This is a genomic window from Dactylosporangium sp. NPDC006015 (genome assembly GCF_040614215.1).
Classification (GTDB): Bacteria; Actinomycetota; Actinomycetes; order Mycobacteriales; family Micromonosporaceae; genus Dactylosporangium; species Dactylosporangium maewongense.
Genome location: NZ_JBEXUD010000027.1, coordinates 56,256 through 155,298 on the forward strand (window position 1 = coordinate 56,256; position 99,043 = coordinate 155,298).

94 protein-coding genes and 1 pseudogene (1 of these 95 running past the window's edge) are annotated in these 99,043 nt (G+C 73.2%); 46 read left to right on the plus strand and 49 right to left on the minus strand.

From position 1 onward, the window contains the following. Nucleotides 1-47, minus strand: the 5' end (the start) of a protein-coding gene (locus tag ABZ321_RS36465; RefSeq protein WP_354899969.1) for a hypothetical protein. Its footprint begins 412 nt before the window's first position; the window shows 47 of its 459 coding nt (coding positions 1-47); the start codon lies at nt 45-47; its stop codon lies beyond the left edge, outside the window. A gap of 107 nt (nt 48-154) precedes the next feature. Beyond that, nucleotides 155-586, minus strand: a complete 432-nt coding sequence (locus ABZ321_RS36470; protein ID WP_354899972.1) for a hypothetical protein — start codon at nt 584-586, stop codon at nt 155-157. A 73-nt stretch (nt 587-659) separates the two neighbouring features. Between ABZ321_RS36470 and ABZ321_RS36475 the strand changes: the two genes are divergently transcribed. Both ABZ321_RS36475 and ABZ321_RS36480 read left to right on the plus strand, forming a co-directional pair. Next, nucleotides 660-1,034, plus strand: a complete 375-nt coding sequence (locus ABZ321_RS36475; protein WP_354899975.1) for a VOC family protein — start codon at nt 660-662, stop codon at nt 1,032-1,034. 93 nt (nt 1,035-1,127) lie between these two features. Continuing rightward, on the plus strand, nt 1,128-1,700 hold the full coding sequence (locus ABZ321_RS36480; protein WP_344514572.1) for a hypothetical protein: 573 nt from the start codon (nt 1,128-1,130) through the stop codon (nt 1,698-1,700). Between the two features lie 156 nt (nt 1,701-1,856). Here the strand turns inward: ABZ321_RS36480 and ABZ321_RS36485 are convergent, their stop codons facing one another. Then, a complete protein-coding gene (locus tag ABZ321_RS36485) occupies nt 1,857-2,105 on the minus strand; it encodes a three-helix bundle dimerization domain-containing protein (RefSeq protein WP_354899978.1) in 249 nt (82 codons plus the stop codon). Between the two features lie 167 nt (nt 2,106-2,272). On the opposite strand from ABZ321_RS36485, the pseudogene ABZ321_RS36490 reads away from it, so the two are divergent. Both ABZ321_RS36490 and ABZ321_RS36495 read left to right on the plus strand, forming a co-directional pair. After that, a pseudogene (locus ABZ321_RS36490) lies at nt 2,273-2,771 on the plus strand (transposase); the annotation flags it as partial. 69 nt (nt 2,772-2,840) lie between these two features. Continuing rightward, entirely contained in the window at nt 2,841-3,215 is a 375-nt protein-coding gene (locus ABZ321_RS36495) for a transposase (protein ID WP_354899981.1), read from the plus strand. Nucleotides 3,216-3,296: 81 nt separating this feature from the next. Here the strand turns inward: ABZ321_RS36495 and ABZ321_RS36500 are convergent, their stop codons facing one another. Beyond that, nucleotides 3,297-4,322 (minus strand): NAD(P)H-binding protein, encoded by a 1,026-nt coding sequence (locus tag ABZ321_RS36500; protein WP_354899984.1) that lies wholly within the window; start codon nt 4,320-4,322, stop codon nt 3,297-3,299. Nucleotides 4,323-4,393: 71 nt separating this feature from the next. Between ABZ321_RS36500 and ABZ321_RS36505 the strand changes: the two genes are divergently transcribed. The 6 genes from ABZ321_RS36505 (at nt 4,394) to ABZ321_RS36530 (ending at nt 9,425) form a co-directional block, all read left to right on the plus strand. Next, nucleotides 4,394-5,335, plus strand: coding sequence for a helix-turn-helix domain-containing protein (locus ABZ321_RS36505; RefSeq protein ID WP_354899987.1), 942 nt, complete (start codon nt 4,394-4,396; stop codon nt 5,333-5,335). A gap of 53 nt (nt 5,336-5,388) precedes the next feature. Next, the gene (locus tag ABZ321_RS36510; protein ID WP_354899990.1) at nt 5,389-5,799 is read left to right on the plus strand and encodes a VOC family protein; all 411 of its coding nucleotides are present in this window, start codon (nt 5,389-5,391) and stop codon (nt 5,797-5,799) included. Nucleotides 5,800-5,886: 87 nt separating this feature from the next. Continuing rightward, nucleotides 5,887-6,717, plus strand: a complete 831-nt coding sequence (locus tag ABZ321_RS36515; protein WP_354899993.1) for a methyltransferase domain-containing protein — start codon at nt 5,887-5,889, stop codon at nt 6,715-6,717. Nucleotides 6,718-6,791: 74 nt separating this feature from the next. After that, nucleotides 6,792-7,784 carry a hypothetical protein gene (locus tag ABZ321_RS36520; protein WP_354899996.1) on the plus strand — a complete coding sequence of 331 codons (993 nt, stop codon included), beginning with the start codon at nt 6,792-6,794 and terminating at the stop codon, nt 7,782-7,784. 88 nt (nt 7,785-7,872) lie between these two features. Then, nucleotides 7,873-8,337, plus strand: a complete 465-nt coding sequence (locus ABZ321_RS36525; RefSeq protein ID WP_344514560.1) for a hypothetical protein — start codon at nt 7,873-7,875, stop codon at nt 8,335-8,337. A 668-nt stretch (nt 8,338-9,005) separates the two neighbouring features. Further along, nucleotides 9,006-9,425, plus strand: coding sequence for a YjdF family protein (locus tag ABZ321_RS36530; RefSeq protein WP_354899999.1), 420 nt, complete (start codon nt 9,006-9,008; stop codon nt 9,423-9,425). A 91-nt stretch (nt 9,426-9,516) separates the two neighbouring features. Here the strand turns inward: ABZ321_RS36530 and ABZ321_RS36535 are convergent, their stop codons facing one another. Together ABZ321_RS36535 and ABZ321_RS36540 are read right to left on the minus strand one after the other, a co-directional pair. Then, on the minus strand, nt 9,517-11,088 hold the full coding sequence (locus ABZ321_RS36535; RefSeq protein ID WP_354900002.1) for a bifunctional 3-(3-hydroxy-phenyl)propionate/3-hydroxycinnamic acid hydroxylase: 1,572 nt from the start codon (nt 11,086-11,088) through the stop codon (nt 9,517-9,519). 54 nt (nt 11,089-11,142) lie between these two features. Continuing rightward, on the minus strand, nt 11,143-12,162 hold the full coding sequence (locus ABZ321_RS36540) for an aldo/keto reductase (protein WP_354900004.1): 1,020 nt from the start codon (nt 12,160-12,162) through the stop codon (nt 11,143-11,145). Between the two features lie 95 nt (nt 12,163-12,257). Here ABZ321_RS36540 and ABZ321_RS36545 point away from each other — a divergent pair, with 95 nt between their 5' ends. From ABZ321_RS36545 to ABZ321_RS36565, 5 genes are all read left to right on the plus strand, one after another. Then, nucleotides 12,258-12,836: a TetR/AcrR family transcriptional regulator gene (locus ABZ321_RS36545; RefSeq protein WP_354900007.1), complete on the plus strand. Its 579-nt coding sequence runs from the start codon at nt 12,258-12,260 to the stop codon at nt 12,834-12,836. 104 nt (nt 12,837-12,940) lie between these two features. Next, nucleotides 12,941-13,507 (plus strand): Uma2 family endonuclease, encoded by a 567-nt coding sequence (locus ABZ321_RS36550; protein WP_344512789.1) that lies wholly within the window; start codon nt 12,941-12,943, stop codon nt 13,505-13,507. 34 nt (nt 13,508-13,541) lie between these two features. Next, a complete protein-coding gene (locus ABZ321_RS36555; RefSeq protein WP_354900010.1) occupies nt 13,542-14,543 on the plus strand; it encodes a hypothetical protein in 1,002 nt (333 codons plus the stop codon). Nucleotides 14,544-14,664: 121 nt separating this feature from the next. Further along, the gene (locus ABZ321_RS36560) at nt 14,665-15,933 is read left to right on the plus strand and encodes a barstar family protein (RefSeq protein ID WP_354900159.1); all 1,269 of its coding nucleotides are present in this window, start codon (nt 14,665-14,667) and stop codon (nt 15,931-15,933) included. A 214-nt stretch (nt 15,934-16,147) separates the two neighbouring features. Further along, complete coding sequence (locus ABZ321_RS36565) at nt 16,148-16,447, plus strand: hypothetical protein (protein WP_354900013.1); 300 nt, start codon at nt 16,148-16,150, stop codon at nt 16,445-16,447. An 18-nt stretch (nt 16,448-16,465) separates the two neighbouring features. Here the strand turns inward: ABZ321_RS36565 and ABZ321_RS36570 are convergent, their stop codons facing one another. The 5 genes from ABZ321_RS36570 to ABZ321_RS36590 form a co-directional block, all read right to left on the minus strand. Beyond that, entirely contained in the window at nt 16,466-17,425 is a 960-nt protein-coding gene (locus ABZ321_RS36570) for a CehA/McbA family metallohydrolase (protein ID WP_354900016.1), read from the minus strand. Nucleotides 17,426-17,457: 32 nt separating this feature from the next. After that, nucleotides 17,458-20,241, minus strand: coding sequence for a BTAD domain-containing putative transcriptional regulator (locus ABZ321_RS36575; protein WP_354900019.1), 2,784 nt, complete (start codon nt 20,239-20,241; stop codon nt 17,458-17,460). 91 nt (nt 20,242-20,332) lie between these two features. Then, nucleotides 20,333-20,878, minus strand: a complete 546-nt coding sequence (locus ABZ321_RS36580; protein ID WP_354900022.1) for an RICIN domain-containing protein — start codon at nt 20,876-20,878, stop codon at nt 20,333-20,335. A gap of 93 nt (nt 20,879-20,971) precedes the next feature. Beyond that, nucleotides 20,972-21,700, minus strand: coding sequence for a hypothetical protein (locus ABZ321_RS36585; protein ID WP_354900025.1), 729 nt, complete (start codon nt 21,698-21,700; stop codon nt 20,972-20,974). Nucleotides 21,701-21,789: 89 nt separating this feature from the next. Continuing rightward, entirely contained in the window at nt 21,790-25,050 is a 3,261-nt protein-coding gene (locus tag ABZ321_RS36590; protein ID WP_354900028.1) for a BTAD domain-containing putative transcriptional regulator, read from the minus strand. A gap of 59 nt (nt 25,051-25,109) precedes the next feature. Between ABZ321_RS36590 and ABZ321_RS36595 the strand changes: the two genes are divergently transcribed. Then, entirely contained in the window at nt 25,110-25,508 is a 399-nt protein-coding gene (locus ABZ321_RS36595; RefSeq protein WP_354900030.1) for a hypothetical protein, read from the plus strand. Between the two features lie 2 nt (nt 25,509-25,510). On the opposite strand, the gene ABZ321_RS36600 is transcribed toward ABZ321_RS36595, so the two are convergent. Then, nucleotides 25,511-26,758 carry an ADP-ribosylation family protein gene (locus tag ABZ321_RS36600; protein WP_354900033.1) on the minus strand — a complete coding sequence of 416 codons (1,248 nt, stop codon included), beginning with the start codon at nt 26,756-26,758 and terminating at the stop codon, nt 25,511-25,513. A gap of 31 nt (nt 26,759-26,789) precedes the next feature. Here ABZ321_RS36600 and ABZ321_RS36605 point away from each other — a divergent pair, with 31 nt between their 5' ends. Continuing rightward, nucleotides 26,790-27,899, plus strand: a complete 1,110-nt coding sequence (locus ABZ321_RS36605) for an NADAR family protein (protein WP_354900036.1) — start codon at nt 26,790-26,792, stop codon at nt 27,897-27,899. Between the two features lie 249 nt (nt 27,900-28,148). Beyond that, the gene (locus ABZ321_RS36610) at nt 28,149-28,649 is read left to right on the plus strand and encodes a DUF4265 domain-containing protein (protein ID WP_354900038.1); all 501 of its coding nucleotides are present in this window, start codon (nt 28,149-28,151) and stop codon (nt 28,647-28,649) included. A 139-nt stretch (nt 28,650-28,788) separates the two neighbouring features. Here ABZ321_RS36610 and ABZ321_RS36615 read toward each other — a convergent pair whose 3' ends face one another. Next, nucleotides 28,789-29,625: an IS5 family transposase gene (locus tag ABZ321_RS36615; protein ID WP_354900041.1), complete on the minus strand. Its 837-nt coding sequence runs from the start codon at nt 29,623-29,625 to the stop codon at nt 28,789-28,791. Between the two features lie 106 nt (nt 29,626-29,731). After that, complete coding sequence (locus ABZ321_RS36620; RefSeq protein ID WP_354900044.1) at nt 29,732-30,238, minus strand: hypothetical protein; 507 nt, start codon at nt 30,236-30,238, stop codon at nt 29,732-29,734. A 430-nt stretch (nt 30,239-30,668) separates the two neighbouring features. On the opposite strand from ABZ321_RS36620, the gene ABZ321_RS36625 reads away from it, so the two are divergent. After that, nucleotides 30,669-31,244 (plus strand): hypothetical protein, encoded by a 576-nt coding sequence (locus ABZ321_RS36625; protein WP_354900046.1) that lies wholly within the window; start codon nt 30,669-30,671, stop codon nt 31,242-31,244. Nucleotides 31,245-31,678: 434 nt separating this feature from the next. Here ABZ321_RS36625 and ABZ321_RS36630 read toward each other — a convergent pair whose 3' ends face one another. The 3 genes from ABZ321_RS36630 to ABZ321_RS36640 all read right to left on the minus strand — a co-directional run bounded on the left by ABZ321_RS36630 (nt 31,679) and on the right by ABZ321_RS36640 (nt 34,068). Next, nucleotides 31,679-32,530 carry a peptidoglycan DD-metalloendopeptidase family protein gene (locus ABZ321_RS36630; RefSeq protein ID WP_354900049.1) on the minus strand — a complete coding sequence of 284 codons (852 nt, stop codon included), beginning with the start codon at nt 32,528-32,530 and terminating at the stop codon, nt 31,679-31,681. A gap of 67 nt (nt 32,531-32,597) precedes the next feature. Beyond that, complete coding sequence (locus ABZ321_RS36635) at nt 32,598-33,332, minus strand: dienelactone hydrolase family protein (RefSeq protein WP_354900052.1); 735 nt, start codon at nt 33,330-33,332, stop codon at nt 32,598-32,600. A gap of 10 nt (nt 33,333-33,342) precedes the next feature. Then, the gene (locus tag ABZ321_RS36640) at nt 33,343-34,068 is read right to left on the minus strand and encodes a DUF4261 domain-containing protein (protein ID WP_354900055.1); all 726 of its coding nucleotides are present in this window, start codon (nt 34,066-34,068) and stop codon (nt 33,343-33,345) included. A 98-nt stretch (nt 34,069-34,166) separates the two neighbouring features. Between ABZ321_RS36640 and ABZ321_RS36645 the strand changes: the two genes are divergently transcribed. Then, complete coding sequence (locus tag ABZ321_RS36645; protein ID WP_354900058.1) at nt 34,167-34,673, plus strand: GNAT family N-acetyltransferase; 507 nt, start codon at nt 34,167-34,169, stop codon at nt 34,671-34,673. 141 nt (nt 34,674-34,814) lie between these two features. On the opposite strand, the gene ABZ321_RS36650 is transcribed toward ABZ321_RS36645, so the two are convergent. Together ABZ321_RS36650 and ABZ321_RS36655 are read right to left on the minus strand one after the other, a co-directional pair. Beyond that, nucleotides 34,815-35,867: a tetratricopeptide repeat protein gene (locus ABZ321_RS36650; RefSeq protein WP_354900061.1), complete on the minus strand. Its 1,053-nt coding sequence runs from the start codon at nt 35,865-35,867 to the stop codon at nt 34,815-34,817. Nucleotides 35,868-36,001: 134 nt separating this feature from the next. Then, nucleotides 36,002-36,850, minus strand: a complete 849-nt coding sequence (locus ABZ321_RS36655) for an ATP-grasp domain-containing protein (protein ID WP_354900064.1) — start codon at nt 36,848-36,850, stop codon at nt 36,002-36,004. Between the two features lie 17 nt (nt 36,851-36,867). On the opposite strand from ABZ321_RS36655, the gene ABZ321_RS36660 reads away from it, so the two are divergent. After that, nucleotides 36,868-37,764 carry a GNAT family N-acetyltransferase gene (locus tag ABZ321_RS36660; RefSeq protein ID WP_354900067.1) on the plus strand — a complete coding sequence of 299 codons (897 nt, stop codon included), beginning with the start codon at nt 36,868-36,870 and terminating at the stop codon, nt 37,762-37,764. Nucleotides 37,765-37,861: 97 nt separating this feature from the next. Beyond that, nucleotides 37,862-38,569, plus strand: coding sequence for a peptidylprolyl isomerase (locus ABZ321_RS36665; RefSeq protein ID WP_354900070.1), 708 nt, complete (start codon nt 37,862-37,864; stop codon nt 38,567-38,569). Nucleotides 38,570-38,594: 25 nt separating this feature from the next. Here ABZ321_RS36665 and ABZ321_RS36670 read toward each other — a convergent pair whose 3' ends face one another. After that, the gene (locus tag ABZ321_RS36670) at nt 38,595-39,233 is read right to left on the minus strand and encodes a methyltransferase domain-containing protein (protein ID WP_354900073.1); all 639 of its coding nucleotides are present in this window, start codon (nt 39,231-39,233) and stop codon (nt 38,595-38,597) included. A gap of 50 nt (nt 39,234-39,283) precedes the next feature. On the opposite strand from ABZ321_RS36670, the gene ABZ321_RS36675 reads away from it, so the two are divergent. From ABZ321_RS36675 to ABZ321_RS36695, 5 genes are all read left to right on the plus strand, one after another. After that, complete coding sequence (locus tag ABZ321_RS36675; protein ID WP_354900075.1) at nt 39,284-39,571, plus strand: hypothetical protein; 288 nt, start codon at nt 39,284-39,286, stop codon at nt 39,569-39,571. Between the two features lie 25 nt (nt 39,572-39,596). After that, the gene (locus tag ABZ321_RS36680; RefSeq protein ID WP_354900077.1) at nt 39,597-39,854 is read left to right on the plus strand and encodes a YciI family protein; all 258 of its coding nucleotides are present in this window, start codon (nt 39,597-39,599) and stop codon (nt 39,852-39,854) included. Nucleotides 39,855-40,018: 164 nt separating this feature from the next. Next, complete coding sequence (locus ABZ321_RS36685; protein WP_344512738.1) at nt 40,019-40,438, plus strand: hypothetical protein; 420 nt, start codon at nt 40,019-40,021, stop codon at nt 40,436-40,438. Between the two features lie 48 nt (nt 40,439-40,486). Continuing rightward, the gene (locus ABZ321_RS36690) at nt 40,487-41,812 is read left to right on the plus strand and encodes a sulfatase-like hydrolase/transferase (protein WP_354900079.1); all 1,326 of its coding nucleotides are present in this window, start codon (nt 40,487-40,489) and stop codon (nt 41,810-41,812) included. A 29-nt stretch (nt 41,813-41,841) separates the two neighbouring features. Continuing rightward, the gene (locus ABZ321_RS36695; RefSeq protein ID WP_354900081.1) at nt 41,842-42,804 is read left to right on the plus strand and encodes a cellulose binding domain-containing protein; all 963 of its coding nucleotides are present in this window, start codon (nt 41,842-41,844) and stop codon (nt 42,802-42,804) included. Nucleotides 42,805-42,857: 53 nt separating this feature from the next. Here the strand turns inward: ABZ321_RS36695 and ABZ321_RS36700 are convergent, their stop codons facing one another. The 5 genes from ABZ321_RS36700 to ABZ321_RS36720 form a co-directional block, all read right to left on the minus strand. Then, nucleotides 42,858-43,682 carry a DUF1963 domain-containing protein gene (locus tag ABZ321_RS36700; protein WP_354900083.1) on the minus strand — a complete coding sequence of 275 codons (825 nt, stop codon included), beginning with the start codon at nt 43,680-43,682 and terminating at the stop codon, nt 42,858-42,860. Between the two features lie 61 nt (nt 43,683-43,743). Next, nucleotides 43,744-44,583: a YwqG family protein gene (locus ABZ321_RS36705; protein WP_354900085.1), complete on the minus strand. Its 840-nt coding sequence runs from the start codon at nt 44,581-44,583 to the stop codon at nt 43,744-43,746. Next, nucleotides 44,580-45,155 (minus strand): DUF4240 domain-containing protein, encoded by a 576-nt coding sequence (locus ABZ321_RS36710; protein WP_354900086.1) that lies wholly within the window; start codon nt 45,153-45,155, stop codon nt 44,580-44,582. The genes ABZ321_RS36705 and ABZ321_RS36710 overlap by 4 nt, the downstream gene beginning before the upstream one ends. Continuing rightward, nucleotides 45,152-45,724, minus strand: coding sequence for a DUF4240 domain-containing protein (locus tag ABZ321_RS36715; RefSeq protein ID WP_354900088.1), 573 nt, complete (start codon nt 45,722-45,724; stop codon nt 45,152-45,154). The genes ABZ321_RS36710 and ABZ321_RS36715 overlap by 4 nt, the downstream gene beginning before the upstream one ends. Beyond that, the gene (locus ABZ321_RS36720) at nt 45,721-46,284 is read right to left on the minus strand and encodes a DUF4240 domain-containing protein (protein WP_354900090.1); all 564 of its coding nucleotides are present in this window, start codon (nt 46,282-46,284) and stop codon (nt 45,721-45,723) included. Before ABZ321_RS36720 ends, ABZ321_RS36715 begins: the two co-directional genes overlap by 4 nt. A 190-nt stretch (nt 46,285-46,474) precedes the next feature. Between ABZ321_RS36720 and ABZ321_RS36725 the strand changes: the two genes are divergently transcribed. After that, nucleotides 46,475-47,698 carry a pectate lyase gene (locus tag ABZ321_RS36725; protein WP_354900092.1) on the plus strand — a complete coding sequence of 408 codons (1,224 nt, stop codon included), beginning with the start codon at nt 46,475-46,477 and terminating at the stop codon, nt 47,696-47,698. Here ABZ321_RS36725 and ABZ321_RS36730 read toward each other — a convergent pair. From ABZ321_RS36730 to ABZ321_RS36755, 6 genes are all read right to left on the minus strand, one after another. Further along, nucleotides 47,685-49,949: an FdhF/YdeP family oxidoreductase gene (locus ABZ321_RS36730; protein WP_354900094.1), complete on the minus strand. Its 2,265-nt coding sequence runs from the start codon at nt 49,947-49,949 to the stop codon at nt 47,685-47,687. The genes ABZ321_RS36725 and ABZ321_RS36730 overlap by 14 nt on opposite strands. A gap of 59 nt (nt 49,950-50,008) precedes the next feature. Continuing rightward, complete coding sequence (locus ABZ321_RS36735; protein WP_354900096.1) at nt 50,009-51,625, minus strand: methyl-accepting chemotaxis protein; 1,617 nt, start codon at nt 51,623-51,625, stop codon at nt 50,009-50,011. 116 nt (nt 51,626-51,741) lie between these two features. Next, a complete protein-coding gene (locus ABZ321_RS36740; RefSeq protein WP_354900098.1) occupies nt 51,742-52,332 on the minus strand; it encodes a GrpB family protein in 591 nt (196 codons plus the stop codon). A gap of 41 nt (nt 52,333-52,373) precedes the next feature. Next, complete coding sequence (locus ABZ321_RS36745) at nt 52,374-53,147, minus strand: SDR family NAD(P)-dependent oxidoreductase (RefSeq protein ID WP_354900100.1); 774 nt, start codon at nt 53,145-53,147, stop codon at nt 52,374-52,376. Nucleotides 53,148-53,297: 150 nt separating this feature from the next. After that, nucleotides 53,298-54,719: a pectinesterase family protein gene (locus ABZ321_RS36750; protein ID WP_354900101.1), complete on the minus strand. Its 1,422-nt coding sequence runs from the start codon at nt 54,717-54,719 to the stop codon at nt 53,298-53,300. A gap of 114 nt (nt 54,720-54,833) precedes the next feature. Then, entirely contained in the window at nt 54,834-55,451 is a 618-nt protein-coding gene (locus ABZ321_RS36755) for a TetR/AcrR family transcriptional regulator (RefSeq protein WP_344512711.1), read from the minus strand. Between the two features lie 63 nt (nt 55,452-55,514). Between ABZ321_RS36755 and ABZ321_RS36760 the strand changes: the two genes are divergently transcribed. Beyond that, on the plus strand, nt 55,515-56,510 hold the full coding sequence (locus tag ABZ321_RS36760; protein WP_354900103.1) for an aldo/keto reductase: 996 nt from the start codon (nt 55,515-55,517) through the stop codon (nt 56,508-56,510). A 13-nt stretch (nt 56,511-56,523) separates the two neighbouring features. Here the strand turns inward: ABZ321_RS36760 and ABZ321_RS36765 are convergent, their stop codons facing one another. Further along, on the minus strand, nt 56,524-57,201 hold the full coding sequence (locus ABZ321_RS36765; RefSeq protein ID WP_344512708.1) for a M23 family metallopeptidase: 678 nt from the start codon (nt 57,199-57,201) through the stop codon (nt 56,524-56,526). 221 nt (nt 57,202-57,422) lie between these two features. Between ABZ321_RS36765 and ABZ321_RS36770 the strand changes: the two genes are divergently transcribed. The 3 genes from ABZ321_RS36770 to ABZ321_RS36780 all read left to right on the plus strand — a co-directional run bounded on the left by ABZ321_RS36770 (nt 57,423) and on the right by ABZ321_RS36780 (nt 60,790). After that, a complete protein-coding gene (locus tag ABZ321_RS36770; RefSeq protein ID WP_354900105.1) occupies nt 57,423-58,811 on the plus strand; it encodes a cellulase family glycosylhydrolase in 1,389 nt (462 codons plus the stop codon). Nucleotides 58,812-59,088: 277 nt separating this feature from the next. Then, a complete protein-coding gene (locus ABZ321_RS36775) occupies nt 59,089-59,271 on the plus strand; it encodes a hypothetical protein (RefSeq protein WP_354900107.1) in 183 nt (60 codons plus the stop codon). A 64-nt stretch (nt 59,272-59,335) separates the two neighbouring features. Further along, nucleotides 59,336-60,790 (plus strand): protein adenylyltransferase SelO, encoded by a 1,455-nt coding sequence (locus tag ABZ321_RS36780; protein WP_354900109.1) that lies wholly within the window; start codon nt 59,336-59,338, stop codon nt 60,788-60,790. Nucleotides 60,791-60,793: 3 nt separating this feature from the next. Here ABZ321_RS36780 and ABZ321_RS36785 read toward each other — a convergent pair whose 3' ends face one another. From ABZ321_RS36785 to ABZ321_RS36825, 9 genes are all read right to left on the minus strand, one after another. Next, nucleotides 60,794-61,690 (minus strand): DUF3500 domain-containing protein, encoded by an 897-nt coding sequence (locus ABZ321_RS36785; protein ID WP_354900161.1) that lies wholly within the window; start codon nt 61,688-61,690, stop codon nt 60,794-60,796. A gap of 14 nt (nt 61,691-61,704) precedes the next feature. Next, nucleotides 61,705-62,388, minus strand: coding sequence for a ribonuclease HII (locus ABZ321_RS36790; RefSeq protein ID WP_354900111.1), 684 nt, complete (start codon nt 62,386-62,388; stop codon nt 61,705-61,707). A 67-nt stretch (nt 62,389-62,455) separates the two neighbouring features. Then, entirely contained in the window at nt 62,456-63,349 is an 894-nt protein-coding gene (locus ABZ321_RS36795) for a hypothetical protein (protein ID WP_354900113.1), read from the minus strand. 58 nt (nt 63,350-63,407) lie between these two features. Next, nucleotides 63,408-64,661, minus strand: a complete 1,254-nt coding sequence (locus tag ABZ321_RS36800; RefSeq protein ID WP_354900115.1) for a Dyp-type peroxidase — start codon at nt 64,659-64,661, stop codon at nt 63,408-63,410. Then, nucleotides 64,661-65,719 carry a hypothetical protein gene (locus ABZ321_RS36805; RefSeq protein WP_354900117.1) on the minus strand — a complete coding sequence of 353 codons (1,059 nt, stop codon included), beginning with the start codon at nt 65,717-65,719 and terminating at the stop codon, nt 64,661-64,663. The genes ABZ321_RS36800 and ABZ321_RS36805 overlap by 1 nt, the downstream gene beginning before the upstream one ends. 186 nt (nt 65,720-65,905) lie before the next feature. Beyond that, a complete protein-coding gene (locus ABZ321_RS36810; protein WP_354900118.1) occupies nt 65,906-66,259 on the minus strand; it encodes a DUF6223 family protein in 354 nt (117 codons plus the stop codon). 142 nt (nt 66,260-66,401) lie between these two features. After that, nucleotides 66,402-69,170 (minus strand): EAL domain-containing protein, encoded by a 2,769-nt coding sequence (locus tag ABZ321_RS36815; RefSeq protein WP_354900120.1) that lies wholly within the window; start codon nt 69,168-69,170, stop codon nt 66,402-66,404. Between the two features lie 114 nt (nt 69,171-69,284). Next, nucleotides 69,285-70,058: a DUF4232 domain-containing protein gene (locus ABZ321_RS36820; RefSeq protein ID WP_354900122.1), complete on the minus strand. Its 774-nt coding sequence runs from the start codon at nt 70,056-70,058 to the stop codon at nt 69,285-69,287. Next, the gene (locus ABZ321_RS36825; RefSeq protein ID WP_344512688.1) at nt 70,051-70,557 is read right to left on the minus strand and encodes an RNA polymerase sigma factor; all 507 of its coding nucleotides are present in this window, start codon (nt 70,555-70,557) and stop codon (nt 70,051-70,053) included. The genes ABZ321_RS36820 and ABZ321_RS36825 overlap by 8 nt, the downstream gene beginning before the upstream one ends. A gap of 155 nt (nt 70,558-70,712) precedes the next feature. Here ABZ321_RS36825 and ABZ321_RS36830 point away from each other — a divergent pair, with 155 nt between their 5' ends. Together ABZ321_RS36830 and ABZ321_RS36835 are read left to right on the plus strand one after the other, a co-directional pair. After that, nucleotides 70,713-72,788 (plus strand): hypothetical protein, encoded by a 2,076-nt coding sequence (locus ABZ321_RS36830; protein WP_354900124.1) that lies wholly within the window; start codon nt 70,713-70,715, stop codon nt 72,786-72,788. 93 nt (nt 72,789-72,881) lie between these two features. Next, entirely contained in the window at nt 72,882-73,895 is a 1,014-nt protein-coding gene (locus tag ABZ321_RS36835; RefSeq protein WP_354900126.1) for a metallophosphoesterase family protein, read from the plus strand. Here ABZ321_RS36835 and ABZ321_RS36840 read toward each other — a convergent pair. Next, complete coding sequence (locus ABZ321_RS36840) at nt 73,877-74,224, minus strand: hypothetical protein (RefSeq protein WP_344512683.1); 348 nt, start codon at nt 74,222-74,224, stop codon at nt 73,877-73,879. The genes ABZ321_RS36835 and ABZ321_RS36840 overlap by 19 nt on opposite strands. Before the next feature lie 59 nt (nt 74,225-74,283). Between ABZ321_RS36840 and ABZ321_RS36845 the strand changes: the two genes are divergently transcribed. After that, the gene (locus ABZ321_RS36845) at nt 74,284-75,879 is read left to right on the plus strand and encodes a GGDEF domain-containing protein (protein ID WP_354900128.1); all 1,596 of its coding nucleotides are present in this window, start codon (nt 74,284-74,286) and stop codon (nt 75,877-75,879) included. Between the two features lie 7 nt (nt 75,880-75,886). Here the strand turns inward: ABZ321_RS36845 and ABZ321_RS36850 are convergent, their stop codons facing one another. Next, nucleotides 75,887-76,078 (minus strand): hypothetical protein, encoded by a 192-nt coding sequence (locus ABZ321_RS36850; RefSeq protein WP_344512679.1) that lies wholly within the window; start codon nt 76,076-76,078, stop codon nt 75,887-75,889. Between the two features lie 108 nt (nt 76,079-76,186). On the opposite strand from ABZ321_RS36850, the gene ABZ321_RS36855 reads away from it, so the two are divergent. From ABZ321_RS36855 to ABZ321_RS36885, 7 genes are all read left to right on the plus strand, one after another. After that, nucleotides 76,187-77,128 (plus strand): hypothetical protein, encoded by a 942-nt coding sequence (locus tag ABZ321_RS36855; protein ID WP_354900130.1) that lies wholly within the window; start codon nt 76,187-76,189, stop codon nt 77,126-77,128. A gap of 107 nt (nt 77,129-77,235) precedes the next feature. Beyond that, a complete protein-coding gene (locus tag ABZ321_RS36860) occupies nt 77,236-78,549 on the plus strand; it encodes a sensor domain-containing diguanylate cyclase (RefSeq protein WP_354900132.1) in 1,314 nt (437 codons plus the stop codon). Nucleotides 78,550-78,643: 94 nt separating this feature from the next. Continuing rightward, entirely contained in the window at nt 78,644-79,282 is a 639-nt protein-coding gene (locus ABZ321_RS36865) for a hypothetical protein (protein WP_354900134.1), read from the plus strand. Between the two features lie 261 nt (nt 79,283-79,543). After that, the gene (locus ABZ321_RS36870) at nt 79,544-79,882 is read left to right on the plus strand and encodes a metalloregulator ArsR/SmtB family transcription factor (protein WP_344512672.1); all 339 of its coding nucleotides are present in this window, start codon (nt 79,544-79,546) and stop codon (nt 79,880-79,882) included. Nucleotides 79,883-80,102: 220 nt separating this feature from the next. Next, a complete protein-coding gene (locus ABZ321_RS36875; RefSeq protein ID WP_354900136.1) occupies nt 80,103-80,378 on the plus strand; it encodes a hypothetical protein in 276 nt (91 codons plus the stop codon). A 101-nt stretch (nt 80,379-80,479) separates the two neighbouring features. Then, complete coding sequence (locus ABZ321_RS36880) at nt 80,480-81,472, plus strand: ATP-binding cassette domain-containing protein (protein WP_344512668.1); 993 nt, start codon at nt 80,480-80,482, stop codon at nt 81,470-81,472. After that, nucleotides 81,469-82,248 carry an ABC transporter permease gene (locus ABZ321_RS36885; RefSeq protein ID WP_354900138.1) on the plus strand — a complete coding sequence of 260 codons (780 nt, stop codon included), beginning with the start codon at nt 81,469-81,471 and terminating at the stop codon, nt 82,246-82,248. The genes ABZ321_RS36880 and ABZ321_RS36885 overlap by 4 nt, the downstream gene beginning before the upstream one ends. Here the strand turns inward: ABZ321_RS36885 and ABZ321_RS36890 are convergent. The 3 genes from ABZ321_RS36890 to ABZ321_RS36900 all read right to left on the minus strand — a co-directional run bounded on the left by ABZ321_RS36890 (nt 82,226) and on the right by ABZ321_RS36900 (nt 90,434). Continuing rightward, nucleotides 82,226-85,414: a BTAD domain-containing putative transcriptional regulator gene (locus ABZ321_RS36890; RefSeq protein WP_354900140.1), complete on the minus strand. Its 3,189-nt coding sequence runs from the start codon at nt 85,412-85,414 to the stop codon at nt 82,226-82,228. The genes ABZ321_RS36885 and ABZ321_RS36890 overlap by 23 nt on opposite strands. Before the next feature lie 71 nt (nt 85,415-85,485). Next, the gene (locus ABZ321_RS36895) at nt 85,486-88,800 is read right to left on the minus strand and encodes a family 78 glycoside hydrolase catalytic domain (protein WP_354900142.1); all 3,315 of its coding nucleotides are present in this window, start codon (nt 88,798-88,800) and stop codon (nt 85,486-85,488) included. Nucleotides 88,801-88,985: 185 nt separating this feature from the next. Then, nucleotides 88,986-90,434: an NCS2 family permease gene (locus tag ABZ321_RS36900; RefSeq protein WP_354900144.1), complete on the minus strand. Its 1,449-nt coding sequence runs from the start codon at nt 90,432-90,434 to the stop codon at nt 88,986-88,988. 112 nt (nt 90,435-90,546) lie between these two features. Between ABZ321_RS36900 and ABZ321_RS36905 the strand changes: the two genes are divergently transcribed. Then, nucleotides 90,547-91,620, plus strand: a complete 1,074-nt coding sequence (locus ABZ321_RS36905) for an ionic transporter y4hA (protein WP_354900146.1) — start codon at nt 90,547-90,549, stop codon at nt 91,618-91,620. A gap of 87 nt (nt 91,621-91,707) precedes the next feature. Then, the gene (locus ABZ321_RS36910) at nt 91,708-92,490 is read left to right on the plus strand and encodes a polyprenol monophosphomannose synthase (RefSeq protein WP_344512657.1); all 783 of its coding nucleotides are present in this window, start codon (nt 91,708-91,710) and stop codon (nt 92,488-92,490) included. 167 nt (nt 92,491-92,657) lie between these two features. Here ABZ321_RS36910 and ABZ321_RS36915 read toward each other — a convergent pair whose 3' ends face one another. Further along, nucleotides 92,658-94,595, minus strand: a complete 1,938-nt coding sequence (locus ABZ321_RS36915; protein WP_344512655.1) for an EAL domain-containing protein — start codon at nt 94,593-94,595, stop codon at nt 92,658-92,660. A 127-nt stretch (nt 94,596-94,722) separates the two neighbouring features. Then, nucleotides 94,723-95,742, minus strand: a complete 1,020-nt coding sequence (locus tag ABZ321_RS36920; RefSeq protein ID WP_354900148.1) for a hypothetical protein — start codon at nt 95,740-95,742, stop codon at nt 94,723-94,725. 142 nt (nt 95,743-95,884) lie between these two features. Between ABZ321_RS36920 and ABZ321_RS36925 the strand changes: the two genes are divergently transcribed. Continuing rightward, nucleotides 95,885-97,156: an Ig-like domain-containing protein gene (locus tag ABZ321_RS36925; protein WP_354900150.1), complete on the plus strand. Its 1,272-nt coding sequence runs from the start codon at nt 95,885-95,887 to the stop codon at nt 97,154-97,156. 2 nt (nt 97,157-97,158) lie between these two features. Here ABZ321_RS36925 and ABZ321_RS36930 read toward each other — a convergent pair whose 3' ends face one another. Beyond that, on the minus strand, nt 97,159-97,788 hold the full coding sequence (locus ABZ321_RS36930) for an MgtC/SapB family protein (protein WP_354900152.1): 630 nt from the start codon (nt 97,786-97,788) through the stop codon (nt 97,159-97,161). Nucleotides 97,789-97,930: 142 nt separating this feature from the next. On the opposite strand from ABZ321_RS36930, the gene ABZ321_RS36935 reads away from it, so the two are divergent. Next, nucleotides 97,931-98,902, plus strand: coding sequence for a cellulose binding domain-containing protein (locus tag ABZ321_RS36935; RefSeq protein ID WP_354900154.1), 972 nt, complete (start codon nt 97,931-97,933; stop codon nt 98,900-98,902). The last annotated feature ends 141 nt before the right edge of the window (nt 98,903-99,043 follow it).

Below are 99,043 nucleotides of genomic sequence, written 5' to 3' on the forward strand. Positions count from 1 at the left end.
ACGGCACGCCGGTCGTACCCGCGCAGGACGACATCGAACGCAACCATGCACTGCATTGTCGGCGACCGGGTCAACCACCGCGGCGGAGATGCCGGCCGCACGGCGGCGGTCACCGCGGCGCCTGGCCGACGCCCGGCCCGCTCGCCGGACGCCGTCAGCCGCGCCTGCGGCGCACGACGACCGTGAGCTCCCACGCGAGCAGGGCGACCGTCACCAGCAGGACACCGCCGCCGACCAGCATCGACTTGCTGTCGGCGGCCCTGGCCTCGGCGCCGCGGGCGAACACCCGCAGGTCCTCGCCGCCCGGCAGGCGGACCTCGTAGTGGGAGCCGCTCACGCCGGCGTCGACGGCCGTCACACCTTCCGGGGCAATGCCGATCACGTCACCCGCGCCCTCCGGCCACCGGGCCGTGCAGGTGATGTGCGACCGCTCAAGCTGGTCGATGTCCTCCACGCACGTGCCGACGTGCGCGGTGGTGAGCGACGCCCCGCGCAGGTACTCGCCGAGCCCGCCGCGGCCGGTCAGCAGCGGCACCAGACTGAGCAGGCAGAAGGCGAGCAGCACCCATCGCGCGAACCTGAGCATGTCCCCGTCCCCACATCCGCGAGCGCCGACAGCGGCACCGTACATCAATGCGTGCGGCGGTAGGGTCCCCGTCATGACGGTTGTCGCACGCGTCGGCTCGGTCACGCTCGACTGCCCCGACCCGCGGGCCCTGGCCGACTTCTACCAGGCGGTCACCGGCGCGGACCGGGAACACGACGGCGACGACGCCGTCGCGCTCGCCGCGGTGCCGCCCGGCGGGATCAACCTGTGCTTCCAGCGGGCCGCCGACCACCGGCCACCGCGCTGGCCGGACCCCTCCGCTCCGCAGCAGTTCCACCTCGACCTGTACGCCGACGACCCGGCCGCCGCGCTGGCCCGCATGATCGAGCTCGGCGCGACTCTCGCCCCGCACCAGCCGGGCGAGGACCGCTGGACGGTCCTGCTCGACCCGGCCGGCCACCCGTTCTGCCTCGCCGCCGCGCCGTGATCGGCGGTGCGGGGCGCCGCCACCCTTCGGCGCGGCGACGCCGACGTTGCGTCCTTGCCCCACAGTGGCGGTAGGCGAGCGTGAGGGGACACCATGCAAGAGCTGTCTGCGCTTGCGGGCGCGGTCATCGGCACGGTCCTGGGCTTCATCCTGTCGAATCTCGGTGAACGGGCCCGCTGGCGCAGGGATCAGCGCGTGCGATGGGATGCGGCCCGGCTGGCCGCGTACACGGAGTACTGCAACGCCGTCAAGAAGATGGTCCACCTCTCGACCGGCATGGCTCGCACACGAGGGCTCCCGCACTCGTCGGACCTGGTGCCGCTGGAACGCGGCCAGGTGGAGCTGGCCGCAGCGGCAGGCCTGCGGGCACAGGTGTGGGAGACAGTTCTCCTGCTCGGCAATCCGGAAACCATCGAGGCCGCGCGCGCCTGGCACCAGAGCGTGTGGCAGCTGGAGTTCTTCGCCCGCGGAATACTGACCGGAAGGGACAACTGGGCACATGCCCTCGACGAGTTCGAGCTCACCAGAAAGGCGTTCTACCGGGCCGCGCGCACAGACCTCGGGCTTGCCGGGGACATTCCGACCTCGTCCTGGCCACCGCCATGGCTCGACCGTCTCGAGCCGGAGCAGAGGGCCGCGGTGGTCAGCTCGACCGATCCCCGGTGAGCCCACCCTGTTACGCCTGGCCTCGCCTTTCGTGAGGGGTGCTGGTCAACGTCGCGCTGCTCGGCGGGCTGGCCCTCAACGCCGCCTCGTCCCGGCCCGCTCGGCCTGCCGTCCCGCGTGCCGGTCAGCCGCCGCCGCAACCGCCCGCCGTAAGCGCTAGCCGGCCTCGGGCTCGTGCAGGTCGTACCCGCGCTCGCGTAGCTGCTCGATCACCCGCGGCCGGGTCAGCGACAGCACGTGCGTCTCCACCTCGGCGTCGCGCAGCAGCTCGGCGTAGACCTCGTGGACCAGGGCGTCGACCTCGGCCCGCGGGGCGTCGGGGAACCGCTCGGACAGGATGTCGGCCTCGCGCCGCAGTGCCGTGTCGATGTCGCCCAGGTGAGCGACCCCGTCGTGACCGGTCATCGGATTCCTTCCGTGGATACTCCGGCCTTCAGGCCGGGAAGGAAACGGAACTCCTGCGGAGCAGGGCAGGGAAGGCCGATCCGCCGCCAAGGCGGATCGGCGCTTGCCCGGGTGTCACCGCAAGGTTCACCATCCAGGCCGTTATCGTGTGGGCCGTGTCCAGGGCTGTGAAGCGGGCGTTCAAGTACCGCTTCTACCCGACCCCCGGGCAGGCCGCCGAGCTTGCTCGGACGTTCGGGTGTGTCCGACTGGTCTACAACCTGGCGTTGCAGGCCCGGACCGAGGCGTGGACGCTGCGCCAGGAACGGGTCAACTACAACGCCACCAGCGCGATGCTGACCGCGTGGAAGAAGACCGACGAGCTGGCGTTCCTCAACGAGGTCTCCTGCGTGCCGTTGCAGCAGACGCTGCGCCACTTGCAGGTGGCGTTCACGAACTTCTGGGCGAAGCGGGCCAAGTATCCGACGTTCAAGTCCAGGAAGCGGTCGCGCCGCTCGGCGGAGTACACGACCAGCGCGTTCCGGTACCGCGACGGCCGGCTCACCCTGGCCAAGATGACCGAACCCCTGGACATCGTATGGTCCCGGCCGCTGCCCGAGGGAGCCTCGCCGTCCACGGTGACCGTGTCCCAGGACACCGCCGGCCGCTGGTTCGTCTCGCTGCTCTGCGACGACCGGGTCGAGCCAGTCCCGGCCACGGGCGCGGTCGGTGTCGACGCAGGGCTCCGTGCGCAACATGATCCGAAACCACCGCCTGGCTCGCGCCGTCTCCGACGCGGCCTGGCGGCAGTTCCGCACCATGCTCGAAGACAAGGCCGGATGGCACGGCCGCACCCTGGTCGCCGTGGACCGCTGGTTCCCGTCGTCCAAGCTGTGCTCGACCTGTGGTGCGCTCGCTGAGCGGATGCCGCTGCACGTGCGGTCGTGGACCTGCCGGTGCGGGCACACCCACGACCGCGACGTCAACGCAGCCCGCAACATCCTCGCGGAGGGGCTCTCCGTGATCGCCTGTGGAGGCGGTGTAAGACCTCAACGAGAGTCCTCTCAGACGAGGCAGTCGCCGGTGAAGCAGGAACCCCCTGGGGTGACCCAGGGAATCCCCGCCCTTTAGGACGGGGAGGACTGTCAAGATTGCATCGTCCTCTCACTCGTGTCTCTGCCGTCTCATGCCCACCGGCCGCCGGTCCTACGGTTAACGGGCGGTGAACGTGCCGCCGTCCGGCGTGTGCACGGACAGGTGCGGCGACAGCGCGCGCAGGAAGTCCGGGGCGTCGAAGGCGGCGCCGGCCGAGGCCACACCGGTGGTCCTGACGCGGCCGGTGAGGATCCGGTCGACGGCCTCGACCGCCAGGGGCGCGCTGATCGCGTAGATGTCCTGGCCGGTCGCGGTGATGCGGCGCTCCTCGGTGCCGGAGCGGATCACGACGTCGACCATGAACGTCTGCGCGGAGCGGCCCCGCGCGTCGACGGCGGCCGGGGCCGGGGTCTCCGGCGCGGCCAGGTCCGCGGCGGCTGTGGCGGTCATGTACGTGCGCACCTCCGGGACCGCGAGGTGGCTGGGGACGGTGACGACGTCGGCCATCGTGAACTCCCCGATGACGTCGCGCGGACCGAGCGGCGCCGGGAACGGCCACTCCAGGACCGGCAGGGTGTCGGTGTGGTACTGGAGGCGCCCGCCGCTGTAGCGGACCCTGCGCCCGCCCCGCCGCTCCCCCGACACGGCGCCCGCGACCCGGGTCCCGGCGGTCGGGTGCCAGCCGCTCAGGCCGTACGCCACGTGCACCTCGCCGCCGGTGGTCCGGTCGCCCATCGCGGTGGTGACGAGCAGGTCCCCGAGCCCGCCGAAGAACGCCATCGCCGGCACGACCGAGGTGTTCCCCGCGCGGTCCTTGAAGTGGCTGAACGTGTCGCGGTTCGCCTCGATCTCGGCGGCGACGTCGACGTACGGGATGCCCGCCCGCAACGCGGCCTCGACCAGCGGCGCGGCGGTCGTGGCGAACGGCCCGGCGGTGTTGATGACGGCCGCCGCGCCGTCCAGCGCGCGGTCGAGCGCGGCCGGGTCGTCCACCGCCGCCTGCCACCCGCCGGCCGGCAGCTTGGCGGCGTCGCGGCCCACGTGCCGCGGGGTGTACCCGCGCTCGGCCAGCTCCGCGACGACGAACTTTCCCGTGTGCCCGTAGGCGCCGTACACGGCGACCTCTGCCTTGAAGTGATCCACGCGGACGATCCTGTCCCGGCCCGCCGAGCCGCACCAGTGTCCGGAACGACGCGACCCGTACAATTTCCGACATGACCTCTGTCGCGGTCGCCGCCACCGACGGGATGCTGCACTTCGAGCTCGCCCTGGCGTGCGAGGTGTTCGGCCCGCCGCCGGACGCGCTCACCGGCCCCTGGTATGACCTCGCGGTGTGCGGCCCGCGGGGCGTGCGGGCCGGCCGCTTCCGGCTGGAGCCCGACCACGGCCTCGACCACCTGGCGCGCGCCCGCACCGTCATCGTGCCGGCGCTCGCCGACGTCGCCGCCGACCCACCGGCCGACCTGGTCGAGGCGGTGCGCGCGGCCCACGACGCCGGCGCCCGGGTCGTCTCGTTGTGCACCGGCGCCTTTGTACTGGCGGCCGCCGGCATTCTCGACGGGCTCCGCGCCACGACGCACTGGGCGCACACCGACGAGCTCGCCGCGCGCTACCCACGGGTGGCCGTCGACCCCGATGTGCTGTACATCGACAACGGCCGCGTCCTCACGTCCGCCGGCAAGGCCGCCGCCATGGATCTGTGCCTGCACCTGGTCCGCCTCGACCACGGCTCGACCGTCGCCAACATCGTCGCCCGCCGCCTCGTCGTGCCGCCGCACCGCGCCGGCGGCCAGGCCCAGTTCGTCACCACGCCGGTGCCGGACGAGGACGGCCACCCCCTGTCCGACCTGCTCCCGTGGGTGATGCAGCGCCTCGACCAGCCGCTCACCGTGGAGGACCTGGCCGCCCGGGCGAACCTGAGCTCCCGGCACCTGGCCCGCCTCTTCCACGCCGTCACCGGCACCACCCCGCTGCAGTGGCTGCACGCGCAACGCATCCGCCGCGCCCAGCAGCTCCTGGAGAGCACCGACGACGGCATCGACGCCATCGCCTCCGCCGCCGGCATGGGCACCGCCACGACCCTCCGCCGGCACTTCCAGCGGACGCTCGGCGTCCCGCCGGACACCTACCGCCGCACGTTCCGCGCCCCTCCATGACCCGCATCGATCAGGGTCAGCGCGAAGCGGCCGCGGTACGTAAGATCCACAACATGACCGCCCCGACGCCCTACCTGCACTTCCCCGGAAGCGCCCGCGAGGCCCTGACGTTCTACGGCGACGTCTTCGGCTGCGCGGTGCAGCTGCACACGTTCGCCGAGTTCAACCGGACCGACGGCCCCGCTGACGCCGTCGCCCACGGCTACCTGACCGGCGGGCCGGTCGCGCTCTTCGCCGCCGACGTGGCGGGGGACGAGGCAGCGTTCCGGTGCGAAGGCATGATGCTGTCGCTGCTCGGCACCGCCGACCCCGCCACCCTGCGCAAGTGGTTCGCCGGCCTCGCCGACGGCGGCCGGGTCGTGGACGACCTGCAGCAGCGGGCCTGGGGCGCGTCCGACGGCCAGGTCATCGACCGCTTCGGCCTGCACTGGCTCGTCGGCTTCGAGGTCTCCGAGAGCGCCTGACCGCACGCACGGGATGCCCCGGCGGTTCAACCCGCGGCTGTCCTGATGCTGGCTGCGCGGCGCCCGCCGGGCAGCCAGCCTGGGGCGATGGGAAACCCGACAGGCGACCCGGCGTACGCGCTGGAGCGGTCGCAGGAGGAGTACGAACGACTCGGCCGTCAGGCGCTGTTCCTGCACGGCACCACCGAACGGCTGCTGCGTGACGCGGGCCTGCGCCCCGGCATGCGGGTCCTCGACGTGGGCAGCGGCGCCGGCGACGTGGCGCTGCTCGCCGCCGGCATCGTCGGACCGCAGGGCACGGTCGTCGGCGTCGACGTCGACGCGGCGGCGCTGCGGGTCGCCCGGGGCCGGGCCGAGGCCCTCGGGCTGTCCAACATCGAATTCGTCGAGGGTGACCTGGACACCGCCGACGCCGGGACCGGGTTCGACGCCGCCGTCGGGCGCCTGGTCCTGATGTACCGCGCCGACCCCGTCGCGGCGCTGCGAGCCGTCGCCGCCCGGGTCCGCTCCGGCGGCATCATCGCCTTCCAGGAGCTCGACCTCGACCCCGCGATCGCCGCGCGGTCCCTGCCCGAGACGTCGTTGTGGAACGACACCGGCCGGCTCACCACCGAAGCCTTCCGCCGCGCCGGCATGCAGGTCCGCATGGGCCGCCAGCTGTTCGCCGCGTACACCGCCGCCGGCCTGCCCGAACCCACGATGCGCGACGAGGCCCTGATCGGCGGCGGCCCCGGCTTCGGCGGCTACGCCTGGCTGGCCGGCGTCACCCGAGCCCTCGCGCCGCTCATCCAGAAGCTCGGCCTCGACCTCCCCGGCGACCTCGACACCCTCGCCGACCGCCTCCGCGCCGACGCCGTCACCAACGGCACGGTCGTCTGGACCCCGTCCCTCATCGGCGCCCACGCTACGAAGCCGTAGAACCGGGCTCACGGAAGCCTGGTGCGGCGCGTATCCTCCGCTGGCTGATCACGAGCGCGGGAGGCACGAACGCCATGGGCACCAGCTACGAGACGATGATGGTGGTCGGGGAGTTCGCCGGGGTGGTGTCCGCCCTGACGGACCTCGACGCCGACGCGTGGGTGGTGCCCGCGGCGGCGGGTCGGGTGGCGGTGCTGCCCCGCGAAGGTGAGCACGGCGTCGCCGACGTCGACGGTTTGGCGCGGTCGGTCAGCGCGCGGCTGCGCACGCCCGTGGTGAGCCACGTCGTCGTCGACTCGGACGCGGTGCTCATCACCGTCTACCGCGACGGAGACCGCATCCACGAGTACGTCTCCGACCGGGCAGCGCTCGCCGGCCGGTACACCGGCGACGGCAGCGAGACCGGAGTCCGCTTCGGCGGTGCCGATCCCGGTGTGTTCGCACCGTTCGGAGTGGGCTCCGTGGACCTGGATCGGCTCGGTGTCACGCTGCGCGGGGAGTTCGGCACCGGGACGAAGGTCTTCGCCGAGTTCCAGCATCGGCTGATCGTCAAGGCGATGAACCTGGACCCGGCCGGCCTCACGACGGCCTTCCGGTGGGCCCGGCAGGAGGACCTTCCCGGGGCGGTGCGGGTCAAGCCCGTCGGCCGCGCGCCCCGCGCCGCCGCCGGCCGGACGTCGGTCAGGGTGGCGCTGGTGACCGCGCTACCGCTGGACGCCGACGACGTCGCGGCCGGGCAGCTCATCGCCGACGCGACCGGCGGCGGGCCGCTGCCCCTGCGCGCGGTCGTCGGCTGCGCCGGTGTGCTGCACGGCGCGGCCGGTGGCGCCGAGATCTTCATGGCCCACACGCGCGTGCGCCCCCGCGGCGCAACGTATTACATCGAGGTCCAAGGCGCCGGCGGGGATCGGCAGCAGATCCTGGACGCCGTCCGGCAGCTCTGGGCCCGGGCCCTGCGCGACCGGTTCCAGCTGACCACCGGCCAGGGACCGGAGCTGATCACCCTGACCGACGAGCAGTTCGAGCTCGGCTTCGCCCGCGCCACCGCCTACTGCTCGACCACCTGACATCGTCGGGAAGCCGGCAGCGGTCCGCCGGTCATAAAGATGACCAAGGCGCGGCCACGCCCCATTCGCCTGCCTAAACTCCGTCTCCATGCGTGCAATCAAGGTTCTGACCAGCGCGGTCGCTGGGGCGGTCGGCGCCGGTGTCGTCCTGGGTGCGCTGTCGCGCGGGTTCATGCGGCTCCTGACGCTCGCGACCGGCGGTGAGCCCGGGTTCAGCTGGTCGGGGACCTTCTTCATCGCGCTCATCTACGTCGTCGCGGTGGCGCCGGCGGCGCTGGCGGCTACCTTCACGATGCGGTGGTGGCGCTGGCTCGCGGCGGCGGCCGGGGCGCTGTTCCTGATGCTGCCCGCCATCGGCGTCTTCTCCGAAGAGGTCGGTGACGTGAATGGGCTCTCGACCATGGCCTGGGTCGGCCTGGTCGCGGCGTCGGTCGCCGTGTTCGCCACCGTGTTCGTCGCCCCGGCGGCCGCCATCTGGTTGGTGGACCGTCTCAAGGGCGCTGCGCCTGTCGCCGACTCCGCGCGGCGGTCCGCCCTCGCGGAGGTCGGATGATCTTGTACGCCGCCCACGACGGTGGCATCTGGCGATCTGCTACCGAACGTGCAATGCTCGCTACACAACAGGAGGGGAGTACTCCCCCGCGGCAGCTGTCGTCAGCACGGTCGGAGCCCATCCCGGATTTCGACCCGGCACTGTCGGTCGTCCACGCGTAGCGGACGGCGGAAGAGACCTCCGGTATCAGCTGCACGCTCACGTTCGGCCCAGCGTCGAACGCAAGCTGCCGTGTCTGCCGGAGGTACCGCAATGGGCGCGCTGCCCGCGTTCGCTTTCCTCGTCCCTGTCGCCTGCGCGGCGATCTGGGCAACGGCTCGCGTTGTCCTGGTCCTCATCGTCCTGCGCGGCACGAAACCGGAGGAACGCTCCGAGCTCCTCCGCGCCATGTCACACCTCAGCCGTCCACCCGCCGCGCTTCCGCGCCCTCGCCCACGCTCACCACGTCCACGCCAGTGACGATCGGGTGCGAAGTCGCTCGTGCCCGCGATAGACCAGCCGGCGACCACCACTCATCTCCCGACGCGGGTATCGTCGGCGGCGCACGAAAACACGGCCCCGTTGGTAGTCGGGGCGTCGCCGCTTGGTGGCGATCCGTCTCCTGCCGGTCGGTTCGCTGACCGGTTGTCCGGTGCAGGACGCATGCTGCCTGCACTCAGGAGACCGTGATGGCGACGATGACCGTGTTCTTCGACAACCCGTTCTGGGTTGCCGTGCTCGAAGTGCGTGACCCGGAGGGTGTACGGGCGACCCGGCACGTCTTCGGCGGCGAGCCGACCGATGCCGAGCTGTACCAGTTCCTGCTCCGGCACGGCGGTGCCCTGCTCGACCGGGCCGGACGGTCCGCCGCGGTGGCCGGGCAGCCGGCGCAGCCCCCGGCCCGCAGCCCGAAGCGGCTGGCCCGGGACGCGGCCCGGGAGGCACAGGCGGCGCGGCCGAGCACCGCGGCCCAGGAGGCGGTCCGCAAGGAGCTGGAGCTGCGCAAGCAGGCCTCCACCCAGCGCGGCCGCGAGGCGAAGGAGGCACACGCCGAGCACCGCCGCGACGCCCGCCGCGCCAAGGCTCGCGACCGCCACCGCGGCCACTGACGGCCGGGCCGATGACGACCTCGGCCGTCGCGGTCGGTGTCGTCGGGGGTGTACCAGTGTCCGGTTTGGACGATGTACCGCGGTCCGCTGGTCAGGCGGTGAGGGTGGTGGCGTAGACGAAGCGGTCGGGGCGCAGGACCGCTACCTCGGCGCGGTGCTTGGCGAACCAGGCGGTCAGGACGCCGTCGACGTCGACCACCGTCAGCGCGCCTTCCGCCGCGGCTGGGCCATCCGTCGCCGCTGGGCCATCCGATACGGCGGGGGCTTCCGCCGCGGCGGGGGTGGTGCCGGGTGGTAGGACGCGGATAAGGGTTGCCGGCGGGCCGGGGCGTCGGGTTGTGGCGGTTACGGACGGGCCGATCACCGCGAAGCCCGTGCCGAGCACGTCGTCGAGGCGGACGGGGTCGGTGGCGCCGGCCGGCAGGACCAGCGGCTGGGGGAACATCGTGCCGATGGGGCCGCGGCGGGTGCCGCCGGCGAGCGCGCCCTTGTCCAGGATCGGCGCGGGCTTGAACTCGAAGTGGCGGATGAGGCGGCGTACGCGGGGCACCGCCTGGACTGCCCGCAGGGTGGTGTCGCGCAGGAAGGCGAGCACGCGGTTGCGGACCAGGAAGACGCGGCCGAGGCGGACGCTCGTGGCGGCCATCTGGGCGGTGTGGGGGCGTCGTTCGGCCTCGTACGTGTCGAGCAGGTCGTCGCCGGCGGTGCCGTCCAGGGCCATGGCGAGCTTCCAGCTGAGGTTCGCGGCGTCGCGGAGGCCGCTGCACAGGCCCTGGCCGAGGAACGGTGGCATCTGGTGGGCGGCGTCGCCGAGCAGGAAGACCCGGCCCGCCCGCCACTGCCGCGCGGCGAGGTGGTGGAAGGTGTACACGACGGCGCGGGTCACCGTGAAGCGGTCGGGGTCGACGTACGGGGCGGCCAGCCGCGCCACCGTCTCAGGCCGGGTCATCTCCTCGGGCGTCTCGGTGGCGCGGAGCATGAACTCGAGGCGGTGCGTGCCGAACGCGCCGGGCGAGACGAACGCGGGGCGGCGCCAGTCGCAGACGAACCTGGTCGTCGGCTGGCGGACGCCGCCCGGCTCGACGTCGCCGGAGATCGCCAGCCACGGCTCGGCGTACGACGTCCCGCTCAACGCGATTCCAACGGCCGCACGGGTTGCGCTGCGGGCGCCGTCGCAGCCGAGCACATACCGCGCCCGGAGCGAGCTGACGGCGCCGTTATCCAACGCGCGTAGGAATACCGTGACGCCGTCGGCGTCCTGGTCGAGGCCGGTCAGCTCGACGCCGGTCCGCAACGACACGTGCTCGAACCGTTCGAGGCCGCCGCGCAGCGACGCCTCCAGCCGGGGCTGGTCGAAGAAGTGCAGCGGCTCGCTGCCCAGGCCGAAGTCGACCTCGTCGAGCGCGATCGTGGCGAACGGCCGGCCGTCGCCGCTGACGTACTCGACGAGCGGCGGCGGGTACATGTCGGCGGCGACCTCGTCGCGCAGCCCCGCCTGCTGGTAGATCCGCAGGGCCTCGTCGTCGCAGGAGAACGCCCGCGGCTGCCCGTGCGGGGCGGTGCTGCGCTCGACGACGACGGTCCGCACCCCGCGGATGCCGAGCAGGTTGGCGGTGAGCGCGCCGACCGGCCCGCAGCCCACCACGACGACGTCTGTGTCCATCCGGGCAGTCCACCAACACGCTGTGGGAACCGTGTGGAACCCGTGTGGAGGTCCCTACCGGCGGCGCAGCGCGGCGTCGAGCAGCGACGGTGGCGTGTCGAACTTCTCCTGCGGCGCCAGGTCCACGCCCGGCGCGACGATGGCGTCGATGGCGTCGAGGACGTCGGCCGGCAGTACCACATCCGCCGCCGCCAACTGGGAATCCAGGTGCTGCAACGTGCGCGGCCCGATGATCGCGCTCGTCACGCCCGGGTGTGCGGTCACGAAACCCAACGCGAGTTGGATTAGCGTGAGTCCCGCGTCTTCGGCGACCTTGGCCAGCCGCTCGACGGCCTCGAGCCGGGCCCGGTTGGAGGTGGTGCCGAGGTCGAAGCGCTCCGGCAGGATCGCCGACCGGCTGGTGGTGATCTCCCGGCCCTCCCGCACCGCGCCCGACAGCCATCCGGACGCGAGCGGGCTCCACGCGAGCACGCCGAGACCGTACTCCTGGGTCACGGGCAGCACATGCGCCTCGATTCCCCGCTGCAGGATGGAATAGCTGGGTTGTTCGGTCACGTACCGGCCGAGGTGGTGCCGCCGCGCCGCCCATTCGGCCTGCACGATGCGGTACGCCGGAAACGTCGACGACCCGAAGTAGCGGATCTTCCCGGCGCGCTGGAGGTCGGTGAGCGCCGACAGGGTCTCCTCGTCGCTGGTCGTCGGGTCCCAACGGTGGATCTGGTACAGGTCGACGTGCTCCACCCCGAGGCGACGCAGGCTGTTGTCGAGCTCGGTGACGAGCCACCGGCGGGACGCGCCGCGGTGGTTGCGCTCGTCGCCCATCGGCATCACCGCCTTCGTCGCGAGGACGATGTCGTCGCGCCGCCCGGCGATCGCCCGGCCGACCATCTCCTCGGACTCGCCCTGCCCGTACATGTCGGCGGTGTCGATCATGTTGATCCCGGCGTCGAGGGCGGCGCCGACGATGGCCGTCGCCTCGTCCTGCGTGGTGCGCCCGATGCTGCCGAAGTTCATCGCGCCGAGCACGAGCGTGCTGACCTGCACACCCGTGCGGCCCAAAGTGCGGTACTGCATGGCCGTCTGGCATCCTTTCCCCATAAGCGGAACCTCGTTCCGCTCTCTCGACGATACGGAACACGGTTCCGTTTGCCAAGTTCCTGGAGCGGGCAGTGACGCACGAGGCACCACGGAAGCGCGCCGACGCGCGGCGCAACGAGCAGACCCTGCTGGACGCGGCGGCCGCGGCGTTCGTCGCGGCGGGCGTCGACGCCCCGGTCCGCGACATCGCCGCACGGGCGGGCGTCGGCGTCGGCACCATCTACCGCCACTTCCCGACCCGCGCCGACCTGATCGTCGCCGTCTACCGCCACCAGGTCGAGGCGTGCGCCTCCGCCGGCCCGGACCTCCTCGCCGGCACCGCCTCCCCGCACGCCGCCCTGGCCGCCTGGATCGACCTGTTCGTCGACTTCCTCGTCACCAAGCACGGCCTCGCCGCCGCCCTGCGGTCCGACGACACCACGTTCGAGACGCTGCACGCGTACTTCATCGACCGCCTGCTGCCCGTCTGCACGTCCCTGCTGTCAGCGGCCGTCACCGCCGGCGAGGCAAGGCCCGACGTGGAGCCGTTCGCCCTCATGTACGCCGTTGGCAACCTCTGCATCGGCGCCGGCCGCGACCCCCGCTACGACGCCCGCCACATGGCCCAGCTCCTCGTCGCCGGCCTCCGCCCACCACCGCCCGCCGCCTGAACCGGCACGACCGCGGCGGGGGCAGTGGAACAATCAGGACAACAGACCCAGACGAGCCGAGAGGAACGGCTTGTCGCCTACCGATCGTCGTTCAGGAGGTGTGCATGACGGCCGAGATTGTCGCGCCGGCCTGGATGCATGAGCAGATCACGGCCGAGCAATACGCGTCCTGGACAAGGGAGCAATGCGCGGATATCGAGATCGTGGATGGGATGGTCCTCGCGGGTCCGAGCGCCTCCAAGCGGCACAACCGCCTGGCCAGGCTACTGGCGAATGTCTTGGATGCCGCTGCGGGGCCGGATTGGAACGCCGACACCGACTTCGACGTCCGGCTTCAGGACGTGCCGCTGAACAACCGTCGTCCTGACGTGACGGTCTACCGGGCGGAGACCATCGACGTCACTCCGACCCGACCCGAGCATGTGCTTCTTGTGGTCGAGGTGGTCTCTCCCGGGTCGGAGACGACCGATCGGATCGTCAAGGCCGATCAGTACGCGAGGGCTGGTATTCAGTTCTACTGGCGAGTCGAGCAGGCCGCCACTGGCGCGCCTCTCCTCTACACGTACGTTCTTGACCCGGCGACCGCACGCTACCGCGAGAGCGAGATCTTCACCGGCGTCGTCAAGCTGACCGCGCCCTTCCTGGTCGAAGTCGACCTTGGCGAATTCTGATTCTGTCTCACCTGGGCGGTCGGCTGAGGCCGCGGTGGATGTGATCGAGGTGCTGCGGGAGCGGGTCGGGACGTTTCGGCGGCTGGCGGTGGAGCACGGCATTCCCGTCGTCATCGGTGCGCCGGAGCCGTTGCCGCGGAATCCGGGGCTGCCGGGTGGGCTGTACGACGTGTTCGACCTGGTCGGCAGCGTCGACACCGGGGATCTGCGGTTCGCGCCGCCCGCGGAGGTGCGCACCGTCGAGGCGTGGTGGGATCGCGTCGTCGACGAGGAGTGTCCGCTGGGCGGCCCGCCGGCGATCGGTGAGGGGTATGTCGTGACCGGTGACACCGAGGACGACGTCATCGTCATCGGTGACCTCTCCCTCGACGTCGCGGACGGCAGCGTCTACTACATCGACGGTGACAGCTACCGGTTCTACTGCATCGACGGCGCCGGGCTGGAGGAGATCGAGGTCGACGAGTTCGCGCCCGACCTGCCGACGTTCTTCACGCGGTACGTGTTCGGGCCCGGGTACCCGCGCCTCGCGGCGACCGTGTGCAACCTCCGGGCGTACCAGACCCGCAAACACCGATACGTCGCCCCATGGATGACGAATTCCCGTGAAGCCCACCCCCTGATTCCGCCGCCCGGGCGCGAGACTGGTCGGATGGAGACGTGGTTCGATCACGCCGCGGCGGAAGCGGCCGAAGCGCGCGGCGACTGGACCACCGCGATCGCCGTCGTCAGCGAGTTCGCCGAGTGCTACAGCCAGGACTTCCACCGGCACAACGCACACCTGTGGCACATGGACCTTCTGGCGAGAGCCGGCCTGCTGGACGAACTGGCCGATCAGGCCGGCGTCGACGTGCACGCGCGGCGGCGGCTGGACCGGCTCCTGTTCGAGGAAGGCCGCGCCGGCGAACTGCGCCGCCGCGCGGAGGACGGCGACAAGACCGCCCTCCACCTGCTGGTGCGCCTTCTTCGCGCCCAGGGCCAGCGGGCGGCCGCCGTGCGTGCGGCCGCCGACATCGACGCTGATCGCAAGCGTGCATGATCGTAGGGTGGCCGTCATTGCGTTGTTCCACCCTGTGTACGGACTGCGCCCGGCCGTGCTCGACCGTCCACCGGTGCGCCCCGTCGTGGCGTCTCCGGCGGGGTAGGGTCTCGGTGTGACGATGGGCGCCGGTCCCGAGGCGGTCCTGCCGGCCGAGCGGCAGCGGTGGACGTGGGAGCATCCGGTCGACCCGCGCTGGCTGCTCCTCGGTGACGTCGGCTTCGAGGGTATCTACGAGGACGACATCCCGCTGGCGCTGTGCGCGGAGATCGACGGACTGTTCGTGGATCTGCCGCCCCGGCCCCGGGAGGGGTTCACGCTCGTCGGCTGCGCCCCGGGCGGCGCGCTTGCCGACCTCCTCGACCGGCTGCCCGCCGAGGCGTTCGGCACAGATCAGGCCTGGCTGGGCGACGTCCACATAGCGGTGCCGCTGCCACCGCCGGGCACGTCGCCGCCCTGGTGGGGGGAGTACCTCGGCGACATCGTCGTGCTCGCGCAACGGCCGAGCCTCGCCGTGCCGGGAACCGTGGACATCGATCTCAGCGGCTTCGTCCATGTCTACGACCGCACGGACGCCGTGGTGCGTCCCGGCGAGGTGACCGAGTTCGTGGTCCAGGGCCGGGACGAGGAGCCCTACGGCACATGCCGGGACGTCACCGGCGTGTTCCGCGATCAGGCCGCACCACCCGTGCCGCAGATCCGGCTGCTCGGCTGCCGGCCGGAACCTCTGCTGCTGACCGCGCTCGGTGCGCTCGGCCAGTCGACCAAGGCAGGTCTGCGTCGCCGTCGCGTCCGCGCCGAGGTGTACGCGGTCGCCGCCGACGGTTCGGCCGACCAGATCATCGGTGCCGTGGTGTCCGGAACGGTCGCCGCGAGCGGGCCGTCACGGCTCGGTGCCGGGCTCGTCGACGTGACGGTCGACAGCGATCCGCAGGAGCCGCTGCCGACGGGCGTCCTCAGCATCCTGGAGCATTGGCACACCGGACGGCCCGCCGGGAAGAATCTGTGGGCCGGCTACGACCGGGAGCTGCGCCATCACTGGGCCGGCATGGCGCTCGCCCACCCGTCCGGTACGCCGGACCGGCCGGCCGGCACCACATACGACCTCGACGGCCGGTTCGTGACCGACATCGACGGGTTCTACTGCGCGATCGGTGAGGCGATCAACGGCCCGGGTGGATACTTCGGCTGGAACCTCGACGCCCTCGACGACTGCCTGTGCGGGAAGTTCGGCGCGCAGACACCGTTTCGCCTGGTGTGGCACGACTCCGCCGTCGCCCGCGCGCACCTCGTCGCCGGCTACGACCGGCGCCGGCTGGGCCCTGCCGTCACCATGGAATATCTGCTGAACATGCTCACGACGCACCAGGTTGAGATCGACCTACGGTGAGCTGCAGGCCGACGCCGACAGCCGCGACGTCGCCCGGTCCCACCCGATGAGGGGGGCTGGAGTCAACGGCGCGGGCGCGTAGCCGTCCTCCACAGGGCCGGCATGCCGGTTCGGGCCGGTTCCACGGTTGTCGATGTCAAGGTGCTGGTCGGTCGGGGGCGGAGGAGCGTTGCGATCACAGGTGTCTCATCGGCGGCGGAGTTCGGCGAGACTGGTGGCTGAGTCCGCGGTGGACGTGAACGAGGTGCTCCGGGAGCGGGTCGAGACGTGTCGGCGGCTGGCGGTCGAGCAGGGCGTTCCCGTCGTCGTCGGTGACCCGGTGCCGTTGCCGCGGAACGCGGGGCTGCCGGTGGGGCTGTACGACGTGTTCGACCTGGTCGGCAGCGTCGACACCGGGGATCTCCGGTTCGCGCCGCCCGCGGAGGTGCGCACCGTCGAGGCGTGGCGGGATCGCGTCGTCGACGAGGAGTGTCCGCTGGGCGACCCGCCGGCGACCTGTTCCGGACCCGGTTGAAGCCCCGTCGCGGCGCTGCTACGTCAGGATGACCGGGTTGGTGAGTGCCGCCATGTGGCCGGTGGGATGGCGGACCTCGACGCGGACGAAGGTGGGCCGGTCGGTGGTGGACCAGGTCGCGGTGCCCGCGCCGGCGGGAGGCAGCGCCTCCTGGTGGGACCGGCCGCGGTCGGTGTGGAGGCTGACCGTGCCCGACGGCACGCCGCTCACGTGGACCTCCACCGTGACGGGTTCGCCGCCGGCGGCGGGCAGGTGCTCGCCGATTCCGGCCTCGGACGGACCCGCGGTGGCGACCAGCGTCAGCTGGATCGCGGCGGACCCGGCGATCCAGCAGCGGCCCGCGCGCAGGGCGGCGAGCACGGCGTGCTGGGTGAGGTCCGCGGCGTGGACGACGGTCTGCGGGGTGCCGATCTGGCCGGCCAGGTGGACGTCGCTGTTGCCGATCGCCGGTGTCCAGCGGCGGCGGTGGACGCCGATCGCCAGGCCGCGGCCCCACTCCGCGAGGGCGGCCTCGTTGTCGGCGTTCCAGGGCAGGTCGGAGCTCCACTGCCCGTTCCACACCTCGACCGCGTCGAAGCCGTCGAACGGGTACATGAAGGTGCCCGCCGGGTACGGGGCGTGCGGGTGCGCCACGACGCACAGGCCGCCGGCCCGGTGGACCTCGGCGACGGGCCGGTCGATCAGGTCGTCGCGGACGCCGTAGCGCCAGTCGGCGACGTGCCCGGGAGCCAGGCCGAGCGCCAGCCAGTGCCCGGTCTCGGTGACGACCTCCTGACCGGGGATGACCAGCAGGCCGTCGCCAGCGAGCCGCGACCACGGGTCCCGGGCCGCGTCCAGGTTGTGTTCGGTCACGGCGATGAAGTCGAGCCCGGCCGCCCGGGCGGCGCCGACGATCTCCTCCGGCGTGAGCTCCCCACCATGCGAACGCCGGGAATGCACGTGGCAGTCACCCCTGAACCAGTGCCGGTCCCCGGCCATACCGGCATCGTAGCCCCGCCGGAGCGTGCGCCTCAGACCGCTTGCAGCTTCCGGTTGACGTCGCCGGCGCGGGGGTCGCCGATCGCCTCGAAGTGCTGGAGGGCGCGGCGCCACGACATGGCCGCCCCGGCGCCGTCGCCGGCGGCGTGGTGGCGGTCGCCGGCGGCGACGAGGACGTCGGCGGCGGTGGCGCGGTCACCGAGCTGCTCGAAGAGCTGGATCGCCTTGTCGTAGCAGCGGGTCGCCTGCTGGTGGTCGCCGAGATGGTCGTGGGCGAGGGCGAGGCTGTCCCACGTGCCCGCCTCGCCGTGCCGGTCGCCGACCTCCTGCAGCAGCTGCAGCGCCCGGCCGGAGAGGTCCAGGGTCCGCCGGTGGTCGCCGAGCTGGGCGTGCAGCCATCCGGCCGCGTTCAGGGTGCGGGCCTGCCACAGTACGTCACCCGCCGCCTCGAACAGGTCGAACGCCTGCTCGCTGTGGGTCAGGGCCTCCCGGTGCCGCTGCTGGACCTGCAGCATCCAGCCGATGTTGTGGTGGGTGCGGGCCTGGCCGACCGGGTCGCCCAGGGAACGGTAGAGGTCGATGGCCTGGTCGAGGTGCGTCGCGGCCTCGTCGAAGCGGCCCAGCCGGGCGAGGGTTCGGCCCAGGTCGCGGTGGACGTGCGCGCGGCCGAGGACGTCGCCGACGCGCAGCAGGGCCGCGAGGGCCGCGGTGGAAGTCGCGATGAGGTCGTCGAAGCGGCCCAGCCAGTCGAGGTACGTGGTCAGCGTCCACGCGAGCCGCCACACGTGCTCGTCGAGGCCCTCGGCGGCGCCGCCGTGCACGGCCGCGAGCAGGACCGCGTCCTCGGCGGTGAACCACGCCATCGCCTCGTCGCCGCCGCGGACCTTGATGACCGTGACGCCGTCGGCGGGGCGCGGCAGCCGCGTCTGCGGGCGGCCGGTGTCCAGCTGCATGACCGCCGCGTGCGCGGTGTGCAGGTAGTGGTCGAACATCCTGAGGACGGCGGCGGCCCGGTCCGCGGAGACCTGTTCGGCGGCGTAGCTGCGCAGCAGGTCGTGGAAGCGGAACCGGCCGGGCGTGTGCTCGGTGAGCAGGTTCGCCTCGACGAGCTCGGCCAGCAGCGCCCGCGCCCGCGGCAGCCCGACGCCGGCGAGGCTGGCCGCGGCCGGCACGCCGAGATCGGGGCCCGGGTGCAGGCCCAGCAGGCGGAACATCCGCGCCCCATCGTCCGTCAGCGCGCGGTACGACCAGGAGAACACCGCCCGCACGTCGGTGCTCGTGTCGCCGCCGTCAAGGGCGTCCAGTCCGCCGGCCGTGTCACGCAGCTGGGCCGCGTGCGTGGCGAGCGACGTGCCCGGACGGGTCGCGGCGTGCGCGGCGGCGATGGACAGCGCGAGCGGCAGCCGCGCGCACCGCTGCACGATCTCCGCGACCGCGGCGGGCTCCGCGGCGGTCCGGGCCGCACCGAGCCGGAGGGTCAGCAGTTCGCGCGCCTCCCCCGCCGTCAGCAGGTCCAGCGCGAGCGGCACCGCGCCCTCGGCCGCGACGAGCGGCGTCAGCTGGTTGCGGCTCGTCACCAGGACCAGACAGCCGGGCGCGCCGGGCAGCAGCGGGCGGACCTGGTCTGCGTCGCGGGCGTTGTCGAGGATGATGAGGACCCGCTTGCCGGCCAGGATGCTCCTGTACCGGGTGGCCCGGTCGTCCAGCCCGGCCGGGACCTGCTCCCGCGGCATCCGGAACGCGTGCAGGAAGCCGCTCAGCGCCTCCGCCGGGTCCATCACGGCGCCGCGCTGGTCGAAGCCGCGCAGGTTGACGTACAGCTGACCGTCGGGGAACCGGTCCGCGACCCGGTGCGCCCAGTGCACCGCGAGACTGGTCTTGCCGACGCCGGGCGGGCCGGACACGGCACAGACGACCGTGGTCCGCGCTGCCGCCGCCTCCTGCACGAGGGCGTCCAGCCGGGCGAGGCGCTCCGCGTGGCCGGCGAACCCGCGCACCGCCAGCGGCAGCTGCGCCGGCGCGGCGGGTGCGGCGGCGGTGACCCGCGACGCGGTCAGGTCGAGCGCCGGGTCCTGCCGCAGCACGGCCGCCTCGAGGTCGCGGAGGTGCTGGCCCGGGTCCAGCCCGAGCTCGGTCGCGAGCGCCTGCCGCAGCCGCTGGTAGGTGGCGAGCGCGTCGGCGGGGCGGCCCGACCGGTACAGCGCGAGCATCAGCTGCCCGTGCAGCCCCTCGTCGAGGGGATGGTCGCGGGTGAGCCGCTCCAGGTCGGGCACGAGCTGCGCGTGCTCGCCGAGCTGCAGCCGGCACTCGGCGAGCGCCGACTGGGCGTGCAGGCGCAGCACCTCCAGCCGCTCGGCCTCCGCGTCGAGGCCGGTCTGGCCGGCGATGTCCTCGAGCGGCTTGCCGCGCCACAGGGCGAGGGCCTGTTGCAGCACGCGCACCCGCTCGGCGTGCTCGCCCTGCGCGGAACCCTGCGCGGAACCCTGCGCGGTCCCCTGCCGGATGAGCCGTTCGGCGACCGCGACGTCGGTGGCGTCGTCGCCCGGCAGCGCCAGCACGTAGCCGGGCGGACGGGCCACGATGGTGTCCCGCCCGCCCAGCACCTGCCGCAGGTACGACACGTGCCGCTGCAACGTGTTCATCGCCGTGGCCGGTGGGTCCTCACCCCAGACGGCGTCGATCAGCCGGTCGGTGCTGACCACCTCACCCCGGCCCACCGCCAGCGCCGCGAGCACCGCCTTGCGGCGCAGTCCGGGCACCTCGCGGGGCACCCCGGCCTGCGTCACGTCGATCGGCCCGAGGAGCCTGACCTGCATCGTGTCCCCCACACCCCTTCAACGACCGGTAAACGGTAGCCGCAGGTGCGGTGGTGGAGGGACCCGTCGGTCGGTGACCTGACAGCCGGTATCAGGCGCCCACGATCCGCCACACCTGCGAGTTGGCACCCGTCCACGGCCGCGTGACGGCGCGGAAGTCCTGCGCGCTGGACACGTACGCGTCGAGGTACCGGCCGCTGCTCACCTGCTGCACCGTGTAGAACGCGCCGCCGTAGTCCTGCAGCCGCCACAGCTGGGTGTTGTCGAACGTCTGCCGCGGCCGCGTCACGACCCGGTAGTCGAGGCTCGCGATCTCGTGCGCGTCGAGGAACCGCCCACTGCTGGCCTGCTGCAGCGTGTACAGCCCACCGCCCACGTCCGTCAGCCACCACTTCTGCGTGCTGTCCGTCTGGTACGGCCTGGTCACCACGTTGTAGTCCTGCGAGGCGATCTCGTGCGCGTCGAGCAGCCTGGCCCCGCCGTCCTGCGCGAGGATCACCAGCCTCGGCGCCGCAGCGACCTGCGCCGCCTGTTGCTGTGTCGCCGCCGACGCACTGGTCGCCGCCCCGAAGAGTACGGCACCCGCCGCCGCGAGCACGACGACAACCCGCCAACCGGCGCTGCGCTTTGCTTCCATGGTCCTACCTCCGTCTGGTTCCGCCGGCCGGACCCACCCGGCCGATCTCCCAGAAGGCTGACCGGCACCCCTGAAACGCTGCTGAAACCCCGCTCACGCCAGGTGCCGCAGGATCGCCGCCGCAGCGGGCGCCGGGAGGCGGCGTAGGGTCTGGGCGGCGCGGAGCCGGTCCATGCCGGACAGCGCGCCGGCCGCCACCGCCGGTTCGAGCAGCGCCACGATCTGGATCGCCGGACCGAACTCCAGCGACTCGAGCACCACGGCCACGTCCGGCGCCGGCACGCCGATGAGCGCGGCGGCGGCGTCAGCGGGTCGGCGCAGAGAGCCGACGCTCAGCCGGGCGAGACGGTCGGGCAGCGGGCGGCCTTCGGTGCGCAGCCACTGCCACCAGCCGCGCCCGTCGGTGCGGTGCTGTGGATGCTCCAGCAGCCACAGCACGAACCGTGCCCGCAACCTCGTGGACTCCGCCTGGTCTGTGGCGGCGTCGAGGAGCTGGGCGCGCAGCGCGGAGCCGTCCAGGGTGCGGGCCAGGTCCCAGTACCGGTGGTCCTTGCACCGATGCTGCCTGCCGGTCGCGCCGACGATCAGGTCCCGCAGGGAGGCCGCCGCGGCCGGAGGCGCGCCCAGGACCATGAAGGTCCGCAGCACCTGCTCCTTCAACGTCCACGGCGACCACGGCCACGGTCCGGCCCGCCAGGTCTGCGGATCGGTGGCCTCCAGCGTCAGGAACTCCACCGCCGCCCTGGAGAGGCGCCGCAGGCCAAGCGCCCGGTTCAGCCATGGTCTGGACGGCAGACCGCAGAACGCGACGACGTCGGTCATGGGGTGCGAGGGTACCCGAGGAAGACGAGGTCGCAGCAGTCGTCGACGACGGCGGTGCCGCCACTGCCTGACCGTTTTCGCCGGCCGGGTCAGCGCCGGAAGCGGTGTAGGAGAAGCAGGGCACCCTGGGTGGTGGCGATGCCGGCGCCGGTGTGGAGGTCTTCCTGGTTGGCGGTGGCGAGGGCGCGGACGCGGAGGAGTTCGGCGGTGAGGACCTGCTCGCCCATGGCCGCGGCGGCGGTGAGGCCTTCGGTGGCGAGGGTGGCGGCGGTGGTGCGGTCGCCGGCGGCGAGGTGGGCGTCGGCCATGGCGGCGATGGAGATGGTCCTCGTGGCGCGCAGGCCGAGGCGGTGGATCGCCTCGCCGGTGGTGCGCATCGTGGCGAGGGCGGCGGGTGTACCGGTGTGCACAGCCGCCCAGGCCGCCACGAAGTCGCCGGTGGTGACGAAGTGGGGCATGCCCTGGCGGGTGCCGATCTCGCGGCAGCGCCGGGCGGCGGCGAGGGCGGCGGGGACGTCGTGCTCCTGCAGGGCGGTCCAGGCGGCGTACAGGGCGGCGTTGGCGCGGCCGTACGGGTCGTCGCAGCGCTCGGCGAGTGCCGCGGCCGAGGACAGGTCCTCCCGGGCGGCGGCGGGCAGGCCGCGCAGCGAGCGGACGAGGGCACGGAAGTTGTACGCGGCGAGGGCCGGGGTGCGGCCCGCCTGCGAGCGCAGGTGGCGGGGGTCGACGGCGGCGAGCCGGTCGACGGCGGTGCTGAGGTGCTCGTCGGCCTCGGCGAGGCGGCCGGTGAAGTAGCAGGCGACGCCGAGCAGGTACGGGCCGGCGACGGCGAGCAGCTCGTCCGAAGGCGCGCCGGCACCGATCGGCTCGTCCGAAGGCGCACCCGCACCGAGCGGCTCGCGCGGAGGCGCGCCCGCATCGAGCGGCTCGCGCGGAGGCGCGCCCGCACCGAGCGGCTCGCGCGGAGGCGCGTCCGCACCGAGCGGCTCCTCCGCGGGCGCGCCGGAGTCGTTTGACGCCCCCGCGGATGGGGCGGAGGCGAGCAGTTGGCGGGCGAGGTCCTCGGCGACCGTGTACTCGGCGCGGTTGCAGGCGACCTCGCCCAGCGTCCACAGCGCGGCGCGGACGTCGGTGCCGGTGCCCGTGTACGGCAGCAGCCACCTGGCCCGGGCGGCCGCCTCGGCGACCGCGTCGCTGCCGACGCCGACGGTGATCTGCAGCAGCGCCGCCCGGCGCAGCTGCACGTCCAACTCGGCGGCGGCCTCGGCAGGGGACGTGGCGGCGTGCGGCGCGAGCTGGTCGGTGGCGCGGGCCAGGTGGGCGAGCGCGTCCTCGTACGCGAGGCGGCGCGCGGCGTCGTCGGCGGCGCGCACCGTCCAGCGCAGGAAGTCGCCCGCGTGGCCCAGGCCGATCGACCGTCCATAGTGGAACGCGATCTCGCCCGCGGTGAGCGCGCCGGGGTACGGGTCGGCGGCCGCGGACGCCAGGCGGGCGTGCAGGGCGGCCCGTCGCGCCGCGGGCAGCTCGGCGTACGCGACCTCGGCGAACAGCGGGTGCCGGAACCGGACCGCGCCGGGGCCGGCCTCCGTGACCAGCTGCGCCGCGGCCGGGCCGGCGAGCAGCTCGGCGGCGGGGGCGCCGGTCACGGCGGCGAGAAGCCGTAGCTCCAGGTCCCGTCCGGCGACGCCGAGCACGTCCAGGCACTCGCGGGTGACCGCGTCGCGGACGCCGTCCAGGCGCAGCCGCACGGCGTCGCGGACGCTCGGCGGCAGCCGCTCCCCCGGCGCGCCGAGGACCTCGGTGAGGAAGAACGGGTTGCCGCCGGTGCGCTCCGCGAGCCGCCGCACCACGTCGTCCGGCGCGGGTGCGCCGGTGCGGGCCGCGACCAGGTCGGCGACCCCGGCGGGGTCGAGGCCGGCGAGGCGCAGCTGCCCGGACCCGGCGCCGCGGGCGAGGTCGTCGAGGGTCTCCACGAGGGCGGGGTCGCGCTCGTACGGGCGCAGCGTCGCCACCACGAGCGTCCGTCCCGTGTGGACGGTCGCGGCCAGGAACCGGGTCAGCAGCAGCGAGTCCGGGTCGGCCGCGTGGAGGTCGTCGAGGACGAGCACCAGACCGGAGGGGGCGGCGGACGCTCGTACCAACGCCGAAACCGCCTCATAGGCGCGGAACCTCGCCGCGGGATCGGGTGCGACGTCCACCGTGGACGGTCCGCCGACGAACCCGGTGAGGGCCGCCGCGGGGGCCTCGGCGTGCGGGAGGGCGAGCAGTCCGCGCACGATCTGGCTCCACAGCCAGAACGGCGGCGCCTGCCCGACGGCGGGGCAGCGGCCCCACGCCACGGGGACGCCGGCGGCCGCGGCCCGGTCGGTGACGGCGGTGGCCAGGGTCGTCTTGCCGATGCCCGCCTCGCCGACGACGGCGACCATCCGCCCGCCGCCGCGCAGCGCCGCCCCGAGATGCTCGCCGAGGACGGCCAGCTCGGCGACCCGCCCGACGAAACCGGCCGGCCGCGCCTCCCACCCGGCCTCCCGCCCGGCGAAACCGGCCGGCGCGCCTTCGTGTCCGATGTGGACGGTCGGCCCGGCCTCGGGGACCATGTGGCTGAGGATCCGGTGGTGCAGCTCGCGCAGCGCCGCGCCCGGCTCGACGCCGAACTCGGTGGCCAGGAAGCGGCGGCCCTCGTCGTGGACGGCGAGGGCCTCGGTCTGCCGGCCCGCGCGGTACAGCGCGAGCATCAGCTGCCCGCGCGCCGACTCCCTGGCGGGTTGTTCGGCCACGAACCGCCGCAGGTCGGGCAGGACCGCGTGGTGCCGTCCCGCGGCGACGGCGGCGGTGCAGCGGCCCTCCTCGACCGCCAGGCGGGTCTCGGCGAGCCTGGCCACCTCGGCGTGGACGGCCGACAGGTCCCCGGCGGGCGGGTCGCCGCGCCAGAGTGCGAGGGCCCGCGTGTAGTCGCGTTCGGCGGTGGCAGGGTCACCGGCGGCGAGGGCCCGGGCGCCCGCCTCGGCGAGCGCGACGAACTCGGCGGCGTCGACCGCTTCGGGCGGCACGCGCAGCTCGTAGCCGCCGGCGTGGCCGACCACGACCGTGCCCTGCGCCCGCGCGCCGCGGCCCGGCTCGAGCGCCCGGCGCAGCGCGGCGACGTAGCTGCGCAGCGTGACCTGTGCGCTCGGCGGCGGGTCGCCGTCCCACAGCGCGTCGGTGAGCCAGCCGGTGCTGTTCACCCGGTTGGGTCGCAGGAGCAGCAGGGTCAGCAGCGCCTGCTGCTTGGGACCGCCGACCGGCACGGCCGCGTCGTCGCGGGACACCAGGAGCGGCCCGAGTATCGCGAACCGCACGCTCCCGGACATGACCGGTCGAGCATAGCGTTGTGCCACAATGGGTCGCATGCGACGACTCCGAAAGGCGCATGGCGCGTAACGCCCCGGGCGCCGGCCGCGTGACACCGCGGACGCCCACCATCGACGGCCTGTCGAGCCGAGCCAACGCGGCGATCCAGGCCCTGCGCCCCCGCATCGGCGATGTCGGCGGCGCGCTCCGCACCTACCGGCGCGAGATCCGGCAGGCGGGCCGCTGGATCGACCTGGCCGGCCAGTGCCCCAGCCCGAGCTGCGACATCAGCTTCCAGCGGGACATCCTCGAGGCGGCGCTGCACGCCCTGCCCCGCGACGCCGCCCGCGAGCTGCGGCGCCTCGTCGCGGCGCTGGACGAGGAGTTCCTGCGCAAGACGCTGCCCGACCCGTGGGCCGCCGCCCGCGGCCCCCGGCACGCGCGGGCCTGGTGGCGGCAGCGTCTCGAAGACCGGTGACGTCAGCGCGGCTGCAGGACGTCGACCGACGGCAGGTCACGGTTGGCGGCGTGGACCTCGGCGATGCCCGCCAGGGCGTCCCGGCCCAGCGCGCGGTAGGCGCCGGCGAGCAGTTCGACGGCTTCCCGCCGGTACCGGTCGGCGTCCAGCCAGTGCAGCTCCCGGCCGAGGACGAGCGCGAACGCGGGCCTGCCGGCGGCGAGCTCCGCCGTCGCCTCGGCGATCCAGCCGCGGGTGCGTTCCTCGTCGCCGCGGTACGCGTCGTGGCGCGCCTCCATCTCCCCGACGCGCGGGTCGCCGCTGCCCGGCGGGAGCACCGCGCCGAGCGTCACGCCGCCCGGGGGCCGCTGCGCGTCGGCCCAGCGCGGCGGTCCGTCGGCCGCGCACGCTGCGGCGTCGGCCGCGTCGAACCAGTCGAGCACGGCCCGCAGCGGGTACAGCGTCCAGTACCGCTCGGGGTCCTCGTCGTCGTCGAGCGCGTCGTCGAGCACGCGGCGGATCTGGGCGAGGCCCGTCGGGGCCTTCGCCGTCCACGTCTCCGCCGAGTCCCTCGCGTAGTTGTAGGCGACGAACGAGGGCAGCTCGGCCGGGTCGTCGTACCAGAGGCCGTAATGCAGCCCGTCGCTGCCGCCGCCGAGGATCGTCACCAGCTCGGCCGGGTCGCGGCGGAACCGGCAGTGCAGCCGCTCGTCGAGCCCGTCGCGGCCGGCCCGCTCCAGTCCGCCGTCGGCGAAGTAGTCCAGGACGCCCCAGCCCGACAGCCCGAGCGACTGCAACGCCCGGCGCTCGTGGTCGCCGAGACTGTGCAGCGCCGCCGCGAGGACCGCGACGTGCCGGGGCAGGCGCAGGCCGTACACCTGCGAAAACCGCTGCTCGACGGCGGGGAACAATCCGGTCATGACGTCGAGTGACGCGGACCGGCGGGCCTCGTCGGCCTCCGTCGGGGCGAACATCGACTCGTCGAACCGCGCCTCGTCGAGCCCGAGCGTCTCGCTGAGCGACGCGCCGAGCGCGGCCCTGACGGCGCCGGGCACCTCCAGCCGCGCCACCGCCGCCGCGACCCGCTCCCCCGCGTCGTCACCGAGCACGACGGTCGCGGTGGGCCCGCTGTAGGTCCGCTGGTCGTAGAGCGACACCCGCACCACCAGCCCGAGCCCGTCGACGTGCGCCGGCTCCGACAGCGCGGTGAGCGTGACACCGTCGTCGTCGAACTTCCGGTAGCCGATGAGCCGCATGGCTTCGCTGGTCACGGACCGCACTCTACGGCCGTACACTTCGCCGGTGGCGCTCAGGAGGACGTACCGCTTCGTCGACGGCGAACGGATCGAAGGCACCTGGCGGCCCATCTTCATCCGCAACGGTGACACGTACTTCCTGACCGAGCTGTTCGTCTTCGCCGACGGCGTCATCGACTGCTGGGGCTGGGTCGACCTCGACGGCCTGCGCGAGAAGCTGGCGTCCGGCTGGGTCGCCACGCGGCTCGAGCCCGGCGCGGAGGCCAGCGCCCATGAGCTGGCGGACTGGCGGATCGAGGAGCCGGAGATGTGGGTGACCGCCGAGGGCCTCCTGGGTGAGGTCGCCGACCTGATCGACGAGCTCAACGACCGGCCCGACTCCACCGGCCGCTGCCGGCAGGCGCTGGACCGCTACCTGGAGACGCGGACGGAGGCGGACCGGGTGGCGCTGCGGGAGGCGTACCTGGCCGTCCCGGAACACCTGCGGATGTTCGCCCTGGGCGACATGGACGCGAAGGACTGGCCGCTGCAGGTGCTGTGCACCCAGGTCGGCGAGCCCACACCCCGCGGCACGGTCGTCACCCCGGCGATGCACGCGCAGGCGGACGAGTACTTCGCCGACCGGGCCAGGGCGGCGGCCCAGCGGCACGGCGGCCGCTCCGTCGACGGCCCGCAGGACGCCACGGTCATGCTGGCACGGCTCCCCGGCACCTGGCCCCAGGCGCCGGACATCGAGTGGCTGCGCAACGAGTACCCGGTGCCGGTCACCGTCGCCGGGTCGACGTACGCCAGCGCGGTGCACGCGTACTGGGCCCTCGCCACCACCGACGAGGCGTCCGGCCACGCGATCCGCGCCGCGGCGACGGCGATGCTCGCGGAACGGACCGCCAGGACCGCGCCGCTGCGCCCGGACTGGCCGCTCGTCCGCGCCGCCGCGATGCACACGGTCCTGCGGGCGAAGTTCACCCAGCACCCGGCCCTCGCCGACGTCCTCGTGGCGACCGGCGACGCCCGCATCGACTACGGCAGCGACTCCTTCGGACACGGCGGCGGCCCCGACACCCGGAACTGGGTCGGCCGCCTGCTGGAACTCGTCCGGTCGGAGCTCGTGGCCGAGCGGGCCGGCTTCCTCGACTCCTCCCCAGCTGCCGGGTAGTCCCGCGCCGTGATCACGATGCGTCCGGTCGTCGAGGCGCCGCCGTGGCCCGCGGCGGCGACGGCGCCCTGGTCGAGGCTGGAGCTCGGGCCGTGGTGCACCGACGCGCAGGTCAGGCTGTTCGTGGCCGGGCAACCTCCCGGGATCCGACGACTTCAACAAGCACTTCCACGAGGCCCTCACCAAGCAGTGGGAAAAAGTGAAGGCGCAGCAGCACTGAGAAGGCACCGGTCGCGGATCATGTCGGGTGTGACGACGGATTCCGTGCCGCACGAGCGGCCTGCGGGCGACGCGATCAAGATCTGGTTCAAGTTCGTGCCGCGCGAGGGCTGGTTGCCGCATGACACCGAAGGCTTGTGGGCAACCCGGTTGAGCGAGGACACGGCTCGGGTGGACAACGTGGCGTTCCTGCAGAACGGTGTTGCGCAAGGTGACGTCGTCCGGTTCGGGACCGACGCCGAAGGTGTGCGGTGGGCGACCGGACGGGTGCGGGCATCCGGACATTGCGTTGTCCGTGTGCTTCCGGTGCCTTCCGGGCCGCTGGGCCCGAGCGCCCAGGCCGTCCACGCCGCGTTCAAGCGTTTCGACCTGGGCGGCGAGGTCTTCAGCGCGGAGTTTCCGCTGGTGGCGTTCGACGTGCCCGTCGACGCCGACTTCGGAGAGATCAAGCGGGTGCTGGTGGAGGGCGAGTCGAACGGCTGGTGGAAGTACGAGGTGAGCTACGGCACTGACCGCTGGTGGAACGCGTAGGCCGACGCGTTCAACTACCGGGGTCGCGCGGGCCAGGCGAAGCGGGACCGTCCCCTCGGAGGAGTGGCTGCAGGTTCCGGATGATCTTGTCGAGCTGATGTCTGCCGACCTGGGTCTTAGAGCGTGTTTGAGAAGTGGCTTACTTGTCGTCGGGCCAGCGCCAGCGTTCCTGGCGGGTGGCTGGTCGGCCTCGGGCGATGCGGCTGCTCATGGTGCTGATGGCGGCCCAGCGGATGATGGCTTCGGAGGTGGCTGGGTCGCGTTCGTAGTCGCGGGCCAGGCGGCGGTGGGTGGTGAGCCAGGCCAGGGTGCGCTCCACGCACCAGCGGCGGGGGATGACGGCGAAGCCACGCTGATCTGCGGGTTTGGGCACGATGTGCAGGGTGGTGCGGACGATGGTCGCGGCCCACTCGACGAGCTTGCCGGCGAATGCGCCGTCGGCGTAGACGAACCGGATCGGTGTGGCCAGGTACGTGCTCAGCAGGGTGGTCCTGACCCCGTCGCGGTCCTGGACGCTGGCGGCGAGCACGACTACGACGACGAGCAGACCGAGTGTGTCGGTGACGATGAACCGTTTCCGGCCGTTGATGCGCTTGCCAGCGTCGTAGCCGCGGCTGTCGCGGCCGACGGTGTCGGCGCCCTTGACGCTTTGGGAGTCGATGATTCCTGCGCTGGGCTGGGGGTTGCGGCCCTGCTGTACCCGTGCCTGCTCCCGCAGCGTGGTGAGCATCGTCTCGGTGACCGCTGCCTCTTCCCACTGCTTGAAGTACCAGTACACGGTCTGCCACGGTGGGAGGTCCGCCGGCAGGTACCGCCAGGCGCAGCCGGTCCGGACCACGTACAGGATGCCGTCCACAATGGACTTACGTGGATGTTTCTCCGGCCGGCCAACCTGTTTCGGCGCCGGGAGCAGCGGCTCCACCAGCGCCCACTGCTCATCGGTCAGGTCCGAAGGGTAGCGCCGCAGCCGAGACATCCGGCCACCATGGCGGCATCGACATCGGTAGTCACGCCGGCGCGCCGCCGCCCCACACGTGTCCGACCTGCTGGGGGGCGTTGTCGCGGAGTCGTGCTGACGCCGGCTACCCGGCGGTGCGGTTCTTCCAGACGGTGCGCTCCGCGTCGGGCGGGATCCAGGGGCCCGGCTCGGTGGCCCAGCCGGCGTCGTATCGCCGCACCGCTTCGACGAACTCCGCCGGCGGCCGGTAGTCGTGCGCGGTGACGTAGTGCCAGACCAGCGACGGCGCCGCGAACATCACGCCCGGCCCGGCCGGCACCCTGATCTCGTCAACCGCCAGCCACCCCCGGCCCAGCCGCGGATCGGTGATGATGTCCGTGCCCGGCGGGCAGAACTCGCAGTCGTGGCCGCCGCGCGACAAGTTGACGCACGGGTCGCCGATGACGTCGAGCAACGCGCCGGCGAACCAGTCCGGGCCCGGGCCCCGGTCGAACGGATGTGACGCGTCCAGCCAGCCGACGTTGCGCCGCTCGTACTGCGGGCGGTAGTCCAGCTTGCCCCATTCGTACCAGATGGTGTCGTGATCCCTGTACGAGTACGCATAGGGCGTCAGGTCCGCGAAGTAGGCCACGAGACAAGGTACAGCGTCGGGTACGGAAGCGTCCGACGAGATCGGCCAGGCGGGTCGAGACCTGCTCCTCGATCAGGTTCAATGGGCAGCGCCGCAGCCGAGACATCCGGCCACCTTGGCGGCATCGACGCTGGCGGTTACGCAGGCTCGCCGGCCAAACTAGAGCACTTCTCAAACACGCTCTTACACACGGCTTCTCATCGGTCTGTCGTTTTCTGGTTGGCGTTGCATGTCGCGGTTCGGGTGGCACTGGGGCAGGGTGCGTAGTTGCCGGGCGTTGGGCCAGGCGAGTTCCTCAAGATCTGCACCGCGCCGCTCGGGATGTCTTGGCTTCGAGGTGGTGGCGTGGGGGTTCTGAAGATTGCGCCTCGGGCTGGTCGCGGCGATTCGGGATGGTCGCTGCGCGGCGGGTTCCAGATAGTGTTTGCCGGTGGATGGTCTGGAAAGCCAAGCTCGCCCGAGCGGGCATATTGATCTTGACTTGGTCGATGATCCGTTGTCGCGGCGGCCAGTTGGGCTGCGGCGGCGTTGGACGTCGTTGCGGGTGTCCGCGTCTGGCGTCGTGGTGCTGGTCCTGATAGGCGGGTTGATCGGCGCGGCGTTCGGACGCGCTTGGACGCGGTGGGAGCAGCGAAAGCTGGATTCTGCGCGCGTTTCGTTGTTCGTTGCGGTAGCGGATCTTTCGACGACCACGGGCTCCAACGGCCGGGTCTCGATGGAGGGAAGCGTGGCGGTCGCGAACGGTGGCCCGCTGCCGGTGGAGGTCTCGGGTCCTGCGAGCGGGAACTTTCGGGTGTGGGGTCAGCAGCGGGTCGCTGCGGCTGGGGCTGCGCGGTTCCCCGCGAGCGTGGTGGTTGTGTGTGCCGCCGGCGTCGAGCAGCAGCCGCTGCCGCTTGCGTTGGTGGTGGTCGCGGCCGACGGCGAGCGGCGGTCGGTGGAGGTGAAGGTCGAGTTGGTCGGGACCTGGAAGGAGATTGTGGCGCAGGACTGTCAATTGCCGAGTTGAGGACGCATGTTCTGCCGTCATGTCGGCTGCCCTGCTGGCGTTGGCGGGGCCGCGAGCAGGACCCGCGCCAACTCCAGACGACTCTCGTAGGCCACGAGCCCGCCAGTCGTCGCCGACCAATACCAACCCGAGTAGAACGTGCGCCCCTTGTACCACCGGAACTCACGCACGGGCCGGGCCGCGAACAGCTCCGCTGGCGACACCCTGCCAAGCGGGGCACCAACCAGGTCGTCACCAACAGCGGGACAGTACCTCACCTGCACCGACGACAGGCGGTCTTCCAACTTGACAGACATGGCCGAATAATCGACCGAAAGGAATATCGAACGCCCGAGCCGCGCCGAGCGCTTCTCAACGGAATGTCGCAAAGTGACAGACCGAGTGACAGATCGATGAGAAAGTGCAAGATTCATCGAGAACCTACACGAGTGACGTCAGGCGACGGGGGCGCCGGCGGTCCTCATGAAGGGGACGGGGTCGATGGCGTTGAGGCGGGTGGCGGGGCGGCCGTAGTGGACCTCGAAGTGCAGGTGGGGGCCGGAGGAGTTGCCGGAGGTGCCGACGTGGCCGATGGTCTGGCCGGCGGTGACCTGCTGGCCGACGGTGACGTCGGGCTGGCGGACCATGTGGCAGTACCGCGTGACGATGTCGCCGGCGTGTTGGATCTCGACGTACCAGCCGCAGCCCTTGATGCTCGGTGAGCCGTCGACGTCGCAGGACGGGCCGGAGGTGTTGCACACGACGGTGATGACGGTGCCGTCGGCGGCGGCGCGGATCGGGGTCTCTCGGGCGGCCATGATGTCGATGCCGTCGTGGGTGGGGCGGGAGACGGTGCGGAAGCCGCTGGTGCCCTTGCCCGGCACGGGGTTGACCCAGGTGCCGACGGGCACGGCGCCCGTGGGCGGCACGATCAAAGACGGCGTGGCCGATGGTGTGACCGACGGCGACGCGGAAGGCGCCGGGGTGGGGCAGGCGGGGACGGTCTTGCGGCGGGAGACGTAGGCGTCCGAGACGTAGGCGCCGCTGGTGAGCCGGTCCCACCGGTCGGTGGTGCGGACGCGGCCCTTCGTCTTCGGGCCCCGCACGGAGCAGACCAGCGACAGCTTCGCGCCGTTGCGCAGGCTGCCGGCGGCGGGTGCCGCGGGCGTAGGGGCGGAGCGCACCGCCAGCTTCACCTTGCCCGAGGAGACGGTGCCCGGCACGGACGAGGAGGCCGCGAGCGCGGTTGAGCCGAACGCCACCAGGGCGGCGCCCGTCAGACCCAGCACCGTCAGTTGCCGTCGCATGCACCACTCCGTCCGTCGCCGGTCACGTCACAAGTAAGCGTGCGGGCGGCGGGGTGCGGGACGGTTGCTACAGCGTGGTGAAGAAGGAGATGGCCGCCGTCAGCGCCTGGTCGGTGAGCACCGGGTCGTGGCGCGGGCCGACGTCGCGCATGAACGCGTGCTCGCCGCCGGCGTAGACGTGCAGCTCCGCGTCGTGCAGGCCAGCGTCGTACAGTGCGGCGATGATCTGCAGGCGGGCGTCGGCGGGCACGTGCGGGTCCTGCGAGCCGAACACGAGCATGAGCCGCCCCCGGATCTCGGCGAGGGAGCCCAGGGTGCCGGCGTCGGGGTCGGCGCCGAGCGCACCGTTGTGCAGGCCGGTCGGGTAGAAGCAGACCGTCGCGGCCACGCGCGGGTCGAACGCCGCCCGGAACGCGAGGTGCCCGCCGATGCAGAACCCGGTCGCGAACAGGGTCGTCGTGTCGGGGCGTCCGTCGAGGTACGACAGGACCGCCACCCGGTCGGCGTCGAACGAGGCGGTCGTGGTGGCCGCCGCGCCGGCGAGGCCCGCCTGCTTGCCCGCGTCGTCGAACTCGAGCGCGACGCCGGCCAGGTCGCCGTGCGGGTAGATCTCGGGGACGCAGACGACGAAGCCGGCCGAGGCGAGCCGCCGCGCGGTCCGCAGCGTCGACTCCGTCAGCTGGAAGATGTCGGTGTACAGCAGGACGCCCGGCAACGGGCCGTCGCCGGAGGGCCGCAGCACGACGGCCCGGACCGGCCCGCCGGGCGCCGGCACCGACACCTCGTCCTCACGCAGCTTCATGCCGGTGACCTTACGCGGCGCCGTCCGGCGTGATGGTCAGGACCGGCCGCTCCGGAGCGGCGAACGCGGGTCCGGCCTCGACCTTCCACCGCTGGTGCGGGGTCAGGCCCGGCACGACGTCACCGGCCTTCAGGCCGCGGCCGTCGATCATCGAGGAGGCGGTCGCCGCCAGGTACGCGGTCAGGGCCTCCGGCGGGAGCGCCCCGCACACGCACTGCAGGTCGGGCAGGCCGAGCGGGCCGAGCCCGAGGGTGTCCAGCACGTACCGGCCGGTGACGTCGTGGTGCCGCACGTTGACCACGCCCACCTCGGAGCCGGGTGGCGTGGCGAGCCGGCTCGACGGCCACCAGACCGCGACCGGTGCCGTGTCGTCGGCGAGGGTACGCACGACGGCGGTGAACGCCCGCACCCGGTCGGCGGGGGCGAACGACGTACCGAAGATCTCGGTGACCGTCACCGTGCGTGTCACCCCGGCCATCACCTCCGCCGCCTCCGCCCAGCCGCGGGTGTGGGCGAGGTCCCGGCGGCCCTGCGACACCGCCGGCCGCCCCAAGCTGACCAGGAGCCGGATCGGGTCGGGCGCGGTGAGCTCCGGGAAGCCGACCATGTACCCGCCGCCGCGGCTCGTGCCGTCGGTGAGAGTGGCGGACGGCCAGTACCGCCGCAACGTGGTCGGCGAGGGGCGCAGGCGCACCGCGCCGGTGTAGCACAGCTCCGCCGCCAGTCCAGCGCTCATCGGGTCCCTCGGGCTCGTCGGGGTGGCTCGCATCATGCCACGCCGGCGCCGCCGGGAATGCGATGGCGGCGCGTGGCGGCCCGGCCGATGATGGCCGGGTGACCGCCGTCTCCGAGACCCGCCTGGCCGTGACCGTGGTGCCACCGGCGCATCCGCGGGCGCGGGAGGCGCTGCGCGCCTATTACCACGACATCGGCGGGCGGTACTACGACCGCCCGATGACGGAGGTGGAGGTCGACACGATCCTCTCCGAGGACCCCGACGAGGACCTGCAGCCGCCGACCGGCTGGTTCTGGGTCGCGACCGTCGGCACCACGGTCGCCGGCTGCATCGGCCTGCGGTACGTCACCGAGGCCGGCCACCGCGTCGGCGAGCTGACCAGGGTCTACGTCTCGGACAAGGTCCGCCGGCAGGGCCTCGGCGCGAGGCTGATCACCGTCGTGGAGCAGCAGGCCCGCACCGAGGGTGTCACGTCCCTGCGGCTGGACGTGCGCACCGACCTGGTCGAGGCCCGCGCCCTGTACACCCGCCACGGCTTCCACGAGGTGCCCGCGTTCAACGACAGCCCGTACGCCGGCCACTGGCTCCGCAAGTCCCTCCAGTGACCGGGTCTCGGTGGCACTGGGTGCGGTTGCACAGCAGCTGAGCCATCTCTCCCGTCCTGACGTTCGTCCGCGGAAAGCCCCCCGATGCGAGGGTTGGTTCGGCTCGTACCGCGGACCGCCGAGGCGATGCCATGGCCGCCGCTACGCGGGGCGTGTGAGGCGGGCGAGGTTGCGGCGGGCGGCGGTTGTTTCGGGGTGGTGGGGTCCGTACCGCGTGGCGTACGCCTCGGCGAGGTCGGTGAGTGCGGCGGTGGCGTTGGTCTCGTCGCCCTGCAGCAGCATGATGCGGGTCAGGCCGGCGAGCGCGGCGAGGTGGTGCGGGTCGAGGGGATCGCTGAGCTCGGTGGCCCGTTCGTAGGCGCGGTAGGCGCCCATCAGATCGCGCTGCTCGCGCAGCACCATCGCCAGGTCGTTCAGAGCCGGCGGGGTCGTGGCGGCCTGTTCGGAGAGGGTGCGGGCGGCTCGCAGGTCGCCGGTGGCGAGGTGGGCGGTCGCGGGGTCCTGCGGGGCGGACTGGCGCCGGGCGATGCACGCGTCCGGGTGGGACGCGCCGAACAGGTCCTCGTACAGGGCGGCGACCGTGTCGTGGCGCGGGACGGGGTCGGTCCTGGTGACGCCGTTCAGGGCGGCGACGGTCTCCGGGTCGGCGGCGGCGAGCAGCCGCCGGCAGCGTTCGAGGGTGTCGCGGTAGCGGGCGGCCGCCGCGGCCCGGTCGCCGTGCGTCAGCAGCGCCGCGGCGAGGCCGTTGGCGGCGGCGATCGTCGGTGGCGCGTCGTCGCCCTGTTCGCGCTGGTTCAGCTCGTACGCCTCGCGCCACACCGCGACGGCCCGGCCGGTCTCGCCGAGGGCGAGGTGGGCGGCGGCAAGGCACTGCTGGAGTTCCGCGGTGAGGTCCCCGCCGCCCCGGCGGAGCGCGCCGGCGAGGCGGGTGGCGGCGCCGGCGTGGTCGCCGCGTCCGGCCCGGTCGAGGGCGTCGGTGTACAAGTCGTGGACGGCGTCCTCGGTGCGCCGCTCCGCCCGGCGGGCCCGCACCTCGCGCCACTTCAGCCAGGCGACGCCGGCGGCGAGCAGCGCGACCACGGCCAGTACCCACGGGCCGAGGCCGTCGACGAGCGCGGCGACGAGGCACGCGATGGTGCCGCCGGCGACGAGCGCCACCAGGACCGTCAGGACACCGTCGCGCCGCCTCCGCATCGGGTCATCATGACCGCCGGTGCTGCCGTGGGCCGACGGCTGCGTCGTACATCCGCCACCGACGCTGTCCGGTCCGCAGCAGGGCGACGGCGGTCGATCTCGCGAGGGCGGCCGCCCGCGAGGGCGGTGTGGCGTCACACCACGGCCGCGACGAACTCCTCCGGGTCGACGGTGCCGGGCCGGTCGCTGACCTGACCGTCGCCGAGCTCGATGACCCGCCACACGCCGTCGGACCGCAGCGCCAGGTCGACCGTGACGAACGGCAGGCCCAGCACGGCGACGAGCGGCGCCACGGCGGCCAGGTCGAGATCCGCGGGCGGCAGGTCGTGCGGCGTGTCCGGGTGCGGGCCGACGAGCCTGCACGCGCCGCCGACCCACCAGGTGCGGACCTCCGCCTTGCTCAGCTCCTCGAACCGACGCAGCACGAACCCGCCGGTGAACTCGTCGTCGCGCAGCTCCCGGAACCGTTGCGCGACCGTCCACGCCGCGGCGGTGTCGGCGAGGTCGGGGATGAACGCGGCCTCGTGCCAGTGGTGCTTCATCGACTTCGTGTAGTCGCGCAGGACCGCCGCGCCGTTACCGAGGTCGCCCGCGGCCCGCTCGAACGCCTCGCGCCCGTCGCCGGCCGTCCACACCGAGCGTGGGGTGACGTCCGCCAGGGCGGCGTACCAGCCGGGGAACTCATGCGCCTGCCGGTACTGCGCGGCGCTGGTCCGCAACGTGACGCCACGGTCCCGCAGGGCCCCGGCGAACGCCGCGTACTGCTCGGAGCGCAGCATCCAGCCGCGGTAGACGGCCTGCCGTTCGCCCGCCTCGACGCGGGCCACGGCTCGCCGCGCCCCGTCCGGCGTGCTCAACGCGTCGTGGTCCACCACCGCCACGTCCAGGCCAGCCTCGCGGGCGGCACCGGCCTCCGGGGCGAAGTGCCCGTCGGGTCGGCGGGAGCGCAGCGGATCCGCCGGTACCAACACCATCGTCGACATCTGGATACCGTACGCGGATGGTCACACTCGAGTTCACCGCCGACGCCGCCGAGTTCCTCGCCGCGGCCGGGGACCACCTGGCCGCCGACCCCGTCCTGAACACCGTCGTGACCGCGAACGCGCACAAGCCCCGCACCTGGCCCGACGGCGGCCCGCCCGCGCACTTCTGGTGGCTCGTCGCACGCGACACCTCCGGCGCGGTGGTCGGGGCGGGCATGCGCACCGCCCCGATGGCGCCGCATCCGCTGTACCTGCTGCCGATGCCGCCGGACGCCGCGGTCGAGCTCGCCCGCGCGCTGCACGCCCGCGGCGAGGAGACCCTGGGTGTCAACGGCTCGCTGCCCGCCTCGCAGGTGTGCGCCGCCGAGCTGGCCCGCCTCACCGGCGGCCGGGCCGAGGTCCTCATCCACACCCGGCTGCACGTGCTCGGCGAGCTCGTCCCGCCGCGCCCCGCGCCGGGCCGCCTGGCCCCGGTCCCCGCCTCCGCCGTCGACCTGGTCGTCGAGTGGGTCACCGCGTTCATGGGCGACGCCGACGAGCAGGCCGGTCGCCCCCGCGGCACGGGTATGCACGCCATGCCCGACCGCCAGGAGCTGCTGCGCCGCATCGACGACGGCCTGCTCTGGTTCTGGCTCGACGGCACCGGCCGGCCGGTCAGCCTCGTCGGCGCCACCGCACCCACGTACGGCGTGGTCAGGATCGCCCCCGTCTACACCCCGCCGGACCAGCGCGGCCACGGCTGGGCCAGCAACGCCGTCGCCGAGGTCTCCCGCCACCTCCAGTCCACCGGCGACCGCGTCTGCCTCTTCACCGACCAGGCCAACCCCACCTCCAACAAGATCTACGCCGCCCTCGGCTACCGCCCCGTCGTCGACATGGCGAACTTCGGCATCACCGGGGTTGTCCGGAGTTGACCGCCCGAGGGGCGTCGCCCCTACCGGACAACGACGGATGCCCGCATGGTCGGAAGGGTCGCGGCGGACGGCGCCGCGCTTCCGAAAGGAACCAGCCGTGAAGCGACTCACCCAGGCGCTCGCCGCGCTGCTCGTCACGGCGGGCATGGCCGGCTGCACCGGCCAGCCGCAGGCCGCCCGGCGGGTCGCCACGCCCGCGGCACCGTCGCCGGCCGCCACTGCCGAGTGCCGATGGTCCCCGGTCCGCCCCGGCAACCAGGTGATCACCAAGGACGTCGGCACACCGCCGGCCACGGTCCCCAGCGGCACCATCGCGACCATGACCTTGACGACCAACCTCGGCACCATCGAGATCACGATGGACGCCAAGGTCGCCCCGTGCGCGGTGGCGAGCTTCGCCTACCTGGCCGGCAAGCAGTTCTTCGACGGCAGCCCCTGCCACCGCCTGGGCACCACGGAAAGCCTGTCCATCCTGCAATGCGGCGACCCGTCCGGCACCGGCACGGGCGGCCCCGCGTACCAGTACGCGGAGGAGAACCTCGGCCCCAAGGCCGGCTACCTCCGCGACACGGTGGCCGTGTCCCGCTGGGAGGACCCGGGCACCAGCGGCAGCCAGTTCTTCATCAACTATGCCGACAACCCGGGAATCCCCGCGAACTACAGCCTGATCGGCATCGTCACCAAGGGCATGGACATCGTCAAGCAGGTCGCCGCCGCCGGCGTCGTCCCCGAGACCAGCTACCACGGCGACGGCACCCCGAAGCTCACCCTCACCCTGCAACACGTGACGGTCGCCTACGTCTGACACACCGGCGCCGGCAGCACGTGTCTCATGTGCGGCGGGCGAGGAGGTAGGACTGGGGGGTCGACTCGCCCTGTTCGGCGGGGCGGGTGGCGCGGAAGAGCGTGGTGAAGCCGGCGGTGGCGAGGCGGTGCTCCATCTCGTCGGCGGGGAGCCAGTACGCGTCGAACTCGACGCCGGCGGTGCGGCCGGCGCGGCGGAGGGTGCCGTCGCCGTCCTTGAAGGCCGTCACCAGGTGGCCGCCCGGCTTGACGACGCGGGACAGCTCGCCGAAGGCGGGCGAGCGGTCCTCGGGGGCGAGGAAGATCAGCGAGTACCAGCAGACGACGCCGGCGAGGGAGGCGTCGGCGAACGGCAGGTCGCGCAGGTCGGCGACGGAGAAGGGGAAGCCCGGGTGGTCGCGCCGGGCAACCCTGACCATCTCCGGGGACAGGTCGACGCCGTGCGGGGACAGGCCTTGGGCGGACAGGTAGGGGGCGAGCCGGCCGGTGCCGCAGCCGACGTCGCCCACGTCGGGGCCGAGGTCGGCGGCGAGGGTCAGCTCGCAGAACAGGCCGAGCACCGCCCGCTCGACCGGCATCCGGTCCAGCTCGCCGGTCAGGTTGTCGGCGTAGAGCTCGGCAAGGACGTCGTGGGCGGCTCGCAGTTCATCGGTCTTCGCATCCACGGACGAACCTTAGCCGCCCGGGGTGGACGCCGTCTGCGACGCTGGGGCGCATGACGACGCCGGCGCCACGGCCGACCCGCTCGGAGCTCGAACGGTGCTTCGTGGCGGTGCTGGACGGCACCCGGTCGCGCGAGGACGTGGCCGCGTGGGCGGCGCCCTGGCACGCGCGCCCCGACGCGGGTGTCGCCGCCGACCAGGTGGTGTGGCTGGCGCTGTCGATGCTGTCCGGCGTCGACACGCGGATCGTCCCGGACGGCCCGTACCTGCACCCCGACGAGCGGGTGCGCCAGTGGCTGGACGCGTTCCGGCAGGTCCGCGCCACCTCCCCCGAACGATGAGCGGGTCCTCCCCTACGATGGCCGCGTGTACCTGCTTGAGCTTGCCTTCGACGGGAGTCCCGACCGGCTGGCGGTGCGGCCCGCGCACCGGGAACGGCTGCGGGTGTTGCACGAGGCCGGGAGGGTGGTGATGGCCGGGCCGTACTCGGACGAGACCGGCGCGCTGCTGCTCTTCGACGTGACCGCCGAGGAGTTCGAGGCGATCATCGACGACGACCCGTACTACCGCGCGCCCGGCGTGACGATCGTGCGCCGCCACGAGTGGGTCCCGCTGTTCCGCTGACCGTCACGACGAACGGTCGACGGGCAGGCCGAAGGCGGGGACTGGGCGACCGGCTCGCCGCCGCACCCGTCCGTGAGGGCGCCACCCCGCTCGGCTCGCATCCCTTCGTGCACCTGGTGCACAGCGACCCGTTCGGAGGCACCGTCCGGCGGTAACGTGTGGCGATGGCGGCGCGGGAGTCCGGTCGGGGCGCGACGGTGCTGTCGGCCGTCGCCGCCGTCACGTACTTCCTGCTGGCGAGGTACGGGCCCGGGTGGTGGCGCGGCGCGCGACTCGACGGCGTGGACGCGCCGCTGGATCTCGGCTGGCTGCACAACGGGTTCGCGTGGCTGGCACAGTACGCCGGGGCGGCGCTGTCCCTGCTGTTCGGCGCGGCGGCCGTGCTGCTCGTGCTGGTGGCGGTGGCCGGGGTCGACTCGCCGCGGCTCGACCGGGTCGTCGCCGCCGCCCGGACGGCGCCGGCGCTCGCGTTGCTGGCGGTGCCCGCCCTCGCCGTCGCCTGGTTCCTCGCCACGCAGGTCGCGCTGCTGGTCGCGCCCTTCCTCGGCATGTATCACGGGGAATACCACCCGGCCGTCCCGTAGCGGCTAACTTGTATCTCAGCGTGTTGGAGCGGATACCAGGAGTGCGCGGTGCGGGTGGCGGCGTGGGCCGTGGCGGTGGTGGCGGCGGCCGGTCTGGTCGCGCCCGCCCATGATGTACGGGCGGCGGCGCCGACGGGTCGGCCGAACGTGTTGCTGCTGCTCATGGACGACGCGCGGACCGGGCAGACGTTCGCGATGCCGAAGGCGCTGGCGTGGCTGCGCGACCACGGGCGGGAGTACCCGAACGCGATGGTCAGCACGCCGAGCTGCTGCCCGAGCCGGGCGACGATCCTGTCCGGCCGGTACGCGCACAACCACGGCGTCACGCAGCAGGGCGCGGTCGGCCGGTTCGACCGCAACCGGTCGCTGCAGCACGAGCTGCACACCGCCGGATACCGCACGGCCGCGGTCGGCAAGCTCTTCAACGCCTGGGACATCGCGCGACGGCCGCCGCACTTCGACGACTGGGCACTGACCGGCGGCGGGTACACCGGCGCGGACTTCGTCGTCGACGGGCTGGAGACCCGCGCGCCCTACGCCACCACGTTCATCGGCGACCAGGTCGGCCGTTACGTCGACCGGTACGAGCGCGACGACCGACAACCGTGGTTCATCTACGCCGGCTTCACCGCCCCGCACGCGCCGCAGGTGCCGGAGCCGCGCTACGCCGGCGTGAGCTACCCGTGGGACGGCAACCCCGCGACCCGCGAGACCGACCGCGGCGACAAGCCCGCGTACGTGCGACGCTTCAACCGTACCCAGGAGGAGGGCGTGCTCGAGCGGCAGGCGATGCTGCGGACGCTGCGCTCCGTCGACGACGCGCTCGAGTCGATCCGGCGCCGCCTGAAGGCCGACGGTGAGCTGGACGACACGCTCGTCATCCTGCTGTCGGACAACGGCAAGCTGTTCGGCGAGCACGGCCTGCCGGAGAAGTTCATGCCGTACCTGCAGGCCGAGCGCGTCCCACTGCTGATCTCGTGGCCGGGGCACATCCCCGCCGGCAGCGACCGCCGGCTGGCCGCGAACCTCGACATCACCCCGACGGTGCTCGCCGCCGCCGGTCTCACCCCGTCGTTCCAGGTGGACGGGCGCGACCTGCTGGCACCCGGCGACCGGCGGGCGCTGCTCACGGAGTACTGGCGGGACCCGGCCAACGGTGCGGGCATCCCGTCGTGGGCGTCGACGGTGGTGCCGGGACGCTACCGGTACACGGAGATCTACGACGACGCGTTCACCGTCACCGACCGCGAGTACTACGACCTGGCCCGCGACCCGTGGCAGCTGACCAACCTGCTCCAGGACGGCTCGACCCGCCCCGCGCTCGCCGCCGCCCTCGCCCGCCAGCGGACCTGCGCGGGCCGCGACTGCCCCTGAGTTGCGGCGCTCGCGTATCGTCCATTCACATGAGTCGATTCTTAGCGAGGGCGGCCGTCGTGGCCGGCATCCTCGCGATCACGCTCAACCCGGTGGCCGCCGGTGCCGCCACCGTCCCGACGGCCGCGTTCTCCCAGGACAGCACGTGGCCCGCGGGCTACGTGGGCCGCATGACCGTCACCAACGGCGGCACGACCGCCCTGACCTGGCGGGTCGAGTTCGACCTGCCCGCCGGCACGACCATCGGCAGCTCCTGGGACGCCACGGTGACCCGCTCCGGCGGCCACTACGTCGCCGTCGGCGCGTCGTGGAACGCGAGCCTCGCCCCGGGCGCGTCGACCAGCTTCGGCTGGGTCGCCGCCGGCCAGGGCACGCCGCAGGGCTGCCTGCTCAACGCCGCCCCGTGCGACGGCCGCCCACCGTCGCGCGACGTCCGCCCGCCGTCGACCCCGACCAACCTGCGCGGCACCGCGCAGGCCAGCTCGTACGTGCTCACCTGGTCCCCCTCGACCGACGACCGCGCCGTCACCGGCTACGAGATCTACTCCAACACCTCCACCGCGCCAATCGCGACAGTCACCGGCACCAGCTACAGCATGCCGACGCCCCCACCGATGGTGATGTCGTTCGGTGTACGGGCGATCGACGCCGCCGGCAACCGCTCCCCCTTCGCCACGGTGGGCCTGGGCACGCCGCCGGACACCACCGCCCCCAGCCAGCCGACGGGCCTGGCGCTGCGCGGGGTGACCGACGGCTCCTGGACGGTCGTCTGGACCGCCTCGACCGACAACCAGTTCGTCGCCGGCTATGAGGTCGCCCTCAACGGCACGGTCATCAGCCTGGTCGGGAACACCACCGCCTACGTCCCCTACACCGGCTACGGCACCTACTTCGTCGCCGTCCGCGCCTTCGACGGTGCCGGCAACTTCTCCACCCGCGCCCAGGTCGGCATCGCCGTCGACCCGCCGCCCCCGCCGCCGCCCGGCTCCTGACCCGTCCGTCCAGGGGCGCGCGCCACCGCCGCCGCGCGCCCTCGGCCCTCCGTTCAATGGCACAGCACGATGCCCCTGACACGCCCGAACTCCCCGGAGGCCAGGTCCTGCCGGCGGATCCAGTAGTACAGCCGACCGACGTCCCCCCACATCCACCCCGTGACGCTGTCGGAGTCCACCTGCAGCAGCAGCACCCAGTCGCCGTCATCCGGCCGTGCGGGGTCCTGGATGAACTCCGGCCAGCCGAGGACGCGGTGCATCGGCGCCTCCGCTCTCCCGTACAGCGCATCCATCCCGGCGGGCTGCCGCTCCCACAACGGCTGGACGACCGCCTCCGACTCGTCCGGGATCGTGAGCACCCGCCGGCCCGCGCAGGCCACCGCCGGAAAGGTCGCGGCTCCCTCCGGCGCCGCCACCGGCACCGCGGTCCCCGCGTCCACCATGACGACCCGCCACCACTGCGGGTCGCTCGGGTCGTTCTCCCACCCGCCCATCTCCACGGCGTCGTAGAAGAACGCCAACAGCATCCCCGCCGGCAACGCGTCCAGCCCGAGGGCCTCGTTGACCTCGTCGCAGTCCAGCTGCACGATCAGCGACAGCGCCCGCCCGCCGTCCGTCCGCGGCCAGACGAACCGCTCGTCCCCGAGCGCGACCCCACCGAGCCGCGTGCCCCGAAGCCCCTCCCCGCACACCGAGCCGCACACCGAGCCGCACACCGAGCCGCACGCCGGGCCGCACGCCGGGCCGCACGCCGGGCCGCACGCCGAACCGTCCGCCGGGCTGTGCGTCAGGCGGACCGACGGCAGCGCATGCGCCATCACCGCCGCCCACAACGCCTCATCGTCGCCGCCATCGACACCGTCACGGACCTCGGTCATGCCCGCCGTCCGTCTCCGGCCGCGGCCGGACCGCCGGCTGGATCGGGACACGAGGGGCGGCTCAGCAGTACTGGCCGATCCCCCAGATGCGGGTGAAGTCGCCGGCGGCGAGGTCCTGGGAGCGAATCCAGTAGTACAACGTGCCGACGTCACCCCACATCCAGCCGGCGACGTCGTCGGAGTCGACCTGCAGGAGCAGCACCCAGTCGGCGACGCCTTCGCGGAGCCGCTCCACGCGCGGGTCGCCATAGCCCTCGGGCCCGCCGACGGAGATGCCGTTGGCGGCGAGCTGACACTCCAGCTGCATCGGGCCCTGCACCGGCTCGGGCCAGCCGAACACCCGGTGTCTGGGCGCCTCGTCCTTCGCCCCGACGCGGTCATACAACCGGCTCACCGCGCCGCGACCGTGCTCGCGCAGCCGCTCCACGGCCGGCTCCCACCTGTCGGGGATCGTCAGCACCCGCCGGGGCACGCACGCCACAGCGCCGAACGCTTCCGTCCCCTCCGGCGCCACCACCGGCCGCGCCGTCGCGGCGTCGGACACGACCACCCGCCAGTGCTGCCGGTGGCCGGGGTCATAGCCCCAGCCCTCCATCTCGACGGCGTCGTAGAAGAACGTCAGCAGCGCCCCGCCCGGCAGCACGGCCGGGCCGCCACCGCCGCCGAGCGTCGCGTTGATCTCGTCGCAGTCCAGCTGGGCGATCACCGTCAGCGCTCTGCCGCCATCGGTCCGCGGCCAGACGAACCCGTCCCCGGCGAGCGCGTCCCCGCCGAGCCGCGTGCCCCGCGAATCCGGCGCGCACGCCCCGCCGCCGGTCATCCGGACCGACGGCAGCACGTGCGGCGCGAGAACACTCCAGAGCGCTTCGTCCCCGCCGACCTCTTCCCGAAGCTCGCTCACGTGTCCTCTTCCTCGTCGTACAGCGCCATGAGCCGCGGCAGGCGGCGTCGCATCTCGGCCTCGTCGTCGAAGTCGAACTCCCAGTCCGGGTCGAGGTCGGGGCGGCGGATGGTGAAGTCAGGGGCGGGGAGGTCGTCGCCGCCGGTCCGGTCCCGGTACGCCTGCCAGACGACAGCCAACACGTCCTCGCACTCGAGGTCGTCGCACTCGGCGGCCGCCGCGACGACCGCAGGATGTGTCGCGAGGCTGTCGGGGTCGGCGAGCGCCCGCTCGAACGTCTCCCTGCCCTGCGTGATCAGCCATCCCCGGAAATACTCGAACCCGTCGTCGGACGCGCCGCCGTTGATGACGTAGGCGGCGGCCCACAGGCCGGCCCGGTAGGACACCGCCACCAACTCGTCGAACGGCCGGTCGAACGCCGCGATCACGACCGGCGGACGCGCGCCGAGCAGCCGCACCATCGCCGCCGCGACGTCGTCGGCGGACGGAGACCCGCCCAGGCCCGCCCTCGCCTCGTCGACCAGCCGCCACACGTCCTCCACGCCCGGCGGTGACGCCTCGGTCCGGCTCACCGCTCCTCCTCGCCGTCGTGGAGCGCCATGAGCCGCGGCAGGCGGCGCCGCATCTCGGCCTCGTCGTTGTAGTCGAAATTCCAGTCCGGGTCGAGGTCCGGAATCCGCACCGGGTCGGAAGTCCGGGGCACGTCCTCGCCCGTGACGGCGCGATAGGCGTCCATCACGACACACAGGACATCCTCGCCATACAGGTCACCGACCCCGGCCACCGCCGCGATCACCTCGGGATGGGTGGCCAGGCTGTCGGGGTCGGCGAGCGCGCGCTCGAACCGTTCCCTGCCCTGCGCCACGAGCCAGCCGCGGAAATAGTCGAAGACGTCATCGGACGCGCCGCCGTTGATGATGCACGCGGCGGCCCACAGATCCGCCCGGTAGGACACCGCCAGCAGCTCCTCGAAGGGCCAGTCGAACGCGGCGATGTCGGTGGGCGGCCGGCTGCGCAGCAAGCGCACCACCGCCGCCGCCACGTCCTCGGCGGACGGCGACCCGCCCAGGTCCCCCCGCGCCGCGGAGATCAGGCGCCACACGTCCTCCGCGCCCGGCGGCCGCGCCTCGGCAACCCTCACTGCTCGTCCTCCCCGTCGAAGAGCGCCACGAGCGCCGGGAGGCGCCGGCGCATCTCGGCCCTGTCGCCGTAGTCGAAATTCCAGTCAGGGTCGAGGTCGGGGATCCAGACCGTGTCGGGATAGGGCGGCACCTCTTCCTCGCCGGTGACGTCGCGATAGGCGTCCATCACGACATACAGGACCGGCTCGCCGTCGAGGTCTCCACCCCCGTCCGCGGCCGCGGCCACCGCGGGATGGGCGGCCAGGCTGTCGGGGTGGGCGAGGGCGCACTCGAACCAGTCCCTGCCCTGTGCCACGAGCCAGCCGCGGAAATAGTCGAACCCGTCACCGGACGCGCCGCCGTTGATGATGTACGCGGCGGCCCACAGGTCCGCCCGGTAGGACACCGCCATCAGCTCGTCGAAGGGCCGGTCGAACGCGGCGATGCCGGCCGCCGGACGGGAACTGAGCAGCCGCACCATCGCCGCCGCGACGTCGTCGGCGGACGGCGCCCCGCCCAGGTCCGCCCGCGCCTCGTCGACAAGCTGCCACACGTCCCGAATCCCCACCCCACCGCTCATGCGCACATCATGCCCGCGGGGTACGACAGTTTTCACAGCCTCCTTTCACGGCGCCGCCGTTGACAAGGGACGGTCGAAGTGAGCGCTCACATCGACGTTGACAAGTACGAACGGCGCCGATACGGTCCGCCACCGAGGAAAGCGCTTTCCTCGCGACGCGAACGAAGGCATCGATCGGAGGTTCCCCGACGTGGCAAGGCAGAGACACAGACGCTGGCTGCTCAGTGCGGTCGTGCTGACCGTGGTGGCGGCGGTGACGACCGTCGCCGTGCGGTCCGCGGACGCGGCGACGATCGTGCAAGGCACCTGGTACAACCTGGTGAACGTCAACAGCGGCAAGGTCATGGAGGTCACGGGCGCGTCGACCGCGGACGGCGCCACGGTCACCCAGTACAGCAGCAACGGCTGCCAGTGCCAGCAGTTCCGGTTCGAGTCGGCCGGCACCGGCTGGTGGCGGATCATCGCCCGGCACAGCGGCAAGGCCGTCGACCTGTGGGAGTGGAACACCGCCGACGGCGCGGAGTACCGCCAGTGGCCGGTCAGCAGCGGCAACAACCAGCAGTTCTCCGTGCAGAACATCGGCGACAACATCCAGCTCATCAACCGGCACAGCGGCAAGGCCCTCGAGGTCTGGGAGTGGTCGACCGCCAACGGCGCGAGGATCTCCCAGTTCACCGACCTCAACGGCGCCAACCAGCAGTGGCGCCTGGTGGTGGCGGGCACGACCACGCCCACAAATACCAACCCCAGCACGAGCTGGCCGACGAAGTCGGGCGACGCGAGCGTCAGCGGCACGATCAAGGTGTCGGGCACGCTCGACGGTGGGATGAAGCGGTACTGCTGCATCGGTGACGGCGGGCAGAGCGAGAGCCAGGACCCGATGTTCGAGCTGGCCAACGGCGCGACCATCAAGAACGTGATCATCGGCGCGCCGGCCGGTGACGGCATCCACTGCCTCGGCACGTGCACGATCCAGAACGTGTGGTGGGAGGACGTGGGCGAGGACGCCGCGACGTTCCTCGGCACCGGCGGCGGCACCAGCTACGTGATCGGCGGCGGCGCGAAGTCGGCCAGCGACAAGGTGTTCCAGCACAACGGCAACGGCACGGTCAACATCTCCGGCTTCTACATCGAGAACGCCGGCAAGCTGTACCGCGCCTGCGGCAACTGCACGAACTCCTACCAGCGCAACGTCGTGGTGGACAACATCATCGCGAAGTCCACGAAGGTGATCGCCGGGATCAACATCAACTGGGGCGACACGGCCCGGTTCACCCGGATCACCGTCTACGGCTCGGCGACCATCTGCGACAAGTACAAGGGCGCCCCGAAGGGCAGCGAACCGACCCACGTCGGCTCCGGCGCGGACGGCGTCAACTGCTTCTACAGCGCGAGCGACATCACGTACCGCTAGCCTCCAACCGCACGACGACCCACTTCGACGTGGGGGTGCCGCTGACCGCAGCCTGCGAGTCCAGCGGCACCAGCGGGTTGGTCTCCGGGTAGTACGCGGCGACGCAGCCCTTCGGCGTGTCGTAGGCGACGAGCCGGAACCGCTCGGCGCGACGCTCGACGCCGTCGGAGAACTCCGACACGAGGTCGACCACGTCCCCGTCGGCGAAGCCGAGCTCGGCGAGGTCGAGCGCGTTGATGAACACGACCCGCCGCCCGGAGCGGATGCCACGGTACCGGTCGTCCAGGCCGTAGATGGTCGTGTTGAACTGGTCGTGGCTGCGGATCGTCTGCAGCACCAGCCGCCCCGGCGGCACCTCCAGGACGACCAGCGGGCTGACCGTGAACACGGCCTTGCCCTCCGGGGTCGGGAACGTGCGGGAGTCCCGCGGCCCGTGCGGCATCGTGAAGCCGCCGTCGGAGATACGGGCGTTGTAGTCGGCGCAGCCGGGCACCACGCGGGAGATGCGGTCGCGGATCCGGTCGTAGTCGACGGTGAACGACGCCCACGGGATGCCGTGCCGGTCCCCCAGAACGGCCGTCGCGAGACCGCACACGATGTCGACCTCCGAGCGCAGCAGCGGGCCCGCCGGCGCGGAGCGGCCCCGCGACGCGTGCACCTCCGACATCGAGTCCTCGACGGTGACCCGCTGCACCTTCCCGCCGGTCATGTCCTGCTCGGAGCGGCCGAGCGTCGGCAGGATCAGCGCCGTGCGGCCGGCGGCGACGTGGCTGCGGTTGAGCTTCGTGGACACCTGCACGGTGAGCGTCGCATCCCGCATGGCGGCGGTGGTGACGTCGGTGTCGGACATGGCGGCGACGAAGTTGCCGCCGAGCGCGACGAACACCTTGGCCCGCCGGTCCCGGAACGCCTTCACGGCGTCGACGGCGTCGTGACCGGGAAGGCGCGGCGGCGCGAAGCCGAACTCGGCGCCGAGCGCGTCGAGGAACCAGGCGGGCGGCTTCTCCCAGATGCCCATCGTGCGGTCGCCCTGCACGTTGGAGTGGCCGCGCACCGGGCACAGTCCGGCACCCGGCTTGCCGATGTTGCCCTGCAGCAGCGCGACGTTGACGAACTCCTTGATGGTGGCGACCGCGTTGTGGTGCTGGGTGATGCCCATCGCCCAGCAGTGCACGGTGCGCTTGGAGGCGGCCAGCATCGCCGCGGCGGTCTCGATCTGCGACCAGGTCAGGCCGGTCGCGGCGAGCACCGCGGCGCGGTCCACGGCGCGCGCGTGGCGCTCCCATTCGTCGAAGCCGGTGGTGTACCGGTCGACGAAGTCACGGTCGACCGCTCCGGGCGCCTGCAGGAGCAGGTGGCCGATGGCCTGCCACAGCGCCAGGTCGCCGTTGGAGCGGATCTGCAGCAGCTCGTCGGCGAGCCCGGTGCCACGGCCGGCGAGCCCGCGCGCCTTCTGCGGGTTGTCGAAGCGCAGCAGCCCCGCCTCCGGCAGCGGGTTGATCGCCAGGATCCTCGCGCCGTTGCGCTTGGCGGTCTCCAGCGCGGTGAGCATTCGCGGGTGGTTGGTGCCGGGGTTCTGCCCCGACACGACGATGAGCTCGGCCTCGTGCAGGTCCTGCAGCGACACCGAGCCCTTGCCGATGCCGATCGTGGCGGCCAGCCCCGCCGACGTCGACTCGTGGCACATGTTGGAGCAGTCGGGCAGGTTGTTGGTGCCATACGCGCGGGCGAAGAGCTGGTAGAGGAACGCCGCCTCGTTGCTGGCCCGGCCGGACGTGTAGAACACCGCCTCGTCGGGGCCGTCCAGGGCGTTGAGGTGGGTGGCGACGAGCGCGAACGCCTCGTCCCAGGAGATCGGCTCGTAGTGGGTGCCGCCGTCGCGGCGGACCATCGGGTGGGTGAGCCGGCCCTGCGCCTCCAGCCAGTGGTCGGTGCGCCCGGCGAGGTCCTCCAGGGAGTGCGCGGCGAAGAACGCGGGCTCGACGGTCTCCCGCACGCCCTCCCACGAGATGGCCTTCGCCCCGTTCTCGCAGAACTCGGCGGTGTGCCGCTTGCCCTGGGGGTCGGGCCACGCACAGCTCATGCAGTCGACGCCGTCGACCTGGTTGAGCGCGAGCAGGTTGCGGGTCGCCTTGACGATCCCCATCCGCCGCACCGCGTTGGTGACGCTGAGCCGCACCGCGGGCAGCCCTGCCGCGTGGTCGGCGGGCGGCCCGACCCGCAGCCGTTCCTCGGCTTCGTCGATCGGCATCGCGGCGGCTCCAGCGGTAGATGAGACCCACCGAGCGTAGCCCGTCCCCGGCGCCGCTGTCAGACGCGGAACTGGCCGACCAGGGCGTGCAGCTCGCGGCTCATCGCCGACAGCTCCTCCGCGGCGGTGCGGGTCTCCTCGACCCCGCTGGTGGTGATGCGGGCCGCGTCGGAGATGGTGGCGATGTTCGCGGCGATGTCGGCCGAGCCGGCCGCGGCCCGGGAGATGTTGCGGCCGATCTCGGTCGTGGTGGCGTTCTGCTGCTCGACGGCCGCCGCGATGGTGTTCTGGTAGTCGCCGAGCCGCCCGGTGATCTCGACGATCTGGGTGATCGCCTCGGTCGCGGCCATCGTGTCGGCCTGGATGCTCTGCACCTTCGACGCGATGTCGCTGGTCGCCCGGCCGGTCTCCTGGGCGAGGTCCTTCACCTCGGTGGCCACGACGGCGAAGCCCTTGCCGGCCTCGCCGGCCCGGGCCGCCTCGATGGTCGCGTTGAGCGCCAGCAGGTTGGTCTGCGCCGCGATGTCGTTGATGACCGTGACGACGTTGCCGATCTGCTGGCTCGACCCGCTCAGCCGGCCGATCAGGTCGTGCGCCGACTGGGTCAGCTCGGTGGTCTGCCCGCCGATGCGGGCCGCGTCGGCGGCGGTGCCGGCGATCTCCTGGATCGAGGCGCTCATGTGCTCCGCGCCGGTCGCCACGGTGCGGACGTTGTCGGACACCTCGTCGGCCGACGCCACGATCAGCCCTGACCGGGTCGACGTCTGCTGGGCGCTGGTCATGATCCGGGTCGAGGTGTCGCTGAGCCGCTCGCTGGCGACCGCGACCGTGGACGCCGACCCGCTGATCGCCCGTACCGTCGCGGCGATCTTCTCGACGAACGTGTTGAACTCGCGGCTCACGGTGGTGAACTCGTCGTTGCCGCTGACCGCCAGCCGGTGGGTCAGGTCGCCCTCACCCTCGGCGATGTCCGACAGGCGCTCGTGCAGGGCCCGCAGCGGCCGCAGGATCGAGACCGACAGCGCCAGCGCCATGGCGACCGCCAGCACGAGCGCGACGCTGCCCACGACGTTGGCCAGCCTGCCGGTGCTGCTCGCCGTCGACCGGGCGGCCTTGTCGGCGGCGGCCGACCGCTGCTTGGCGCCGGCGAGCAGCTCGTCGACCGGGCCGCTGATGCGGGCGTACACCTCCAGGCCCTCGCCGACGACGAGGTCGTTGGCCGCTTTGACCTGTGCCGGGGTCCCCGCCCGGTACGCCGCGATGACCCGGTCGTCGAGTGCCTTGAAGTCGTCGAACGCCTGGCGGATCGCCCGCACGGCGGCCTGGTCGGCGGCCGGCAGCGGCAGGCTCGCCATCGTGCCCAGCTCGGTGCTGAAGTCCCGCATCGCCTGCAGGAACGCCGCCCGCGTGTCGGCCGTGTCGTCGGTGCTGCCGGGCTCGCCGCGCTCGACGTCGAACGCGTAGCCGACCTGCCAGCCGGAGATGTCGGTGATGCGGAACTTCAGCTGCTCGGCCGCGTCGAGCTGGGCCTGGGCGGCGGACAGGTGCCCGGCCGTGTCGCGGGTGCCGTGGGAGGCCGAGACCGCCGCGATCCAGATGGCCACCACGCACAGCGCGATGACGAGAAAGCCGATCACCAGCCGCGTGACCACCCGCGTCCGCCGCAGCGCGTCCATGTCTGCCACCCCTCGCCGACCGTTCTCGCGAAGCTCGCACCCCACCGATCGGCGCAACCGTCCCGCTCCTGAGAAATCCCGCGGCGCGCAAAGCCGTCAGGAGCCGTCAGGAGCCGTCAGGCGGCGAAGATCCGGGCGTAGATGGCGTCGATGACGTCGTTCTTCGCCAGGCTGTAGTCGCCGGGCCGGGCCACGGTCTCGCCGGCCAGGCGCCGCTTCGTGCCGGCGTACAGGTCCCGGTCCGAGGGGTGCTCGCGCAGCCAGTCGCGGAAGAGCAGGTGACGGATCGGCTCCGGGGCGCCCGGCGGCCACACGTGCAGGTGCACGTCGTCGGCCGCGCTGACCAGCATGCGGTGCCCGTGCCACCACGGCTCGCGCAGCACGAGCCGGTAGCCGAGCGGGGCCAGGACGGGCACGAACGACGACTCGTCGTCGCTGTCGGGCACGGTGAGGTCCACGTCGATGACCGGCTTCGCGGGCAGGCCGGGGACGGCCGTGGAGCCGACGTGCTCGACGGCCAGCACGAGGTCGCCGAGCGCCCCGGTCAGGGCGGCGCGGGTCGTCTCGTACCGCAGCGGCCACGACGGGTCGTAGTCGTCGACGACAACGGCGGACCAGCGGCGGGGCGGGTCGCCGACCAACCCCGCCGCCAGCTGCTCCGGCGTGCCGTGAAACCGCTCGGTGATGCTCTTCGGATACCTGGCCATCATTACCTCCTGTAACAGCAAAGTCGGCCAGGATACGACACCTACGCCGGCAGCGGTGCCCCGCTGAGGTCGGCGAGGTGCTCGAGCAGCGCCTCCAGCAGCGCCGCGTCGAGGTGGGCGTCGCCCGGCCGCCAGTCGCGGTCGCTGACGTACCGGCCGGTGACCAGCACCTCCGGGTCGGTGCCGACGGCGAGCCGCACCTGCGCCCGCGCGGCGTCCGCGGGGTCCGTCGGGGCGCTGTCGCCGCCCATCTTGGTGCGCACCCAGCCCGGGTCGAGGGCGTTGCTGAGCGTCGCCGGCCAGCGCCGGGCGATCGCGACGGCCAGCATCAGGTCGAGCAGCTTGGACGTGGAGTAGGCCACGAACCCGTCCCAGGGGCGCCGGTCGTACTGCAGGTCGGCCAGGTCGACGACACCGTCCGCGGCCATCGCCGACGACACGAACACCAGCCGCTCCGGCCGCGGCAGCAGCGCCGTCAGCAGGTACGGGGCGAGCACGTTCACCTGGAACATCGACTCCAGGCCGTCGCCGGTGACCTCCCGCTCGCTGCTCTCCAGCCGGGCGATCCCGGCGTTGTGCACGACGGCGTCGAGGTGACCGTACCCCGACAGCGACGCGGCCAGGGCCCGGGTGTCGTCGAGCGAGCGCAGGTCGCCGACGACGACCGCGGCCGCGCCGGGCAGCGCGGCCTTCGCGGCGGCGGCGCGCTCCTCGTTGCGGGCGTGCAGGATCACTCGGTGCCCGCCGTCGACGAGCTGGGTCGCGGTGTGCAGGCCGATGCCGTCGGCCGATCCGGTGACAAGAATGGTGCGCAAAGTTGAGTCCCTTCCATCGTGTGCCGCACCATGATGGAGCGCCCCGATTGCAGCGCAATTGCAGCCGACTTGACCCGGTGCGCCGCGTCGCGAACGCACCGGGGCGAGCGGGTGCCCGTGGGCTGTCGCCGGTGGTTTCCTGGACCGGGTTCAGACTGGGTTCCAGCCGTCGGTGCCGGCCAGGTACTTCTGCGGGGTGTAGTTCGCCGCGGCCGAGTCGCTCAGCTGCGGGCGGTTGCTGTTCGTGCCGGCGCCGGCACCGGTGTTGCGGTACTCCAGGAACCGCGCGTTCTTCCACGAGTTGCCGGACATGTCGGTCCACGGCTGCGCGGTCTTCATCGTCGCGCTGAGGTTCGACTCGCGGTAGAGCACCTGCGCGGCCGGGCCCCACGGCCGGCCGAGCTGCGTCACGTTGTTCGCGGCGCCGGTGATGGTGCACCTGTAGATGAGGATGCCGTAGGTCTTGGCGGCGTCGGTGTTCGCCGCGGTGATCGGCCCGCCGCTGCTGCGCTTCTCGTGGATGGTGCTCGCGTTGAACACCGCGGTCGCGCCGCCGAAGATGAAGTCGACGGTGCCCTCGACGTAGGAGTTCACGTAGTACTGGCGGGAGTTGTTGACCAGCAGCGTGTCCTGGTTGCCGAGGAACCGCACGTTGTCGAACACCGACCGGTCGGCGTTGACGTTCGCCGCGACCGCCTGGCTGCCTTCGCCGTAGTCGTTGGACATGGTCAGGTTCGTCGCGACGAAGTCGTGGCCGTTGACGAAGACGGTGGCGCTGCCGCTCGTACCGTAGCCGCCGGCGCTGCTGTGGTTGTTGACGATGACCGTCGCCGACGCCGACGAACCCAGCCCCTGCAGGGTGACGAAGGGCTTGTTCGACGGGATCGTGACGATCTCGCGGTAGGTGCCGGCCTTGATGGTGATGACCCGGCGGGTGGTGTTGTTCGCCGGCACCGCGTCGACCGCCGCCTGCACGGTCGTGTACTGCCCGGTCCCGTCCTTGGCGACGGTGGCGGGGCCGGTGCCGCCGACGGCGTTGAAGGCCCACTGCTTGTTGCTGTTGGCGGTGCACGTCTCCTGGATCACCGCGGCGCCCGACGCGGTGCTGGCGTCCTTGTCGCTCACGCACAGGCCGCTGTTCACGTTGATGATCTGGAAGGTGCCGGTGCCGGACGCGACCAGCCGCCACTGCTGGTTGGCCTGGCTCGCCACGCACGTGTACTGCTGCAGCTGCACACCCGAGGCCGTCGACCAGCCCGGCACGTCGACGCACTTGCCGCTGCTCACGTTCACCAGCTGGTAGTCCGAGCCCGCGGCGGTGAGCCTGAACTGCTGCCAGGCCGCGCCGCTCGTGCAGCCCCACTGCTGCAGCAGCGCGCCGTTCGCCGTCGACGCCGACGGCACGTCGACGCACATGCCGCTCTTCCTGACCGCCAGCTGATAGGTGCCGCCCGTGGGTGGCAGGGTCGCCGCGTCGGACGGCAGCGTCGACACCCCGGTCACCACGGCGGGCACGACGACGGCGAGCGCGGCGTAGAGCAGATGTCGCCTCGACCAACTCGATCTGGACATGAACCAGGTCCCTTCCGGTCACGCTGAGCTACGAACCGCCGGGGCGGTCCGGCGGGCACCCAGGTAGATGCGAAGGCAGGGCCGGGCATAACAGGAATCGGGAAGGAAGGCCCGCTACTCGTACAGCGCGGACACCCACAGGTGGGTCAGCGTGTCGACCAGGACCGTCCGGTCGTCGAACGGCGGCACGCCGCATGCCGCCAGGTAGTACAGCCGCTCGCCGGTCCAGGTCAGCGAGGCGGCGAGCGCGCGCACGTCGATGCCCTCCAGCCGGGCCGCGACGGCGGGGTCGGACCGGACGTCGGCCTCGATCCGGGTGGCCGCGACGTCGGTGTACGACGCCATCTGCTCCAGCCACAGCTCGCGCAGCTGCGGGTCGGACGCCCAGCTCTCCACGATCGCGCGCAGGACGGCGGCGTTGGCGAGCCACAGCCCGGCGCCGGCGTCGACGCCGGCGCGCAGGGTCTCGCGCGGGCCCGCCGCCGCCTCCGACCACGGCCGCGCCGCCTCGTGGCCGGCGCCGACCGCCCGGCGCACCAGCTCGGCCAGCACGGCCTGCTTGCCGGCGAAGTAGAAGTAGAAGCTCGCCCGGGAGACCCCCGCGGCGGTGATGATCTCGGCCACGCTGAGCGTGTCGAAGGTGCGCTCCCGCAGCAGTCCGTGCAGCCCGTCGAGGATGCGTTCGCGCAGCTCGGCGCCGCTCTGCTGGGGTCCGTCACGTCGTGCTGCCACGTGCGGCAGCATACCGCATGTCATGTCTGGACAGCATGACCAGACACTATGTATGGTCACCGCATGGGGTACACGACTTTCGGGCGGACCGGCCTGCGGGTGTCCGAGCTGGTCCTCGGCGCGATGACATTCGGCGAGCAGGGTGGGGTCGGCGCACCGGTCGAGGAGTGCCGGCGCATCCTGGACGCCTACGCCGACGCCGGCGGCAACACCGTCGACACCGCCGTCAACTACCGGGGCGGTGCCAGCGAGGAGATCCTGGGCGAGCTGCTCGCCGGGCGGCGCGACAGGTTCGTGGTGGCGACGAAGTACACCGTCACGCGCGACGCGACCGACCCCAACGGCGGCGGCAACCATCGCAAGAACCTCAGGCTGTCGCTGGAGACCAGCCTGCGCCGCCTGCGCACCGACCACGTCGACGTCTACTGGGTGCACATCTGGGACCGGCACACGCCGATCGAGGAGACCATGCGGGCGCTCGACGACGCGGTCACCGCCGGCAAGGTGCTCTATGTCGGCGTGTCGGACACCCCCGCCTGGGTGGTGTCCCGGGCGAACACCCTGGCCGAGTGGCGCGGCTGGACCCCGTTCGCCGGCCTGCAGGTCCCGTACAGCCTGGTCAACCGCGACGCCGAGCGGGAGCTCCTGCCGATGGCCGACGCCTACGGCCTCACCGTGACCGCCTGGAGCCCGCTCGGCGGCGGCGTGCTGTCCGGCAAGTACAACGCCGGCGCACCCGCCACCAGGAGCCGCCTGAGCCGGGACGCGATCAGCGACCGCGACCTCGGCGTCGCCCAGGCCGTCGGAGCGGTCGCCGGCGAGCTGGGCGTCACGCCGGCACAGGTGGCCCTCGCCTGGACCCGCCGGCGCGACGGCGTGCTGCCCATCGTCGGCGCCCGGACCGTCGAGCAGCTGCGCGACAACCTGGGCTGCACCGAGGCCACGCTGCCGCCCGAGCTGGTCACGCGCCTGGAGGCGGCGACCGGGTTCACCCCCGGCTTCCCGGCCGACTTCATCGACCAGACCCGCTCGTGGGTGCTCGGCGCCGCCGCCGTCTGACCCACCGCGCACGTCAGCAGTTGCGGCTGGTCCGGTTCTGGGGCGGGGAGACCGGGCCGGCCGTGCGGAGGGGCCCGGTGCCGGCGCTGCCGTCGCTGGTGATGCCCGAGGGAACGCCGTCGAAGACGGACTCGACCTTGTCGGCGTTGCCGCGGGTATGGCGGGGGTCCCGGGTGTCGTCGTGCTGCTCGTAGTGCAGGTGCTCGATGCTGGTGGAGCCGGTCTTGCCGACGTGGCCGAGCAGCCGGCCCCGCGGCACCACCTGGCCCTGCTTCACCTCCGGCCAGGTCTGCAGGTGACCGTACGAGGTGAACCAGCCGCCGCCGTGGTTGATGATCACGCCGAAGCCGAGGCCGCCGCGGGTGCCGACGGTGCCGGGCGCGGCCGGCGCGCCGCCCTCGAGGGTCGCCTGCCAGCCGGCCCAGGCGACGGTGCCGTCGGCCGAGGCGAGGACCGCCCGGCCGCCGCTGGGGCCGCCGTTGTAGAAGAAGTCGATGTCGTAGTCGTCGTGGCCCGCATACGTGGTCAGGCTCCACGACTCCCCGCATGGGAACGGCAGCTGAAACGCGGGCCGCGGGCCCGGCTTCTGCGGGTGCCCCTCGGCGCGCCGCGCCAGCGTCACCCAGGACACGATCACGCAGGCGACGATGACGCCCAGCACCGTCAGCCGATAGATCCCCCGCGCGCTCACCGGCACCCAATCTACCCGTTCGCCGCAACGGGGTGTCCCGGGACAACGCGTGAAACGTACACGGTTTGTCCCACCCGGGCGTGACCGCGCCGTCCGCGTCCGTACCAGCGCAAACACCGCCGCCGCGAAGGCCGCCGCGGGGCTCGTGCGCGTTGACAGCCGTCGACGGCCGAACCTAGTGTCCGGCCCGCCCAGCTCCCATCGATGTCTCGAGGTAGGCCATGAGGAGAAGACTCAGCGTTCTCGGCGGCGCGCTGCTGCTCGCCGTCACCGCGTCGGTGGTGATGTTCATGCAGCCCGCGTCCGCCGCGGTCGGCCTGCACATCAGCGGCCGCAACATCGTGGAGGCCAACGGCCAGAACCTGATCATGCGCGGGGTCAACCACCCGCACGTGTGGTACACCGGCCAGACGTCCTCGTTCGCGGCCATCAAGGCCGCCGGCGCCAACACGATCCGGGTGGTGCTGGGCACCGGCAAGCGCTGGGGCCCCTCCAACGACGTGCCCGCCGTCATCAGCCTGTGCAAGCAGAACAAGCTGATCTGCGTCCTCGAGGTCCACGACACCACCGGCTACGGCGAGGAGGGCGCGGCCGCGTCGCTGGACGAGGCCGCCAACTACTGGATCAGCCAGAAGGCGAACCTGGTCGGCCAGGAGAACTACGTCGTCATCAACATCGGCAACGAGCCGATCGGCAACACCAACCCCGCGCAGTGGACCGCCGCCACCGCCGCCGCGATCCAGAAGCTGCGCAGCAACGGCTTCGAGCACCTCATCATGGTCGACGCCCCGAACTGGGGCCAGGACTGGCAGAACGTCATGCGTGACACGGGTCAGACCGTGCTGGACGCGGACACCAAGCACAACACGGTGCTGTCGATCCACATGTACGCCGTGTACGCCAACGCCGCCACGATCGTCGCCTACTTCGACGCGTTCAAGAACAAGGGCTGGCCGCTCGTCGTCGGCGAGTTCGGCTGGAAGTTCAACTCCGGCGAGGTCGACCACGAGACGATCCTGTCCGAGGCGCAGGCCCGCGGGCTGGGCTGGATCGCCTGGTCGTGGAGCGGCAACAGCGACCCGATCCTCGACATGACGGTCAACTTCAACCCGGCGCAGCTGACCACGTTCGGCGACCGGATCGTCAACGGCGCCAACGGCCTGAAGGCGACCTCCCGCGAGGCGTCTATCTACAGTGGACAGACCACGTCACCGTCCGCGTCGGTCTCCCCGTCGGGGTCGCGCAGCCCGTCCGCGTCGCCGTCGGCGTCGCGCAGCCCGTCGTCCTCGCCGCCGCCGCCCGGTGGCAAGACCTGCACCGCCAGCTACGCGATCGTCGGCCAGTGGCCCGGCGGGTTCCAGGCCGAGGTCCGTGTCACCGCCGGCGGCTCGGCGATCTCCGGATGGACGGTCGGCTGGTCGTACGCCAACGGCCAGACCGTCACGAACGGCTGGAGCGCGACGATCACCAGCTCCGGCGCGGCCGTGACCGCCCGCAACGTCAGCTACAACGGCTCCGTCGGCGCCGGCGCGAGCACGTCGTTCGGCTTCCTCGGCACCTGGAACGGCACGAACGCCGTCCCGTCCCCGCTCACCTGCACGGCCAGCTGACCTGTTTCGTTCACCCGCCGGCCGGACCTTCCTGGTCCGGCCGGCGTTCTCATGCGCTGAGCATCTTCTGGACGGCCTGGCGGGTGACGCCCATCTCGCGGGCGATGTCGGCCCGGGAGTGTCCGTTTCTGATCAGTCGCTGGAGGATCTCGCGGCGCTCTGCGTCCTGCTGCCACCACGGCCGGCCCCGGACAGCACGGCCGGCCAGGCGCGTGACCGGGTGACCACCCGCGGCGCTTGATGGGCGGAGGCGCCGTCCGTGCCCAATACTGACGGAATGGCGAATCCGGATCTTGACCCCGAGGAGTACCCGCCGATCGACCCTCGGGAGCCCGTGCCCGACGACCCGGGTGAGCTGCTGCCCGGGAGGCCCGGCTGGCTGCCGGAGGCCCCGGCGGAGCCGATGCCCGGCGACGACGAGGGCGGCGCCGACCCCGGTGGCGTGCGCGAACCCGCGTAGGGGCCGGCGTGACCGGGAACACGGCTGAGCGGATCACCCGCCAGTGGGACGTACTCTCGACCGGGTGAGCATCGCAACGGCCGTCACCCTCGGCAACCGCTTCGCCCGTGAGCTGCCCGAGATGGCGGTGCCGTGGCAGGCCGAGCAGTTCCCCGAGCCACGGCTGCTCGTGCTCGACGAGGCCCTGGCCGCCGACCTGGGCCTCGACCCGGCGTGGCTGCGCTCACCCGACGGCGTCCGGCTGCTGGTCGGCGCGGCCGTGCCCGACGGCGCCACGCCCGTCGCGCAGGCCTACGCCGGGCACCAGTTCGGCGGGTTCAACCCGCGGCTCGGCGACGGCCGGGCGCTGCTGCTGGGCGAGATCGACGCCGGCGGGCGGCTCCGCGACCTGCACCTGAAGGGCTCTGGCAGGACCCCGTTCGCCCGCGGCGGCGACGGGCTCGCCGTGGTCGGGCCGATGCTGCGCGAGCACGTGGTCAGCGGGGCCATGCACGCGCTCGGCATCCCCACGACCCGCTCGCTCGCCGTCACCGCGACCGGCCGCCCCGTCCGCCGGGAGGCGATGCTGCCCGGTGCCGTCCTCGCCCGGGTGGCGGCCAGTCACCTGCGGGTGGGCAGCTTCCAGTACGCCACCGTCACCGGCGACACCGGCCTGCTGCGGCGCCTCGCCGACCACGCGATCGCCCGCCACCACCCGGCCGCGGCCGGCGCCGAGCAGCCCTACCTCGCGCTGTTCGAGGCGGTCGTCGCGGCACAGGCCGACCTCGTCGCACGGTGGATGCTCGTCGGGTTCGTGCACGGCGTCATGAACACCGACAACATGACGATCTCCGGCGAGACCATCGACTACGGGCCGTGCGCGTTCATGGACGCCTACGACCCGGCGACGGTCTACAGCTCGATCGACCACGGCGGCCGGTACGCCTACGGCAACCAGCCGGTCGTCGCGGAGTGGAACCTCGCCCGGCTCGCCGAGGCGATGCTGCCGCTGTTCGACGAGGTGCAGGACCGCGCCGTCGAGCTGGCCGTGGCCGCCCTCGGGGAATTCCGCCGCCGGCACGACGCCGCCTGGTCCGCCGGCATGCGCGCCAAGCTCGGCCTGCCGGCGGGACTCGCCGACGACGTGGCCGCGCCGCTGGTCGAGGACCTGCTCACGCTGCTGCAGACCAAGGGCGTCGACTACACGTCGGCCTTCCGCGCCCTCGCCGTGGCCGCCCGCGGCGACGCCGGCCGGTTCCGCGGCCTCCTGCCCGACCCCCTAGCCGGCGCGTGGCTGGCGCGGTGGCAGGCGCTCGCCCCCGACGCCGGCGCCATGGACCGCGTCAACCCGGTCTACATCCCCCGCAACCACCTCGTCGAGGCGGCGCTGGCCGCCGCGACCGGCGGGGACCTGGCGCCGCTCACCGAGCTCGTCGAGGTCCTCGCCGACCCGTACACCGAGCGGCCCGGCCTGGAGCGCTACGCCGCTCCCGCGCCCGAGGGCTTCGGCGCCTCGTTCCAGACCTTCTGCGGCACCTGAGCCCTACCGGGCGTGCCAGTCGGCCCGGTGCTCGGCGAGGACGTCGGCGCCGAAGTCCGAGTCGGGGCGGCGCAGCACGGTGTGGGCGTGGTTGAGGTCGTCGGCGGTGTTGTCGTATTCGATGAGCAGGTCGGGGCCCTGCACGCGGTAGTAGTGCCGGCCGGTGCGCCCGGTCGCGCCCTCCCATGCGAACGACAGCCGGTCCCGGTCCACGGCCGGCGCGACGTCCTCCGGCAGCCGGTCCAGGTACACGGCGACGAGCTCGTCCAGCAGCAGCCGCGCCGGATCGGGCAGCTCGACCGCCGGGACGCCTTCCGGCACCGGCGGGACCGCCGCCCGCGGTCCACTGTGGATGTCCGACGGCGCCGCCGGCCGCAGCACGACGCGCGGCAGGAGATCCCGCGGGACCGCGTCCAGCACCGCCCAGCCGAGCTCCTCCTCCGGCGCGAGCGGCCGCACCACGGGCCGGCCGCGATACCAGGTGCCGAGCGGGTTCGCACCGAGGAACACCGGCGCCGGCGAGACCGTGTCGCCGTCGAGCGTCATCGTCACCGACAGGTGATGCCCCTCGAACCGCCAGCCCCAGCGCCCGGCGACGTCCGGCGTGCCGAACACGACGATCGTGTAGTCGTTGCTGTGCCGGCCACGCCGGTAGCCTTCCTCGCGGTCGAGCACCTCCTCGAGCGCGAGGATCACGGTCGCCTGCGCGAACGCGTGCGGGCGCAGCCCCGTGGCGAGCAGCCGGTGCGCCGCCTTGCGCCCCTCCGGGTCCAGCGCGCCGAGGCTCACGCCCGGCCGTGGCCGCGGCCGGTACTCGATCCAGCGCCGGTGCGCGTCGTCCTCGAACGGCAGCCCCGCCTTCGGTGCGAGTGCCAGGAGCGCGGCCGCCTCGGCCCTCATCGCCGCAGCTGTCGTCATGCTCCCGTTGTACCAGCCGCCATCCGCCACGACCTGCGGTGGTGGACACTCAGCCCGTGCGCCGCGACCCCGTCGACGTGCTCGGCCGCGCCCCCGTACCCCGCGTTGCGCTCCCACCCGTACTGCGGGAACTCGGCCGAGAGCGCCGCCATGTACAGGTCCCGGTGCGACTTCGCCAGGATCGACGCCGCCGCGACGACCGCGCACCGCGCGTCGCCCTTCACCTCGGTGCGCACCGGCGGGATGCTGCGCTCCGGGCAGAACAGCGTCTCCTCCATCGGGTCGCTGAGGTAGTCGTGCGCCCCGTCGAGAATGATCACGTCGGGGTGCTCCGGCAGCGCCGCGAGGGCCCGCCACCCCGCCTTCCGCAGTGCCGCCGTCACCCCGAGCTCGTCGACCTCCTCGGCGCTGGCCTCCCCCACCGCCCAGTGCCGCACCCACTCCCGCACGACGGGCACCATCCGCTCCCGCTGCGCCTCCGACAGGAACTTCGAGTCGGCCAGCCCCTCCGGCACGGGCGGGCAGTCCCCGGCGACCACCGCGATCCCGACGGCGATCGGCCCGGCCCACGCCCCACGCCCGACCTCGTCCATCCCGGCGACCGTCAGGTGCCCGCGCCCCCACAGCGCGCCCTCCACGTCGAGGGTCGGGGTCACCCTGCGGGTCACTCGTGCGGCCACGGCGCGGCTCCTCGTACGACGGCGATCGGGTGCCCCAGTCAACCAGACGCCACCGAGCCCGCCCCGCTCAGGACGAGACGCCGGACGGGCCGGAGCCGCGGCTCGGCGGTGCCACACGCAGCCCTTCGAGCTCGCCGGGCCGCCACACCACCGGCTCGACGACCACGCCGGTCAGCGCCGCCCACGCCCCGACGTCCGTGGCGACCCGCGCACTGCCGGCGGGACGTGCCTCGTCCTCGTACCACTCCTGCATCGCCCTCCCGGTCGCCTCCCGCCAGGCGATCCACAGGTACGGGTCCCGGCCGCGCCGCTCCCCGATCATCTTCTGCACCTGCCGGGCCGTCAGGTCACGGATGACCGCACCGCGCTCGTCGCCGTCGCCGCGCTCGACGGCGGGCAGCCAGATCAGCACCCGGCGGTGGCCGCCGTGGTCTCCGATCCGGTAGGTCCAGACGGCGCCGTCGGCGCCTGCCCGCACCGCCGCGACCCGCTCCGCCCGCGACTGCTCCTCCCGTTCCCGCTCCTCCCGCGCCCAGCGCTCCCGCCACGCCGCGATGTGGTCGGTGAGGTCGCCGGCCTCGTCCCGGAAGGCGCGGTAGGCCGCCCGCACCTCGACCTCCAGTGCCGCCTTCCGCACCTCGTAGTCCCGGTGCAACCGGTCGCGGCGGAGTTCCCACCACACTCCCTGCCAGGCCTGGTCCGGCCGGTGCAGCTGCCGCCGCGCCGCGCGGTCCCGCTCCTCCACCGACCTCAGGGCCGCGAGCGCCGCCTCCGTCGCCGCCCGCCACCGCGCCGCGTCCTCCGCCGGCGCCGGGACCCGCCCGTCGTCGGAGCCGGACGGCCGGTTCCCGGGGCTGACGCAGTAGAGCTGCCCGGCCGCCTCGATCTCGGCGTCGTGCAGGTGCAGCACGTACGTCCCGACCGCCATCCTCAGTGTCCGATACCAGACGTCGACGTCCATCGACCCATTCTCGCGGAAGGGCATCGATCGGGGCGAGCGGGTGCCGATCCCCGTCCGGCTACCTGAGCAGCCGCTCGCCGACCCAGCCGCCGGGAGCGCAGCCGGGCGGGACGGCGAAGACCGCGGACCCGATCGGGGTGATCCACTCGTTCATCAGGTCGGCCTCGGCGAGCCTGCGCTGGATGGGGACGAACTGCTCGCCGACGTCGCGCTGGAACGAGGCGAAGACGAGCCCGCTGTCGGCGGTGCCGTCCGGGGCGGGCGGCTCGTCGTAGTTGTACGCGCGGCGGAAGATCCGCAGCCGGTCCGAGCCCACCTGGGCGCGGGCGATGTGCGAGAGCTCCGGGATGACCGGGCGCCCGTGCGCGTCCTTCGCGGTGAGGTCCGGCTCGTCCAGCTCGTGCCGCCCGGTGAGCGGCGCACCGTCGGACAGCCGCCGGCCGACGGCGGACTCCTTGCCGGCGGTGCCGGTGGCGTCCCACGCCTCCAGCTCCGCGCGGATCCGGCGCACCACCACCGTCGTCCCGCCGTGCAGCCAGGCCGGTCCGGCGTCGGTCCAGACCGCGCCCGCGAAGGCCGGGGTGCCCGGAGCCGGGTTGCCGGTGCCGTCGAGCTGGCCGAGGACGTTGCGCTGGGTCACCCCGTCGCCCTGCATGCCGCGACCGCGGCGGAACCCGCGCTGCACCCATCGTACGGTGGCAAACGACCGTGCGTCCTTCACCAGCATGCGCTGCGCGTGGGCGACGGTCAGCGGGTCGTCGGCGCAGAGCTGCAGCAGCACGTCGCCGCCGCTCCACCGCTCCTGCAGCCGGTCGATGCCGAACGCGGGCAGCTGCTCCAGCGACGCCGGCCGCCGCCCGGCGAGCCCGGCGACGTCGAACAGCCGCGGCCCGAACCCGAACGTGACGGTCAGCCGGGACGGCAGGTGCGCCAGCTCCGGCTGGCCGTCCGCGAGCGGCGCGCGGCCCTGCGTCAGCCGCGCCGCGCCGTCGGTGAGCACCAGCATCATCCGGCGCAGCGCCGCCCGGTCCACGCCCTCGGCGAGATCGAGCGCGACGAACGCGGCGTGCGCCTGCGCCGGCGTCTCCACACCCGCCTGGTGCGCGCCGTAGAACGGCACCATCAGCCCGCCCAGCTCCGCGGCCGGCGCGGGCGCCGGGCCGGGCCCGTCGCCGGTGCTGCCGCGCACGGCCGCCACGCCGGCGGCGACCACCCCTCCCGCGGCCAGCGCGCCACCGGCCAGCAGGGCACGCCTGCTGAGCGGCCCTCCGGCCGGCTCCGCCGGACGGTCGCCCGGTGTGGGCCGCTCCATCACCGGGCGGTGCAGGTGACGCCGTTGCCGGCGACGGTGCGGGAGCCGCTGGGGCCGGGCTGCGGCTGGGTGACGCCGTTGGTGACGTTGTCCTTGACGATGCGGGACAGGTCGATGCTGCGGGCGACCTTGAACGCGGTGGCGTCGTCGGGCTCGCACAGGAACCGCTGGTACTGGCCGACCTGCCCCCAGTCGACGTCGGCGACGGCGAGGGCGCCGGGCCGGCCGGGCGGCGCGTCCGACAGCTGCACGGTCGGCCCTGCACCGGACGCCGGCTTCCAGTCCTCGATGGTGACCTTCCGGCCCAGCTGCGGCGACTGGTACCCGCCGGTCATCGTGCGCTGGTAGCCGAGCTTGCCGAGCTCGGCGACGACTGGGTCGGCCGAGCCTGCGCTGCCGCTGCCGCTGCCGCTGCCGGTGCCGGTGCCGGTGCCGGTGCCGGTGCCGGTGGGCGCCGCCGTGTTCCCCGCGGGCGACCGGCCGGCGGCAGCGTCGGGGAAGTGCACCTCAGTGCCGTAGACGGACCGCATCGCCGCCGCGGCGAGGCGCAGGAACGCCGGGCGACGCTCCGCCGGGACGTCGAGCCCGGCCTGGTGGCCGCCGGTGTCGGAGAGCCAGACGACGAGGTACGTGCTGCCCCGCTCGACGATGAGCGTCCCGGTCTCGGCCTGGCCGGTGCTGGTCTTGTCGACGCAGCGCACGCCCCCGCCCGCGGTGCACCGCTGGGGTTCGGGCGCCGCCGCGTACAGCTGCTCGAACGTGGCCGCGTGCGCGCCGCCCGCGACGCCGACGGAGACCCGCCTGCCGTCGGCGGCGGTCCACACCGCGACGCCGAGCATGCCCGCCGTGGAGTCCGCCGCGCAGGGCCGGTGCCCGGCGGGCGCCCCGCCGAGCACCTCGTCGGGCTGGAGCCGCTCGATCGGGCCGCACACGTCCTGCGGCGCGCCCGCCTCGGACGGTCCGCCCGCCGGGTCGTCGGCGCATCCGGCCGACACGGCGAGCAGCACGGCGGTGGCGATCGTCGCGAGTCGCTTCAGGGCGGGCTCCTTCGTGGTCACAGTTGATCTGTAACCAGCCGGCCCGATCCTGGTCAATACCCGTGGCGGCGATTCCACCGGCCCGCCGACACGCACCTGCCCGATCGTCGCGCGCCACCGGCCCGTTCGAGCGCGGACCGCCCGCGTCCGGCCCGGGCGGCCAGGTCCCGCCGGACGGACCTCCGTCGAGCCCGCGGCGGCTCGGTGTCAGCCGGTGCGGCGGGAACGGGTGCGGCGCAGGGCCAGCCCGCCGAGGACGGCGGCGGTCAGGCCGAGGACGATGGCGACGACGCCGCCGGCCAGGCCGTTGCCGGTGCCCACGCCGCCGTCGGCGGTCGCGACGACGACGGTGCCGAGGACCACCGCGAACGCGCCCAGGACGGGCGCGGCGAAGGTCCAGCGCAGCAGGTTGCCGGGGTCCTCGGCGCGCGAGGTGCGGTTCAGGGTCGCGGCGCCGATGGCGATGCCGAGCAGGGCGATCACGCCGGCCAGGATCGCCGTGCCACGGCCGGCGCTCATCATGGCCACGGTGGCCGCCGTTGGGTCGACGGAAGCGAGCATTGGAGGGCTCCTCTCGAGCGCATGTGGGAGGTACATGCGTCACCGTAGGAACCACGGCGGGCCGCGGTCGTCGTGCGCAGGGCGCGACCGGCTACGACCGGCGGCGTAGTCCGCGGCGGGCGGGCTACGGCGGGCGTTGCGCTCAGTGGGCGGCGACGGTCGGCGTGCCGGCGGCCAGCAGCGCGTCGATGGCCTCCGCAGGCTGTGGCTTCGCGAAGTGGTAGCCCTGGCCGTGGGGGTAGCCGAGCTCGCGCAGCCGCTGGGCCTGCGCCGGTGTCTCGATGCCCTCGGCGACGGCGTCGAGACGCAGCGCGCGGGCCATCTGGATGACGGCGGCGGCGACCGTACGACCGTCGGGGGCCGTACAGGTGCCGGTGAAGGCCCGGTCGAGCTTGATCTCGTCGACGGGGCAGGTCTGCAGGGTACTGAGGCTGGAGTGGCCGGTGCCGAAATCGTCGAGCGAGATGCGCACCCCGAGCGCGCGCAGGGCGTGCACGGACTGGACGCAGGAGGGGTGCAGGGTGGCGGTCTCCGTGATCTCGACGGTGAGCCGGTGCGGGGCGAGGCCGGACGCCGCCAGCAGCCGCGCCACCTCGGCGGCGAAGTCGGCCTCCTGCAGCTGGCGGGCCGAGACGTTGACGCTCATCCGTGGGGCGGCGTCGCCGTACAGCTGATGCCAGCGCACCGCCTGACGGCAGGTCTGCGCGAGAATCCACCGGCCGAGGGGCACGATGAGACCGGACGCCTCGGCCACGGGGATGAAGTCGCCCGGGGAGACCGTGCCGAGGTCCGGGTGCTCCCAGCGGACCAGCGCCTCGACCATGACCGGGACCACGGCCGGGGCCGCGCCCGGGTCAGTGCCCGGGTCCAATGCGGCGGCGGCCCCGGCGAGCGCCACGATCGGCTGGTACACGACGGAGAACCGCTCCTCGTCGATACCGGTGCGCAGGTCGCGTTCGAGCGTGGCGCGGGCCTGGACCTGGACGTCCAGCGGCGCGGCGTAGTCGACGTGGCGGATGCGGGGGCCGTCGCGGTCGGCCTTCGCCGCGTACATCGCGACGTCGGCGCGGCGCAGCAGCTCCTGGGGCGTGGCGGCGACGGTGCCGAGCGCCACGCCGATGCTGGCGGCCAGCCGCAGCCGGTGGCCGTCGACGTGGACGGGCTCCTCGAACGCGGCGGCGATGCGGGCGATGACCGCGAGGGCGGCCTCGTCGTCGGCGTGCTCCAGCAGCACCGCGAACTCGTCGCCGCCCAGCCTGGCGACGGTGTCGGCGCGCCGGACCGCGCCGCGGAGGCGGTTGGCGGCGGCGATCAGCAGCGCGTCGCCGACGGCGTGGCCCAGGGTGTCGTTGACGGTCTTGAACTCGTTGAGGTCGATGAGCAGCACGCGGAGCCGCTCGGGCGGGCCGGCGGCGAGCGCCTCGGAGACCCGTTCGCCGAAGAGGCTGCGGTTGGCGAGGTCGGTGAGCGCGTCGTGGCTGGCCTGGTGGCTCAGCCGCTGCTGGAAGTCCCGGGCGTCGGTGATGTCGCGGGAGTTGCAGACGATGCCGGCGACGCCGGGGTCGTGCAGGAGGTTCGCCATCGTGATCTCGGCCCAGCGCCAGCTGCCGTCGGCGTGCGCGAGCCGGGCCTGGAAGACGGCCGGGGCCCCTGGGTCGTCGATGACGCGTTGGTACGCCGTGAGCACGAGGTCCACGTCGTCGACGTAGAGCATGTCGGCGGCGGGCCGGCCCGGCCACTGCTCGGCCGGGAGCCCGAGCAGGCGGGTCGCGCCGGGGCTGACGTAGGTCAGGACGCCGTCGGCGTCGGTGACGGTGATGAGGTCGGAGGCGTTCTGCACGAGGGAGCGGAAGCGGCGCTCCCGGTCGCCGAGCTCGACCATGCCCGCGTCGAGCCGGGCGACGAGCCGGGTGTTGTCCTGGAACGTGAGCATCTGCCGGGCGATGACCAGCACGGCGAGGATCACCACGCCGACGGCGGCACCGAGCCGCTCGCCGGGGTCGTCGGAGGACATGACGAACAGCAGCAGCACGTTGCTGGCGGCGACGGCCACGTAAGGCATGACGCTGAACGGCCGGCGGCGCCCTCCCGTGACCGCCGGGTCCGGCGCGGTCCGGCCGCGGCGCTCCAGGCGGGCGGCGAACACGGCGAACAGGCAGCTCAGCGGCACCGCGAGCTGGCTCGGGCTGGGTGCGCCGGGCGGCAGCAGCGCCTCCGGCGCCGACGCGAGCGCCCCGACGACGATCGCGAGGCCGAACCACTGCAGCGCGGCCTTGTCGACGGTCGACGTGCCGGTCAGCGCCACCTTCACGATCGCGAACAGTGCCAGCATCGACACGACCAGCGTGACCAGCCCCGTGACGAACGCGGCCTGGTTGCCGCTGTCGCGCTCCAGCGACGGGCGCAGCCAGAACTGCCACAGGAACAGCCCGCCGGCGACGACGACCGTGCACGCGTCGAGCAGGAACGTGACCCGCCGCCGGCCGCGCTCCAGCCCGAGCGGCAGCCGTAGCAGCGCCCACCCTTCCAGCAGCACCGCGACCAGGTAGATCGCGCCGTCCACCGGGCCGATGCTGCCCCGCGGCTCGTTGATCGCCTGGATCCCGCGGACCACGGAGCCGACACCCACGAGGAGGGTGCCGGCGCCCATGTACCGCCAGAACCGGGCCGCGGCCGGGTTCACCCGCGGGCCGGTGCCGACGGTCCAGAGCGCGGCGCCGGCCAGCGCGGCGGAGCACAGGTTCGGCACCCAGCCGAGCACCGGGGAGCCGACCGGGCCCTGGACGTTGACCGCGAACCATACCCACGCGATCAGGACAATCCCGGTCTGAAGGGCGATATCGGCGCGAGAAGCCCCGAACACCGCGTCACGGAGCCGCGCCACCGGGCTCGGCTGTCCCGATCCCGTCATCTGCAGCCCGTCCTTCTACCCGCCCCGTCCCAGATGCTCATCGACCGCGACCCGCGGGACCTGAGCGACCACCGCCTGCCGAGGCACCGTACCCGCTCCGGCGCGTGTCCGCGACTATCCGGACGTCCCCGGGAACACCGGGCCGATCAGCATGCCGTTGACGCCGTCGGTCGAGCACACCTTCACCCGCCATGGCACGAACACGGACGCCGTCTCGTCGGGCACGTACACCCGGTACCCGGCCGCCTCGACAGGATGGCACGTGTCAGGGTATGCGCCTGATTGCCCGGTTCGTACCTGGGCGTGGGCGCCCTGCCCCGGAGCGAGGTCGACCCGCACCGCAGTGGTGCCTTCCCGCACCGCCGGCTCGTTGATCTGGGTGCCGGACGCCCCCGTCACGTACGACACGCCCGGGAACCCGTACAACGAGCACGTCCGGCCGGACGTGTTGGTGAAGACGAGCCACGTGTACACGCCGCCCATCGCGCCGCCGCCGGGCGCGCCAATGGCGGTCACCCGCAGCTCGTCCGTCCGGCACCGCCCGGTCACCTGCTGCGTCGTCGCGCTGCCGGCGGGTGCGGAAGCACCGGTGCTGCCTGCCGCCGTCGGCCTGTCTGTCGGCGCTGTCGTCGGCGCCTCCGTCGGCCCTTTCGTCGGCCCTGCGGTCGGCGTCGACGCGGGCAGGTCCGGCGGCGGGGTCGCGTTCATGAACTGGTGCACGGCGCCCACGGCTACCGCGACGGCGAGGGTCGCGGCGGCCACCCCGGCGACCGCCCGGCCGGCCCGCCGGCGCCGCGCGGACCGGGCGATGCTCGGATACGCGCCCGGAGGCGGAGCGAGGAGCTCGACCTGCTGCTCGTCCAACCAGGTCTCGAAACGGTCAGTCATCATTGTCACCCAACTCCACTCGAATGCGCGCCCGCGCCTGAAACAGATCCGACTTGACCGTCCCTTCCGCCCGGCCGACGATCGCCGACACCTCCCGGATCGAGAACCCGGCGAGGTAGTGCAGCAGCACCGCGGTGCGCTGGTGCTCGGGCAGCGGCTCGAGCAGCCCCCGCAGGTCGCTGGCCCGGTCGGGCCGGCCGTCCGGGCCGTGGTCCTGCTCGGCCGCCACGAGGCTCAGCGCGCGCCGCTCCTTGCGGGTCCGCCGCCAGTGGTCCTTCAGCAGATTGACCGCCGTCTTGTACAGGTAGGCATGCGGCTCCTGCGCCGCAGACCACCGTGACATCAGGCGGGTGAACGCCTCGGCCGCGACGTCGTGCGCCGTGTCGTCGTCGCCGACCTGCCTGCGCACCCATCCCGCGAGCCGCGGATACTCGGCCGCGAAGAACTCCTGCCGGGCGTCCGTCTCGGCCACCGCCGGGCCCGCCTCCCACATCGTCATTGACATCTGTCTCCCCACCATCCGGTCATGCACCCTAAGACGCCGCGATCGCCGTCCGGTTGGAGCGGACCGAGGCGGGAACCCGACAGCGGTGGTCCGGCCGGCACCGCAAACGCCTTTGACCGTGGTGCCGCGGGTGCGGGACCCTCACGGGCGTGCAACGAGTCCTGATCGCCCGCGACCTCATCGCCATGCCCGCACCGGCGCCGCGGACCGCCCCGGCGGCGGCGCTCGCGACCGTGACCGCGAACATCGCCCACTACGGCTTCGCGCTGTCCGCCCGCGCGTACACCATGCTGAGCGCGTCAGGCGAGGACGAGCTGCGGCAGTGGTGGGCCGGCGTCGAGCCGGTGCTCGCCGCGCTGACCGGTGACGACAAGCGCATGGCGGACTTCGTCGTCTACAAGAACTTCCCGGCCGAGGTCCTCGCCATGGACGAGGCGGAGTACTGGCTGCGGCAGATCCTCATGTACTGGGGGCTACCCAACGAGCTGGTGACGCAGGAGGAGGCGACCCGGGCGCCGCTGCGGGACCTGCCCGCGCCGCGGGTGCTGCACCCGGCCGACGACGCCACGCTGCCACGGATCCTCGCCGGGCTGCACGCGCTGCCGGCGCGCTGGACCGACGACCAGTGGCGCGACGTCACCGACCTCACCGAGGGGCCGGTCGACCTCGCCGGGGTGTCCTTCGTGGAGAATCGGGTCCGGCTCGCCGTGCGGCTGCTGGAGACCGGCGTCGAGGCGCGCGTCTCGACCGCGACCGACGTGCTGCGCCTCGCGGCCGCGCTCTCCGGCGGCGACCCCGGCCTGCGCGCCGCCCAGCGGCTGCGCCGCTTCACGCGGGCGGAGCGGCGGCACCTGCTCGGCATGCTGGAGAGCGCCCCACACCTGCTCGACGACGTCGCCCGGCGCCGGGAGCCCTTCAAGCGCCTGCTCTTCGCGCTGCACCCCGGCGACTACCGGGCCGCGTTCCCGCGGGTCGTGGCGGCGTACGACGCGCTGTACACCGGCCGCCCGGTGCGCGGGTTCGCCTCCGACGTGGAGCGGCTGCTCGCCGCCCGCGACCCGGCCGTGGCGGGCCTGCTCGCCACCCGGCCGGGCGAGTACGCGCGCCGGCTGCGGCAGCTCCTCGTCACGTTCGGCGAGGCGCCCGGCGTCGGGACCGTCGTCCGGGACCTCACGACCCTGCGGCTGCTCCAGCTGCGGCGGCACCTGGAGACCGTCGACGCGCGGCAGTGGCGCATGTTCCCGCCGCGCGGCAACTGGTCGCGGGCGCAGGTCGTCGCGGCCGGCGGGGACCGGCTGCCGGCCGGCCCGCGCGACGCCGTGCTGGCCGCGATCGACGCCGAGCTGACCCGCCGCCTCGCCGGCACCGGGCCCGTGGCGCTGGACCCGGCGACGGAGAAGGTGAAGCTGCCGACGAACGACGCCGAGCTCGCACCGTACGGGCGCGGCACCGTCTTCGGCATCCCCGACGAGGTGCGGTTCGTGCGCAGCGCGTCCTACTGGGCGACGGGTCCCACGGTGGGCAACATCTGGTACGACAACAGCTGGAACTTCTTCGACGACGCCTGGCAGCCGGTCGGCGCCTGCTGCTGGGACCACAACCGGTTCGGCGACGCGGCGGTGTTCTCCGGCGACCCGACGAACTCCAAGGACCTCGACGGCCGCGCCTGCCAGCTCATCGACCTCTACCTCGACGAGCTCGCCGCCGCCGGCGTCCGCTACGCGGTGTGGAGCCTGCTGTGCTTCTCCCGCCGCTCGTTCGACGCCGCCAGCGACGTGCACGCCGCGCTGCAGTGGGGTTCGCAGCCGCAGGAGGGCAGGCTGTTCGAGCCGGGCCGCGTCCAGCTGTCGTTCCCGGTCCGCGGCGCCGGGCTGACGAAGTTCGTCGCCCACCTCGACCTGTCCCGCCGCGAGCTGGTGTACCTCGACGCGAACCTGCCCTCCCGCGTCCAGTCGGCGTCGCTCAACGGGGCGCTGCTGGCCGGGACGCTGCCGCCGTACGTCGAGTACCTGGCGAGCCTGCCGAGCGTGCACGACCTGTTCCGGCACGCCCCGGCCGCCGGGGACGGCATGCCGGTCCGCTACGACGACACGGACGCCGCCCTCACCGGCGGCCCCGCCTACGTCTTCCGACCGTCCAACCAGGACAGTCAATTCGATCCCGTGGATCTGGGGCAGGTGCTAGCATCCAAGGGCGAGGCCATGGTGGTCCTTCCTTCTCCTTAAGAATCGCCACGGCGATTTTTGCCAACCAGGGTCACCGCTTTCCTCGCCTAAACCAATTGCGCGCCGCCACGGCGCGTTCCTACGCTCCTGCGGATGGGACGCACCGTCGTCGTCGGCGACATCCACGGCTGTTTCACCGAGCTGCTCGAGCTCTGCGACGCCGTCGCGCTGCGCCCCGACGACCTGCTCGTCAGCGTCGGGGACCTGGTCGACCGCGGCCCGTCACCCGCCGAGGTCGTCGGCTTCTTCCGCTCCCGGCCCAACTCCGTCGTCGTCATGGGCAACCACGAGCGCAAGCACGTCCGCGGCGTCCTCTCCTACGCGCAGGAGATCACCCGCCTGCAGCTCGGCGCCGGCTACGCCGACGCGGTCGCGTGGATGCGGACCCTGCCGTACTTCTTCGAGAACGAGCACGTCCGGGTCGTGCACGCGGCGCTGGTCCCGGGCGTGCCGCTGGACGAGCAGCGGGAAGAGATCCTGTGCGGCTCGACCAGCGGCGAGAAGGCCCTCGCCGGGATCGTCCCGACCGGCCACTGGCACGAGCACTACACCGACCCGGAGCCGGTCGCCTTCGGCCACCACGTCACCGGCCGCGAGCCGCTGCTGCGCGACGGCCGCGTCTTCGGCCTGGACACCGGCGCCTGCCACGGCTGGAACCTGACCGCCCTGGTCCTGCCGGGCCGCACCGTCCACGCGGTCCCCGCCCACGCCGACCACTGGTCGGTCACCCGCCGCGAGTGGCAGCTCCCCGTCCTGCGCACCCGCCCCTGGCGCGACTACACCTGGCCCGACCTGACCGCCGCCCTGTCCCGCACTTTGTCCCCCGCTCAGGACCCGTGGCTGGACGAGGTCGCGGCGTGGGCCGAGCTGCTGCGCTCGTCGCTGCCGGCCCTCGTCGCCGCCGCCCAGGCGCTCGCCCGTGAGCTCCCCGACGCGGCCCTGCGGGCGCACCCGGCCGCCCCGGTGCTCTTCCAGGCCCGCACCGGCCGCCTCGACGAGGCCGCACTGACCCGGCGCTGCGTCACGCCGCGCCGGACCCTCGAACTGGCCACCGCCCTCGGCGTGCCCCTGCCCGACCTGCCCGGGGCTCAGTCCTCGACGCCGTAGCCGGTGAAGGCGTAGACCCCGGGAGCGTGGCGGTCGACCTCTGCCGCGACGCGGGTGGTCTCCGCGGTCCAGGCGTCGTCCTGGTCCTGCTGGATCTCCTCCGGCATCTGGCCGTACGCGTAGCCGGAGTACAGCAGCACACCGAGGGCGAGCGGCTCGTACTCGTCGTAGTCGTAGACGCGGGGGTCGGCGGGCGCGCCCTGCTCGTCCTTCAGGCGGACGGTGGCGGCGGCGGCGCGGACCAGGTGCAGGATCGTCTCCTGTTCCTCCGGCGGGACCGCCGCGCCGTCGTTCCTGGACACGAACAGCGCTGGGCCATAGGCGGACATGCGGGGCAGCCTACCGTTCTGCTCATGCCCGCACGCCGAAGGACGATCTCTCCGGGGTGGTGATCCTGCATCGAGCCTATGCGCTGGCCGTCGTCGTGACGGTGACGGCGCTGCTGGCGTTCGACGGGCCCGCCGAGGCGTTCGTCATGCTGCTCAGCGGGCTGGCCCCGGCCGCCGCGATCGGCTGGCACCTGCGCCGCCGCCGGCCGGGCGGCCCGCTGCCCTGGCACCTGGCGCTCGTCGGGCTGGGGCTGCTGACCGGCACCAACCTGCTCGGGCTCGGCGCCGACCTCGGCGTCGAGGTGCCGGGCGGCGGGCTCGTCGCGCCGGTCCTGATGGCCGCCGGGTTCCTCGGGCTGCTGTCGGCCAGCGCGGTCGTCGTGACCCGGCACACGCCCGGCGACGGCGGCGGGGTCATCGACGCGGCGCTGATCGGCGTCGGCGCCGCGGGCCCGCTGTGGGAGTTCGTGCTGCGGCCGCGGCTGGCCGCCGGGCACGCGCCCGCGGCGGTGCAGCTGCTGGCGCTGGCCAACCTCCTGGCGCTGCTGGCCACGCTCGGCTCGATGCGGCGCATCGCCCGGACGATGGGCACGGGGTCGCTGCGCTACCTCTATGTGTCGATCGCGCTGGGACTCGCCGGGGTCGTCGCGTCGGTACTGGCCGCGGACCTGCCCCACCCGGTGGCCACGCAGGTCGTGCCGGCGTTGTGGGCGGTGGCGTACCTGAGCTTCGGCGCCGCGGCGCTGCACCCGGCGGCGGTCACGCTCACCGAGCCGGTCGGGCGGCAGCCGGAGCGCCCCACGCTGCGCCTGGCGCACCTCGGCGCGGTCCTCTCGATCAACCCGGTCGTCGGCGCGCTGCCCGTCCTGTGGGGCGGCAAGGCCGACGCGCCGCTGCTCAGCGTCGGGACGCTCGTCGTCATCGGGCTCGTCCTCGCCCGGATCGGCCAGCTGCTGCGCCAGCGCGCCGAGGCCGAGTCGGCGCTGGCGCACCGCGCCAGCCACGACGAGCTCACCGGCCTGCTCAACCGGCACGGCGTCCTGGCCAGGCTGGAGGAGTCCTTCGGCGCCGGCGTCGGGGTGCTGTACTGCGACCTCGACCGCTTCAAGCCGATCAACGACACGCTCGGCCACCTCGCCGGCGACGAGGTCCTGCGGCAGGTCGCGGCCCGGCTGCGCGCCGCGGTGCGCCCCGGCGACCTGGTCGGCCGGATCGGCGGCGACGAGTTCCTGATCGTCTGCCACGGCGTCGACGCCACGCGGGCCGACGCGCTGCGGCGCCGGCTGACCGCCGCCGTCGGCGCGCCGATGACGGTCGCCGGCCACCAGGTCGACGTCGGCGTGACGATCGGCACCGCCCTCACCGGGTCGGGCCCCGCCCTCGACAAGTCGGGCCCGACCCCCGACAGGCGGGGCGCCGCGTCCGGCAGGGCGGCCACCGCCCCCGTCCAGGCAGGCACCGCGACCGGCAAGGCAGGCGGTGCACTCGACACGGCAGGCACCGCGACCGGCAAGGCAGGCGGCGCACTCGACACGGCAGGCAGTGCGTCCGACGAGGCAGGCACCGCGCTTGCCGGGCCGGGCACGGCGGAGCAGCTCGTCGCCGAGGCGGACCGGAAGATGTACGACCGCAAGCGCCGCCCGGTCACCGTCTGAGCGGGCGTCAGGCGACTTCCGGCTCGACGAAGTCGCCGAGCTCGACGCCTTCCTCGCGCAGCACGTCGGCGAGCTTGTCCACGCTCGGCACCGCCCGCGACACGCCCGGGCCGATCACCCTGTACCACGCGACGGAGCCCACCCCGCCGACCTCGACGCGCCACCGCCCGTCGGGTGTCTGCATCACGGCCGCGCTCACCACCCGACGCTACGACAGCCCCGTCACCAGCGGGAAGCAATGATCGATAAGTACACCCATGTAGTTCGGCGCCCCCTGCGGTGGCGGGTGCTGTGGCAAGATCCGGCGGTGCGCCTGTCCTTGCTCGTGTCCATGTTCGCGGTGACCGGGGTGCTGGCGGTGTCGGCGGCGGCGCTGTCGGCGACGCAGGTGTCGCTGCGGTGCACGGCGGCGGCGCTGGTCGTGCTGGCGGTGCTCGCCGTCCGGTGGAGCCGGTCGCGGTGGGCGCCGGCGGCAGGTTGCCTGCTGTTCGCGGTCGCCGCGTTGGTACGGGACGCCGCGGTCGACGACACGGGACAGGACGCCGGCTGGTTCGGGTACGGGCCGTCGCAGACGGTCGCGCTGCAGGCCATGCTGGACGCCGCGGGCCGGGCGTACCGGTCGGAGTCCATCGCGACACTGGTCCAGCTGGGCGCGGTGGTCCTGCTGGTGGCCGCCGTGCTCGGGCTGCCCCGCGCCCACCGGCGGGTGCGGGTCGTGGCCACCACGGTCGCGGCCGTCGTGGTGGGCGTGGGCGTCCTGGCCGGCCTCTGGTTCGACGTCGACCTGGACGAGATGGCCGGGGTGGCCCGCTGCGCGTGGCCCGGGCCGCTCGCCGTCGCGGCCGCTCTCGGACTGCTGCTCCTGGCCGGCCGGCGCGAGGACCGCCGGTGGCTGGTGGCGGCGGGGGCGGGGCTCGTCGCGGTGCAGGCGGCCGTGACGCAGTCCGACCTGACCGGCGCGTGGCTCACCGTGGCCGCGCTCACCGACGCCCTGTGCGGGGACGCCTACACGGCGATCGCCTGGGGCACCGCGGTGGACGAGGGCGTTGAGTACGGGCCGGCGCTGACCGCCGCGCTCACGATCGCCGGCCCGGCGCTGATCGTGCTCGGCACCCCACGCGCCGGCACCCGCACCGCGGGCGGCGACGACACACCACCACCACCGGCCACGGGCGGCGACGACGCACCACCGCCGCCGACCACGGGCGGCGACGAGGGGCAGCCGCCCGCGCCGGACGGGAAGGACTGAGCGGCGGCACACGCCGGGCCTGCCCGCGAGGGTGCTTCAGTTCGCGTTCCGGCGGCCGATAGAACGATGTGTCCCGACTGCGTGCGGTGGCAGACGTCTGCGTCCGCATGTTGGACGCACCGCCCGACGACGGCCACCTTCTGGAGCGTCTGGTCTCCGCCGTCGGCGCGGAGCTGCCGGACTGCTGCGTCGTGGGAGCGCTCACCACGGGCGCCGCGCCGGTGGTCCGGACCGCCGGTGAGGCCGGGCCCGCCCTGGCCGGAGCGCTGCTCGACGCGGTCGCCGGGCCACCCCGTACAGACGCGGAAAACGCCATCAGTGTGGCGCACATTCTCGCCCGGGGAACGGTCATCGGCGCGCTCGGCGTGCTGGGGAGCGACGGCGACGCCGTCCAGGCCGCGGACATGGCGTTCGTCGAGGCGGCCGCGACCGTCGCCGGCGGGGTGATCGAGCACAGCCACGCGTTCGCCGCGACGCTGGAGCTGCTCGAGGACGCCCGCCGCCAGGGCGACCTGCTGGACGCGATCTCCGACGCCATCGTCTCCTGCGACGCCGACGGCGTGATCGTCAGCTGGAACTCCGGGGCCGAGCGCCTGTACGGGTACTCCTCCGGCGACGCGGTCGGCTGCGACCTGCTCGCGCTGCTCGCCACCGCGTGCGTCACCGACGACACCGAGGTCCCCGCGGCGCAGATGCTGCAGGACGTGGCCGCGTCCGGGCGGTGGGAGGGCGAGCTGCGCGAGCGGCGCTCCGACGCGGCGCCGCTCACCGTGCTGTCGTCAGTGTCGGCGCTGCACGCGTCCGACGACGGCACGCCCGCCGGGTACGTCTTCGTCAACCGGGACGTCACCGAGCAGCGGCGGCAGGAGCACGAGGCGGCGCACGACGTCCTCACCGGCCTGCCCAACCGGCGCCGGCTCGTCGGGCGGATCCGCGACGCCACCGAACGGGTCCGCCGCGGCGGCGGGCCGATCGCCGTGTTGTTCCTCGACCTCAACGGCTTCAAACCCGTCAACGACAAGTACGGCCACGCCGTCGGCGACGAACTGCTCATCCGCATCGCGGGCCGGCTCGCCGGCACCGTCCGCAGCACCGACTTCGTGGCCCGCCTCGGCGGCGACGAGTTCGTGGTGGTGCTGGAGCAGTTCGGGCCGGTCGACCGGGTCACGCCCGTGCTCCAGCGCATCCTGGCCGCGGTCGAGGAGCCGCTGGTGCTGTCCCTGGCGACGATCACGGTCGCCACCAGCATCGGCGTGGCGGTCGCCGACGACCCGGAGGCCGCCGTCGACCCCGAGGAGCTGGTGCGCGCCGCGGACGAGGCGATGTACCGGGCGAAGCGCCGGCCGCGCCGGGTCGCGTTCGCCGACCCGGGGCTGGACCACTGCTGGCTGGCGCTCCCCTCGAATCCGGACGTCGCCTGACCCGGACCGCCCCACGGATCCCCACCATCGTTGACGCAACCTCCAAGTTGCGATACGTTGCTGCAACCGGACGGTTGCGACAAGGGAGCGGGCAATGCATCCGTGGCAGTACGTGGTGCTGGCCGGGCTCGGCGCATTCCATGGGCTGAACCCGGGCATGGGGTGGCTCTTCGCCCTCGCCGGCGGGGTGCGGGAGCGGCGGCGCGCGGCGATCGCGGCGACGCTCGGGCCGATCGCGCTCGGCCACGCCGCGTCGGTGTTCGTGATCGCGACGCTGGTCGCGGCGCTCATGTCGGTGACCGGCGCGCGGCTCGTCGCGACCGCGGGCGGGGTCGCGCTGACCGCGTTCGGCGTCTGGCGGCTGCTGTCCCCGAGCCACCACCGGACCGGCCCGCGCCCGGCCGACCTGCTCACGTGGTCGTTCCTGATGTCATCCGCGCACGGCGCCGGGCTCGTCCTGCTGCCGTTGCTCGCCGCGGTGCCGGCGGCCGCCCACCACGGCCACGCCGTCGGCGCCGCCGGCCGTACCTCGGCGATGACCGGCATCCTCGCCACGACGGTCCACACGGCGGCGATGGTCGCGGCGGCGGGCCTGGTCGCGCTGGTGGCCTACGAGGTGCTGCGGTTGCGCCCGGTGCGGGTCAGGGCGAGGTTCGACGCCGACCGGGTGTGGGCGTTCGCCCTGGCGGGCTCCGGCGTGGCGACGCTCGCGCTCACGCTCTGGGGCGGCTGACCGGCCGCTTCACGGAGGCGTGCCGGCCGCCGCGGCAGCTCCGGGCAGGCGGCGCGGGCCGCTTTCCGGGGTGCCTGACCGGCCGCCGAGGCAGCTCCGGGCGGGCGGTGCGGGCCGCGTCCCGGGGTGCATGACCGGCCGCCGCGGCAGGGCCGGGCGGGCGGCCGTGGAGCCGGATGCGTCGAGCGGGTGCGGCGGTCCAGGTACGGTAGATCGCCACGCCGCGACCGCAGGAGCCGACCATGCCGACGACCTCGAGCCATGCCGTCTGAACCCGAGGAAACGGCGGTCGCCGTCTTCACAGCCCTCGCCGACCCCAACCGCCGGGCGATCCTCGCCTCGCTCGCCGAGCACGGCCCGAGCACGGCCACCGACCTGTCCGGCCGCCTGTCGATCACCCGCCAGGGCGTCGCCAAGCACCTCGCCCTCCTCGCCGACGCCGGCCTGGTCACCAGCGACGCCGGCACCGGCCGCCGGGTCCTGTTCCGCCACCGCTCCGAGCCGATCAAGCTCGCCCAGGGCTACCTGGCCGCCCTCGCTGCCGACTGGGACGACCGTCTCGGCCGCCTCTCGTCCTTCCTGGCCGACCCGCCCGGCTGACAGGCTGCGGCGCGAAACCGGACGGGACCGCGACGGCACCCGGGCCGCAACCCTGGTCGGGGACGCTACCGGTTCCGGCACACCATCAGGAGGCGGAACCTTGTCACGACGTCATCACCGCACCGCGGGTCTGATCGCTGCCGTGGTCGCCGGAAGCCAGTTCATGACGCCGGGGGAAGCCCGGGCTGCGGGGGTGACACCGGCACCGGGTGCGGTGTCCGTGGTCGGGACCGTCGCGTCGGTCCGCACCGCCGACGCGTCGCTGGTGGTGACCCGCGCCTACAAGTTCCGCGACAGCCGGCCCAGGACGGTCAGGTTCACGCTGACGTCCGGCACCGCCGTCGTGGTCAACGGCGTCCCGGCCGGGTCCGGTGGGCTTGGAGGGCTCAGGGGGCTCAGTGGGGTGAAGACCGGCATGCAGGTCACCGTCACCGGCACCGTGAGCGGCGGCAACAACCTGGCCACGAGGGTGGTGGCGGGCACCGCCCGGAGGTGAAGGGCGCTGAAAGCCCGTGAAACCGCGGTGAAGGTCGCGGCCCGCACGATCGTCGCAGTCGTGGCGCACCAGCGTCACAGCGGCGGTTGGGAGGGAGGGACGTGGCTACCACCCCGTCCCCGTCGGCGATCGTGGCTACCGGGTTGCGCAAGTCGTTCGGTGACCACGTCGTGCTCGACGGAATCGACCTGGAGGTCCCGCGCGGGACGGTCTTCTCGTTGCTGGGGCCGAACGGGTCCGGCAAGACGACGACGGTGCGCATCCTGTCGACGCTCATCGGCGCCGACGGCGGGCAGGCGTCCGTCGCCGGGCACGACGTGGTCCGCGAGGCCGGCGCGGTGCGCGCCGCGATCGGGGTCACCGGGCAGTTCTCGGCGGTCGACGGGCTGCTCACCGGCGAGGAGAACCTCGCGCTCATGGCGGCCCTGCACCACCTCGGCCGGGCCGGCGGCCGGCGGCGGGTCGCCGACCTGCTGGAGCGGTTCGACCTGGTCGACGCGGCGAAGAAGGCCGCCGCGACCTACTCCGGCGGCATGCGGCGCCGGCTCGACCTGGCGATGACGCTGGTCGGCGACCCGAGCGTCATCTTCCTCGACGAGCCCACCACCGGGCTCGACCCGCGCAGCCGCCGGACCATGTGGCAGATCATCCGCAGGCTCGTCGCCGACGGGGTCACGGTGTTCCTGACCACGCAGTACCTCGACGAGGCCGACCAGCTCGCCGACCGCATCGCGGTGCTCGACGGCGGGCGGATCGTGGCCACCGGCACCGCCGAGCAGCTCAAGCGGCAGATCCCCGGCGGGCACATCCGGGTGCGGTTCGACACCGCCGAGGACCTGGACACCGCCGCGCGGCTGTTCGCGGGCTCGGCGCGGGACGACGAGGAGCTGGCGCTGCGCGTGCCGGGCGACGGCGGCGTCTCCTCGCTGCGGGTGCTGCTGGACCGGCTCGACGCCGCCTCCGTGCCCGTCGCCGACCTGTCCGTGCACACGCCGGACCTCGACGACGTGTTCTTCGCCCTGACCGGCCACCAGAGCAGCCGGACCGGGGACCAGCCCACCGCAACCACCGCCGCGAAGGAAGGCGCCCGATGAGCACCATGACCACCGCCGTCACCGACTCCGCCACGATGCTGCGCCGCAGCCTGCTGCACACGATGCGGTACCCCGCCTCGATGGTCACGTCCCTGCTCGTGCCGGTGCTGCTCCTGCTGCTGTTCGTCGGGGTCTTCGGCGGCGCGATCAACGCGGGCATCGCCGGTGGCAGCACCTACATCAACTACATCGTGCCGGGCATCCTGCTGGTGACCGCCGGGTACGGCGCCTCGACCACGGCGCTGGCGGTCAACAAGGACATGACCGAGGGCATCATCGACCGGTTCCGCACCATGCCGATCTCCCGGCAGTCGGTGCTGACCGGGCACGTCCTGGCCGCCACGATCCGCACGTTCCTGAGCCTGGCGCTCGTCGTCGGGGTGGCGCTGCTGATGGGGTTCCGGCCCACCACCGACCCGCTGCGGTGGCTCGGCGCGGCCGGTCTCGTGCTGCTGCTGGTCCTCGCGCTGACCTGGCTGGCGGTCGCGATCGGGCTGGTCTCCCCCACCCCCGAGGGCACCACGGGCTTCCTGCTGCTCGTGCAGGTGCTGCCGTTCGTCAGCAGCGCGTTCGTCACGACGGAGTCGATGTCGGGGGCGGTGCGCTGGTTCGCCGCCAACGAGCCCTTCACGCCGATCATCGACACGCTGCGGGCGCTGCTGATGGACACGCCCGTCGGTAACAGCGGCGGCATCGCGGTCGCCTGGTGTGTCGGGCTCTCCGCCGTCGGCTACCTGTGGGCGAGGTCCGTGTTCAACCGCGCTCCGCGCCGATAAGCGCGCGGCGCGCCAGCAGGACCGCGGACGCGGCCTCCCGCAGCGCGTCCCGCTCCAGCGCCGCGTAGTCCGACGCCGCCGAGACGTACTCGGCGGCGTCGGCCTGTTCCGCGAGGTCGCGGGCGTAGCCGGCGTGCATCGTCGGCTGGAAGCCCATCGTGAACCGGAACGCCTCCGCCAGGGCGATCATCCGCGCCGCGCACGCGGCGACCCTGGTGTCGCCGGTGCGCCGCCCGCGGTCCAGGTCGGCGACGGCCAGGGCGAGCAGCAGCGCGCCGTACACGGGGCCGCCGACCGCGTTGACGGTGCCGGAGCTCGCGAGCAGGCGTGCCAGGAGGTCCGGCAGGCCGTCGACGATGGCCGGGACGAGGTCGAGCCGGCCGTGCTGGGCGTGCGCGATCACCGTGGTGGCCCGCACCTCCATCGCCCAGCCCGCCGAGCCCGGCAGCTCCTGACCCTCGGCGGCGTCGAGCCGGGCCACGACCTCGCGCCACAGCGCGAGGCCGGCGTCGACGTCGCCGCGGGCGATCAGGATCTCCGCGCGGACCCCGGAGCCGAACATCATCGGGTCGTCGCCGGGGTCGTGGGCGCTCTGCACCGCCTGCTCGAGCAGGTCCTCCGCCTCGTCCAGCGCGCCGCGCTGCAGGCTCGCGAGGGCCATCGCACCGCGGACCCGCGACGCGCTGGACGGCACGCCGGGCCGGCGCAGCTGGTCCAGCACCGCCAGCGTCTCCGCGAGGTGCGCCGCCGCCTCCTCGCCGCGGCCGACCTCCACGAGCAGCTCACCGATGCGGGAGTGCGCGACGGCCCGCATCAGCGGGGTCGTGCGGGTGCCGAGCACCGCGAGCATCCTTCTGGCCGCCCGCAGCGCGCCATCGGTGTCCTGCCGCTGCTCGCACAGGTAGCTGGCGGCGCCGTACGCGATCCCGGCCAGCAGCGGCTCGTCGCTGTCGCAGAGCGCCCACAGCGCGGCCTCGTCGCGCGTCATGGCGCGCCGGACCGCGTCGGCCGCGCCGATCAGCGTGTCCGGCGTCGTGGGCGGCAGCCGGCGCAGGGCGACGAGGAACCGGCCCGGCATCGGCCCTCGCATGAGGAAGTCGTTCATCGCGCACAGCAGCGCCGCGGTGCGGGCCACCTCGACCAGCGCGGGTGCGGGCCGCACGTGCGACATGACCCATTCGACGTCGCGGGCCAGGGCCGTCATCCGCACGAAACTGCCCTCGACGGTCCACAGCGCCGCCAGTACACCTGCCGCGGCGGCGACGGCGGGACCATCGGCTCGGTCGACGGCGTGGCGCAGGGCGAGGACGAGATTGTCCTGCTCGGCGCGGACCCGCTCGACCTCCCTGACGAGGTCCGTGCCGAAGACCGCTCCGGCGTGCGCGACGCCGAACTCCCCCGCCCACGCGAGCAGCCCGTCGACGGCGCGACCGGTCCCGCCCGCCCGCTCCCGGTGCGCGGTGCTGAACTCCCGCACCGTCTCCAGCATCCGGAACCTGGTGCCGAACGGCGTGTCGGTGACCTTCAGCAGCGACTGGTCGGCGAGCTGCGTGAGCGCCAGCAGGACGTCGTCGCCACCTTCGGATTCGCCTTCGGCTTCGGCTTCGGCTTCGGCGAGGACGTGCCGGGCCGCGCCGGCGGTGAACCCGCCGGGGAACACGGACAGGGCGCGCATCGCCGCCCGGTCGGGCTCGGTGAGCAGGTTCCAGCTCCAGTCGATGACGGCGTGCAGCGTGTGGTGCCGCGGCGGCGCGTCCCTCGCCCCGCCGCGCAGCAGGGCCAGCCGGTCGTCGAGGCGGCGGGCCATCTCGGTCACCGACATGACCCGCACGCGGGCGGCGGCGAGCTCGACCGCGAGCGGCAGCCCGTCCAGGCGCGCGCACAGCTGCCGCACCACGTCGCCGGGCACGTCCGCGCCGGGCCGGGCGGCCCTCGCCCGCTGCCGGAACAGCTCGACGGTGGTGGCCAGGTCGAGCTCCGGCAGCGGGTACACCACCTCCGAGGACAACCCGAGCGGCGCCCGGCTGGTGGTCAGCACCCGCAGGTCGCCCGTCGCGGCCACGAGGTCCCGGACGAGGTCGGCGGCGCCGCGGACCACGTGCTCGCAGTTGTCCAGCACCAGCAGCGCCGGCCCGGTGCCGAGGGCGGCGGCGATCGCGGCGGCCGCCCCGGGACCGTCGGCGGGTGCGGCGACACCGAGCGCCGACGCGACCGCCGGGGCCACGTCCGCGTCGGCGGCGACACCCGCGAGCGCGACGAGCTGCACGACCGGCTGGCGGGCCTGGCGGCTGACCGCGTACGCGAGCCGGGTCTTGCCGAGCCCGCCGGTCCCGACGACCGACGCGACCCGGGACGTGGCAAGCAGCTCCGTGACCGCGGCGATGTCGTCGTCGCGGCCGAGCAGCGGGTTGGGGTCGTGCGGGACGCCGCGCCGCACCGCGGGTGCCTCGTCGCGCAGCAGCCGCCGGTGCACGTCCTGCAGGGCTGGGCCCGGGTCGGCGCCGAGCTCGTCGCGCAGCGTGGCCCGGTAGGTCTCGTACCGCTCCAGCGCCGCCGCGGTGCCGGCCGTCGCCGCCTCAGCGCGCAGCAGTTCGAGCAGCACCGCCTCGTCCTTCGGGCGCAGCGCGGCCGCCTCGGTCAGCGGGCCGACGGCCTCGGCGTGCCGGCCGAGCCGCGACAGCGCGACCGCCCGCGCGGCGAGCAGCGCGCGGCGCGTCCGGTCCCGCTCCGCACGCAGGACGGACAGCGGGTCGGCCAGGCCCGGGTCGGCCGGCTCGGCGCCGTCCCACAGCGCGAGCCCTTCCTCCGCGCGGGCGAGCGCCCCGGCGTGGTCCCCGCCCCGGGCCAGGTCCGCCGCGGCGGCCGCGTGCAGCAGCACCGCCTCGGTGTCCAGCAACGGCGCCGGCACCGCGAGCCGGTATCCGCCCGCGGTCCTGGCCACGATGTCGGCGCCGGCCTGCGCCCGCACCCGCGACACGACGACCTGCAGCGCCTTCGCCGGGTGCTCCGGCTGCTCGTCGGGCCACAGCCCGTCGACGAGCCTGGCGGTGCCGCAGCCGGTCCGCGGCTCCCCCGCCAGCAGCGCGAGCAGCCCGCACTGCCGCGGCCCGACGATGTCCCGGCCACGGTAGGCGACCCGCGACAGCAGGCGCAGCTCGACGCTCACGGCCCCAGGCTAGTGCCCGCCCACCCGGCGTTTCCGCCGTGCCCGGGGCCGCGACGCGGGACAGGCGCGGGTCACTGGACGTAGCAGGTTTTCTGGGTGCCGGGGACCGGGTCGCCGAAGACCGCGTTGGTGCACGGGGTGCCGCCGGTGACGGTGCGGTACGCGTACCGTCCCGCGGCGCCGTACGCGACCTGGCGGGTCCCGGTGAACGCGCACGTCGTCGACTCGGCCGCGCACGGGCTCCACGTGGTGGCCGACGGCGGCGGGGCGATCAGGAAGCACGCCTTCTGCACACCGGGCGCCGGGTCGCCGAAGACCGCGTTCGTGCAGGCCGTCCCGCCGGTGACGGTCAGGTGGCGGAACTGCCCCTGCGCCCCGAACGCCACCGTCGAGGTCCCCGCGAACGAGCACGTCCCGGTCTCCGCCGCGCACTGCTGCCAGCCGTTCCCGGCGGCCGGCAGGCCCAGCGTGAAGCAGGCCTTCGACACGTTCGGGACCGGGTCGCCGAACACGGTGTTCGTGCACGGCGTCGAGCCGGTGACGGTCAGGTACCGGAACTGTCCCTGCGCGCCGAACGCGACGGTCGCGGTGCCCGTGACCTGGCACGTCCCGGTCTCGGCGGCGCACTGCGTCCACGTCCCGGGCAGCGTCGGACCGGCGGCCGGGCCGAGGCTTCCGGTGAACTGCCACCGTCCCGAACCGACCGAGTACACCGTCTCCGCGCCCGTGGTGGTGACGACCGTCCCGCCGCCGGTGGTCGTGCCGCGGCCGAAGTTCGGGACGTGCACCGTCGCCGCCGACCCGACCGGCACGGTCACGTCCATCGTGATCTGCTGGCCCGACACCGTCCACGACGAGGCGACGACGCCGCGCACCGTGTCGATGGACGCGCTGACCGCCTGCAGCCCGGCCGGGACCCGCGGGTCGATGACGACGGTGCGGTAGGCCGGTGACCCCGGGCGGATGCCGGCGAGGACGGTGTAGAGCGACGCGTTGATGCCCGCGAACATCGCGTGGTCGTGGGTCTCCATCGACGACCGGTACATCCACTGCTCCCAGGGGCTCGTCGCCCCCATCCCGATCTCGAAGCCGAAGCCCGGGTAGGTCGTCTGGTTCAGGATCGTCATCGCCACGTCGGTGCGGCCGATGCCGGCGAGGGCGTCCATGAGGTACCGCGTGCCGAAGATCCCCGTGTCGAGGTGCCCCCCGTTGCGGTTGAGGACCGTGTCGGCGAGCCGGGCCCCGACCGCGGTGACGTTCGCGTCCGGGACCAGCCCGAAGGCGAGCGGCAGCACGCTGGTCGTCTGCCGGCCGCTGCTGTAGGAGGCGCCGTCGGCGTTGAGGAACCGTGCGTTGAAGGCCGCTTTGATGTCGCCGGCGAGCTGGCTGTAGCGGGTCGCGTCGCCGGCCTGCCCGAGCGCGGTCGCCGCCTTCGCGACGGTGAGCGCCTGCCGGTACGCCAGCGCCGTGTTCACCAGCGAGACCTCGCTGGTGCAGGCGCCGGCGCCGGGGCTGCCCAGGCCGCCGTTGGCGTTGGCGCTGAGATCGGGCGGGCACCAGTCGCCGAAGCCGGTCGTCCAGATGTGGCCGGGCAGGTTGCGGGCGTTCGTGTCGACGAACGTCTTCATCAACGGATAGTTCGCGGCCAGGACGGCCCGGTTGCCGTACTGCTCGTACAGCGTCCACGCCAGGGTGATCTGGTTGCCGCCCATGTCGGGCTGCTGCGCGTTGTGGGCGTCGCTGGGCAGCGCGGTGCCCGGCGGCATGTCGGCGAGGTACTTGGCGTAGAAGGCGTCCATCCCGAACTCCCGGGTCGACGCGTCGGAGTACGCCTGGACGTCCATGCCTGGCGGGGTCCGTTCGTCGCGGACGGGGGTGTCGGTCGGGACGCTCATCGAGTTGTTGAGGATGCCCCACCGGTTGTTCTGCCAGATGCGGTTCAGCAGCGCGTTCGACGACGAGAACGTGCCGGTGGACGCGACGTCCGCGTGCACGACCCGCCCGTCGAGGCTGTCCAGGGCCGGGGTCCCCGGGAATCCGGTCACCTCGACGTACCGGAAACCGTGGTAGGTGAACCTCGGCTCGTAGGTCTCGACGCCACCGGTGCCGGCCAGGACGAACGTGTCCGTGCTCGCGGCGTTGCGGTTGGTCGCGGTGTCGAGGGTCCCGTCGGCGTTCACCTCCTCGGCCGTTCGCATCCGGACGGTCGCGCCGGCCGCGCCCCGCACCCGCAGGCGTTGCCAGCCGGCGATGTTCTGCCCGAGGTCGTAGACGTACACGCCGGGCTGCGGCTGGGTGAGCCGCACCGGCTGGACGGTGCCCACGACCCGGACCGGCGGCAGGGTCGCGGCGGCCAGACGGCTCGACGGCGCGGCGACCGTCCGCACCGGCCGCCAGCCCGCGTCCTGGTAGCCGGCCCGGTCCCAGCCGGGCTTCTCCAGCCGGGCGTCGTAGGTCTCGCCGGCGTACAGGTCGTCGGCGGTGATCGGCCCGGTCGACCACTTCCACGCCGGGTCGCTGGTGACGGCCTGCCGGGTCCCGTCGGCGAACGTGACGTCGAGCAGCACGATCGCCTGCTTCGGCCCGGTCCAGCGGAAACCGTACTGGCTGAACCGCGGGCCGTAGCCGTTGCCGAGCCACACGCCGACGGCGTTGGCACCGGCCTGCACGGATCCCGTGACGTCGAAGGTCGTGTAGAGGTTGCGCTGGGTGTACGGCGTGCTGGCGGGGCTCAGCACGTGGTCGCCGACCTTGCCGCCGTTGAGCCGCAGCTCGAAGAAGCCGAGGCCGTAGACGTGCGCCCGGGCCTTGGCGACGGTCTTCGCCGGAAGGGTGAAGCCGGTCCTGAGGATCGGCGCGTCCGGTGTACCGGTGTCCGGGCTGATCCACTGTGCCCCCTGCCAGTCCGCGGCGGTGAGCAGGCCCATCTCCCATCGCGCAGGGGCGCTCCACGCCGACGGTGATCCCGCCGCGTCCCAGACCTGCACGCTCCAGTGGTAGGTCTGCGCGGACCGCAGCGCCGGCCCGCCGTAGGGGATCGCGACCGACTCGCCGCTGCCCACCGTGCCGCTGTCCCAGACGTCGGCGGCGCCCGGGGTCAGCCTGCCCGCGGCGGTGGCCACGAGGATGCGGTAGGCGGTCTGCCGTTCGCCGTTGACGGCGGAGGTGAGCTTCCAGCTGAGGCTCGGCTGGGGGTTGTCGATGCCGAGCGGGTCGGTGGTGTTGTCCACGCGCAGGTCGCCGGCGGAGATCCCGGCCGCGGCGGCGGCCGGGCGGGCGGTGCTGAGGGCGGCGGCCAGAGCGGCGAGCAGGACGGCTGGGACGAGGGCGCCGGCGAGCAGGCCGCGCGGGAACCGGCGGCGGGCAGGGTGCAGCGAACCGTGCACGATGCTGTGCCCCTTTCTGGGAACCGTGTCATGGCGGTGACACGGGTCGTCGGGGTGGGTCGCGGTCGAACGGGTTAAAACGTTTCAACCAACGATGTCCTTCACTGTATCGATGCATAGCGCTCCCACTCAAGGGGGCGGACGCCTGTACGCCGTGAGGGGTGCCTGGGCACCCCTCACGGGTCTCAGACGAGCAGCTCCAGCGGGCCGCGGAGGAAGTAGATGATGAACATGACCGCGACGCCGTAGAGCAGCGGGTGGACGTCGCGGGCCTTGCCGGCGGCGAGCTTGATGACGACGAAGGAGACGACGCCGGCGCCGATGCCGTTGGAGATGGAGTACGTGAACGGCATGAGGATGATGGTGAGGAACGCCGGCAGGGCGATCTCGTAGTCCGACCAGTCGATGGAGCGGACCGTGGTCATCATGAGGAAGCCGACGACGACGAGGGCGACCGACGCCGCCTCGAAGGGCACCACCGTCACCAGCGGCGCGAAGAACATCGCGACGAGGAACAGCGCGCCGGTGACCAGGCTCGCCACGCCGGTGCGGGCGCCCTCGGCGACGCCGGCGGCGCTCTCGATGTAGGTGGTGTTGCTGGACGTGCTCGCCGCGCCGCCCGCGGCGGCGGCGACGGAGTCCACGAGCAGGATCTCGCGGGTGCGCGGCGGCATGCCCTGCTCGTCGAGCATGTCACCCTCCTGGGCGACCGCGACCATCGTGCCCATCGTGTCGAAGAAGTCGGTGATCAGCAGGGTGAACACGAACATGATCACGATCAGGACGCCGGCGGTCTGCCAGGAGTGCAGGACGTTGAAGTGGCCCAGCAGGGACAGGTCGGGCTTGTCGATGATCTTGTCCGGCACGACGGGGACGTTGAGGCTCCAGCCCTTCGGGTTGGGCTTGTCGTCCACGAACGACGGGCCGGCCTTCGCGATCGCCTCGATGACGATGGCGAGGACCGTGGAGGCGAGGATGCCGATGAGGATCGCGCCGCGCACCTTGCGCACCACAAGCACGACGGTGAGCAGCAGACCGACGCCGAACGCGAGCGCGGGCCAGCTGATCAGCTTGCCGCCGATGCCGAGGCCGACCGGGACGGTGGTGTTGGCCACGTCCGGCACGCGCCGCACGAAGCCCGCATCGACGAAGCCGATGAGCGCCAGGAACAGCCCGATGCCGACGCCGATGGCGGTCTTCAGCTGCGTCGGGACGGCCCGGAACACCGCCTCCCGGAGCCCGGTCAGCACCAGGATACCGATGAGCACGCCCTCGATCACGACCAGGCCCATCGCGTCGGCCCAGGTCATGTGGGGTGCGATCTCGAAGGCCACGAGCGCGTTGACGCCCAGGCCGGCGGCGAGCGCGAGGGGGAAGCGGGCGACGACGCCCATCAGGATCGTCACGACCCCGGCGACGAGCGCCGTCGCCGAGGCGACCGCGGCGATGGCGAGCTTGCCGCCGGTGCTGTCGACACCGCTGCCGAGGATGAGGGGGTTGAGCACGACGATGTAGGCCATCGTGAAGAACGTCGCGAGACCGCCGCGGATCTCGCGGCTCATCGTCGAGCCTCGCGCACTGATCTCGAAGAACCGGTCGAAGCCGTTGCGCGGCTCCGCGCGGGTCGTGTCCATGTATTGCCTCCCTGGAACTGGTCCTGACCCCCCGACGCGCGATGATCCCATCTGTACGGCCGGAATCAAGGTCAGGCATGTTTCGTGCGTGCGACGGCGGTCAGATGCGCGCGTGCGCACTTCTCTGAACCGCTCCGCCCTGGTCCTGCCGCCGTTCGCCCTCGCGGTCCTCGTCGCGGTGTGGGGGCGCGACATACCGATCCCCGTCGAGGTCGTCGTGGTGGCGCTCCTGGCAGGGTCCGTACTGGCCGCGGTGCATCACGCGGAGGTCGTCGCCCACCGGGTCGGGGAGCCGTTCGGCGCGCTCATCCTCGCCGTCGCGGTGACCGTCATCGAGGTCGGCCTGATCATCACCCTGATGGTGACCGGCGGTTCCGGCACGGAGACCCTGGCCCGCGACACCGTCTTCGCCGCCGTGATGATCACCTGCAACGGCATCGTTGGGCTGTCACTGCTGGTCGCGGCGCTGCGCACCCGCATCGCGGTGTTCAACGCCGAGGGGACGGGCGCCGCGCTCGCCGCGGTCATCACCCTCGCGACCCTCAGCCTGGTCCTGCCGACGTTCACCACCAGCGCGCCGGCGCCGCAGTTCACCGGTCCGCAGCTGGCGTTCGCGGCGGTCGCGTCGCTCGCCCTGTACGCGCTGTTCGTGCTCGTCCAGAACGTGCGGCACCGCGAGAGCTTCCTGCCGGTCAACGACGCCGAGGAGGAGCACGCGGCGGCTCCTGCGCCGCGTCAGGCGCTCACCAGCCTCGTGCTGCTGGTCGTCGCGCTGGTGTCGGTGGTCGGCCTGGCGAAGGTGGAGTCGGGCACGATCGAGGCCGGCGTCGCGCGGGCCGGGCTCCCCCAGTCGTTCGTCGGGGTCGTCATAGCCGTGCTGATCCTGCTGCCGGAGACCCTCGCGGCGGTCCGCAACGCTCGCCGCGACCTGGTGCAGATCAGCCTCAACCTGGCCCTCGGGTCGGCGATCGCCAGCATCGGGCTGACGATCCCGTCGATCGCGCTCGCCTCGATCTGGCTCAGCGGCCCGCTGGTCCTCGGCCTCGGCGCCACCCAGATCGTGCTGCTCACCCTCACCGCGGGTGTCGGTATCCTCACCGTCATGCCGGGCCGCGCGACCCTGCTGCAGGCGGCGGTGCACCTGTCGATCTGTGCCGCCTTCCTCTTCCTCGCCGCCAGCCCATGACGACCGGCGAGGGGCCGGTGCACGGGCGGTGGGGCGGACGCGGATACCCTCTTGTCTGACATTGTCAGTAATCGAGGAAGGTCGGGAATGATCGAACCAGTGCGGCTGCCGTCTCCGTGGTGTGACGAGCCCCTGACCGTCGTCGTCCCGACCTACAACGAGGCGGGCAACCTGCCACGGCTGGTCGAGCGGCTGCTCGCCCTGCCGCTGCCGGGGCTGAGCATCCTCGTCGCCGACGACAACTCCCCGGACGGCACCGGCGAGGTCGCGGAGAAGCTCGCCGTCGAGCACCCCGGGCGGATCCGGGTGCTGCACCGGCCCGGCAAGGAGGGCCTCGGCAGGGCGTACGTCGACGGCATCGGCCACGCGATCGCGGACGGCGCCAAGTTCGTCGCGCAGATGGACGCCGACCTGTCGCACCCGCCGGAGGCGCTGCCCGGCATGCTCGGGGCACTGCTGTCCACCAACGCCGGTGTGGTCATCGGCTCACGCTACGTGCCCGGCGGGCAGCTCGACGAGAAGTGGCCGCTGTACCGGCGGGCGCTCAGCGGCTGGGCCAACCTGTACGTGCACACCCTGCTGCAGGTGCGGATCCGGGACCTGACCGCCGGGTTCAAGATCTGGCGGGTGGACGCGCTGGAGGCGATCGGCCTGGACCGGGTCCAGTCCAACGGCTACAGCTTCCAGGTCGAGATGCACTTCCTGGCGACCAAGCTCGGGCAGACCATCATCGAGGTGCCGATCCGCTTCGAGGAGCGCACCGACGGCGTGTCGAAGATGACCACGGCCACGAAGATCGAGAGCGCGACGATGCCGTTCAAGCTGCGCCTGCGGCACCGCAAGATCCAGCGCCGCCGGCCGGCCGGCTGACTTAGGACCTGTTTCATAAGGGATGGCCGGGCTGCGGCGGGCCCAGACGCCGCCTGGAACCACGCCGGTCACACCCGGATACAACACCGGTATCCGGGCGCGCCCGTCGCGGCCCCAGATCGACGCCTGGACCTCGCCTCGCCTCGACCCCCCTTATGAAACAGGCCCTAAGCGGACACCGGGAGCGAGCTGGTCTTCAGCCAGGCGGTCAGCTCGCCCGGTGGCATCGGGCGGGCGTAGTGGTAGCCCTGCGCGACGTCGCAGCCGAGCTCCTGCAGCGCGGCGACGTGCGCGGCGCCCTCGACGCCCTCCGCGACGACCGACATGCCCAGGTTGTGGCCGAGCTCGATCGCGCCGCGGACCAGCACCGCGTCCTCCGGGTCGTCGTCCATGTGCATGACGAACGTGCGGTCGACCTTCAGCTCGTCGACGGGCAGGCTCTTGAGGTACGCCATCGAGGAGTACCCGGTGCCGTAGTCGTCGATCGACAGCCGCACGCCGAGGCGGTGCAGGGCGACGAGCGTCTCGGTGGCGAGGGCCGGGTTCGCCATGACGGCGGTCTCGGTCACCTCGAGGCGCAGCAGGCCGGCGGGCAGGTCGTGCTCGTCCAGCAGCCGCGTCACGTGGCCGACCAGGTCGGGGTCCAGCAGGCAGCGCGGCGACAGGTTGACGGCGATCGGCACGACGAGACCGTCGTCGAGCCAGGCGCGGGCCTGCGCGACGGCGAGGCGCAGCACGTACAGGGTGAGCCGGGTGATGAGACCGGTGCTCTCCGCGACCGGGATGAACTCCGCGGGCGGGATCTGCCCGCGCGTCGGGTGCGCCCACCGCACGAGCGCCTCCGCACCCGACGGGCGGCCGTCGTCCAGCCGGATCTTCGGCTGGTAGTGCAGGGTGAGCTGGTCGGTGACGTCGAGGGCGCGGCGCAGGTCGCCGAGCAGCAGCAGCCGGTTGCCGTCCTCGATGTGCATGTTCGGCCGGTACAGGGTGGCACCGGTCTTGCTGTCCTTCGCCGCGTACATGGCGATGTCGGCGCAGCGCAGCAGCGCGTCGGTGTCGCTCGCGTGCTCGGGCGCCACGGCGATGCCGATGCTGACCTCCACGTCGACGGCGACGTCATCGAGCGTGAAGGTGCGGTGCAGCTCGCCCTGCAACCGGGTGGCCAGCGCCGCGGCGTCGGCGGCGGACGCGCCGGGCAGCAGCACCGCGAACTCGTCGCCGGACAGCCGCGCGACGACGTCCCCGGCGCGCAACGCCCCGGTGGTGCGGACCGCGACCTGCCGCAGCAGCTCGTCGCCGTACTGGTGACCGAGGGTGTCGTTGACCTCCTTGAACCGGTCGAGGTCCAGCAGCAGGACGGCGAGCGCCGAGTCGGGCGAGCGCAGCGCGTCGCCGGTGCGTTCGGTGAAGAGCGTCCGGTTGGGCAGGCCGGTCAGCGCGTCGTGCGACGCGTGGTACTTGTGCTCGGCGGCGTGCCGCACGAGGCGGCGCTGGTAGCCGCCGGCGATGACGCCGAACACGACCAGCAGCGCCAGCCCGACGCCGAACGTGCCGGTCGTGGCGGTGAAGACGACGCCCTCGACGCGGTGCAGGTCGCGCATCGCCTGGGCCGCCTCGGCCGCGCTGGCGGTGGTGGCGGTGTGGACGAGGGCACCGATCTGGTCCGCGACCGGGTCGACGTCCGCCTCGTCGATGCGGGCCGCACCCGCGGTGTCGCCACGGTCGGCGGCCTCGAACACCCGCGCGACCGCGGTCAGGTAGGTCGCGTGCAGCTCCCGCACCCGGGCGGCGAGCGCCCGGTCCTCGGCCCCGCCGCGCTGCTCGACGTCGTGCAGCGCCACGTCGAGCGCGCCGGCCGCGCCGCGGTGCAGCTCCCGGGCCGCCACGCCGGGTTCGAGGCGGTACTGCTGGTCGGCGATCTTCTCCAGGGCGACGGCGTCGTCGGCCAGGTCGTACGCGGCGGCGAGCGCCGTCGCGTGGACGGCGGCGTTCGCGGAGGCGCGGGTGCGGTTCGTGCCGACGACACTGACGCCGGTCAGGCCGAGCAGGACGGCGGCGAGGCCGACCACGGCACCGCGCCGGAGCAGTCCGGTTGGTCGTCGCACGCCACGCTCCCCCTGTCCAACGGTCCGGCTGCTCCATCGCCCGAAGCGCCGATCCTGCCATCGGCACCCGGTGCCCGCACCTGATCCATAGGGCCAGGAGCAAACCGGTTGCGTGGAGGGGGATGCCCTACTGCATCGAGAGGTGCACGTGGTTGTAGTGGTCGCCGGCGGGGGTGCCGTCGCCGCCGTAGGACTTCCAGCCGCTGCTCGGCTGCCAGATCCGCTTGTACCAGATGACGTACTTGACGCCGAGGTTCTTCGCGTTGGCGACGCACCAGGCGGCCAGGGCATCGCCGTACTGCTGGTCGGCGCCGGTGGCGCGGGCGTTGACGAAGGTCTTGGCGTTGGCGGAGAAGTCGCAGGCCTTGCCGGCCGGGTGGTCACCGCCCCCGCCGCTGCGGAAGCAGGACGTGTAGTGGGTGTAGCCCGCTTTGCGCGCCTCGTTGTAGGCGTTGAGCATCCGCGGGCTGATGCACCCGGTCGTGGTCGGGTCGTCCTGGGTGCAGCCCTGGCTGGAGTAGGAGCCGTCGCCGTTGCGGCCGACCGGGTTGGTGGTGACCTTGCCGCCGCCCGGCGCGCCGGTCACGGTGCCCCCGCCGCCCGCCTTCTTCAGGGCGTCCTCGGCGGCCTTCTTGTTCGTCTCCATGATCTTCAGCTGGGCCTGCTGGTTGGCGATCGCCGCGGCGATGTCCGCCTTCTGCTGCTCCAGCTTCTTGCGCGTCTCGGCCAGCTCGCGCAGTGACTTGTCGTCACGGTACAGCATGTACTGCACCGTGGTCATGCCGTGGATGGTGGCCTCCGGCGAGTCGCCGGCGAGGACCACGTTGGTCAGGCTGATCCGGCGCCCGCGGTAGGCGGCGTTGGCCACCGATCCGGCCGCCGCCTCCAGCTCGCCGACCTGGGTCTGCGTCGCCGCCAGCTGCCCGTTGACGGCGGCCTCGTCGGCGACGGACTTGTCGAGGCGGCCCTTGGCGTCGTTGTACTCGGCGTTGGCCTTGTCGAGCGCCTGGCGGACGGTGAGATTCTGCCCGCCGTCCTCGCCCGGCTCCGCGGCAGCGGGGTCGGCGACCCAGACCACCCCCACGATCACGGTGGCCAGCAGCAGCATCAGAAACCTGGGCAGGCGCCCGGTCGGAAGCGTCAGCATCGTCGCCAGCATAGCCATCCGCCCGGACGGCGCCACTCGGCGCAAAAACACCGAAATGTCGGTCATGCAGCGGTTTTACGGCCGCCGCCCTCCGCCGCCCGGGGGTCGTACGGGTGGACGCGCCAGGGTAACCTGCCCCTCGATGACGCACACCACACTCCCGCGCCTGCGGTCGGCCGCGGCGCTGGTCGCCGCGGCGGCGCTGCTGTTGACCGCCTGCACCGACAAGGCGTCCCCGAGCAAGACGCAGCAGCAGGCCTCGGCGAGCCCGAAGGCGCCTGCGCTGCCGGTGGAGCTCGCGATCAGCGGCCCGGCCGACGGCGCCGCCAACGTGCCCACCGCCGTCGACCTGGCGTACACCGCCACCAACGCGGCGGACGTCACCGTGAAGCTCACCGACGCGGGCGGGGCGGAGGTCGCCGGCGCGCTCCGCGCCGACGGCAAGGCGTGGCAGCCGGCCGCGCAGCTCAAGTACGGCACCAAGTACACCGCGACGGTCACCGCCACCTCGACGGACGGCAAGCCGACGACGGCGACGACGGCGTTCACGACCATGGCGAAGCCGTCGAAGCTGGGCAAGGTCACCAGCATCATCAACGACAAGCAGGTCGTCGGCGTCGGGATGCCGGTCATCATCACGTTCGGCGTCGACGTCGCGCCGGCCCAGCGCGCCGCCGTGCAGCAGCGCATCCAGGTGGTCAGCGACCCGCCGCAGGAGGGCGCCTTCAACTGGTTCACCGGCAAGGAGCTGCACTTCCGCCCGAAGGAGTACTGGCAGACCGGCACGAAGCTCCAGGTCAACGCGCGCACCGGCGGCACGAACCTGGACGGCAAGTGGTGGGGCGAGCGCGACGTGTCGTTCACCGCGACGGTCGGGCCGAAGTTCGTCATGGAGGTCGACAACGCCACCAAGCAGATGACCGTCACGCAGGACGGCCAGCTGCTGCGGACCATCCCGGTGAGCCTCGGCCGCCCGAAGAACCCGTCGGCCAGCGGCAACTTCATCGTCATGATCAAGAACGAGTGGGAGTGGTTCGACTCCTCCACTTACGGCGTCCCGGCCGACTCCGCCGCGGGCTACCGCACCAAGGTGTACTGGCCGCAGCGGCTCACCTGGGACGGCGAGTACATCCACTCGGCCCCGTGGTCCGAGGGCGACCAGGGCAAGCGCAACGTGTCCCACGGCTGCACCAACATCTCCGCCGCGCACGCGGAGTGGCTGTGGAAGCAGACCCGCATCGGCGACCCGGTGATCATCAAGGGCACCGAGGAGCAGGTGAAGTGGGGCAACGGCTGGACGGACTGGTCGACGAGCTGGGACCAGTACGTCAAGGGCAGCGCCGTGCCTTACGTCGCCCCGTCGGCCTCCGCATCGGCATCGGCTTCGGCGTCACCGTCGCCCTCGGCCGGCTGAGGTCAGCGGGCGATCTCGACGCCCTGGACGCCGTCCAGCAGGCGCAGGGACTCCGCGATCGCCGGTAGTGACGTGTTGTTGTCGCCCTGCGCGGTGAGCACGATCGACTGGTCGTGGCCGGCGTAGTCGACGCGCAGCACGTGGACGCCCGGCAGCGCCTCCAGGGCTTCCCGCTCCACCACGTCGAGCGGGAAGTCCGGGGCGAGCGTCAGCGTCACCTGGACGCGGTGCCGGTCCGGCAGCCAGTTGGCCTCCGCGACCTTGAACAGCCACAGGGCGGCGAGCGCCGCTGCGGTGACCGTGCCCGCCGCCCAGAACAGCTCCAGGCCGGTCGCGAGCCCGATCGCGGCGGTCACCCACAGCGACGCCGCGGTCGTCAGCCCGCTGATGTTGACGCCCTCCTTGAAGATGGCGCCGGCGCCGAGGAAGCCGATGCCCGTGACGACCTGCGCGGCGATGCGGGTCGGGTCACTGCCGGCCTCCTTGCCGGCGATGGTGAACAGGGCCGCGCCGGCGGCGACGAGCATGTGGGTGCGCAGTCCGGCGGGCTGGGCACCCAGCTCCCGCTCCAGGCCCACGGCGGCGCCGAGCGCAACGGCGACCAGCAGCGTGAGGATGACGGTCCAGTCCATCCGACACTCTTACCCTCCGCGGGGCGTTCCCGCCACCGCTGTCCAACGCTGTCCGACGGTGTCCAGGATCGGGGGTGGGCGGTGGGGCCGGGCGCCGAGCATGGATGCGGCGTGATCGACGCCCATCACCGAAAGGCTCACGATGCGACTGTCCCGGTTCCTCGCCCTGCTCACCGCCGGGCTCCTGGCGCTCGCCCCGGCGCCCGCCCTCGCCGCAACGGTCCTCACCGCGCCGGTCGACGTGCAGGCGCTGCACGTCGCCGACACGAGCGCCGACCTGCAGTGGTCGCACGACCTGCTCGCCGAGCAGGACGTGGTCGAGCGCAAGGTCGGCGGCACCTGGACCGAGTACGCCCGCGGCCTGTTCAACGGCATCACCCTGACCGGCCTGCAGCGGGGCACCACGTACACGTTCCGGGTGTACTCGCTGCCGACGGCGTCGTCCGGGTACGTCGCGAGCCCGCCGTCGGCGCCGGTCACGTTCACGACGCTGGCCGCGCCGGACAGCACCCCGCCGACGGCGCCGAGCGCCCCGCTTTTCAGCAGCATCACCACCAACGGGGTGTCGATGGTCTGGGGCGAGTCGACCGACAACGTCCAGGTCGGCGGGTACCACCTCCAGCAGCTGATCGGTGGCGTCTGGACGACGATCCGCACCGCCGACTGGTCCAGCCGCTTCTACCGGGTCACGGGCCTGACGGGAGGCACCGCGTACACGTTCGCGGTCGTCGCGTTCGACACGAACGGCAACCTGTCCGCCCGCTCGCCCGCGGCCACCGTCACCACCCTCGCGTACACGGCCGCGCCGACCTGCAAGGTCCAGGTCGTGCTGTTCAGTCCCGGGTTCCTCGTCAACGTCACGATCACCAACACGACCGCCGCGCCGGTCACCGGCTGGACGATCGGTTTCACGCTCGCCTCGACGGCGGTCACGTACAACACGTTCGGCGCGATCCTCACCCGCTCCGGGAACACCGGCACGCTCACCCCGAACGCGTGGAGCACCACGATCAGCCCCGGCGGCCAGGCGATGCCCGGGTTCACCGGCGGGGCCACCCCCTTCACCCCGCCGGCAAGTTTCACGCTCAACGGCGCCCCGTGCACCATGGCGTGACGCCGTGACCTGGTGCGCGGGGTCCGCCGCCCGGCGACCCCGCGCACCGCGGGCGCGTCCCCGGCCTACGCTGCCGGCATCGACACCCGCGCCGCCCTTCTCGCGCCGGACGCGGTCGCGGCGGGGGGCGCGACCGCCCAC

Bases quoted from the DNA above. Each gene is read 5' to 3' on its own strand.
- ABZ321_RS36655 (WP_354900064.1), bottom strand. From the start codon at position 36,850: ATGTCGACGATGGTGTTGGTACCGGCGGATCCGCTGCGCTCCCGCCGA.
- ABZ321_RS36860 (WP_354900132.1), top strand. From the start codon at position 77,236: ATGTTGGACGCACCGCCCGACGACGGCCACCTTCTGGAGCGTCTGGTC.
- ABZ321_RS36570 (WP_354900016.1), bottom strand. From the start codon at position 17,425: ATGGCCGGGGACCGGCACTGGTTCAGGGGTGACTGCCACGTGCATTCC.
- ABZ321_RS36470 (WP_354899972.1), bottom strand. From the start codon at position 586: ATGCTCAGGTTCGCGCGATGGGTGCTGCTCGCCTTCTGCCTGCTCAGT.
- ABZ321_RS36650 (WP_354900061.1), bottom strand. From the start codon at position 35,867: ATGCGGAGGCGGCGCGACGGTGTCCTGACGGTCCTGGTGGCGCTCGTC.
- ABZ321_RS36870 (WP_344512672.1), top strand. From the start codon at position 79,544: ATGCCGTCTGAACCCGAGGAAACGGCGGTCGCCGTCTTCACAGCCCTC.
- ABZ321_RS36920 (WP_354900148.1), bottom strand. From the start codon at position 95,742: ATGCTGACGCTTCCGACCGGGCGCCTGCCCAGGTTTCTGATGCTGCTG.
- ABZ321_RS36800 (WP_354900115.1), bottom strand. From the start codon at position 64,661: ATGGAGCGGCCCACACCGGGCGACCGTCCGGCGGAGCCGGCCGGAGGG.
- ABZ321_RS36640 (WP_354900055.1), bottom strand. From the start codon at position 34,068: ATGAGCGCTGGACTGGCGGCGGAGCTGTGCTACACCGGCGCGGTGCGC.
- ABZ321_RS36900 (WP_354900144.1), bottom strand. From the start codon at position 90,434: ATGGACACGACCCGCGCGGAGCCGCGCAACGGCTTCGACCGGTTCTTC.
- ABZ321_RS36685 (WP_344512738.1), top strand. From the start codon at position 40,019: ATGGCGGCGCGGGAGTCCGGTCGGGGCGCGACGGTGCTGTCGGCCGTC.
- ABZ321_RS36480 (WP_344514572.1), top strand. From the start codon at position 1,128: ATGCAAGAGCTGTCTGCGCTTGCGGGCGCGGTCATCGGCACGGTCCTG.
- ABZ321_RS36910 (WP_344512657.1), top strand. From the start codon at position 91,708: ATGATCGAACCAGTGCGGCTGCCGTCTCCGTGGTGTGACGAGCCCCTG.
- ABZ321_RS36810 (WP_354900118.1), bottom strand. From the start codon at position 66,259: ATGCTCGCTTCCGTCGACCCAACGGCGGCCACCGTGGCCATGATGAGC.
- ABZ321_RS36590 (WP_354900028.1), bottom strand. From the start codon at position 25,050: ATGTCCGGGAGCGTGCGGTTCGCGATACTCGGGCCGCTCCTGGTGTCC.
- ABZ321_RS36720 (WP_354900090.1), bottom strand. From the start codon at position 46,284: ATGAGCGGTGGGGTGGGGATTCGGGACGTGTGGCAGCTTGTCGACGAG.
- ABZ321_RS36735 (WP_354900096.1), bottom strand. From the start codon at position 51,625: ATGGACGCGCTGCGGCGGACGCGGGTGGTCACGCGGCTGGTGATCGGC.
- ABZ321_RS36700 (WP_354900083.1), bottom strand. From the start codon at position 43,682: ATGACCGAGGTCCGTGACGGTGTCGATGGCGGCGACGATGAGGCGTTG.
- ABZ321_RS36475 (WP_354899975.1), top strand. From the start codon at position 660: ATGACGGTTGTCGCACGCGTCGGCTCGGTCACGCTCGACTGCCCCGAC.
- ABZ321_RS36530 (WP_354899999.1), top strand. From the start codon at position 9,006: ATGGCGACGATGACCGTGTTCTTCGACAACCCGTTCTGGGTTGCCGTG.
- ABZ321_RS36815 (WP_354900120.1), bottom strand. From the start codon at position 69,170: ATGACGGGATCGGGACAGCCGAGCCCGGTGGCGCGGCTCCGTGACGCG.
- ABZ321_RS36585 (WP_354900025.1), bottom strand. From the start codon at position 21,700: ATGACCGACGTCGTCGCGTTCTGCGGTCTGCCGTCCAGACCATGGCTG.
- ABZ321_RS36730 (WP_354900094.1), bottom strand. From the start codon at position 49,949: ATGCCGATCGACGAAGCCGAGGAACGGCTGCGGGTCGGGCCGCCCGCC.
- ABZ321_RS36695 (WP_354900081.1), top strand. From the start codon at position 41,842: ATGAGTCGATTCTTAGCGAGGGCGGCCGTCGTGGCCGGCATCCTCGCG.
- ABZ321_RS36885 (WP_354900138.1), top strand. From the start codon at position 81,469: ATGAGCACCATGACCACCGCCGTCACCGACTCCGCCACGATGCTGCGC.
- ABZ321_RS36675 (WP_354900075.1), top strand. From the start codon at position 39,284: ATGACGACGCCGGCGCCACGGCCGACCCGCTCGGAGCTCGAACGGTGC.
- ABZ321_RS36535 (WP_354900002.1), bottom strand. From the start codon at position 11,088: ATGGACACAGACGTCGTCGTGGTGGGCTGCGGGCCGGTCGGCGCGCTC.
- ABZ321_RS36595 (WP_354900030.1), top strand. From the start codon at position 25,110: ATGGCGCGTAACGCCCCGGGCGCCGGCCGCGTGACACCGCGGACGCCC.
- ABZ321_RS36795 (WP_354900113.1), bottom strand. From the start codon at position 63,349: ATGGACGTCGACGTCTGGTATCGGACACTGAGGATGGCGGTCGGGACG.
- ABZ321_RS36525 (WP_344514560.1), top strand. From the start codon at position 7,873: ATGCGTGCAATCAAGGTTCTGACCAGCGCGGTCGCTGGGGCGGTCGGC.
- ABZ321_RS36510 (WP_354899990.1), top strand. From the start codon at position 5,389: ATGACCGCCCCGACGCCCTACCTGCACTTCCCCGGAAGCGCCCGCGAG.
- ABZ321_RS36560 (WP_354900159.1), top strand. From the start codon at position 14,665: ATGGGCGCCGGTCCCGAGGCGGTCCTGCCGGCCGAGCGGCAGCGGTGG.
- ABZ321_RS36760 (WP_354900103.1), top strand. From the start codon at position 55,515: ATGGGGTACACGACTTTCGGGCGGACCGGCCTGCGGGTGTCCGAGCTG.
- ABZ321_RS36495 (WP_354899981.1), top strand. From the start codon at position 2,841: ATGATCCGAAACCACCGCCTGGCTCGCGCCGTCTCCGACGCGGCCTGG.
- ABZ321_RS36775 (WP_354900107.1), top strand. From the start codon at position 59,089: ATGGCGAATCCGGATCTTGACCCCGAGGAGTACCCGCCGATCGACCCT.
- ABZ321_RS36660 (WP_354900067.1), top strand. From the start codon at position 36,868: ATGGTCACACTCGAGTTCACCGCCGACGCCGCCGAGTTCCTCGCCGCG.
- ABZ321_RS36630 (WP_354900049.1), bottom strand. From the start codon at position 32,530: ATGCGACGGCAACTGACGGTGCTGGGTCTGACGGGCGCCGCCCTGGTG.
- ABZ321_RS36515 (WP_354899993.1), top strand. From the start codon at position 5,887: ATGGGAAACCCGACAGGCGACCCGGCGTACGCGCTGGAGCGGTCGCAG.
- ABZ321_RS36520 (WP_354899996.1), top strand. From the start codon at position 6,792: ATGGGCACCAGCTACGAGACGATGATGGTGGTCGGGGAGTTCGCCGGG.
- ABZ321_RS36840 (WP_344512683.1), bottom strand. From the start codon at position 74,224: ATGTCCGCCTATGGCCCAGCGCTGTTCGTGTCCAGGAACGACGGCGCG.
- ABZ321_RS36505 (WP_354899987.1), top strand. From the start codon at position 4,394: ATGACCTCTGTCGCGGTCGCCGCCACCGACGGGATGCTGCACTTCGAG.
- ABZ321_RS36825 (WP_344512688.1), bottom strand. From the start codon at position 70,557: ATGACGATGTGGGAGGCGGGCCCGGCGGTGGCCGAGACGGACGCCCGG.
- ABZ321_RS36785 (WP_354900161.1), bottom strand. From the start codon at position 61,690: ATGAGGGCCGAGGCGGCCGCGCTCCTGGCACTCGCACCGAAGGCGGGG.
- ABZ321_RS36635 (WP_354900052.1), bottom strand. From the start codon at position 33,332: ATGAAGCTGCGTGAGGACGAGGTGTCGGTGCCGGCGCCCGGCGGGCCG.
- ABZ321_RS36540 (WP_354900004.1), bottom strand. From the start codon at position 12,162: ATGCAGTACCGCACTTTGGGCCGCACGGGTGTGCAGGTCAGCACGCTC.
- ABZ321_RS36750 (WP_354900101.1), bottom strand. From the start codon at position 54,719: ATGTCCAGATCGAGTTGGTCGAGGCGACATCTGCTCTACGCCGCGCTC.
- ABZ321_RS36615 (WP_354900041.1), bottom strand. From the start codon at position 29,625: ATGTCTCGGCTGCGGCGCTACCCTTCGGACCTGACCGATGAGCAGTGG.
- ABZ321_RS36865 (WP_354900134.1), top strand. From the start codon at position 78,644: ATGCATCCGTGGCAGTACGTGGTGCTGGCCGGGCTCGGCGCATTCCAT.
- ABZ321_RS36925 (WP_354900150.1), top strand. From the start codon at position 95,885: ATGACGCACACCACACTCCCGCGCCTGCGGTCGGCCGCGGCGCTGGTC.
- ABZ321_RS36550 (WP_344512789.1), top strand. From the start codon at position 12,941: ATGACGGCCGAGATTGTCGCGCCGGCCTGGATGCATGAGCAGATCACG.
- ABZ321_RS36820 (WP_354900122.1), bottom strand. From the start codon at position 70,058: ATGACTGACCGTTTCGAGACCTGGTTGGACGAGCAGCAGGTCGAGCTC.
- ABZ321_RS36740 (WP_354900098.1), bottom strand. From the start codon at position 52,332: ATGGCCAGGTATCCGAAGAGCATCACCGAGCGGTTTCACGGCACGCCG.
- ABZ321_RS36935 (WP_354900154.1), top strand. From the start codon at position 97,931: ATGCGACTGTCCCGGTTCCTCGCCCTGCTCACCGCCGGGCTCCTGGCG.
- ABZ321_RS36835 (WP_354900126.1), top strand. From the start codon at position 72,882: ATGGGACGCACCGTCGTCGTCGGCGACATCCACGGCTGTTTCACCGAG.
- ABZ321_RS36930 (WP_354900152.1), bottom strand. From the start codon at position 97,788: ATGGACTGGACCGTCATCCTCACGCTGCTGGTCGCCGTTGCGCTCGGC.
- ABZ321_RS36485 (WP_354899978.1), bottom strand. From the start codon at position 2,105: ATGACCGGTCACGACGGGGTCGCTCACCTGGGCGACATCGACACGGCA.
- ABZ321_RS36580 (WP_354900022.1), bottom strand. From the start codon at position 20,878: ATGGAAGCAAAGCGCAGCGCCGGTTGGCGGGTTGTCGTCGTGCTCGCG.
- ABZ321_RS36770 (WP_354900105.1), top strand. From the start codon at position 57,423: ATGAGGAGAAGACTCAGCGTTCTCGGCGGCGCGCTGCTGCTCGCCGTC.
- ABZ321_RS36575 (WP_354900019.1), bottom strand. From the start codon at position 20,241: ATGCAGGTCAGGCTCCTCGGGCCGATCGACGTGACGCAGGCCGGGGTG.